The 107293-nt window shown below is 40.2% G+C and carries 96 protein-coding genes; 38 read left to right on the top strand and 58 right to left on the bottom strand.

The features are described from left to right. On the bottom strand, positions 1 to 388 hold a 388-nt coding region (locus HOD97_03530; GenBank protein ID MBT4280672.1), incomplete at its 3' end, for a hypothetical protein. Positions 389 to 399: 11 nt separating this feature from the next. After that, positions 400 to 1491, bottom strand: a complete 1092-nt coding sequence (locus HOD97_03535; protein MBT4280673.1) for a hypothetical protein — start codon at positions 1489 to 1491, stop codon at positions 400 to 402. A 218-nt stretch (positions 1492 to 1709) separates the two neighbouring features. Here HOD97_03535 and HOD97_03540 point away from each other — a divergent pair, with 218 nt between their 5' ends. Continuing rightward, positions 1710 to 2834: a tetratricopeptide repeat protein gene (locus HOD97_03540; protein ID MBT4280674.1), complete on the top strand. Its 1125-nt coding sequence runs from the start codon at positions 1710 to 1712 to the stop codon at positions 2832 to 2834. 20 nt (positions 2835 to 2854) lie between these two features. Here the strand turns inward: HOD97_03540 and HOD97_03545 are convergent, their stop codons facing one another. After that, positions 2855 to 4012, bottom strand: coding sequence for a T9SS type A sorting domain-containing protein (locus tag HOD97_03545; GenBank protein MBT4280675.1), 1158 nt, complete (start codon positions 4010 to 4012; stop codon positions 2855 to 2857). A gap of 63 nt (positions 4013 to 4075) precedes the next feature. On the opposite strand from HOD97_03545, the gene HOD97_03550 reads away from it, so the two are divergent. From HOD97_03550 to HOD97_03615, 14 genes are all read left to right on the top strand, one after another. After that, entirely contained in the window at positions 4076 to 4930 is an 855-nt protein-coding gene (locus HOD97_03550; GenBank protein MBT4280676.1) for a phosphatase PAP2 family protein, read from the top strand. Further along, positions 4899 to 5888, top strand: a complete 990-nt coding sequence (locus HOD97_03555; protein MBT4280677.1) for a hypothetical protein — start codon at positions 4899 to 4901, stop codon at positions 5886 to 5888. The genes HOD97_03550 and HOD97_03555 overlap by 32 nt, the downstream gene beginning before the upstream one ends. Before the next feature lie 2 nt (positions 5889 to 5890). Beyond that, entirely contained in the window at positions 5891 to 6310 is a 420-nt protein-coding gene (locus HOD97_03560) for a hypothetical protein (protein MBT4280678.1), read from the top strand. Positions 6311 to 6376: 66 nt separating this feature from the next. Further along, entirely contained in the window at positions 6377 to 6829 is a 453-nt protein-coding gene (locus HOD97_03565) for a hypothetical protein (GenBank protein ID MBT4280679.1), read from the top strand. Then, positions 6826 to 8826 (top strand): NAD-dependent DNA ligase LigA, encoded by a 2001-nt coding sequence (ligA, locus tag HOD97_03570; protein MBT4280680.1) that lies wholly within the window; start codon positions 6826 to 6828, stop codon positions 8824 to 8826. The genes HOD97_03565 and ligA overlap by 4 nt, the downstream gene beginning before the upstream one ends. A gap of 77 nt (positions 8827 to 8903) precedes the next feature. Then, the gene (locus tag HOD97_03575; protein ID MBT4280681.1) at positions 8904 to 10097 is read left to right on the top strand and encodes a glucose dehydrogenase; all 1194 of its coding nucleotides are present in this window, start codon (positions 8904 to 8906) and stop codon (positions 10095 to 10097) included. 46 nt (positions 10098 to 10143) lie between these two features. Beyond that, positions 10144 to 10458 carry a hypothetical protein gene (locus HOD97_03580; protein MBT4280682.1) on the top strand — a complete coding sequence of 105 codons (315 nt, stop codon included), beginning with the start codon at positions 10144 to 10146 and terminating at the stop codon, positions 10456 to 10458. A 2-nt stretch (positions 10459 to 10460) separates the two neighbouring features. Continuing rightward, positions 10461 to 11396: an ABC transporter ATP-binding protein gene (locus HOD97_03585; GenBank protein MBT4280683.1), complete on the top strand. Its 936-nt coding sequence runs from the start codon at positions 10461 to 10463 to the stop codon at positions 11394 to 11396. 161 nt (positions 11397 to 11557) lie between these two features. Further along, complete coding sequence (locus HOD97_03590) at positions 11558 to 11779, top strand: ferrous iron transport protein A (protein MBT4280684.1); 222 nt, start codon at positions 11558 to 11560, stop codon at positions 11777 to 11779. Beyond that, the gene (feoB, locus tag HOD97_03595) at positions 11776 to 13932 is read left to right on the top strand and encodes a ferrous iron transport protein B (GenBank protein MBT4280685.1); all 2157 of its coding nucleotides are present in this window, start codon (positions 11776 to 11778) and stop codon (positions 13930 to 13932) included. Before HOD97_03590 ends, feoB begins: the two co-directional genes overlap by 4 nt. Continuing rightward, entirely contained in the window at positions 13932 to 14087 is a 156-nt protein-coding gene (locus HOD97_03600) for a FeoB-associated Cys-rich membrane protein (protein MBT4280686.1), read from the top strand. The genes feoB and HOD97_03600 overlap by 1 nt, the downstream gene beginning before the upstream one ends. Positions 14088 to 14407: 320 nt before the next feature. Next, positions 14408 to 15181 (top strand): ABC transporter permease, encoded by a 774-nt coding sequence (locus tag HOD97_03605; protein ID MBT4280687.1) that lies wholly within the window; start codon positions 14408 to 14410, stop codon positions 15179 to 15181. Further along, the gene (locus tag HOD97_03610) at positions 15178 to 15885 is read left to right on the top strand and encodes a hypothetical protein (protein ID MBT4280688.1); all 708 of its coding nucleotides are present in this window, start codon (positions 15178 to 15180) and stop codon (positions 15883 to 15885) included. The genes HOD97_03605 and HOD97_03610 overlap by 4 nt, the downstream gene beginning before the upstream one ends. Before the next feature lie 48 nt (positions 15886 to 15933). Beyond that, positions 15934 to 17379, top strand: a complete 1446-nt coding sequence (locus HOD97_03615; protein ID MBT4280689.1) for a hypothetical protein — start codon at positions 15934 to 15936, stop codon at positions 17377 to 17379. A gap of 128 nt (positions 17380 to 17507) precedes the next feature. On the opposite strand, the gene HOD97_03620 is transcribed toward HOD97_03615, so the two are convergent. Then, positions 17508 to 18707: an alkaline phosphatase family protein gene (locus tag HOD97_03620; GenBank protein ID MBT4280690.1), complete on the bottom strand. Its 1200-nt coding sequence runs from the start codon at positions 18705 to 18707 to the stop codon at positions 17508 to 17510. Between the two features lie 688 nt (positions 18708 to 19395). Here HOD97_03620 and rpe point away from each other — a divergent pair. Both rpe and tkt read left to right on the top strand, forming a co-directional pair. Continuing rightward, a complete protein-coding gene (gene rpe / locus HOD97_03625) occupies positions 19396 to 20076 on the top strand; it encodes a ribulose-phosphate 3-epimerase (protein MBT4280691.1) in 681 nt (226 codons plus the stop codon). Further along, positions 20063 to 22084 (top strand): transketolase, encoded by a 2022-nt coding sequence (gene tkt, locus HOD97_03630; GenBank protein MBT4280692.1) that lies wholly within the window; start codon positions 20063 to 20065, stop codon positions 22082 to 22084. Before rpe ends, tkt begins: the two co-directional genes overlap by 14 nt. Here tkt and HOD97_03635 read toward each other — a convergent pair. The 23 genes from HOD97_03635 to HOD97_03745 all read right to left on the bottom strand — a co-directional run bounded on the left by HOD97_03635 (position 22081) and on the right by HOD97_03745 (position 47680). After that, on the bottom strand, positions 22081 to 25059 hold the full coding sequence (locus tag HOD97_03635) for a BamA/TamA family outer membrane protein (GenBank protein ID MBT4280693.1): 2979 nt from the start codon (positions 25057 to 25059) through the stop codon (positions 22081 to 22083). The genes tkt and HOD97_03635 overlap by 4 nt on opposite strands. Positions 25060 to 25081: 22 nt before the next feature. Further along, positions 25082 to 25927 carry a hypothetical protein gene (locus tag HOD97_03640; protein ID MBT4280694.1) on the bottom strand — a complete coding sequence of 282 codons (846 nt, stop codon included), beginning with the start codon at positions 25925 to 25927 and terminating at the stop codon, positions 25082 to 25084. A gap of 14 nt (positions 25928 to 25941) precedes the next feature. Then, positions 25942 to 27024 (bottom strand): aminopeptidase P family protein, encoded by a 1083-nt coding sequence (locus HOD97_03645; GenBank protein MBT4280695.1) that lies wholly within the window; start codon positions 27022 to 27024, stop codon positions 25942 to 25944. After that, entirely contained in the window at positions 27017 to 27673 is a 657-nt protein-coding gene (locus HOD97_03650) for a hypothetical protein (GenBank protein MBT4280696.1), read from the bottom strand. The genes HOD97_03645 and HOD97_03650 overlap by 8 nt, the downstream gene beginning before the upstream one ends. Further along, entirely contained in the window at positions 27670 to 28074 is a 405-nt protein-coding gene (locus HOD97_03655; protein MBT4280697.1) for a cobalamin B12-binding domain-containing protein, read from the bottom strand. Before HOD97_03655 ends, HOD97_03650 begins: the two co-directional genes overlap by 4 nt. A 56-nt stretch (positions 28075 to 28130) precedes the next feature. After that, entirely contained in the window at positions 28131 to 28574 is a 444-nt protein-coding gene (locus HOD97_03660; GenBank protein ID MBT4280698.1) for a D-tyrosyl-tRNA(Tyr) deacylase, read from the bottom strand. Between the two features lie 12 nt (positions 28575 to 28586). Continuing rightward, positions 28587 to 32018 (bottom strand): DNA polymerase III subunit alpha, encoded by a 3432-nt coding sequence (dnaE, locus tag HOD97_03665; GenBank protein ID MBT4280699.1) that lies wholly within the window; start codon positions 32016 to 32018, stop codon positions 28587 to 28589. Further along, a complete protein-coding gene (locus tag HOD97_03670; protein ID MBT4280700.1) occupies positions 32008 to 32856 on the bottom strand; it encodes a geranylgeranylglycerol-phosphate geranylgeranyltransferase in 849 nt (282 codons plus the stop codon). The genes dnaE and HOD97_03670 overlap by 11 nt, the downstream gene beginning before the upstream one ends. Further along, positions 32849 to 33730 carry a peptide chain release factor N(5)-glutamine methyltransferase gene (gene prmC / locus HOD97_03675; protein ID MBT4280701.1) on the bottom strand — a complete coding sequence of 294 codons (882 nt, stop codon included), beginning with the start codon at positions 33728 to 33730 and terminating at the stop codon, positions 32849 to 32851. Before prmC ends, HOD97_03670 begins: the two co-directional genes overlap by 8 nt. A gap of 1 nt (position 33731) precedes the next feature. Further along, positions 33732 to 34793, bottom strand: coding sequence for a peptide chain release factor 1 (prfA, locus tag HOD97_03680; GenBank protein ID MBT4280702.1), 1062 nt, complete (start codon positions 34791 to 34793; stop codon positions 33732 to 33734). A gap of 89 nt (positions 34794 to 34882) precedes the next feature. After that, the gene (rpmE, locus tag HOD97_03685; protein ID MBT4280703.1) at positions 34883 to 35089 is read right to left on the bottom strand and encodes a 50S ribosomal protein L31; all 207 of its coding nucleotides are present in this window, start codon (positions 35087 to 35089) and stop codon (positions 34883 to 34885) included. Positions 35090 to 35101: 12 nt separating this feature from the next. After that, positions 35102 to 36301, bottom strand: a complete 1200-nt coding sequence (locus HOD97_03690; protein ID MBT4280704.1) for a pyridoxal phosphate-dependent aminotransferase — start codon at positions 36299 to 36301, stop codon at positions 35102 to 35104. A 2-nt stretch (positions 36302 to 36303) separates the two neighbouring features. After that, positions 36304 to 37329, bottom strand: a complete 1026-nt coding sequence (locus HOD97_03695; protein MBT4280705.1) for a hypothetical protein — start codon at positions 37327 to 37329, stop codon at positions 36304 to 36306. Positions 37330 to 37380: 51 nt separating this feature from the next. After that, positions 37381 to 38628: a transcription termination factor Rho gene (rho, locus tag HOD97_03700; protein ID MBT4280706.1), complete on the bottom strand. Its 1248-nt coding sequence runs from the start codon at positions 38626 to 38628 to the stop codon at positions 37381 to 37383. A gap of 94 nt (positions 38629 to 38722) precedes the next feature. After that, on the bottom strand, positions 38723 to 40000 hold the full coding sequence (locus HOD97_03705; protein ID MBT4280707.1) for a bifunctional folylpolyglutamate synthase/dihydrofolate synthase: 1278 nt from the start codon (positions 39998 to 40000) through the stop codon (positions 38723 to 38725). After that, positions 39975 to 40784 carry a glutamate racemase gene (locus HOD97_03710; protein MBT4280708.1) on the bottom strand — a complete coding sequence of 270 codons (810 nt, stop codon included), beginning with the start codon at positions 40782 to 40784 and terminating at the stop codon, positions 39975 to 39977. The genes HOD97_03705 and HOD97_03710 overlap by 26 nt, the downstream gene beginning before the upstream one ends. After that, the gene (locus tag HOD97_03715) at positions 40781 to 42271 is read right to left on the bottom strand and encodes an N-acetylmuramoyl-L-alanine amidase (protein ID MBT4280709.1); all 1491 of its coding nucleotides are present in this window, start codon (positions 42269 to 42271) and stop codon (positions 40781 to 40783) included. The genes HOD97_03710 and HOD97_03715 overlap by 4 nt, the downstream gene beginning before the upstream one ends. A 45-nt stretch (positions 42272 to 42316) precedes the next feature. Beyond that, positions 42317 to 44137, bottom strand: coding sequence for a hypothetical protein (locus tag HOD97_03720; GenBank protein MBT4280710.1), 1821 nt, complete (start codon positions 44135 to 44137; stop codon positions 42317 to 42319). Continuing rightward, on the bottom strand, positions 44070 to 44897 hold the full coding sequence (locus tag HOD97_03725) for a hypothetical protein (GenBank protein MBT4280711.1): 828 nt from the start codon (positions 44895 to 44897) through the stop codon (positions 44070 to 44072). The genes HOD97_03720 and HOD97_03725 overlap by 68 nt, the downstream gene beginning before the upstream one ends. 76 nt (positions 44898 to 44973) lie before the next feature. Then, on the bottom strand, positions 44974 to 45186 hold the full coding sequence (locus tag HOD97_03730) for a hypothetical protein (protein ID MBT4280712.1): 213 nt from the start codon (positions 45184 to 45186) through the stop codon (positions 44974 to 44976). Between the two features lie 67 nt (positions 45187 to 45253). Beyond that, the gene (locus tag HOD97_03735; GenBank protein ID MBT4280713.1) at positions 45254 to 45460 is read right to left on the bottom strand and encodes a hypothetical protein; all 207 of its coding nucleotides are present in this window, start codon (positions 45458 to 45460) and stop codon (positions 45254 to 45256) included. A 235-nt stretch (positions 45461 to 45695) separates the two neighbouring features. Continuing rightward, complete coding sequence (locus HOD97_03740) at positions 45696 to 46595, bottom strand: glycosyltransferase (GenBank protein MBT4280714.1); 900 nt, start codon at positions 46593 to 46595, stop codon at positions 45696 to 45698. After that, a complete protein-coding gene (locus tag HOD97_03745; protein ID MBT4280715.1) occupies positions 46592 to 47680 on the bottom strand; it encodes a glycosyltransferase in 1089 nt (362 codons plus the stop codon). The genes HOD97_03740 and HOD97_03745 overlap by 4 nt, the downstream gene beginning before the upstream one ends. Before the next feature lie 179 nt (positions 47681 to 47859). On the opposite strand from HOD97_03745, the gene HOD97_03750 reads away from it, so the two are divergent. Beyond that, positions 47860 to 49500 (top strand): LTA synthase family protein, encoded by a 1641-nt coding sequence (locus tag HOD97_03750; GenBank protein MBT4280716.1) that lies wholly within the window; start codon positions 47860 to 47862, stop codon positions 49498 to 49500. Between the two features lie 7 nt (positions 49501 to 49507). Here HOD97_03750 and HOD97_03755 read toward each other — a convergent pair whose 3' ends face one another. From HOD97_03755 to HOD97_03765, 3 genes are read right to left on the bottom strand one after another with little or no spacing between them, the layout of a single operon-like run. After that, positions 49508 to 50620 (bottom strand): glycosyltransferase, encoded by a 1113-nt coding sequence (locus HOD97_03755; protein MBT4280717.1) that lies wholly within the window; start codon positions 50618 to 50620, stop codon positions 49508 to 49510. Next, positions 50617 to 52062 (bottom strand): oligosaccharide flippase family protein, encoded by a 1446-nt coding sequence (locus tag HOD97_03760; protein ID MBT4280718.1) that lies wholly within the window; start codon positions 52060 to 52062, stop codon positions 50617 to 50619. Before HOD97_03760 ends, HOD97_03755 begins: the two co-directional genes overlap by 4 nt. 18 nt (positions 52063 to 52080) lie before the next feature. Then, on the bottom strand, positions 52081 to 53043 hold the full coding sequence (locus HOD97_03765; protein ID MBT4280719.1) for a peptidoglycan bridge formation glycyltransferase FemA/FemB family protein: 963 nt from the start codon (positions 53041 to 53043) through the stop codon (positions 52081 to 52083). A 123-nt stretch (positions 53044 to 53166) separates the two neighbouring features. Here HOD97_03765 and eno point away from each other — a divergent pair, with 123 nt between their 5' ends. Both eno and HOD97_03775 read left to right on the top strand, forming a co-directional pair. Beyond that, positions 53167 to 54444, top strand: a complete 1278-nt coding sequence (eno, locus tag HOD97_03770) for a phosphopyruvate hydratase (protein ID MBT4280720.1) — start codon at positions 53167 to 53169, stop codon at positions 54442 to 54444. Continuing rightward, the gene (locus HOD97_03775) at positions 54441 to 54785 is read left to right on the top strand and encodes a septum formation initiator family protein (GenBank protein ID MBT4280721.1); all 345 of its coding nucleotides are present in this window, start codon (positions 54441 to 54443) and stop codon (positions 54783 to 54785) included. Before eno ends, HOD97_03775 begins: the two co-directional genes overlap by 4 nt. Here HOD97_03775 and HOD97_03780 read toward each other — a convergent pair. From HOD97_03780 to HOD97_03810, 7 genes are all read right to left on the bottom strand, one after another. Then, a complete protein-coding gene (locus HOD97_03780; GenBank protein ID MBT4280722.1) occupies positions 54782 to 55372 on the bottom strand; it encodes a hypothetical protein in 591 nt (196 codons plus the stop codon). The two genes, HOD97_03775 and HOD97_03780, sit on opposite strands and share 4 nt — an antisense overlap. Positions 55373 to 55375: 3 nt before the next feature. After that, positions 55376 to 56101, bottom strand: a complete 726-nt coding sequence (locus HOD97_03785) for an OmpA family protein (protein ID MBT4280723.1) — start codon at positions 56099 to 56101, stop codon at positions 55376 to 55378. 3 nt (positions 56102 to 56104) lie between these two features. Then, complete coding sequence (locus tag HOD97_03790; GenBank protein MBT4280724.1) at positions 56105 to 56911, bottom strand: motility protein A; 807 nt, start codon at positions 56909 to 56911, stop codon at positions 56105 to 56107. A 68-nt stretch (positions 56912 to 56979) separates the two neighbouring features. Next, positions 56980 to 57804, bottom strand: coding sequence for a rhomboid family intramembrane serine protease (locus HOD97_03795; GenBank protein ID MBT4280725.1), 825 nt, complete (start codon positions 57802 to 57804; stop codon positions 56980 to 56982). Continuing rightward, positions 57801 to 58673: a hypothetical protein gene (locus HOD97_03800; protein ID MBT4280726.1), complete on the bottom strand. Its 873-nt coding sequence runs from the start codon at positions 58671 to 58673 to the stop codon at positions 57801 to 57803. The genes HOD97_03795 and HOD97_03800 overlap by 4 nt, the downstream gene beginning before the upstream one ends. Before the next feature lies 1 nt (position 58674). Beyond that, positions 58675 to 59379, bottom strand: coding sequence for a DNA repair protein RecO (gene recO, locus HOD97_03805; GenBank protein MBT4280727.1), 705 nt, complete (start codon positions 59377 to 59379; stop codon positions 58675 to 58677). Positions 59380 to 59419: 40 nt separating this feature from the next. After that, positions 59420 to 60886: a proline--tRNA ligase gene (locus HOD97_03810; protein ID MBT4280728.1), complete on the bottom strand. Its 1467-nt coding sequence runs from the start codon at positions 60884 to 60886 to the stop codon at positions 59420 to 59422. Positions 60887 to 60986: 100 nt separating this feature from the next. On the opposite strand from HOD97_03810, the gene HOD97_03815 reads away from it, so the two are divergent. The 7 genes from HOD97_03815 to HOD97_03845 all read left to right on the top strand — a co-directional run bounded on the left by HOD97_03815 (position 60987) and on the right by HOD97_03845 (position 68575). Beyond that, a complete protein-coding gene (locus tag HOD97_03815) occupies positions 60987 to 62576 on the top strand; it encodes an amidohydrolase (GenBank protein ID MBT4280729.1) in 1590 nt (529 codons plus the stop codon). A gap of 14 nt (positions 62577 to 62590) precedes the next feature. Beyond that, the gene (locus HOD97_03820) at positions 62591 to 64015 is read left to right on the top strand and encodes an amidohydrolase (GenBank protein ID MBT4280730.1); all 1425 of its coding nucleotides are present in this window, start codon (positions 62591 to 62593) and stop codon (positions 64013 to 64015) included. Continuing rightward, positions 64012 to 64758: an RNA methyltransferase gene (locus HOD97_03825; GenBank protein ID MBT4280731.1), complete on the top strand. Its 747-nt coding sequence runs from the start codon at positions 64012 to 64014 to the stop codon at positions 64756 to 64758. The genes HOD97_03820 and HOD97_03825 overlap by 4 nt, the downstream gene beginning before the upstream one ends. A 66-nt stretch (positions 64759 to 64824) precedes the next feature. Then, positions 64825 to 65628 (top strand): CPBP family intramembrane metalloprotease, encoded by an 804-nt coding sequence (locus HOD97_03830; GenBank protein MBT4280732.1) that lies wholly within the window; start codon positions 64825 to 64827, stop codon positions 65626 to 65628. Further along, positions 65625 to 66995, top strand: coding sequence for a magnesium transporter (gene mgtE, locus HOD97_03835; protein MBT4280733.1), 1371 nt, complete (start codon positions 65625 to 65627; stop codon positions 66993 to 66995). Before HOD97_03830 ends, mgtE begins: the two co-directional genes overlap by 4 nt. Next, the gene (locus HOD97_03840; protein ID MBT4280734.1) at positions 66995 to 68116 is read left to right on the top strand and encodes a glycosyltransferase; all 1122 of its coding nucleotides are present in this window, start codon (positions 66995 to 66997) and stop codon (positions 68114 to 68116) included. The genes mgtE and HOD97_03840 overlap by 1 nt, the downstream gene beginning before the upstream one ends. 45 nt (positions 68117 to 68161) lie before the next feature. After that, on the top strand, positions 68162 to 68575 hold the full coding sequence (locus HOD97_03845; GenBank protein MBT4280735.1) for a hypothetical protein: 414 nt from the start codon (positions 68162 to 68164) through the stop codon (positions 68573 to 68575). Between the two features lie 2 nt (positions 68576 to 68577). Here the strand turns inward: HOD97_03845 and HOD97_03850 are convergent, their stop codons facing one another. Beyond that, positions 68578 to 69747 (bottom strand): right-handed parallel beta-helix repeat-containing protein, encoded by a 1170-nt coding sequence (locus tag HOD97_03850; protein ID MBT4280736.1) that lies wholly within the window; start codon positions 69745 to 69747, stop codon positions 68578 to 68580. Continuing rightward, a complete protein-coding gene (locus HOD97_03855) occupies positions 69747 to 72017 on the bottom strand; it encodes a TonB-dependent receptor (GenBank protein ID MBT4280737.1) in 2271 nt (756 codons plus the stop codon). Before HOD97_03855 ends, HOD97_03850 begins: the two co-directional genes overlap by 1 nt. Positions 72018 to 72069: 52 nt before the next feature. Between HOD97_03855 and HOD97_03860 the strand changes: the two genes are divergently transcribed. Next, positions 72070 to 72492, top strand: coding sequence for a type II 3-dehydroquinate dehydratase (locus HOD97_03860; GenBank protein MBT4280738.1), 423 nt, complete (start codon positions 72070 to 72072; stop codon positions 72490 to 72492). A gap of 5 nt (positions 72493 to 72497) precedes the next feature. After that, a complete protein-coding gene (locus HOD97_03865; protein ID MBT4280739.1) occupies positions 72498 to 73568 on the top strand; it encodes a M23 family metallopeptidase in 1071 nt (356 codons plus the stop codon). A gap of 268 nt (positions 73569 to 73836) precedes the next feature. On the opposite strand, the gene HOD97_03870 is transcribed toward HOD97_03865, so the two are convergent. The 13 genes from HOD97_03870 to HOD97_03930 form a co-directional block, all read right to left on the bottom strand. Then, a complete protein-coding gene (locus HOD97_03870; GenBank protein MBT4280740.1) occupies positions 73837 to 74508 on the bottom strand; it encodes a CADD family putative folate metabolism protein in 672 nt (223 codons plus the stop codon). Between the two features lie 189 nt (positions 74509 to 74697). Next, positions 74698 to 75750: a PorV/PorQ family protein gene (locus HOD97_03875; protein MBT4280741.1), complete on the bottom strand. Its 1053-nt coding sequence runs from the start codon at positions 75748 to 75750 to the stop codon at positions 74698 to 74700. Positions 75751 to 75771: 21 nt separating this feature from the next. After that, positions 75772 to 79278, bottom strand: a complete 3507-nt coding sequence (locus HOD97_03880) for a T9SS type A sorting domain-containing protein (protein ID MBT4280742.1) — start codon at positions 79276 to 79278, stop codon at positions 75772 to 75774. A 29-nt stretch (positions 79279 to 79307) separates the two neighbouring features. After that, positions 79308 to 82448, bottom strand: a complete 3141-nt coding sequence (locus HOD97_03885; GenBank protein MBT4280743.1) for a TonB-dependent receptor — start codon at positions 82446 to 82448, stop codon at positions 79308 to 79310. Positions 82449 to 82715: 267 nt separating this feature from the next. Next, a complete protein-coding gene (locus tag HOD97_03890; protein MBT4280744.1) occupies positions 82716 to 83450 on the bottom strand; it encodes an outer membrane lipoprotein-sorting protein in 735 nt (244 codons plus the stop codon). Between the two features lie 180 nt (positions 83451 to 83630). Further along, complete coding sequence (locus HOD97_03895) at positions 83631 to 84914, bottom strand: FtsX-like permease family protein (protein MBT4280745.1); 1284 nt, start codon at positions 84912 to 84914, stop codon at positions 83631 to 83633. Next, positions 84914 to 86086, bottom strand: a complete 1173-nt coding sequence (locus HOD97_03900) for an ABC transporter permease (protein MBT4280746.1) — start codon at positions 86084 to 86086, stop codon at positions 84914 to 84916. Before HOD97_03900 ends, HOD97_03895 begins: the two co-directional genes overlap by 1 nt. A gap of 198 nt (positions 86087 to 86284) precedes the next feature. Then, entirely contained in the window at positions 86285 to 86998 is a 714-nt protein-coding gene (locus tag HOD97_03905; GenBank protein MBT4280747.1) for an ABC transporter ATP-binding protein, read from the bottom strand. An 86-nt stretch (positions 86999 to 87084) separates the two neighbouring features. Next, the gene (locus HOD97_03910; protein ID MBT4280748.1) at positions 87085 to 88182 is read right to left on the bottom strand and encodes a hypothetical protein; all 1098 of its coding nucleotides are present in this window, start codon (positions 88180 to 88182) and stop codon (positions 87085 to 87087) included. A 2-nt stretch (positions 88183 to 88184) separates the two neighbouring features. Beyond that, on the bottom strand, positions 88185 to 88952 hold the full coding sequence (locus tag HOD97_03915; GenBank protein ID MBT4280749.1) for a hypothetical protein: 768 nt from the start codon (positions 88950 to 88952) through the stop codon (positions 88185 to 88187). Beyond that, complete coding sequence (locus tag HOD97_03920) at positions 88949 to 90073, bottom strand: hypothetical protein (protein MBT4280750.1); 1125 nt, start codon at positions 90071 to 90073, stop codon at positions 88949 to 88951. The genes HOD97_03915 and HOD97_03920 overlap by 4 nt, the downstream gene beginning before the upstream one ends. A 46-nt stretch (positions 90074 to 90119) precedes the next feature. Further along, positions 90120 to 91229, bottom strand: coding sequence for a threonine synthase (locus HOD97_03925; GenBank protein ID MBT4280751.1), 1110 nt, complete (start codon positions 91227 to 91229; stop codon positions 90120 to 90122). Between the two features lie 7 nt (positions 91230 to 91236). Beyond that, positions 91237 to 92214, bottom strand: coding sequence for a DUF1028 domain-containing protein (locus tag HOD97_03930; GenBank protein MBT4280752.1), 978 nt, complete (start codon positions 92212 to 92214; stop codon positions 91237 to 91239). Positions 92215 to 92337: 123 nt separating this feature from the next. Between HOD97_03930 and HOD97_03935 the strand changes: the two genes are divergently transcribed. Next, positions 92338 to 93534, top strand: coding sequence for a class I SAM-dependent rRNA methyltransferase (locus tag HOD97_03935; protein ID MBT4280753.1), 1197 nt, complete (start codon positions 92338 to 92340; stop codon positions 93532 to 93534). Between the two features lie 350 nt (positions 93535 to 93884). Here HOD97_03935 and HOD97_03940 read toward each other — a convergent pair whose 3' ends face one another. The 3 genes from HOD97_03940 to HOD97_03950 all read right to left on the bottom strand — a co-directional run bounded on the left by HOD97_03940 (position 93885) and on the right by HOD97_03950 (position 98353). Beyond that, positions 93885 to 95084 carry a hypothetical protein gene (locus HOD97_03940; GenBank protein MBT4280754.1) on the bottom strand — a complete coding sequence of 400 codons (1200 nt, stop codon included), beginning with the start codon at positions 95082 to 95084 and terminating at the stop codon, positions 93885 to 93887. A gap of 165 nt (positions 95085 to 95249) precedes the next feature. After that, positions 95250 to 97268: a type II secretion system protein GspD gene (locus HOD97_03945; protein ID MBT4280755.1), complete on the bottom strand. Its 2019-nt coding sequence runs from the start codon at positions 97266 to 97268 to the stop codon at positions 95250 to 95252. Positions 97269 to 97330: 62 nt separating this feature from the next. Next, positions 97331 to 98353 carry a hypothetical protein gene (locus HOD97_03950; GenBank protein MBT4280756.1) on the bottom strand — a complete coding sequence of 341 codons (1023 nt, stop codon included), beginning with the start codon at positions 98351 to 98353 and terminating at the stop codon, positions 97331 to 97333. 145 nt (positions 98354 to 98498) lie between these two features. Here HOD97_03950 and HOD97_03955 point away from each other — a divergent pair, with 145 nt between their 5' ends. Continuing rightward, positions 98499 to 99257, top strand: coding sequence for a methyltransferase domain-containing protein (locus HOD97_03955; GenBank protein ID MBT4280757.1), 759 nt, complete (start codon positions 98499 to 98501; stop codon positions 99255 to 99257). Here HOD97_03955 and arsC read toward each other — a convergent pair. After that, the gene (gene arsC / locus HOD97_03960) at positions 99254 to 99604 is read right to left on the bottom strand and encodes an arsenate reductase (glutaredoxin) (protein MBT4280758.1); all 351 of its coding nucleotides are present in this window, start codon (positions 99602 to 99604) and stop codon (positions 99254 to 99256) included. The genes HOD97_03955 and arsC overlap by 4 nt on opposite strands. A 19-nt stretch (positions 99605 to 99623) precedes the next feature. Continuing rightward, positions 99624 to 100277, bottom strand: coding sequence for a nitroreductase family protein (locus HOD97_03965; protein MBT4280759.1), 654 nt, complete (start codon positions 100275 to 100277; stop codon positions 99624 to 99626). Between the two features lie 82 nt (positions 100278 to 100359). Here HOD97_03965 and HOD97_03970 point away from each other — a divergent pair, with 82 nt between their 5' ends. The 7 genes from HOD97_03970 (at position 100360) to HOD97_04000 (ending at position 107106) form a co-directional block, all read left to right on the top strand. Next, entirely contained in the window at positions 100360 to 100923 is a 564-nt protein-coding gene (locus HOD97_03970; protein MBT4280760.1) for a phosphatase PAP2 family protein, read from the top strand. A gap of 157 nt (positions 100924 to 101080) precedes the next feature. Next, positions 101081 to 102289 carry a hypothetical protein gene (locus HOD97_03975; GenBank protein ID MBT4280761.1) on the top strand — a complete coding sequence of 403 codons (1209 nt, stop codon included), beginning with the start codon at positions 101081 to 101083 and terminating at the stop codon, positions 102287 to 102289. A 103-nt stretch (positions 102290 to 102392) separates the two neighbouring features. Beyond that, complete coding sequence (locus HOD97_03980; protein MBT4280762.1) at positions 102393 to 103640, top strand: cytochrome C; 1248 nt, start codon at positions 102393 to 102395, stop codon at positions 103638 to 103640. Positions 103641 to 103752: 112 nt separating this feature from the next. Next, positions 103753 to 104358, top strand: a complete 606-nt coding sequence (locus tag HOD97_03985; protein MBT4280763.1) for a hypothetical protein — start codon at positions 103753 to 103755, stop codon at positions 104356 to 104358. Then, positions 104358 to 104816, top strand: coding sequence for a Rieske 2Fe-2S domain-containing protein (locus HOD97_03990; GenBank protein MBT4280764.1), 459 nt, complete (start codon positions 104358 to 104360; stop codon positions 104814 to 104816). The genes HOD97_03985 and HOD97_03990 overlap by 1 nt, the downstream gene beginning before the upstream one ends. Continuing rightward, on the top strand, positions 104813 to 105880 hold the full coding sequence (locus HOD97_03995; protein ID MBT4280765.1) for a cytochrome bc complex cytochrome b subunit: 1068 nt from the start codon (positions 104813 to 104815) through the stop codon (positions 105878 to 105880). Before HOD97_03990 ends, HOD97_03995 begins: the two co-directional genes overlap by 4 nt. Beyond that, positions 105877 to 107106 (top strand): hypothetical protein, encoded by a 1230-nt coding sequence (locus HOD97_04000; GenBank protein MBT4280766.1) that lies wholly within the window; start codon positions 105877 to 105879, stop codon positions 107104 to 107106. The genes HOD97_03995 and HOD97_04000 overlap by 4 nt, the downstream gene beginning before the upstream one ends. A gap of 9 nt (positions 107107 to 107115) precedes the next feature. On the opposite strand, the gene HOD97_04005 is transcribed toward HOD97_04000, so the two are convergent. Next, positions 107116 to 107293: IS1595 family transposase (locus tag HOD97_04005; protein MBT4280767.1), on the bottom strand; the 178-nt coding region annotated here is incomplete at its 5' end.

Raw genomic sequence — 107293 nt, forward strand, 5'->3', positions numbered from 1 at the left:
CGCTCATGGGAACTTCATAGACAACTTCGATAGATGTATCACTTAGATATTTAACATCGCCAACCTGCACCGCACCGCGAATCATTCCTCGGACCTTTGTTTTGATTACATCATCAAACATGGCATCACTCATTGTGGTTTCACTATCCACAGTTATTCCGTTTACAATTTCTACGAGGTTCCTCATAGCATCTACTTTGGCAATTCGTAATGCCGCTCGGCGAGCCTGCGCAGCGTTGGTCAGTGCAATATCAGGAATGGCGCCAATACCGGTTGCTTGGATCTTCCGATCTGAATAATTGATGGATCCATTGTCAAATTGCTGACCGACAAATCCTTGTCCAGCTAAAAATGATGTTATAATAACGGTAGTAAAAATTCTAATCATTTTGTCCTCCTCTACTGAACAATTTCCCCTGTTAAGCGGTTTCCGGTCATGCCGGTTATTTTAAAGCTGAGACCATCTGGTGAGGTCTGACTTAATCCCATCGCTAGGTTTACAGCTTTTCCCTCAAATTCTATTTCATATTCTGCAACACCATCATCTAAACTTTTTGCGTAGGCGTTCCTAATTCCTGGTACCGTTTGCGCTTTTAGGAATGATTCAAACGCCATATAAGATCCAAAATCTACATTTTTCAGTACAAGATATACCTTGATGAAATTGGATTGCTGGGTGCTCCACTTTTCAATCAACTGACGAATAATATCACCTCCGAGAACTTGTGCGGCAGCGTTTACGGCATTAATCCCGGCCGTTGATTCTGAAATGTGTACTTTTTTACCGCGTGCCTGTGGAACAACCGCCAGAATTTCACCGGTATCCACTCGAATTATTTTTCCGTTTATATCTGCCTGACCAGAATACATATTTGATTCTCTTTTCCCAAATTTAACTTTTCCGCCAGAAGAAATTTTTGCGGTTCCTAAAACCAATATTTCAGCGCCGAGTTGGCTTGCGATTTTTGCCGCTGCTGCAACATTCCCCGCCAATGCCTGATCATAATCCGACTTCCCCTTCAATGCTGCAATCAGTTGACGATCGACAACATCAAATCCTTTATCATAAAACATTTTCAATAGTTGCGTTTCGGCAAAATCCGTCCCAACCTGATCAATAAGATTATCTTCTTTCACAAGAAAAATGATCCTGGGGCGGTTCATACTCGTCAGTAATGTTTGGAGTGCCATCTCATCTTGCATCACTTGATCCAAAATTTGAGTTACTTGCGCTTCAATGGTAACCTCCCACAAACCATCCGGTCCTTTGGCTTCAGAAAGCACCTCAAATGTTTTTACAAAGCCTTGTGCTTTGGAGTAAATATTGTCAGAAAAAGAAGTTGCTGTCACTTCAGTTTCCGAGGATATAAATGCACCAAGCCCAACTTCTACAGCATCGCGCTTGGCTTGATCGATAGCAGCATCTTTTGTCTGCCCGTATCCGGTTCCTTTTGCAGTCTGAGACATCAACGGTGAGCCCGTCGTAATCATTAGATAAACTGCTAATATAAATATTCGAAAATTCCTCATATGCCCTTTCTTTCTCTGTTGATGCATGAAAGTAGAGTAAATTATCTATATCTCTCTAAGGATGCAATGATAAACATTGGGTCATGTGATCTACATCAACCTGGGATGTAAGAGTGTTTCATTTAACCAAAATTACGCCTAAATTTTCGTTTCGAACGAACCAACGAGAGGAATTTCTCATGAAAAAACATTTATTCTTTGCCTTACCCGTTCTTTCCCTACTCATGCTTGCAGGCTGTAGCACCAAGCCAGAAAGCGACGTCGATACACCAGAATATCACTATAAGTCCGGTATGCGTGCTGTGGATAATGGTGATTACCAACAGGCCATTAAATCTTTCCAACGATCAGTGGATCTCGATAAGAAATTTGCAATTGGATACGGTGGATTAGGACTCGCTCACGCTCATCTTGGTAATTATAGTGAAGCAAAAAGTTATGCAGGAAAATGCGGAAGCAAAGGTAAGAAAGATCCTGAAGCTCTAGCTTTAAGTGCGCGAGTCTGGATAACTATGAGACATTCTGAAAAAAAATGGTTTAATAAAGCAGAAAAATTTCTTGAAAAAGCCTTAAAACGAGATGAAAATCATGAAGGCGCTTTATACTGGTTCGGTGTAGCACATTTGTATCATTATGATTTTTCAGTCGCTGAGTCGTATTTCCGACGAGTGGTTAGTTTTAAGGGCGAATATGCCGGAAAAGCAGACCACCAATGGCAGAGATCCCAAAAAATTGTAAGAGCAATGCCGGGGACTCCAGCCGGTAAAAAAGTTGCGCTTCAAGAACAAATATCCCGCGCAGACATGGCAGTTATTTTTGCAGAAGAATTGAAGATTGGCGAATTGATTTCTCGGTTACCAAAGCAAAACTCAGGATTCCAAACTCCATCACAAATGGCAGAACAATCATCAATATCAACGCCAACCGATGCACGCGGTCACTGGGCGGAAGCGTGGGTGAAAGATATGATTCGTTATGGTATTTTAGATCCATTCCCTGACGGAAATTTTTATCCGAACGATGTGGTTGATCGGGCCAATTATGCTATGGCCGTTCAACGACTTTTGGTTGTTGCAACCCGTGATGCAAGCTTGGAAACACGGTACTTTGGGGAAAACCCTTCACGGTTTAGCGATGTTCCCAGCAGCCATCCGGCATACAATGCAATGGCTTTATGTAGCGAGCGCGGTATTATGCAGTCCAATGTCATGACAGGAAATTTCAATCCTGCCGGAACCGTTGGAGGTGCCGATGCGCTTCTCATTGTGCGGATTTTGCAAACATCGCTTAGGATAACTTTCTGATTTAATAGAAAAAACCACATTCATTTTAACAGCACCATTTTTTTTGTAGCTGTAAAAGAACCTGCTGACACCCGATAAATATATATACCGGAAGAAAGCTGGTTTCCGTTTGCATCTCTGGCATCCCAAAATACTGATTTCATCCCGGCACTTTGATTTTGATTTATAAGGGTTCTGACATTACGACCAATCATATCATGTACGGTGATTTCCACATCGGTCTGTTCTGGTAAATCATAATAGATTGTTGTGGTTGGATTAAAAGGATTCGGATAATTCTGATATACAGAATATTCGTTTGGAATCCACTCGTCTGTCAAACTCAATACTTCCCGGTAACAGGTATTGTAATATCTAATTTCAGGAGTATAATCATAACTGTAGTCCCCGGGGCATAAGTGAGTATGGTAGCGATCGACAAAATGTGTGACACTATCTTCATCCATCAAATCATGAACATGTCCATTTTGGGCATCAAAATCATCAGCCACAGGAGTGCTTCCATTTAATTCAGTACAGCCTAAGACAATCGTTCCATCACACATAATCCCGTAAACTTCAATTTCAGCTGAATCCGGCAAAGCGTTGGTAATTAGTCCTATATTTTCTAAAACTTCCAATGGGCCTTTTGTTGATGTGTGATAGTGATACATGCCGTTGTTCGTCGGATGTGCATTATAATAATCAAATGAAAATTTTTCCTCGGCAATATCGTGTTGGGGAGCTGCCAGAGGATTAAATAGCGCCACGCCATCCAATGCAATGCCTGCTAATCCCATTGGATATTCAAAACTGCTTGAATTTACATTGCCGTCCACAAGACTCGCATCAATCGTTATTCCTAAAGAGACAGGATTGCGTGGAATAGATAAATTGAAGTCCTGCCCGGCAATCGTGTTTGGATTCAAAAAATATCCATCGCCTTGAGACACAAAAAGTATATAATTTGGATGGCTGCTTGGGTAATACCAGCTTTGATGCGGCGGATTACCATCAGTATGGATAACGATATAATCATCATTCACAGTAATATCGGCGCAATCAAAATATTTTTGAAAAAATGCAGGAGCATTGGAATTGATCCAAGAATCACATGAATCCAACGTGATTTCCTGCGCGTTGAATCTGGATACGCTAAGGATTAATATGATTAGAAAACGGAGTTGATTTTGCATCATTATTCCTATTAATTGAGTAAGTTTAGTTTAAATGACTGACCAAGTTTGCCATTAAAAGTTAAAATGAAAAGAATTTTCAATCTAGTAGATGTAACACTCCTTATTTATTTGGGGCTGTTGTCTTTTCATATATTTGCTACAGCCTCAAATTTTTCAGCGTGGAAAATTCACATCGGAATAAATTTATTAATTTTTGCTGGGATCTTTCTATTAGCCAAGGTTGACCGCACATCCAAAAATTCTGCCATTGAATTTGTGCATCTTTTTTATCCCGTTTTTCTATTGATTTGGTTATACCCACAGGTTTGTTTGTTAAGATTTACCGTCATTCCTCAAGATCTTGATCCCATTCTTATTCAATGGGACACGGCGTTATTTGGTGAGCAGGTTTACCGTCGCATTGCGGTGTCTTTAAGTTTGTTCTGGAAAGAATTTTTCCATGGTATTTATTTTTTCTACTATGTGAGCTTGGGTTTATTTGCCATGCTTGCATATCGATCTCAAAGACGGTTAGTAGATACTTATTTATTCACACTTATTTTATGTATGTGCATTCACCAGTGGGGAGTGGTTCTTTTTCCATCAGCGGGACCAATACACTTGAGAACAGAACTCATTCCGGATGGGATTCTATTTATTCCAATCATGGATTTCATTTATTACAATGTGGATAAAGGTGGAGGTGCATTTCCAAGCTTGCATTCAGCAGCTGTTCTTGTTGTATCTATTTTTGGCGCAAGAATGTTCCCCAAATGGAAAATACCAATCTATCTATTCTGTGCGGGTGTTTTATTTTCCACCTTTGCTAACCTATACCATTACCCTATCGATACTATTGCTGGTGTATTGACAGGCAGTTTGTGTATAGTTTTCTTCCCGAAGCTTTATGATTATATTCACAGTGATGAAGTTAAATAATTCACTTCTTGGATTAGTACTGCTTTGGTTTATAAGCATCCAATGCGTGGAAACAACCATCACAATTCGCGTATTGCCAGATGCCCATTATACCATGCGATTTCACTCCAGAGGAGATTCGTCTGATATTTTTAATGATGATTTCCCACACCCTGTAGGTGAAAATTGGTCACAATCTTCAATGAAAGAGGAAAACGGTGAAAATGATACTTGGATACAAATCACCCATGGGCTGTTGTCCGGGATACAGGAATTCCCTTCAGTTATAAAATCATTTATTCCTTTAAACCATACAATACAAGTTGAAAAAACAGATGGATGGATTGCCACACAATATAAAGTGGATTATATATTTTCCGGAAGGAAAGCCTTCCAAAAATACCCTGAATTTGCAAAGCAGATTACCGGCGTTTTCTCTGATTCAACACAATGGATTTCAGAAGTATTGACTTATATCGTATCTCGCGGGATGGAAACCCTTCAATTACATGAAGACACCGCCATTGATCCGGATTTGGTAGAGCGATTGCAAAATCATATGCGGGGATATTTTACGCACATAAAGGAAAAGGATTTATTTGAAGAATTAGATCAGGATTTTCTCCGAAAAGCTTTTAGCCCTTTTATTGGGGATATTTCACAAAATTATCTTCAAAGTCTATCGAAGGCAATGGCGCCTTTTGAAAAAGGACTTCGCGTTACTAGTGGACTATCTGATGACGGAATTAAGCTTCATGTTTTTTTGCCTGGACTATTAACCACACACAATGCTGATAGTGTCTTGGGCGATACGCTTCAATGGTCATTTGGATTGGACGCATTCTTAAACGACGATTATAGAATTCAAGCGAAATCAATTGTCTATTCCCAGAGACAGATTCAAGCAGTAATTTTAGGGATTACAGTACTTGTACTATTGATTATCTGGATCATTTTCAAATCAAAGAATAGAGATTAATTATGAGAAAAATATTACCAATAATTCTGATCAGCGCATTTGCAACAGCCGGACCAAAATTCAGCGATGATCAACTCAAGGCGATGACGCCCCATTATTTCACGCGGAACCATACCGCACCGAAATTGCTAGGCGTTTCTATTTATAAAACCAGAACGGGAAGAGTGTACCGCGTGGACATTAAAGCAGATAGAAATCGTTCAAATGATGATTTGAGTTTTGCCTATTCAGCCCTCACTACAATGGGACAATACGCAAAAAAGAGATTTAAGGAGTTCGTTGTTGTGATGCATTACGATGTGCGGGGTAAAAATCCAGAAGTGTGCGTAGGGAAAGCAAAATGTACACTGAATTGCTTTGTTCATAAGCGCATCTCATATGAAAAGTGGTGGAAGGAGTGCATTACTTTTAAGGAAATGTAATGAGTGAGACCTTTCCTACAGCGCCACTTTTCAACATTAATATCTCTCAATTAATATCATAATACAGTGCTGGGATTCCTGCCTCTACTCATAGCCGGAACTATCTGGCAATCAGATTCATCCTTTTCTCCGGATTCGTTTTTCACGCAAACTTATTTAAACACATCGAGCGTTTTCCATACAGAACCTGAAGTATTATTTACTAACCGCCCGCAGCATATTGACCTTTTTGTAGAATTTGATAAAGAAACGCTCGAATCGGTTCGACTTTATTTTCGAACAAATTCCACAAACATTTGGCAGGAAATTCATTTGGGATATTTTCGCGGACGGTATCGATATTTATTCGATCCAAATATTATTCCCGGAATACAACTGGAGTATTTCTTTATTGTAACACTAAAGGATTTTTCTATATATGCAGAACCACTTGATGAAAATGGAATGCTTTCCCCAATTAAAAAGCCCTTTCTGGATCCAGTTAAATACTACAAAGCAAAACTGAAATCAAAACAATGATCAACACAAAATTGAAAATTGAAAAACTTCGGAAAGAATTGGATGATCATAATTACCGGTATTATGTATTAGACGATCCCATTATTTCTGATTCAGAGTGGGATGTTCTTTTCCGTGAATTGCAAGAATTAGAAAATGCAAATCCCCACCTCGTGTCTCCGGAATCGCCTACCCAGCGCGTTGGCGCAGAACCGCTCTCATCCTTTGGAAATGTGACACACCGAATTCCCATGCTATCGCTTCAAAATGGTATGGATGAAGATGAGTTGAAGGCATTTGACAATCGAATGAAAAAAGGGTTGGAGTTGGATTGGGTAGAATACGCTGCGGAACCAAAACTTGATGGAGTTGCCGTTGAGTTGGTTTACGAAAATGGACACTTCGTATCTGGATCTACTCGCGGAAATGGCGTGGTTGGAGAAGATATCACTCAAAACCTGAAAACAATCCGTGGAATTCCCTTAAAACTACGTGGTAGCGATAATCATCTTCCATCTATCCTCGAAATTCGTGGAGAAATTTTCATTAGTAACCTCGATTTTGAGAAACTTAATCAAGCGCAGGAAGCATCAGGAAAAGAAAGATTTGCAAACCCGCGCAATGCCGCTGCAGGAAGCCTTCGCCAATTAGATTCTGCTATCACCGCTAGTCGCCGTCTTTCTATTTATTGTTATCAGCCTGGATTTATCGAAGGCGAATCTTTCGAAACACAAATAGATTTTCTTAAACAAATAAAAACGTGGGGACTTCCGGTAAATCCGGAAATTGAAGTTATGGCGGGGATAGATGCTGTTTTGAACTACCATCGTAAACTTGAATCAATGCGGGAAAACCTTCCATACGAAATTGATGGAACCGTTTTTAAAGTCAATAACCTAACATTTCAGAATGATCTCGGAATACGCAGTAGAACTCCACGGTGGGCAATCGCCGGGAAATTCAAAGCCCAGCAAGTAACAACCATTGTGAAGGATATCATTGCATCCTTGGGGCGTACCGGCGCCGTTACGCCAGTCGCCACACTCAACCCGGTTGTGGTCGGCGGAGTAACCGTTGCACATGCTACACTGCATAATCAAGACGAAATTGATCGAAAAGACATTCGCATCGGTGATACAGTTCTCATTCAGCGGGCGGGAGATGTGATTCCAAAAATTGTTCAAGTCATCAAAAATAAACGTCCCAATAAAACATTACGCTACACCCTTCCTACATCCTGCCCGGAATGCAACCATACAGTTTACCGTCCGGAAGGTGAGGCAGTAGCGCGATGCCAAAATCTATCCTGTCCTGCTCAAGTGAAACGAAGGATTCAGCACTTCGTATCAAAAAATGCTATGGATATAGATGGTCTTGGTGAAAAACTGGTAAACCAACTTGTAGATGAAAAATTGGTTTCATCAATTGATACGCTCTACCATCTTACGGAAATTCAAATGTCGGAATTAGATCGCATGGGTGAGAAATCTGCTCAGAATATTTTAGCTTCATTGGAATCTTCTAAACAAACCAATTTTCACCGATTTGTATATGCGCTTGGCATTCGTAATGTTGGCGAACATGTTGCGAACGTATTAGAAAAAGCATATCGTGGTGATATGGAGTCGTTCATGTCAGCTGAACTGGACGATCTAGAAGCAATTGATGAGATTGGACCAATCGTTGCAGAAACCATAGTGAATTTTTGGAATGATGAACAAAACAAAACTGTGGTAAATGCCTGTTTTAATCTGGGAATTAAATTAGAGAAACTTTCATTCCAGGCTCGAGGAATACTGGATGGAAAATCTTTTGTTTTTACCGGCTCTCTTGAATCAATGACTAGAAATAAAGCAAAAAATGCCATAGAAAATCTCAGTGGACGAGTTAGTGGGTCGGTAAGTAAAAAAACAGATTTTGTCGTAGCCGGTCCGGGATCCGGAAGTAAAAAGAAAAAAGCAGAGAAACTTGGAATTAAGGTTTTAACGGAAGAAGAATTTTTAGTGATGATTACATAGGACCTCAAAGTCAAGAGACTTTGATGATCTTTTGTATAATGATTTGAATAATTTTTAAGAAAATAAGGTAATCAATTATGATAAAAATATTTCTATTCCTATCCTTAATGCTGTTCGCAAAAGGAGAAGAACTGACCTCTGAATTGGTTGCTGACGGATTTTCAAAACCCGTTTACGCCACAGCACTTCCCGGTCGTCCCGGATATATCATCGTCCTTGAACAAAAGGGTGTTATTAAACTCGCTAAAAATGGTAAAACGCTTAAAAATCCATTTTTAGATATAACAGGGCGAGTTCATTATCCACTGCCGCCACATGATGAGCGGGGTCTTTTGGGTATCGCTTTTCACCCAGAGTACAAACAGAATGGATTCCTATTTGTCAATTATGTAGATGAGCATGACGTAACACATATTTCCCGCTTTCAAATTTCGGAAAATCCGCTTAAAGCTAACCCACAATCTGAAATTATCTTGCTTACGTTGAAGCAACCATTCCCAAACCATAACGGCGGTCATTTGGGTTTCAGCCCAAAAGATGGATTCCTGTATATTTCTATTGGCGATGGCGGGGATGGTGGCGACCCGTTTAATCATGCTCAAAATCCGGAAACCTTATTTGGGTCAATGTTGAGAATTGATGTTGATTTGGGGAACTCTTTTGGAATTCCTGAAAACAATCCATTTAAATACTTGAACAATGTACGGCCTGAAATCTGGTCAACCGGCCTCCGCAATGTTTGGCGGTTTTCTTTCGACAGAAAAACCGGCGATTTATATATGGGAGATGTCGGTCAGGATAAATGGGAAGAAATCAATTTCCAACCCGCAGAAAGCACGGGAGGAGAAAATTATGGTTGGCGGATAATGGAAGGCAATCACTGCTATAATCCGGAGACGGATTGCGATGAAAGCGAATTTGTGAAACCGATTCTGGAATATCCAAATGACGCAAATTATATGCGCGTGATCACCGGAATGGATGAACCCGAAGTTGATGGTTGTTCGGTAACCGGAGGGTATGTTTACCGAGGAAAAACAATGCCACAGTTGAACGGAACATACTTTTTTGCAGATTATTGTTCCGGCAATATCTGGACATTTGATCTGGACAAGGGGATCCCGAAACATTTTTCAAACCGAACAGATGAAATTGCTTTAGGCGGCGGTGACTACACTACATATATTTCATCGTTTGGAGAAGATGAGGATGGTGAACTTTTGATCGTGGATTATAGCGGAGCGGTGTATAGGATCATTCCTTCACATTAACGGATCGCTGCCTAAATTCTAAGGAAAATAATAAAGGAAAATAATCATGATGAAGCTAGAAAATATAATAGATGATGTTGTTCTGCTTGTGCTGGACAATCACGAGCCACTCAAGGAACTTGGTATTGATCAAAATAAAATATACGCAAAAGTGCTGGGATACGATGATTTCGGCGTGTGGGTGTTACATCCCGGGATCAACATTCCATCACCGGTAGGCAAAAAAAAGAAATCAAAATCGGTTGAGGCGTCTGTTTTGATTCCCTGGCCTTACATTTCTTCCGTTGTTCACTTCCCCAACGTGGAAGGATTTGATTTCCCGAATCCGTTTGAAATGAATATTGGATTTGACATCAATTAATAATGAATCCAGCTATTCAAATCAATGAGCTGAAAAAATCGTATAACGGATCAGAAGCATTACGCGGAGTAGACTTAACTATAGGTGAGGGAGAATTCTACGGTCTGCTTGGACCAAACGGCGCCGGAAAAACCACTACCATCAATATCCTTACCGGGCTTGTTATTAAGGACAATGGCATAACGGAGGTCTTTGGGAAAGATACCATTAAAGACTACCGATTCACGCGAGCGCAAATTGGAACCGCTGCACAAGAAATACCTTCGGACTGGTTTTTCCCGATTGAAAAACTGCTCTATTTTCAAGCCGGATATTTTGGTATTTCACCCCAAATTGCAAAACCTCGGGTAGATGAACTCATTGATCGCCTTGGGTTAACTGAAAAAAAAGGATCGAGACTGCGGCAGCTTTCCGGTGGGATGAAACGACGATTTCAGCTTGCGAAAGCACTCATTCATGATCCAAAAATTTTGATTCTTGACGAACCAACTGCTGGAGTGGATGTTGAACTACGCCACGAATTGTGGGAATATTTCAGCGAATTGCATAAAGCCGGAAAAACGATTCTCCTCACCACTCATTACATTGAGGAAGCGGAAATGCTGTGCGAAAATGTTGCCATTATACATAACGGAAAAATTATAAAGGAGGGTTCCCCAAAAACATTGACACAGAGCCTCGGGAAAGCAGGCATTACCATTCATTTTTCGGGCTGGAGCGACAACCTTACGACAAAGCTTTCAGATTATAATTACACTCACGAAGAGGGACGGCTTCATTTTACAGTAGGTGATCCTGAAGAAGTGCTTCCACAAATCATTTCAATTCTCGCTGGAGAAAACTGTCATATTAATTCTGTAAAAGCAGAGCAATCTTCCTTAGAGGATGTCTTCCTCTCCCTCACGGGCAAAGGCATCCACGAAGAAGATCCTATTTAATATAATTTGATATTCACTTTGGCTCTTTTTATAAAATTCATCGATTATTTTACAGAATATATACCTTATGTCTAAACCAAATTCATTTTGTACCTCTTTATTGATTGTATTTATATTTGAGACTCAGTCTCATTAGATTAATACTATATTAAAATAAACCCATGACCATTGGACATTTAAATCCAGGCGACAAAGCTATTGTCAAATCATTTTCCGGTGATTTGGAATTGCAGTCCAGATTAGTTGAAATGGGCATTTTACCTGGCACCGAGTTGCGCCTTGTAACGATTGCCCCCATGGGCGGAGCAATTGAATTAAAAGTCCGGAACTACTATGTATCTATTCGAAAACAAGATGCATTAAATATTATTATTGAATCATGAGTTCCAATATAAACCATCAGACAACGCCATGGATTGCATTGATCGGCAACCCAAACTCCGGGAAAACAGCCCTATTTAATTTGCTGACTGGGATGAGTCAGAAGGTGTCAAATTACCCGGGCGTCACGGTCGAAAAAAAACTTGGGCAAGGAAAATTTAATGATGGATCAGCTTACAACCTGCTGGACTTGCCGGGAACTTACAGCCTAACACCGGAATCCTTTGATGAGCGAATTATTACCGAACAGGTTATACAGTGGATACACGGCAATAACCCTCCTGCAGCAATTATTTCCGTGGTGGATGCATCAAATTTGAGCCGCAATCTTTATCTCACAACTCAGCTGTTAGATTTAGGAATTCCGGTTGTAGTCGCGCTAAATATGATGGATTTGGTAAAGCAAAATGGGCATACCATTTCCCCTTCCGTTTTGCAAAACCAGTTAGGTGCAGCAGGAGTTGTTCCAATGTCAGCATTAGAAAAATGGGGCATCAAAGAATTATGCGATGTACTTAAAACCGTCACCAGTAATCACCAAGCTTCTACCGATCCTTTTCCTCTGGAAATAGGCCCGAAACTGGACCCTATCTTGAAACCAATTTCAAATATATTTCAAAATAAATTAGGTTATTCTACTCGTTTGTCCACAGGACAGGCATTAAGACTTGTTACCCGGAAATCAACTTTAGATATTTATGGTCAGGTATATTTGAACAGCCAGCAAATTGATCCTGAGCTTCTTGAGCAATTACACAATCTGAGACAATCCGCACTTAGCAACTTGGAAAAAGAAAATGTACCACACCGCACTCTAGAAGCGACGTTGCGCTATCAGTGGCTAGATCAAAACCTTGCTGATGTTCAAACCGAGGGTTTGCAGCAAATTGATACGCGGTCCCAAAGTGAAAAAATAGATTCTGTTCTAACCCATAAATGGTTTGGACCACTCATATTTACAGGATTGCTATATTTTATCTTTCAAGCCATTTTCAGTTGGTCAACTTCACCAATGGATTGGATTGAGTCGGGCGTTAGCCATTTTAGTCAACTCGTGGTATCCGTTTTACCTAAAGGGATTCTGCGTGATCTTCTGGTAGATGGTGTTTTAGCCGGCGTGGGGGCGATCGTTATATTTTTACCTCAGATTTTAATTCTGATGTTCTTTTTAATCATTTTGGAAGATTCAGGTTATATGGCAAGAGTGGCATTTATGCTCGATCGGGTAATGTCTAAGGTAGGTTTACATGGACGATCAGTTTTACCCTTGATGAGTGGTTACGCATGTGCGATCCCGGGGATTATGTCCACCCGGACCATTGATAGCTGGAAAGAACGATTAATCACCATGCTCATTCTTCCCCTCATGAGTTGCAGTGCAAGATTGCCGGTTTATGCGTTGATGATTGGCGCCTTTATTCCATCTATAACGGTGGGATATATTTTTGGATTGCAGGGATTAACAATGGTTATTATGTATTTTTTAGGAACAATTACCGCGTTGATTTTAGCGAAAATATTCAGCTCGTGGATAAAAGTAGAGGGCAAATCGTCCTTTGTGATGGAAATGCCACCATATCGTGTGCCAATTTTGAGTTCCGTATTCAGACAGGTATTTAATCGGGGAAAATTATTTATTCTCAATGCGGGGAAAATTATTATGGCAATTTCCATCGTTCTTTGGTTTTTAGCGTCTTTCCCGAAAACAGATATTCATGGCAATCCCGGTACGATTCACACTAGTTATGCAGGGAAAATTGGTCACTCTATCGAACCATTGATTAAACCGCTTGGCTTTGATTGGAAAGTAGGAATTGCATTAATTACATCTTTTGCGGCCCGAGAAGTTGTGGTAAGCACCTTAGCTACTATTTATAATGTAGAAGACAGCGATGAAAATGTTGTTCAACTTTCTGTTGCGATGAAAAATGATATTAATCCGATAACAGGTAAAGCCGTTTTTTCGCCATTGGTTGCTTTAAGCCTGATGGTATTTTACGTCTATGCGGCTCAGTGTATGGCAACCTTTGCCATCATTCGCAGGGAAACTAACAGTTGGAAATGGCCATTTTTTATGATCGCTTACATGAATATTTTGGCTTTCTTAGCTTCGCTATTGGTATATCAAGGCGGTTTGTGGATGGGCTTTAGTTGATGGATTGGCAGACAATTATTGTAGCAATTATTGGAGTGGTGGCGCTTCTTGCGGTAATTCGAAAATTCTACCGCCAGTTTTTTAAACCTGAGTCAGCTCCCGAGTGTGATAATTGCCCGGTTCCGGACATTCAGGAAAAAAATAGTCAATCTTAAATAATATTACTCAATACCAGAGTTGAAATTGTTATTGATTCGATATTTTATCACCCCCTTCCGCCGAAAGTCGGACACGGTGTATCCCCCACATTGGAGGAATTAAGAGGATTCCACATAAGATTAAAACAGGGATTTAAAAATGAATAACAATGCGCAAATTGAATTGTTTTAATCAAAGCCTATTCTTGACTTTCCCTGCTAGTTGTAGGAAAATTCAACACGCATGAAACCTAACATTTCTATACCAACCTGCCTCGGCTTCCGATCTGTCCAGTATTCCTTACAAACCGAGGAAGAAATTAAAAGGTGAATGTGTAATGAATTGGATTGGCATGTGGACACTCATGAAACGGGAAGTCGGGCGGTTTTTTTCTGTGTACAGGCAAACCGTTATTCCCGGATTGATTTCTTCCGGACTTTATATCATGATTTTTGGCTTTACCCTCGAGCGTAGAATCCGAGAAATATCCATTGACGGCGAAGGAATTCCATACACTTTGTTTATTCTTCCCGGACTCGCTATGATGAACACTATAACTAATGCAACTGCCAATACTTCATCTTCTATGCTGCAGATGAAACTACTACAACAACTCCCGGATATATTAACGGCTCCCCTTTCTAGCTTGGAGGTTTCCTTGGCTTATATTGTGGGCGGGGCTACTCGCGGATTCGTTAACGGAGTGCTGGTAGTTATCCTTGGTGTATTTCTCATTGATCTTCCAATCCACAGCATTCCGCTTACGCTTATGTTTTTATTTATGGTTTCTTGGGCATTTGCAAGTTTAGGACTATTACTCGGGCAACTATCAGATTCATGGGATAATCTTGCCATGCTTCAGAATTTTTTCCTGACGCCACTCAGTTTTCTCGGAGGAATTTTCTATTCAATCCAAATGTTACCGGAATGGGCGCAGTCCTTGAGTTTCGTAAATCCGATCTATTATATGATAAATGGAATGCGCTACACAATTCTGGGCGTATCGGATTCATCGCCAGAGCTTAGTTTTTTCATGGCAGCGCTCATGACAAGTTTGTTTACACTTGCTGCAGTTTTATTGATGAAAAGCGGCAGGAAAATTAAACAATGAAACAGATAGCGTTACTTTTGGCTACGATGTCAATACTGTACAGCCACCAGGATTCGACCATAGCGTGGAAGCAATACATACGCGGCGGCGGCGTGAGGTCTGAATCCAATTCCGGTATTACCCTGTATTACAGGCTGAAGCGAACTTCTGAATTCACATACAGAGATCTTAGGCTTTGGGGTATGGATTTGTCGGGTGGTGAATCATTTATGTACATCCGATATAAAACCAGCCAAAAATATCATTCATTCTCGAAGATGTATTCTTTTTCAACCGTTTCATATCGGCAAAACACGCGAACAGGGCTCAACCTACAATACCATGTAAATCAGGGGCTCGGATTTTTTGTGACGTCTTATGGAAATGGCCACATTAATTCTGAATTGGGTTATGCTGCTGACGTATCTGACTATCTGAATAATTCTGAAAAAACATCTTATGGGAAAGGCGGAATTTTTTGGGACCATGAGTTTGCTTTTGCTTCCGCCTCACTTGAAATTGAAACATTTTACCAAATTGGCGATAGAGAAACTTCAGATCTTTCCCGAACGCTTATTGAATTTGAAATGCTGAAATCTTTTAAAAATGGATTGAGGCTCATTGCTGGCGCCGAAAAAGAATGGTACCATTCCAGCGATCAATTACAGGCCCTTTCTTTTTCTATTTCCATTGGTTGGAAAGGATCATTAAACTGGGGTTTGTGATATTCATCACCTCCATAGAATTCTCACCGGTGTAACTTTGAATCTTTTATGAAACGCATTTTCTACATTCTTATTGCCCTGCATTCTTTTGGTTTATCTCAGGACAAAGTTGCCGCTGATATTACAGAAGAACGTCAGCGACTTCTGATCCTTCCATCCGAGTACACGGACAACCCAAAAGCACCGGTCAATAAAATAACGGCAATTTTGGCGACTCAGGCCGGAAGTATGAAGCGCTACATTGTGATAGATAGAACACAAATGGTATCCATCCTCAATGAACAAGCAATTCAGATGAGCGGTGTTGTGAATGATTCCGATATGGTCAAGTTTGGTCAATTAGCCGGCGCTAAAGATGCATTGACTGTGAATATGACTCATTATAGTCAGAAGGGTGTGCCTCCAAAAGACCAAGATGACGATGATGGTGATGAAAAAGGTGCAAACTTTTTTGATGCTGTTATTGCCATCGCGAAAGCTTCTTCAGAATCAAAAGAAAAAGAACGCTACGCCAACAATATGCAAACGGTGATCAACTTCACGATTACCAAACTCGATTTAGAAACGGGGCAAACTTTAGATTCAAAATATTTTGATGTAGAACATACCGGCGGGAATCGTGGAAAATCTCTTACCCAGGCAATGAATAAAGTCCGTCGCGCGATCAGCAGAGAACTTAGAAAAATGTTTCTACTGACTTCCGAGATTCTAGAAGTTGACGGAGATAATGTTTTGCTTTATCTCGGTTCAGATATGGGAATCGAAAACGGGTCTGTTTACGAAATTAATAGTTTGGGAACGAAGCGGACGATAAGAGGAAAAGAAATCATCGTACCCGGAAAATCGGTTGCTATGGTACAGGTTGTGGATGTTAGCGGAGACGCCAGCCGAGCGGTTGTCGTACGAAAGTGGGGTAAGATTGAGCCGGGTTTCGAAGCGCTGGAACGCATGGCCTTTTTAAATGCAACCGGATTCAAATTTGATTATGGGCAAACTACCGGTGATTTTGATATTGAATTTGTAGGATCCATCCGGTCGCTTCGTCGTTTTGGCGGTTTTTTCAATTTCGGAATTGGAAATATCAAGGATAGCCGAGACAATCTAGACTTCACATTTTCGGGTGGAGGAGGGTTTCACGCCAATCTCATTCAGTCATCCCGTATTCGGATTGGCGGAGTTGTATCCGTTGAGGGAAAACTTGTTTTTCGGCATGACGATGAAAACAATCGGGTTACTGCCGGACTTTTTTATCCCATGGTGGGGATTCAAACTTCTATCATGATGACAAAAAACATTGATCTTGTTTGTTCTGCTGATTGGGTAATATCAAGTGCCGGTGGGCGAAATTGGCAGTACACTGAACAGGCGGAGGATGAGGAGGATGAATCAAAAACCTATTCAGGGAAATGGAATCCGGATCATCCGCTCGGTAACCCGACAGTTAGAGCTGAAGGAATATTCTTTTCAGTCGGACTGCGTTTCTACAGTTTTTAAAACTAACAACTCATCCCCTGACCCCTTCTCTTTCAAGATAAGGGGAACCATAAAACAGTTTTAGGATTTCCAACTTTAGGTGTCACTCCCCTCTCTCCTTAAGAGAGGATCCGGGGGTGAGTTACAATTTATTCCCTTAATAAATCCCGAACGGCATCCAAGTTGCCATCAATTCCATCGTAGGGCGTTAACCCCAAAATGTGCGCCACTAGCGGATACACATGAATATTCGCAAATGTTTCCCTGAGGTATCCATCTTTGAACGCGGGTCCATCTGCGACAAAAATAGCGTGCATACTTTTTAATTCATTGTCATAGCCATGATCACCTTTTGGATAGGAATTTCTACCCAATGGCTTAATCCACCATCCTTCATCGGCAACCACCAAAATATCAGGAATACGAACGTGGTCACGGTAATGCCAGCGGTCCGGAATGTCCTTTTTATAGAATACTTGCATATGCGGAATGGTTTGGAGTTTTGAATAAACTGAGTTTAGCTCTTTCTCAGAATCTGAGGATATAAACATTTTTGGGCCGGAGCCTTCTACTTGCACATTTGTAAGATCTGCAAGCTTAGAAATATCGAGCATCTTTTCTTCGCTGACTTCTGCCATGCCGTGATCACTTGTAACAATAATATTTAATTTATCCGCTATCGGAAGTTGAGCGGCTTTCTTTAGAATGCTTCCTAGTACTGCGTCCATTTCCTGTACTTTTTTTAATGTGTTTGAACTTTTTGGCCCCTCGCCGTGGCCAGTCCAATCCGGTTCATGAAAATACAGCATAATAAGTCGCGGACGATCTTGATCCGGCAACAAAAACCATTTCATTACAGAGTCCACCCTAGCTTCAAAAGTTACTTTTTGATCATACCGCTTCCAAATAGACGGTCGTTGTCCTTTGGCTTCTGAACCGACCCAATAAAATGATGCCGCTTTGAGTCCCTGATTTTCCGCTGTCATCCAAATAGGCTCACCACCATAAAACCTGCCATCTTCCACTTTAGATCGATCTCTGATAGAATAATGTTCGCCTAAATCCGGAGCATAAAACGAATTCCCTATTAAACCATGGTTTTCCGCATACATACCGGTTGCAAGACTATAATGATTGGGGAACGTTTTAGAAACAAAAATCGGTTTCAGACTCTTCGCTTTAACACCGTCATTGGCAAGCTTGTCAAAGTTTGGCGTGTCTGTCCTGTCCAAATAATCTGCACGAAAACCGTCCATGGAAATCATTAGAACATAGAAATCTTGGTTTTGCGACCATCCAAGCGATACTAGGATAATACATAAACCAATTCGTTTTAATTGTTTTATCATCGGGTTTGAAGTTTAACTCTTTGAGGAATGTAAGGACAAATCATGAATTGCCCTTTTCAATTCCCCCACATTAATTGTGCCATGATCATTCCTGATCGTGGATTTCATCCATTCTCTTTGCTGCGTTTTGTCACCAAAATCCCAGCTAGAAATAATGGTTGGAGATTGCCGCAGTCACTCCGAGCGAGTCCCAGCGGGACGAGGATGAATCTAGAATAGAAGAGCTCGCTTTACTGGTGAAGATTCCTCACGCTTCGGTTCGGAATGACAAAACTCTTTGAGCGAACCAAAGCTTTATTTCATCAGGATCAGTTTTTTAACCTGTACTGCTTCTCCATTCGTCAAGACTGAGAAATACATTCCAGAAGCGGCGGCCTTTCGTAAAGGTCTCGGATGGTAAAAAGTTAAAATTTCTTAATTACAAGACTTGACGCATTGGTTTATAGATGTATATTTACACCATTAAGGCAGGGAACATTTGAAAGAATTGAAAACATAGTTTCCCTCTTCCCCTTCGACATACTAAATGCCGAGGTAGCAACAAAGCGGATATGAGCATTAAAAGCCGTACCAATGGTTTGGACGGCTTTCGTATTTTTACAGCTTTCCCCCCAAAAGTGTTTAACGAAGTCTTTACTTGATTATTCATTGATAATGGGTTTGTTCAAAAGCTAACTTCGATTCCCTCATGACTTCGGATTTTAAACTTGCGCCTTCTATTTTATCGGCAGATTTCTCTGATTTCCGATCTGCTTTAGAACTGTGCGATACAGGCGGTGCTCATTGGATTCATATTGATGTCATGGATAATCAGTTTGTTCCTAATCTTACGCTAGGTCCGCCTATCCTTAAGAAACTTCGGCCCCACTCTCAACTGTTTTTTGATGTTCATATGATGGTCATCAATCCGGAAAGTTTGGTAGAACCTTTTGCTTCGGCCGGTGCAGACAATATCACATTTCATATCGAAGCATCAGAAAACCCGGACCACGTCATTAACCAGATAAAATCCTGTGGTAAAAAAGTCGGCATTTCTCTTAAACCCAATACGCCCGTTTCCGATATAGAACCATGGCTTGATAAAGTTGATCTTATTTTAGTAATGAGCGTAGAACCCGGCTTTGGCGGACAAGGTTATCTCAATGGATCATCGGAGCGCATTGCAAACATTCGAAAAATTCTTATTCAAAAAGGTATTCAAGATCAAGTCAAGATCGAGGTAGATGGCGGCGTCAAACTTCATAATGCAAAAGAAATCCTGAATGCGGGGGCAGATATTCTTGTTGCAGGATCCGAAGTGTTTGGCGCAAAAGATCCAATCCAGGTTATTAAATCATTTTATCAATTAGGTAATCATGAGATCATTTAAAGAACTCAATTCTTTTAATGATTGGTCACAAGAAGAACAAGATCAATTCACTGTAAATGTAATTAAAATGCTCGTGCTTGATGGGGTTCGCAACGCGAATTCCGGCCATTCGGGAGGACCGCTGTCTTCCGCAGATTTTACCTACATCCTTTTTAAAGAATATCTGAATTTTGACCCGGATGATGATTCTTGGTTCAATCGGGACCGTTTTGTTTTATCAGCCGGTCATGAATCGATGTTGTTATATGCTAACCTGCTTTTTTTAGGTTGGCTTGAAATGGAAGATTTAAAAAATTTCCGCCAACTCAATAGTAAAACCCCCGGTCATCCGGAGGTTGAATTAAAAGGAGTTGAGGCAACGACCGGTCCCTTGGGGCAAGGAGTATGCATGGGCGCTGGTATGGCCATCGCAGAAACAATGCTTTGTGAATTATTCAAAGCGCAAACGAATGATGCAGAAAAATTAAGTGATCATTTTACCTATGTTCTCTGCGGGGATGGCGATTTACAGGAACCTGTCGCATTGGGGGCTGCTGCGTTGGCCGGGCATTGGGGACTTTCAAAACTTATCATGTATTATGATTCCAATCAGGCTCAGATTTCCGGAAATACTGAACGCTCTGATTCCACAAATATTGCAACAGTATTTGAAGGGTTAAATTGGCATGTAGAAATTATTGACGGTCACAATCATCAGGCCATACGGAATGCTATTGAAATAGGACACGTTAGAGAAAAGCCCAGCCTCATTATTGGAAATACAATAATGGCCCACAGCACCGCCACTATGGAAAAAAATCATGAAACGCATGGCGCACCACTCCCGCAAGAAGAAATTGACGCTTCGAAAGAAAAGCTACGGCTTCCTCCTGATTCTTTTTATGCGCCTCAAGAATGCATCAACCATTTTCAATCTCGATTTAATGATCTAAGAGAAAATATATCGAATTGGAAATCATTATTATCCGACGCGGAAAATAATGAAGCTTTCAAATCTTTGTGGGAAATGACAGTTCTGGATGAACTGCCTGAATTGAATTATCCGCAGTTTGAAGCCGGAAGTTCGGTGGCAACGCGGAAAGCATTTGGGTCAACTTTGGATGAGTTTGCCAAGCAACTTCCGCATTTGGTGGGTGGTTCTGCAGATCTAGAACCTTCAAACTATACCGGAAATTTTGCACAAACGTATGGTGATTTTTTGAAAGAAAATCCCGGAGGAAGAAATTTTGCTTTTGGGGTACGGGAATTTCCGATGGCAGCTATTATGAATGGATTAAGTCTCCATGGCGGAGTCATTCCCTTTGGCGGAACTTTTTTAGTATTCGCCGATTATTCACGTCCGGCGCTAAGACTGGGAGCAATCCAAAAAATTAGAGCTATCCACGAGTTTACACATGATTCCTTTTATGTGGGAGAAGATGGCCCCACGCATCAGCCCATTGAACATGCTATGGCTTTGCGGACTATCCCGGATTTTTATGTTTTCAGACCAGCAGATGCAAAAGAAACAGTAGCCTGTTTTGAAAAATCTCTACATTTGTCAGCACCATCTGCACTGCTTTTAACTCGTCAAGGCGTTCCTGTTTCTAACCACTCCATGGACATAATCAAAACTGGAATAGAAAAAGGCGGATATATTTATCGAGATTGCAATGGTCAGCCGGAACTCATTTTTATCGCTACCGGCTCCGAAGTTTCGTTAGCAATGTCAACCGCAAAACGAATGGAAGATATACGGATTAGAATTGTTAGTCTGCCGTGTTGGAAATTGTTCATGCAACAACCACAAGAATACAAACAGGCTGTCATTCCTCCGCAAGGATCTGTGAAAGTTTCAATGGAGGCGGGTACCACATTTGGGTGGGAGCGTTTTGTTGGCGATCATGGCCTATCGATAGGAATTGATCATTTTGGCGCATCCGCACCGGGAAATATTTTAGCCGAAAAATTCGGATTCACGCCAGAAAAAGTGGAAGCCAAAATCAGAGCACATTTGAAGGAATCTTAAAAGGGATTAATAAGAGACAGCCTTGCATAATAATTTGGATTATTTCCATCCTGCCATTCGCTAATACGTTGTGCTTCACCAATACCAAATATAAAAATGGGAGCAGACCCTAATTTGAGGGCAACCTTTAGTTCGTATCCCGCGGTTGTAATTAAATCTGTTTGTTCATCCACCCACACATTCCCAAAGTCCGTAAACAAAGCGCCGGTCATTGATCCTAAAGTAAATCCAAGGACATTAATCGGAAGTTCTGAAATAAATGGAAACCTAAATTCTGCAGTACCAAATATCAGTTTATTCCCCATCCTTACTCCATCCCAACCGCGGATATTATGCGTTTCTGGAAATGAAACCGCCCCTCCCATCAAAGATGTTCTTCCTCCGGGAAAGTATAAAGAATTATCTTTTGTGAGTGCAAGCGTATCCTGCGCGGGCGGATCTCCAAACATTGCCATTCCTTTCGTGCGGAGAAAAAGGGCCGTCGGTCCGAGCGGTACATTTACAAATGCATCTAATGTAACTCGCTGGTAATCAAAATCGCTTAAGAATGCTTTGTTGGCGATGTCGAGTCGCGTTAAAAGTCCAAATCCCTGTTTCGGCAGAAAAATGTTCGAAGCATTCGGCCGGCGATTGAGCCATGCATACTGTAAGGAAACAATTCCTTCCTTCCCGCTTTCTGGCATGGGCAAATCTGTAAACCCAAAGGTTGAAGTTTGCAAGATTTCACCCGTTTCGGGATTGAGGCTGTCTCCAATGGCCGCCTGCCTGTTGTGCATTTCAAGGCTAACACCAAAGAAATGGGATGAACTTAGGTTGTCTCCAAAATTGTATGGAACAGTCATATTAAAAATGACCCCATCCAAAGTTTCACGAAGACCCGATTTGCTTTTGTCGTATTCCCGAATATCCCACCGGAAATTGTGATTATACACAAGTGACCACACCGGTCCGTGTTCCGCATTGATGTAAGCAAGTCCGTACGCCGGTTTTGTTCCGCCAGACCAGTCATACACAACAGTTCCTTGAAATAAATGGCGGCCTGTCCCATCTGTAAAAGACGTAATTCCAAAACTAGAACCATCCGGGAATGGTAAGGCAAAACTCATGAAATGTTTGATGTTCTTGTAAAACTTGTACGGCTCATTACGGTTTATGGATGGCGGAATGGATACATCCACTTCATCTAATACAATTGGCGGCATAGTGGTACGCCAACGGGTGAATTCATCTCTCATGGTTAGTGGAGTTGTGGTGCTTTCACGTGACGGGTCCACTTCTATCACGCGATTGGAATCCACATCGCCAATGGTTCGAGCAAATATTTTATCACCACCGGGAACCCACTGCACTCCCCACAATGCGTCGGCAACATCCGTATTTTGAATCTGATTCCCACTCGTAAGATCAACTGTATGAAGGTTTGGTGTAGATCCGCGGTGGGACGTAAATGTAATTTGTTTTCCGTCCGGATGCCAGATCGGAAGATAATCTACAGATGGATTATCCGTAACTCGGGACATTTCTCCGGTAGCGATTGAATGAGTATAAATATCCATATTCCCGTCCGGCCCCGCCTTTGCCATAGCAATTGAATTCCCATCTGGCGACCAAGCAAGAGACATAATTTGAGTGTCATTATTAAAATCAGTCAGCTTTTTTTGACCAGTTCCATCCGTATTAATAGTGTACAAATTGCTTATGTTGTTTTGGTGCGCAACTAATGCAATTTTCTCACCATCGGGCGACCAGGCAGGGTGACTCGCTCTCATAGATTCGGTAATCCACCGACCTTTGCCTGTTTCAATCTCAACCACACGGATATCCCACACAATAGATTGATAATCACTAAAATGATATTTTGCATACGTTAATTCTTTGCTATCTGGTGACCAACTTATTGCCGAATGCATTGCGCCATAATCAATTTCTTCGAGATCATAAATAGGTTTTGGATTAGAAGCAGTTTCGGTGGTGTCTTCATCGTCTCCAAAAAGATTCGTAAAAAATAATTCAAAACTACTTGTATCCGGTTTTGAGGTATCTCGAGTGGCAATGTATAAAGACATATCCAATTGATCTTCATTATCGTAACCGGTAATTGCAATTCTGAGACTATCCGGGGATAAAACATATCTTACTGCTTTCATAATGGGTAATGATGTAATTGTTCCTACTTCATCAAGCGATTCCTTTTGGCTTCGGTAACCATAATAATAGGTGTTCATGTGCCGTCGCCAATCTTCTTCAAACTGATCCAAATCCACACTTGTTGCTTTTTTGAATCCTTCTTCAAAATCAAATATTTTCCAATCGTTTCTATAATGAAGCGTTTTCGCAATAGTAGAATCGCCAAATCTGTCCGACCAGTATTTCATTTTAGAAAATCCATCATGATGCGGATCCATTGAATCCATCTTGTTGGTCATTACATGATATTTATGAGAAATATCCGCGCGCCACGGACGCCAGCGTTCTGTATAATATTCTGCAGTACCCTCCACAAACCAGCCGGGCATCCCGGAAATAATAAAAGAGCCAAAAGGTTCCGGAACCCACGATCTCGCACCATGAAGCAACACAATATGTTGCAGTTCATGGGATAAAACTTGGAACAACCATTTATCGTCTTCAAGCCAAAGAGCAGCATCATTTTGATCCACCCAGATAAAAGTTTGATACGTCCACAACGCATATCCATTCATTATCTCATCCTGAGTGGTAAAAATAATATCAATCCGCGGGATTGTATCCATATCGAGCTGTTCTAACAATAGCGGCCAAACTTGTTCAGCAATGGACGCACCGCGCTCTGCGATGTCTTCAATTCCATTATGATAATGCACATTGTAATGATCTGTCTCAAGCGTGAACCAATCCAACTCTGAGTGAGATCGTCCCGTCAATTGCCACGGTCCCTGCGCGCCTAGATGCACAGTCACAAACAGACAAAAAATGATATTTGTAAAATGTTTCATGAAGCTGTTCCTTTGTATTTGGTTATTTGATTGGTTGATATAAAAGTGATGAGCCGGCGTTTTCATCGTCCGTAGCGCAGATCAGCCTTCCGTTTTCCAGCGTGATTGCTTCAATCTTGTGACCTTTATAAATCTTAAATAGTTGTCCGTTATTTTCAGGAATAAATTTAAGGGCTGTACCGTCCAACTTAAACTGCCCCAGCCGATAAACGGCGCTGTCAAACGGACCATCGTCTCCGGGATCTGAAGCGGACGATACCCAGCATGTTCCATCTTTCGCGATGTCCATATCGGACAAATGCCGTACATCTGATTCGGGGAATGACACAGTAAATGAATGAGATCCCGAGGGCTCAACTTTTGAATTGTAAACATTCAGCCGACCCCAATATAGTGTTGCCGGGAATTGATTTTTTCCTCGATCGCCCCATGCTATCCACGTGTTTCCGCTTAGGGTGAAAATGGCAATCCCCTCGAGATTCATTGGCTTTTTTACTCCGGGGATTTGGAATTCATTTTTTAGGATTAACCTATTATTTCGTGGATTGTATCGCAGTTGGTAACATTTCCCGGAACTTTCCATTGCGATGAATTGATTGGTCTTTCCGGGATAAATATCAAGCGCTTCTAAGTCAAATGGAAGTGAAGCTGTAGGCCAATTCAATTGCTCATAGTAATTGTCATCGGAAATAAATCCGATTCTGGCTTGATCAGCTTGTTTGTTATCGTGAACCACCACCATTCCTTTGCTCAATTGGCCAATGCCGCTGATAGAATACTCTCTTTCAAGACTGATTAATTCCCACCTGTCGGAATCTTGTGCAGATAGAATTGAAAATGCACAAATCAGTGAAATGGTGAAGGACAAATTTCTATAGATCTTTAATTAAGGATAATTAAATCTTTGGTCGTCTGATTTAATACTTCGCAGCTGTCTTTACGAATAATAACATCATCTTCGATGCGGACGCCTCCCCAGCCGGGGATATAAACACCTGGCTCAATGGTCATAACATAATTTTCTTCTACAACATCATTGCTTATTTCGCTGAACCTGGGCCATGTATGAATTTCGAGACCAATCCCGTGTCCGGTGCCGTGAATAAAATATTTTCCGTAACCTTTGCTGTTAATATAATCTCTACAGGCAGTATCAACTGCTTTGCAGGAAACACTCGCTTTAGCGGCGTCTATTCCGCGCTGTTGCGATTCTTTCACAATTTGGTATACTTCGTGATGTTTTTCTGTTGCTTCTCCCACTACCGGCGTTCGCGTCATGTCCGCGTGGTATCCGGCATATTTTGCTGCAGCGTCAATCACAATAAAATCACCCTTCTCAAAGGGTCTTTCTGAAGGCTGTGCATGGGGCAACGCTCCGTTAGGGCCGCCGGCTACAATTGGCGAATATGCTTCACCATCACCATGTTTCATATAAAAAGATGATAATGTGCTCGCCACCTGTTTTTCCGTCGTCCCAGGTTTTAGCATTGGTATAATAGATTCATACGCTTTATCAGTTATTTCTACCGCGGTGCGCAAAACATCAATTTCTATTTTATCTTTTACAGCAGCTAATTTTTCAAGAACCAGTGATGTTCCTTGCCATTTTGTTTTTGGGAGCAGACTCTGAATAATATCATACTGACCCACTGTAACTCTGTCTTTTTCAAATGCAAGATTCAACCCGTCGGGAATGAGACCTTCGTTTTTTGCGGTTTGAAAATGATTGTGTGTCCCAATGTGAATGGTGCATCCCTTTACTTCTTGATTTGCCTGCTCTGTATAACGGCCGTCTGATAAAAAATAACTTCCATCAGGTGTGACCAGGCACGAACCAGCCGAGCCGGTAAATCCGCAAATATATCGAACATTCGTTAAATGAGTGATGAATATTCCATCAAGGCCATCACTCGCCAATTTTGATTTTAGGACTTCCTGCCGGCGGATAAAATGAGACTCACTCATTTGTTTCTCCCTGAATGGCTATTCGTTCTTTTGTGATGCGTTCCAAATCTTCTCCCTTGGCTTCGAGCATATTCAAAACATCCAAAGCCTGGTCATTTAATCCCTGATTTCTAAGAATGGTTACCATGGTAAATGTTGCAAGCCTGGGGCTAATAGAAAACGGTGCAGATGCTGTGGGCTTTGGCTGTGCAGGGAGTGCCACAATTATTGGCTCGGGTATTACCGGGTCCGGTGTTGCTGGAAGATCAGATGGATTTTTCTCTTCAAAATATTGGAGCGCTTCTTCATGGGTCGGGTCCAATTTTTTAACCGTTTTCCAAGCACGCGTAAGAGTTCCGCCAGCTCTGCCTAATTCTGTTTGAATTTTCGCTAGAGCAATGGCTGCATTTAAATGATCAGGACATTCCTTTAGTACGGCTTTAAATCCTTTTTCAGATGTTTCGATATTCCCGTCAGCACGATCTACTTCAGCTAAAATAAATAAACCGTCCGGTTGGGTAGGGTGTTGTTTTAAGCCGATGTCACATACTTTCCGGGCTCGTGGTGCATCGCCACCCTTCAAATATGCGTCTGCTAAAACGGGAAACAAAATTGTATTAAAATTATCCGCGAAATACAATTCCAATTCTGTTTTATTGGATAGATTCATCGCCGATTTTCTTCGACCCATCCGGAAATATAATCAATTGTTTCCTGCACAGGCGTTCCGGGTCCAAACAAAGTTCCCACACCAATATCTGCAAGGGACTGTTTGTCCTTTTGGGGAATAATTCCACCACCTGTAAGTAATACATCATTCATGTTTTTTTCCTGCATCAGTTCATATACTTTCGGGAAAATCGTCATGTGGGCGTTATTCATGCTGGATAACGCAATCACATCCGCATCTTCCTGTAAGGCTGCTGAAACTATCATTTCCGGCGTTTGCCGAAGCCCTAAATAAATGACTTCCATCCCAGCATCGCGATATGCAGCAGCAAGTACTTTAATACCGCGGTCGTGTCCATCCAGCCCGGGCTTGGCCATAACAATTCTGATTTTTCTTTCCATAAGGTAAAATTTACAACCTGTTGTTTAAATAATCACACCGATAGAATTTTCAATGCTCAGGGTTTACCCTCCAATACAAATGTGACCGGGCCGTCGTTTACCAATGATATTTCCATCATGGCACCAAATTCGCCGGACGCAACCGGGATGTCTTCTTTTTTCATTCCATCTATAAAATATTCATAAAGTCTTTCTCCGATTTCGGGAGAAGCAGCGTTGAGGAAACTCGGTCGTCGTCCTTTGCTCGTATCTCCGCATAAAGTAAACTGGCTTACTACTAAAGCAGATCCATTTTTATCTTTAATTGAGAGATTCATTTTTTCATTTTCATCATTAAATAATCGAAGACGGGTAATTTTGTTAATAAGATAATCTGCGTCCGATTCTTTGTCAGATTTTTGAACCCCAAGAAAAATTACCAAACCAGTATCAATTTCCCCAACAACATTTTTTAAAACAATTGCTTTTCCATGGGAACATCTTTGAATGACAGCCTTCATGTTCTAATCTAATTATTCAACCCAAATGTTGTCTTTTCCATACGTGTCTCTAAGCTTCCCTAAAAAATCTTTACTTGAAGATACTTTTATGTTATGAGCAAAAACTTTCTGCTTACGACCATTTTTGCCAACCATGTGAAATACTAATCCACATTTTCCCCGGAAATTAGAAGACAACTCAAACAGTGCATCAATATCGTCCGGTTTCATCCGATCTGTTTCTACTTGAATATTGACTCGTTTCGAATAATAATCTCTAGCCAACTCAATTGGAATGATTTCATCTACAATCAGTTTTAAATCGCTAAAATCTGATTTGTCAGTCGGGCGTCCGGATAGAATGACAATTGAATCTCTCTTAATTAAATCACGATATTTCTCGAACGTATCTGCAAAAGCTAGGATCTCTGCATGCCCTCCTATGCATTCAAGCTGGAAGAAAGCCATTTGCCGATTCTTTTTATCAAAATGTTTTTTGATTTCTCCAACCATTCCGCCCAAACGAATTTTTTCTTGAATTACATTTTCGGTGCCATCCGAAAAATCAAATGTGCTCATATCTTCTAATTCAGCTGCGTATTTTAACAAAGGGTGACCGGATACATACATTCCAGTAACTTCTTTTTCATATTCAAGTCTATCGCTTTCCGGCCATTTTTCTTTCCTCGGGATGACCGGAACCAAGGTGCTTGTTCCATCGGTTGCCCCCGAACCAAAAAGATCAACTTGTTTTCTACGTTTGTTTTCTTGCACATTTTGACCATACCTCAAAGCAAGATCAATTCCGGAATATTTCGTTGCTCGGTTACCATCCAAAGAATCCATCGCACCTGACTTAATAAGGCTTTCCAATACCTTTCGGTTTACACTCCCAAGATCAAACCCTGCGCAAAAATCGAATAGCGACTTACAAGATTTATTGTTTTTTCGTCCCGCCAAAATATTTTCTAACGCCTTTGAACCAACATTTTTAATTGCATTCAGACCAAATGAAATCGTTTTTTTATCCACAGGTTTGAAATGAATTTCTGATACATTAATATCTGGAGGATCCACCTTAATTCCGAGCTTTCTGCATTCATTGATTAGAATAACAACACGATCCGTGTTCCCCATTTCGCTTGTGAGATTTGCTGCCATAAATTCTGCAGGATGATGTGCTTTTAACCAAGCGGTTTGATAAGCAATAATGGCGTATGCCGTTGAGTGGCTTTTATTAAACCCATATTGAGCAAACTTTTCAATTAAACCAAAGATTTCGTCTGCAGCATTTTTTTCAAAACCATTTTCTTGTGCGCCTGTTATAAATTTTACCTTTTGCTCTTTCATCAGACTTTTAATTTTTTTACCCATTGCTCGTCGCATTATATCCGCTTCTGCAAGCGAATATCCGGCAATCTCATTGGCAATCTGCATCACCTGCTCCTGATAAACGATAATACCGTAGGTTTCTTTAAGAATAGGTTCAAGAGATTCATGCAAATAGGTTATTTTTGTTTTACCATGCTTCCGTTTAATAAAATTATCAATATTTTGCATGGGGCCGGGACGATATAAAGCATTCATGGCAATCAAATCTTCTATTTGAGTCGGTTTCAGCTTTTTCAAAAATTCACGCATGCCAGAAGATTCAAATTGAAACACCCCAATTGTCAAACCTTTTGCAAAGATTTTATACACTTTTGTATCATCAAGCGGAAGTTTATTAATGTCAACTTTTTCACCCTTATCTTGGATTAGTTTTACAGCTTGATCTATAACCGTCAAATTCCTGAGGCCCAAAAAATCCATTTTTAATAAACCGAGCGATTCGAGTCCTTTCATATCATATTGAGAGGTTACGTCGCCCTGCGGTGATTTATAGAGCGGAACGAAATCCGTAAGATCGCTGGGAGCAATAACTACGCCGGCGGCATGCGTAGAGGCATGACGATTCATCCCTTCTAACACCAGCGCATGTTCAATCACATCTTTATAATCCCCTTCGGCCGCTTCTTTTAATTCTTTGCTTTGATCAATAGACTCTCCCAATGTAACGCCGGGACCAAATGGAATCATTTTAGCCAAGCGATCCATTTCTGAAAAAGAGCGACCCAGAACTCTGCCAACATCTCGCACAACTTGTTTCGCTTTCAATTTCCCAAAAGTAATAATCTGAGTTACAGATTTTTCACCATATTGATCGCGGATATAATCAATAACTTCTCCTCGTCGTTCAACGCAAAAATCAATATCAATATCAGGCAGGCTTGATCGTTCAGGATTTAAAAACCGTTCGAAAAGTAGATTGTACCGAATAGGATCAACGGTAGTAATGCCCAACGCATAAGCAACAATGCTTCCTGCGGCAGAACCACGCCCCGGACCAACTGGCACACCATTATCTTTTGCATATTTCACAAAATCCATTGTGATTAAAAAATATCCAGCAAAACCCATTTTCTTTATTACAGATAATTCATGGTCTAACCGATGTTGTAATTCTGGAGTGATTGTGCCATATAGTTTATTGATCCCCACAGTAGAAACTTGTCTGAGATAATAATCCGGATCGGAAGAAGATCCATTTTCGGGAATCGGGAAATGGGGGAGATGGTATTCCCCAAGCGGAATATTAATATCAATACTTTCAGCAATTCGGCGTGTATTTTCAATCGCTCCCGGCACATGTTTAAACAATGCATGCATTTCATCCTGAGTTTTAAAATAAAATTCAGATGTGGCGTATCGAAGACGATTTGGATCATTTTGCTCTTTCCCGGTTCCAAGGCAAATCAAAATATCGTGAGCTTGCGAATGTTCTTGGCGAGCATAGTGTGCATCATTTGTAGCAACGAGTGGTAAATCTAATTCCTTGGCAAGTTTTACCATGTTTTCAATATTTAGAGACTCTTCTTCGATTCCGTGGTTTTGTACCTCTAAATAATATCTTCCGGGAAATATTTCAGCAAATTGTAATGCCGTCGCTTTTGCGCCATCCCAATCCCCTTTTAACATTTTTTCAGGGACATCGCCCTTCAAGCACCCGGAACAACAAATAATTCCCTCACTATGTTCCTTTAACAAATCCATGTCAATACGCGGTCGATAATAAAATCCTTCGAGATACCCATATGTCACCAATTTCATTAAATTTTTATAACCGGTATAATTTTGCGCAAGCAATAATAAATGGTTGTTCCCCCAGCCGCCTTCCGCTTTCGGCTTTTTGTCAAATCGGCTTCCCTGCGCAACATATATTTCACAACCAATAATTGGATTGATTCCTGTTTCAGCTGCTTTTTTATAAAAGGGAATCGTGCTAAACATATTGCCATGTTCAGTTAAAGCTACCGAATCCATACCTAAATCATCAATAGTATTAACCAGCGTCGAAACCGTTTGGGCGCCATCAAGCAGACTATAATCTGAATGGTTATGTAAATGGACGAATTCAGATGGCATAAAGCATTCCAAAGTACAAGGCAGACAAACCCATAATTGTACTAAATTTTAAAATCCGGGCAGAACGGATTGCGGTGGAAATTGCAGGATTGTTCACTAGTAAAGCTACGGAGGTCATCATTGGAATCTCAACGCCAAAAACTAAAATAATGAGATAAATATTTCCATAGATGCCAAACCAATACGGTAAAAGAGCACCAAGTCCGGTTACCATTGCAAGAAAAACAGATAGCGATACTGCATTTCGTAAACCTGCCATAATCGGGAATGTTTGCATTAACGCATTTTTATCCCCTTCCATATCCGAAATATCTTTGACCAATTCCCGCACAAGGGTAAGTCCAAAAGCAAGAGCCGCAGGAATAAGTATATGCTGAAAACCATCAAAAACATATCCGCAAAATATAAAAGTGAGTCCTAGCAATAACGAAACAGTTACGTTGCCAATGAGCGGTAGTTTTTTTAATCGCAAACTGTAAAGAACTAATAATGGCAGCGCAATTCCAATGGCCACCACTTTTGCTTCAAACAAAAGCGAAAAGGCACATACAGTTCCAATCCCAAACAAAACAATAGACATTATCAAAGCGGCCCGGCGATTCACTTTGCCTGAACTTATTGGGCGATCCGGTCGGTTCACTGCATCCGATTCATAATCCATATAATCATTTAATGCGTTGCCTGCTGCATTATATGACAGCACAACTGCCATGGCGATGAGAACAAGAATCCAGTTCCCAAGATATCCAAGTGCATGAGCAATCATAAAAACAGTTAAAGCAGAAATGAAAAGGTTTAATGGACGAAGCAACCGAATATGCACAACGAGTTTATCCACAATACTGCACTTTCAATATTCTGTCATCTCCATTGTAATCCTTGATTAGCTCACAATGCTGAAATGCAGAATGAGCAAAGAGATTATAGACCTTTTCGCTATGATTTCCTCCGCCAACTTCAAAAATCATCCACCCACCGGGAACAAGAATCAAGGGTGCTAATTGTATATATCTTTTATAAAACATTAAACCATCAGAACCGTCAGTTAACGCAGATCGTGGTTCAAATTCCCTTACATCGGACATAATTCCGCTCATTTCATCTACAGAGATATATGGTGGATTTGAAACCATTATATCAAATATTCCATCGGGATGGTGAGTTAGAACATCCAGACAAATGCACATAAAATTTTCACTTTTGTGTAAAATTTTATTCTCTTCGGCAACTGCAACCGCTTCCTTCGAAACCTCCACTCCCACAATAGTGGATTCAGGAAGTTCTTTTGCCAACGTAATAGCAATATTCCCCGACCCTACTCCAATATCGATAATCTTTGGGCGGTTAAATAATCTAGTCATTGGAATTGTTTCGGAAATAAGACGTTCTGTTTCCGGTCTTGGAATTAGTACAGATGGATTTACTTTAAAAGAACGGCCGTAAAATTCCATTTCACCTATAATATATTGCGGAGGCTCTCCTTTAATTCTTCTATTAACTGCTTGTTGAAACTTATTGTGCTGTTCAGAAGAAAGTAGCTTGTCGGGGTGCAGGAAAAAATCAGATCGGGAACAGTGGATGATAGACATCATCAACCATTCGGCATCATTGGCAGGATGATCAAGACCATGAGTACTAAAAGTAGATTTTGCATCATCTACTACATCTTTGACTCTTGCTGTTGCAACTGAAGCAACGGAGTCGGTATTCATTTTATTCTGAGTCCAACAGGGATTGTTGTTCTGCCAACTGAAGGGATTCAATCATTTCAAATAAGTCACCATCTAAATTTTCTTCTAAGCGATAGGATGTATAGTTAATTCTATGATCCGTAATTCTTCCTTGGGGAAAATTGTAAGTGCGAATTTTTGCAGATCGATCGCCAGTGGAAACCATCGACTTCCTTTCAACCGCACGTTCTTTAGCTTGCCGTTCTTGTTCGGCGGCAAGAAGACGAGCACGCAAAACCTTTAATGCTGCTGCTTTATTTTTATGTTGAGATTTTTCATCCTGGCAGGTTACCACTAATCCGGTTGGTAAATGGGTAATTCGAATAGCAGATTCTGTTTTATTCACATGCTGGCCGCCTGCACCGCTCGCCCTATATGTATCAATTTTTAAATCCTGATCTAGGACTTCAATATCAACCTCTTCTGCTTCTGGAAGAACTGCAACTGTTGCGGCGGAGGTGTGAACCCGCCCGCTTGTTTCCGTTTTTGGAATTCTTTGAACCCGATGAACACCGCCTTCAAATTTCATGAGGCCATAGCAACCTTCGCCTTTTAGAGAAAAAGTTACTTCTTTGAATCCTCCAATGCCCGTTTCGCTAATACCAATAGCCTCTTTGGTCCATTGATTTCTTTCCGAAAACCGTTCATACATCCGATACAAATCTGCAACAAACAATCCGGCTTCATCTCCACCTGTTCCTGCACGAATTTCAATAATGGTGTTTTTATCGTCATTAGGATCTTTGGGGATAAGCATCACTTTTAAAGCTTCCTCAGAGTCTTTTTTATTTTCTTGAAGCGTTTTTAATTCAGCTTGAGCGATCGATTTTAATTCTTCATCACTTCCTTTGAGAATTTCAAGGTCATCATTTATTTGCTCAATTAAAGCAAGATATTTATCGCCCTCTAACACAATGGGCGATAAATGACGATGTTCGCGTGCAACCTCTTTTAATTTATCTGAATTAGATAAAACAGCTTGTTCTGTCATCAGTTGTTCTAATTCCCCATGGCGCGCAATAACGGATATAATTTTATCTTTCATTTGAAAGTGTTTCTATGTAATTCCTCCCATACATAAAAATGACCCTTGGCTTCCGATAGTCGAAAGAACAAAGGTCATTGTAAGATTGGTTATTGAGTCTTTTCGCCGTATTTCTTTTTGAATTTTTCAATACGACCTGCCGTATCAACCAGCTTTTGCTTTCCGGTAAAAAACGGATGGCAGACTGAACAAATTTCAATCCGCTGGTCGCCAACGGTACTAAACACTTCAAAGGTGTGTCCGCAAGCGCAGTGAACTGTTCCTTTTTTATAATCCGGATGGATGTCTGTTTTCATGATTTTCTCCTATCAATTCAGTTTTAATAATGCTGTTTTAATTCTTTTCATACCATCTTTAATTGTTTTCGAATTGGTGGCAAACGAGAGCCGAATATGCCCGGGAGCGCCAAAACCATCACCTGGGACGGTAACAACACGTGCAGTTTCCAATAAATAATCACATAAATCAAATGAATCATTCATCGTTTTTCCATTGATTTTCTTACCCAGATAATGCGAGAAATCAGGAAAAACATAAAAAGCGCCATTGGGTACAACGCAGGATATATGCGGGATTTCTTTTAATAGTTCTAGCATTAAATCACGCCGTCTTAGAAACGTTGTGCGCATTTCACTCACAGCGGATTGATCCCCGTTAAGCGCTTCTACAGCGGCCTTTTGCCCAATAGAATTTGCGCAGGATGTAGCCTGACCCTGAATTTTTGACATCGCTTTAATAATAGTTTTATTCCCCGCAGCATATCCAATTCGCCATCCGGTCATTGCATAAGTCTTTGATAAGCTCATACACGTTAGAACCTCAACATTGTTATGATTTAAAGTTTGCGTACTTGTGAATTCGTCATTAAAAACAAGGCGCTCATAACATTCGTCAGAAATAATAACCCAGTGATGTTTGGCGGCAAGATCGAGCAACATTTTTACCGCTTCGTTTGACCAAACTCCGCCTGTAGGATTAGAAGGCGAATTCATGATGACGCCCTTAATGTTGCTGTTTATTTTTGACTCAAGTTCATCAAAATTGGGTTCAAACTGTTTATCCGGGTTCGTACCAATAATGATCGGCTCTGCCTCTGACAGAGTCACAAATTCCGGAAAAGAAACCCAATAGGGTGAAAAAATAATGACCTGATCACCCTCCTGAAATAACACCTGACACGCAAGGTAGAGACTTTGTTTTTCACCATTGGATACAAGAATTTGATCTGGCGTGTATTCAAGATGGTTTTCACGATTTAATTTTTTACAAATCGCTTCCCTCAAATCAATCATGCCTGCGCCAGATGTGTATTTCGTAAACCCTGCGTCCATAGCTTCCTTTGCAGCATTGCGAATATTCTCCGGCGTATTGAAATCAGGTTCCCCAACACTAAAATTGACAATATTAACTCCTTGGGCACGGAGCTCGGCTGCCTTGCTAGTCATTTCAAGAGTGAACGACGGTTTAACGCGGGTCACTCGATCGGCTAATTGAACAGATTTGGTCATATTTAAAGATCGTGCCTTTTTTTATGATATTCATCCGAATTGAAATTTCCTTCAGATGATTTGTTCGGTTTTTGTGCCGGTTTCCTGCGCACTTGAGGCTTACGCTTTTTGGGGGGTTCAACTTTTCCTGACATATACTCATCCTCTACGATGTCAAATTCTTCGGATAACACCTTCTTTGCTCTTTTTACTTTGGGCTTGGGCTTTTTTCGTGCTGATCTCTGTCTTGGTTTGGGAACTTCTTCTAAATTGACCGCCTCAACTTCAGACTCGGTAACCGTTTCTTCCATATCCGGAATTGGTTCTCCAACTTTTTCCATCTCCTTTTTATTGAATTGAAACATATCAGGATTAAATAGACCAAACACAGCACCATAACCTCTTGTGATTCCGTTACCTATTCCCATATAATTAGGAAGAAGAAAATTGGTTCGAAATTCTCCTGTAAAGGCACCCCAACCATTTTCGTCAACCGGTTTAGGAAACAAAGACTTCAATGCAACTTTTGTGAATAAATTTTCCCCTAAATCAATATCCATCTCCCGCGCCAAAAAAACAAGATTTTGACCTAAAAGGCGGTTAAGAAAATGTACACGTTCTGGAGCGTTTGGGAGAAATCGGTACCGTCCACCGGTTGTTTGGTTTAAAGCAACCCATGGAGTGATAAACCTGTATCGAATCAGACGGCTAATTGGTTGAAAATGATCATCGTGTAATTCATTTTCTGAATCAAGAACTTCAAATGTTATGTTGCCAAAATCTAAATCTTTCATTTTTTCTACGACCGATAAAATCGGATCCACTCCTTCTTTGACTCCAACAAGATAAATTTGCTCATTCAAAATTTTAACCTGAACACGTGGATAAAGAAATCTATCGCGATATTGTCCATTTAGCATAGGAACAATCTCCTCGTCAGGAAAGGTTTTCATAATAACGCCTTTTACTTGATAGGGAGTTTTACGAACGGGTTTATCGGTGGCCAATCGCGCTGTGATTGTGCGAATACCAATATTATTAGAATCCATATTTATACCTCATGTTAGCTAACTGTACTAATTTGCTGAATCAATTTACATTTACTGACTCATTGTATCTAAAAATTCTTCATTCGTTTTGCTTCGTCTCATTCGTTCCTGTAAAAATTCCATAGCTTCAACTACATTCATTTCGTTTAGTAATTTTCGAAGAATCCACATCCTGGAAAGCGTTTTCTTTCCCAATAGCAATTCTTCTTTGCGGGTTCCTGATCGAATAAGGTCAAATGATGGAAAAATCCTTCTGTCTGCTAATCTCCTATCAAGAACCAACTCCATATTCCCCGTACCTTTAAACTCTTCAAAAATAACTTCATCCATTCTACTTCCCGTGTCAATAAGGGCCGTAGCAACAATAGTGAGAGAACCTTTTTCTTCGGTGTTCCGGGCTGACCCAAAAAATTGTTTTGGTTTTTTTAGAGCATTGGCATCTACTCCACCAGATAAAATCTTTCCGCTATGGGGAATAACAGCATTGTGTGCCCTTGCAAGTCTCGTAAGGCTATCAAGGAGAATAACTACATCGTGTCCGTATTCAACCATTCTCCGTGCTTTTTGTAGAGCCATGTCAGCTACCGCTACATGTCTTTCCGGCGGTTCGTCAAAGGTAGAGCTTACCACTTCTGCATTTACGTGGCGTTTCATATCTGTTACTTCTTCCGGACGTTCATCAATCAGCAAAATGAGCATTTTTGTTTCCGAATGATTCGCTAAGATAGCATTTGCAATTTTTTGAAGCAGAATTGTTTTACCGGTTTTCGGCTGAGCAACAATTAACCCACGCTGTCCTTTCCCAATAGGAGCAATTAAATTAAGAATGCGCATAGATAGATTCTTTGATTCAACCTCTAAATTGAATTTTTCTTCGGGATAAAGTGGCGTAAGGTTATCAAAAAGTATGGTTCGTTTAATCTTTTCAACAGATTCCCCGTTCACCACATCCACCTTTAGCATAGCATAAAACCGCTCTTTTGCTTTTGGTGGGCGGATTTCACCGGAAACTTCATGTCCCGTACGTAATCCAAAACGCTTGATTTGAGATGGGCTTACATAAATATCATCCGGACCGGGAAGATAATTAAAATCCGGGCTCCGTAAAAAACCGTATCCTTCCTGCAAAACCTCTAGCACTCCCCGCGCAGTTACATTGCCGGCTTTTTCCTTTTGGGCTGCTAAAATCTGAACAATTAATTCTTGTTTATTCAGCCCTGATAAATCTTGAATTTCAAGTTTACTGGCCATTTCGGTGAGTTTATTTATGTTTAACGCTTGTAGTTCATTAACATCCATACATTATATACCTTTTGAATTTTATTGGGTCTTCTATAGAAAATAGCTCTCGCGAGGAACAATTTTGGGAGAACACTCTTGTAGATAAATTACACTATTTTAAACCATTCCCAAAAGAAAAATCATATTCATTGTACACCTTATCTGCAATATAATGTGAACCAAAAATCAATAGACACCGATTTGCTCCGATAAGGCTTTGACCTTTCTTCATTGCAGTTTCAAAATGTGGTATCTCGTTCGACATAATTCCATTTTTGAGTAACGCCTCCTTTAAAACGTTTGAAGGATATAAACCTAATCCAGATATGCTTGTTACAATCAATGATTTAAACCGAGACTTGATCTTTTTGGAAATATGTGAAATATTTTTTCCATCTTTCAACACCATGACTCCAATGGGACGCATTCTATATAATGATGCAATAGTCTGTAACGTTACGCCAATGCTTTGAGGATTATGAGCTACATCATAATAAATATTAAATTTGTCAGAAATTTTTTCTAATCTGCCTTTCCACCCAGCTTGTTGGATGCCATTTCGAATACTATGCTTATTTATTCCAGTATCAAATGACCGAACAGTTTCAATTGCCAGTGCGGCATTCTCACATTGATGCAATCCATTCAAAGAAATGTTATATTTTTCCTCTTTGTACAAAAAATAGCTCCTTTCATTCTCAATACAATGTTCTAAAACTTTCCCACGAAGAATGAATGGCGCGGAGTGTTTTTCGGCTTCTTCTTGAATTACACTTAAAGCTGTCTCGTTTTTCTGTGAAACCAAAACCGGGGTGTTTTTCTTAATAATTCCTGCTTTCTCTCGAGCAATCTGAGAAATAGTTTCCCCAAGACGATCACAGTGATCCAAGCCTATGGGAGTAATTACGCTCACATCTGGTAATAAAACATTGGTAGAATCTAATCTGCCACCCAACCCGGTTTCCACAACAGCAACATCTACATTATTATTTTTAAAATACCAAAATGCCAATGCTGTTGTCGTCTCGTAAAAGGTGGATTTTATTTTAGCAATTTCTGTATCAAATTTTAAAAAAAACGAGGCAATATCCTGATTTGGAATTAAACGACCATTGATACTTATTCTTTCATTAAAGGAAATCAAATGAGGAGACGTATATAGTCCAACTTTATATCCTGCCTCTTGTAAAATAGATGCAATAAATGTAGCCGTAGAACCTTTTCCATTGGTTCCAGCAATATGAATAGAACGAAAATATTTATGGGGATTTCCACAACATTCTAACAGCTTTATTGTATGATCAAGCCCAAGTTTAATTCCAAGACGTGAAAGACCAAAAAGGCGATCTAAAATGGGTTGAATATCAGTGGAGCGTGACGGTTGAGACATGTGCTATGGGAGACCCAAGAAACTGGTGCGCTAACATTTCGAACCTAAGAGGCACGTCGGTTACAAAACTTTCCAACTTGCCTTGGGCGCTAATTTCTGTGATTAAATCGTTTTTTTGTAATACCTGTTTCACCTCCGTGGCTACAGCTTCTGCAGAATCAATCAGTATTGTATCACCGTTAGCGGAAGATTGGATAATTTCTTTAAGCAATGGATAGTGGGTGCATCCCAGAATAATTGTATCAACTTGGTCTGCATTCATTCCCTTCAAATACGTTTTAGCAACCATTTTCGGAACATCTCCTGTTATCCATCCTTCTTCAACAAGAGGAACGAATAGAGGACATGGCTGATTTAATACAATCACATTTTCATTTTTGTTTTTTAGGGCAATCTCATATGCATCAGACTTAATAGTTGCAACAGTACCAATAACACCTATATGCCCGTTTTTCGATGTGGAAATTGCCATATTAACGCCTGGCTCAATGACGCCGATAACTGGGATCGGGAACGTCTTCTGCAAAACTTCTAGTGCCTGAGCAGATGCGGTATTACAAGCAACAACAAACGCTTTACATTTTTTCTCATAAAGGAAAGAACTGATTTGTGTCGAGTATAATTCAATCAGATTTTTACTTTTATTCCCGTAGGGTACTCTGGCGGTGTCTCCAAAATACAAAATAGATTCTGATGGTAATAATTTTTGCAATGCTTTGACCACAGTTAACCCACCAAGCCCGGAATCAAAAACACCAATAGGACGATTATCAGCCACCCTTATCCCTCGGCTAAAACTTTTTCTCTGGATTTTTTAAACTTAAGAATTGCTGAGTAAATCCCTTTAGCGATCTTTTGTCTATATTCAGGTTTTTTCATATTTTTTTCTTCAATTGAATTCGAAAGAAATCCTGTTTCAATCAGCACATTCGTCATACTTGCACCAATTAATACATAAAACCCTGCTTGTTTCACCCCACGATTTGGGGATGACAATCTGTCGTCCAGTTCGTTTTGAATGATAGATGCCAATTCTTCACTTTCTTTCAAATACATACTTTGAGCCATTGTAGCCATTATTAGACTTTCTCCGGAAGATTTACCATACTTCTTTTGGGCTCTGTCTTCGAGTTTGATTACCGCATTTTCTCTTGCAGCTACTGCGATAGCATCATCTGTTTTCCCCGGTCGAAGTAAATAGGTTTCAAATCCTCTTACGCGTCGGTTTGGGTTTGCATTAACATGAATGCTGACAAATATTTTTCCGTTTGATTCGTTCGCAATTTTGGTTCTTTTCTTCAATGGCACAAACACGTCTTCATCTCTAGTAAGGACTACTCGAATTCGTGTATTTTTTTCAAGTAATCTCGCCACCCTTTTAGCAATGTCTAATGTTATATCTTTTTCTTTCGTTCCTTTTCGACCAACAGTTCCACCATCCTTGCCTCCATGCCCAGCGTCGAGCACAATCGTATTAAGTCGCCATTTATCCCGAACATCTTTAATGCGGTCCACACTTTTAGACAGGGGAGTTCTTAATGTTATAACTATTTCATTAGGATTGTTCCCCTGATACACCTCATGCCCTTCAATTTGCGACCGAAGGTTAAATGCCAATTGTACAGACTCGTCAAGTTGATCAACTGTAATCCGTCGCACCACTCCTCGTGTTTCACTTCGGATGATTTCAGAGCTATCAACTAACCCACCGGAAACAGTTAAATAAAACCAACCATTTTCATTGACAAATGAACTAATATTTTTCTCAGGAAATCGTTCGCGTGTGTGAATGCGTAGAATGGTTCCATTGGCTTTTTCATTTATAGTTAATCCAGTAATATTAAAATCAACTTTGTCTATATCTAATAGTTCTTTCCGTGCATCATAAATAATCCTCGGCATGATCGTATGGCGTAAAATCAAAAAAAAGGGTTCGGCGGGAAGATACAAATCATCGTTTTCAACCCGGACGGGAGTGGGTAAGTGGTATACTTTCTCATTGATAATTATAAAACTTGTCTTACCGGAAATTTTTACTCTGTGGTTCATAATATATAAAACCATCTTATGTCGCTCAGAATTCAGAAAAGGGTCCCGCATTCCTAACATTCTTGATAAATCTCTTGCAGATACATAGGTACCCGGACCGGATTCCATCGTTCGTAATTCATCTTCGGTTTGACTGATTCGGTTTAATACACGAATCGATGCCAATCCGGGAGATTGAATCAAAACAATGGTTATTATAATCGCTATTATTCTGAAAATCATTGAAATGAAATTATTGGTCAATACCTCAGAGCGCAAGGAAACAAATTACACGGAAGCACTTATAAAAATACCGGCCGATGGCGAAAAATTCCCAGACAGAGAAAGACCATCCCATTTCATCCGGTATCTAACTCCGCTATACCATCTGCCTCGTTTGTTGTAAACAATTTTTAATCCAATTGAGGATGCGTCTTGAGAATACATAGTTGATCTCATTTCGCCGGGAAGATTTACATCCCAAAAATATACTCGCGAATCAAAATCTTCAACTTTTGCGCCCACTAAATCCATCTCAAAAACCCACCGATTGAGGTTGAGCCAAATTCGGGCGGTAGCACCCTGTCCAATCAAAATAATTTCTGCACTTTGTGCTGTTGTCTGTTGCGCCTGAAATCGCATTTTAATAGACGGGTTAACCTGAAAATCATATACATATTTAAATGTCTGTTTACTTGTATAATGATTATCCGAGCTAAGCAGAAATCCCGGATCGTCCTCAACCGTTTTTCTTTCGCTAGACCACTGTAAACGAGTTTTCGCACGTTTTTGTTTGAAAATCCAGCGGATCCCTGTTTCAAATCCATTTACGGGGGATACCATGTTCAAATCGGATTGAATCCTACCGTATAAATCCCCATAAAAAACGATTGTATTTTGAGACCATCTAAATTTTAGAGACTGAAAAACACCGCGTTCTCCTTCGTCCCGGGATGACCATTCGGAAACAGGATTAGCGCGAAAAGATTCGAACCCACGACTGTAATATCGTCCATGTATCAAATATCTCAAGTTCTTAAAACTAAATCCATATCCTGCAATTGCGCCAAAACTGTTATGATATCCAATTGCAACTTCTGTGAAGAAGTGCGAGGCATTCAATTTTTTTGATAAATATATTGAACCAGATTCTCGTCTTAGTTTGTCAAAATCACCCGTCCACCATGTTTTTGAATAAACGGTTCCAAAGGCAAGACCTTCTAATTTGCGACTCCAAACAACTGTGAATGAAGACTCATCTAGTATGGGTGAGCTTAACTTGGTTAACGGGTGCATTCCTGTTTCATTTACCTTTATTATCCCCGTTGAATCTATTGTTCCATCCCAAGAATTATGCCCCAGCGAAATAGTCCAATCCCCAACAGAAGAATTAATGGTTACTGCGGCTCCTCTTATTTTCCAAAATTCATGAGAAGACCTATAAGGTTTTAATCCGGACCCACTTCTTTGCAAAGATGATAATACATCAAACCCTCTTCGGGTAGATGAATTGCGCCACACAGATAAACCATATCCTGCCAATATTTGATGGTCACCAATTATCCATCTCATTGAACCGGATTCCCTTTCTATATAAATAGAACCATAGTCAATTACATTCCTTTCCGTTGGGTCCCTTTCTAAAATAAATCCAACTTGAGAACCTCCAACATCCACAATTCCTTTCCATCTGTACCGAATATCATCAGAAAGTGTCATCATTTGTTCAAGATGAACACTGCGAACGGAATTGATTGCTGGAGTCTTAAGCCGCTCAAGTACGGATTTTAGTTCTCGAGAAAGAGCTTTGTTCAGCAAAATACTAGTGGGATCAGGAGACAATGAATAAGTGCTCAAAATAGAAACATCTTCCTCGGAGAATATGGACACTCTTGACAAGTTTAGTAAATTCAATTTGGAAAGCCCGTTCCCATTAAGAAATACATCATTCAACAGGATTAAATCTTCCTCCGGTAATGGATCCTCTTCATCCCGTCCAAAATCAACAACAATATTTGAACCTGATTGGGATCGAACAGGATTATTCAGCAACATAGCCCATGCCAAACCAATGAGAAAGGCCCAGCTCGGGATGCGTAGAAGTACCATAATAAATTCCAAAGTTATTTATGTGAATCGAAATTCCACCGGTTCCTTGCCCCGGGTTTGACACAAATCCTGCCGAAATATCCATCCATGGAAATACTTGATATGCCGTTCCAAATTTAAACCTTCCTGAATATTCTGTGTCCTGTTCCCAGCCAAAAACAGTTGTAACATTAGTGTAAGGGACCAAAGACATACCGGTATGAATGATTTGTGGAAGGGGATCGGATGAAGCCCCTATGGTAGGTGCGTTAAGATTTTGAAGTGACCCAGACCAGTTTAAAAAATCATTTAATTGTATTTGCCAAGATGTTGTGATTCCCAGTGCGGTTGCAGATCCATAATCTTTTATACTCAAATTGTATCCAGCAATACTGATGCCAAGATTTATTCGTTCTTTTATGGATTTTCCTGCTGCAAGATAGGTGATAGACTCTCGATACAATGAATTTCCGAATTGCGAATAACCAAAATTTAATCCCATATCAAATGCAAAAATATTAACACTTGCAGATTGGTGACCTAAATCTTTGATACCATATCTATTCCCCCATAAAATCGATCCTTCGAGTGATTTCATTCGTGCCAACGCAGATGGAAACCTTAATCCATCAGTGGGATGAACATTCGATGTGAGAACCAAATGTCCCATACCTATGGATTGAGGAGAGCTCGGGAAATGATCAAAAGCGGCATGAATGGGGTTGATCGCAAAGATCAATAAATAAGAAAATTTTATTATATACCGGCGAAGCAGAAACATTTTTTCCGGCGAGGTATAAACGATAAACTAATGCGCCCCACAAAATGTGGGGCGCAAAAGCATTTACCTGATATAGTTACTTCTTATACCAGGTCACAATCAAGACTAGCGCTAACAAACCTGCTAGTCCTGCATCACCGAATTGTGCCATAAGGGCGCCAATCCCGCCAATTACCCCGAAGTAATCATTAAATAAAATTCCGATGACTATTCCGAGGATAAGAAGCTTACTTAGCAGATCAGTAATATTGCTGATCCACTCAGTGATGGTGTCAAAGGCATTCTTCATGTATTCCTCCTAAGGAATTGCTCAGGATACTGAGCCCCACACGGGACACAGTAAACTATCCTGATGTTTATAGGAATGAAACAAGAAGTAACAGTGCCAACAGACCTGCAAAGCCTCCGTCTAGGAAAGCTCCTACAAGGTCTATGATTCCGCCAACAGGATCAAATCCGGTTGGGTAGATGATGTTTGCAAATACAAACAGAACTACAAGCCCTTTAACTAGGCTTACAACTCCACCTACTACACTGTTTACGGTTGAACTGACATCAGCCATGTGTTCCTCCTTGGTTGTTTAATGTGAAACAGGGACAGCTATCCCATCCCCGTTCTTTACTATTATGGTATGTATTATGATGGTATGTGGTTTGTTCATCATTGGGTTATTGTTACCCTTTGCACAAATTTAAGGACTTTTTTTAAAAAATCAATATTTTTCTTGTAATGCTAATATTTGACTAAATTTTGGATTCCATAAGCATTATTATCGTCGAGAACCGGATATCTGACAATCATTTATTTGAATTTCTCGCACCTTTAATAACACTATAAATCACTTGATAGCGTACCAACAAATAGCTATTAATAAACCTATCTAAAATGGGTACCAAAATCCCAATAATGGGGTTGAAAAACAGATAGCCTTTCATGGTATTAATCCAATCGCCTCCTAACTGTTTTTTGTACTTCGGAAAAGCATTTATCAGACGAGGAAAATTGGTTTCTCCATAATATTCCATTGTTTGTAAAAAATCCTTTAAACTACGCTGGTGGTGATGCTCGCTGAATGCGTTTGCAGAGGTCCTCAATCCATTGGGAAAGGATTCCCAAATGCGAATTGCGAGTTCAGTATCTTCACCTCCATAAGAGACGTAATCCTCGTTAAATAACCCAACTTTTTCAATAACAAATCTTCTCAAGGCCGTATTGTTGAAGAGAAACCATTGAAAACCCAAAATGGCTTCTTTGGAAAATTGACGTGCGCCACGGATCGACGAATAAAAATAATGATCAAGTTTATTGGGTTTTACATCAGCGGGCAAGCGGCAATCTCCAACAACGCCAACGATAGATTTATCTTCAAAACGATTGCGGAATATTTCCAACCACGTTGATCCAACTGTCATATCACTATCAAGGAAACAAAGAATTGAACCATTAGATACGCTAATCCCTGTATTTCTTGCTACAGAAAGTCCGCGATTATTTTCTAAGGATTGAATCAAAACATTCGGATGATTTGCAAATTCCATAATCTTAGAGCTGGTACTATCTGTTGACCCGTCATCCACCAATATCACTTCAAATGTCTCTTTATCAATGGATTGGTTTAAGACACTTTTGATGCATGGCTCTATTGTATTTTGAACATTGTAGCAGGGAATTATAATAGAAAAAGTGACTTTTCTCATTTGATCCACCCTTGTTCTTCATAAAAGGTATAAAGCATATCCGTGGTTTTAAATAAGTCGTGGTGATTAATAACCCAATCCTGTCCATGTTTTTTATGATCCATTATTTTTTGAGGATTTTGAAGTAATCCTTTTAGCGTAGTATAAAGTGAGTCACCCGTAACATTGACGAATGGATGGTCTGGAATAAAATCCACATATTCCGGAACAAGCTCGGTAACGCAGCAAAGCCCCATTGACAATCCCTCTACAGAGTTCATACCATAACCCCAGCCTCCCCTGTTGTGGACCTGATCAATCAATATATCACAGTTTTGTTTTTCCTTCAGCACTGTTTCATTTGGAAGATTTTCCAACAAAATAAATTCAATACCTTCTTCCTTTTCGAGTTGCCTGCAAATGGGGATAATAGTCTCGCTACCTTTGTAATATCGATTTGTTGGAGCATGGCATATTTTTATTGGTTCATTAATCTCAAGCGTGGGATAAAACTTGGCCGTATCAAATGGAAGATAAAGATAGTGAATATCCGGATGTTTTTTCAACAAATCTAATTCGCTTGTTAGGTTGAGTTTGCTCATTTTATCAATGGGGGATATAACGCCCCGAGTCCTTAAATCTTGCCCGTGGTACGTACAAACGATTGGAATGCCTTTTTCCGATATTTTTTTTACAAATCGCCCATCTCGATAAAACTCCAATCCCCATTCAAGATGAACAATGTCAAAATCAAGAAGATTAAACTTCGCAATGGCGGGTTCTACCCAAAAATGCCAAAGCCAATCTCTAAATTTGAAATAAAGTTTTTCCATCTTAGAATTTGGCGACCATTCGGGAGGATATCCAATTTTCTCTTCGTAATCTCCGGCGTCACCACGAACTTTTTTATAATACTGATGCCTTCCCTCCATATACCATTTATTCGCTGCAACTAAAGGCAAGTTTAAACAAATACCGGGGTCATACTCGCCTCTAGTGGGATATAGCGTTACGAAAGTGCATTCGTTTCCTCGAGATTCGTGTGCTCGTTTCCACAAATTTAATGTGCCAACTGTATTTTCTGGAGCGATGTATAATATTTTCATTTTTAATTATTGTTTTCCAAGAAACAATGTGCAGAGTTCAATTAGAGCGTGTAAAATTAGATAATATGTTTGGAAAACTATACCAGAAGATCGCGATTTTTTTTGCGCCCATTAAACTATTTTTTTCAACGAAGCAGTTTTTTGGTTTTTTTCCGATAATAATATCCAATGTATTATTTGTGTCCGAAATAGTTGATTTGGTCGGTTACAATGCTTTGCGGGTTGTCTTTTCAATTGTTGCCTTTTCAAATTGCTGCTTGTTACTACTTGTGCTTGTTCAAAATTACGGGTTGCGTATTTTAGGAATTGCTATTTATATCCTGTTACTCTGGTCTAATGTATTGCATTTCAGGTATTTTGGTTCCACAATACAATTAGGCTCTCTACTGAATTTTGAGTTTCTGCCTTACTTGGGTTCTCAAATTCAATTGTTAATGCAATGGTCTGATTATATTTATTTACTAACATTTATTGTAAGTGCGGTTTGTTTCAGTGACACTGGGAAACTATCTAAAAAAAATCGAATCCCCACAATCATTTTATTCACAACTATTTGGCTAGGACTTCAGATATTTCAGTATTTTGCTGAAACGCAAAGCCCGCTTAACTCTGCCCGAAAATTCAATGAACCATACACACGCTGGGATATCTATAAAGAAATTCGGTTTGAAAGCCGAAATCATTCCGGAAGTATCTTACAGTTTGGATTTTTATGGACATATGCGATGGATTTTTATCGATTAAACAATTATAGAGATTCTGGAAAAATAATATCAAAAGAAAATTTCCTGATTGATATTCCTAAAAATAGTCGAAGAAACATTGTTGTTATCCAAGTTGAATCTCTTGATAAACGTGTAATTAATCACGCTGTTAATGGCAAGCTGGTCATGCCCTTTATGTCTCGTTTAACAAAGCAGTCATTTTATTTTTCTAAGGTATTTGCACAACATTCAAGCGCTGGCGGGACATCCGATGCTGAGCTCTGTCTGCTTACTTCACAATATCCTCTTGGATTTAAAGGTGCTTTCTTTGCCAATAATTTAGAAAAACTTCCTTCCATCCCGACTATCTTAAACAGAAATGATTATGTTACATTAGCTTTCCACGGCAATTCGGGCGCATATTTTAACCGCAAACAAGGATTCCTGAAATTGGGATTTCAGAAAACTTTCTTTAAAAATGATTTCGTGATTAATGACCCAGATAAGTGGCATGCATTAAAAGATTTAGATTTTTTGCGCCAAGTTCAACAAACACTTACCGCAACTAAATCCCCTTATTTTGCCTACATTCTTACTCTAACCAGTCACACACCATTTGATCTCATTGCTGAAAAAGATTATGTAAGTGACTTTCAATTAGAAGATAGGGTCGTGCAAAATTATTTTAATTCCATGGCCTATGTGGATAAAGCATTGGAAGAATTCATATCTACTATTCAAAAAATGGATCCAAATACGCTTATCGTTCTTTTTGGTGATCATTGCGCGAATATCCATGAAGCGGAATATAAATCCTACAAATTCAAAGGACTGGAGCCGATCCCCCTAATTATAATAGACCAGAGAATAGAAAATAAAAAAGATATTTTGACTGCGGGCTCTACCCTTGATATTGGCCCCACCTTATTTGATTACCTTGGAATTCAGGATCCAGAATTCTGGCAGGGGAAATCATTGCTCAATGAAAACAATAGCGAAAACACTTTCATTTTTGGTTCCCCTTATTATTTTGACAACGAGGGTAAACAGAGAAAATTAGCAGATCATAACGTTGATACTGAAGCATTATACAGAATTCGGGAATACGTCTGGTGAGTGGGCATTATATATTTTGAATCAACGATGTGTAAACATCGAATAACTGGGTTTCCTGTGCTTCCCAATGAAATTTTTCAAGGAAGGCTTTGTAACCATTTTCACTATATAATTCATATTGATCCTCATTTTCAAATAGTTGAATAATTCCTTTTGCCAAAGCTTCATAGGAATCTACTTCTACACAAATTCCGCAATTTATGCTATCAATGTATTTTCTTGATGGTGGAAGATCAAACGATAGGATTGGCAATTTGCACGCGCTGAATTCAAACATCTTAATCACAATGTTATTCCGGAATTTGTCAATATTGTAAAAAGGCAAAAGCCCAATCGCACTTTGAGAAATCCGTTGGGGGATTTCTGTATGCGAAATCGGCGCAGAAATATTTACATTTTGCGATAAATCATATTCTTTTACAATTTTATGAACTTGCTCTTCTTCCTCAGGATAAGAAAAGTGCCCTACCAAATCAAGAGATGCATCAGGATATTTTTCTACAACCAGATTTATCGCATCAATCATTAAAAACAATCCTCTTTCTTTGCGCAATTGGCCGTGATGCACACAGGATAAAGGTCGGCGATTTATTGCGCTGTCGTCCATGATGAAAATATCTTTATTGGGATAATTATAAATTAGAGCACAAGAACCTTTAGCTTGATAATAATCATATAGCCAATCATCGCTGGCAATGAAAAAATCTACATGAGGCAAAAACCAATTTTCCAACTGACGAATACCCAAACCCAATATTTGCGGAATAGGAATTGGCTTTCTTGAAAATTCCCGGTACAAAGCACTCCAATCTTCCGCTGGGTCATAAATAATTTTTACACTATTGTCAGATTTGTATTTAACAGCGGGTGGCAATAAAAGCGGTTCGGTTACTTGAATGATGTCGGGTTTAATACTTTTTAGTTGATTAAAAATCCACGCGGAGTCTTTGGTTTGATCTTCGCGGTTTTTCCCAATAATGTTAACATCGTTAATCGTTTCTTTTTGAATGCGGGGATTTATAATTGAAATATTTGCAACCTTATTAATTGACCGGGCAAGCTTATAATAAATACGATCATCGTAAGGATTAGGATTAGTCGTTAATAAGCAAATGTTCATTTTTTCAAACCTATTCGCGATTGTAAAAACTGTTTTTCATCTTGCGTGAAAAATCCAGAAACCCATAATAATACAGGAAATAATCCGAGATTTAGTAAACCGATCTGCCACGTTTCCCCGGTTCCCATCCAGCTGAAGAAAAGAACGCTGCCAACAAGAACAATCCGTAGCAATCTTTTCCATTCCCAGTAGAGCGGGTAGAACCGCACGACCACCAAATACTGAAGAACAACCATCGTAAAATATCCTGCGAGCGTTGCAACAGCTGCAGATTTATATCCATACTTTGGTATCAATATCAGGTTAATTATAATGTTGATGACAGCCGCACAACCATTTAAAACCGGTATCCATTTATTTTTCTTTTTTATATAAATCCCAGGTAGCTGCACCAAAAACGCTCCCAAAAAAATATAAGCGAGCAATATGATCGGAACAATACTGAGACCGTCCCAATAAATCGGGCTTATAATCGGTTTCCCATAAATTGGAATGCGAACCAAATATTCTATAAAAAAGGATAAAAACAGAAACAGAAAAGTAGTAACCAAAATTAAATATGTTCCTGCGCGAGCAAATAATTTAGGAGCATCTTCTTTGTCTGCTTGGCTCAAATAATATGGTTGCCAAGCAAATTTAAATGCCATCACAATAATGAGCATAAAAATCCCTAGGCGATAACTGGCGCTATATAAACCAACAGCATTTTCATTAACTAACCATTTTATCATATATCTGTCTATCAGTTCATTCAGAATACTGGCCAATCCCGATGGAATATATGGCAGGGCAAAAATGAACAATTCATTCCACCATTTTTTATGAAAATGAAACTCTAGAGATTTTATAATTGTAGGTAAAACAAAAACAAAAACTGCCGCTGATGCAATTAGATTGCTGATCAAAATAAATTGAAGATCTAAGTGCAAGATGCCAATCCACCAAACATTTAAACCAAGAACAATTAATACATGGATCAATTCTACTGAAACAAATTTGAACGGTTTGTTTTCTAATCGAAAAAGTACTTTGGGTAAGGAAATCAGAGTATCAAAGGCAAGAATACCAACCGAGAGCTGAATTAATTTTACATATTCAACTCCCACAGTAATGCTTGCGATCGAAGTTCTGAAAAAATAAAGGGTGAATCCCAACACTGAAGTTGTGAAAAGAAGCCAGATAAAGCTGGTAGAAAATATTGATTTTTTATGATCATTATATTTTTCCATCCCCCGAAACCGCATAAATGCGACATCCATTCCATGAGTAAAAATGATATTGGTAAAGGCAATAAAAGCATACACAAGTGAGACAACGCCGAATTCTTCAGGCGATAACCGGTGTGTGTAAAGCGGCAATAATAAAAAATTTATAAACCGAGTAAAGAAATGCCCAAACCCGTAAACAATTGACTGTTTGCCTAATTTAAGTAAAGATGACATATCAATGATTAATTGAAACTACAAACGAATTGCAAGCGTATCTCGGAAGACGCCGCTGGCGCCAAAATTTTCCTTAAATCGGGCCAATCCTCTGTTGGGCGCTCCGTTCACAGTAAATGTGCCAAAATCAAAAGTAGTAATACCGTTATTAATCGCCCATTTAAAAATGGAAAAAAATAACAAATTAATAGGCCTATGCTCTTGAAAAGATTCATCATGACAAATATAAAACGCAAGGGCGACATTCTTCTTTACAAGGAAATTGACCACGCCCGCGATCATATCATTGCCCAAGTATGCGCCGAATAAAACAATTTTGTCAGGGAAAAATTCTGCGAGCACCTTTAATTCTTTAAGTGAATGGGTCGGTGAAACATTATGTCTAATGCTCAGATTTTTTTCAAGAATGCCGTAAAAAATATCCCAATCGTTGCTTGGTCTAATTTTAACACCTGATTTTTCAGCCTTCCGAACCGCAGTGCGGTGGGTCGGTTTGAACTTTTTTAATATCAATTCTTCTGATGATTCTAATTCAAGAATGCTGGTCACATTCCTTTGATCATATTCAAATCCTTTTGACAGGAGACAAAAATTCATGTACTCAGATGGACTCTCAAGGTAAATCATGGGAGGAGGTGTGAGTCGAATACCATCAAATCCAGTCGATTTTGCATACTCAATTAATGTATCGGTAATTTCTTCAGCATCAGAAAATGTTAATCCGCTTTGAACAATCAACGATCCAAAGGATGCCCCAGGGTGTGAATGAAGAAATCTGCCAGAATCGTTAATAACTTCGGCAGCGGGAAATAACGCTATTGGAATTCCCTTTTTCAAAAGAATCAGGCTATGATCCTTGAATCGTCCAGATGGATGATAGCTTAAAAACTTTCGCGTATGGAACAAAGTTCCGTTATTGGACTGGGATATAAAATTATCCCACGACTTTGCGTCCTTCTCGTTATAGGGTTTGATATTCATCAATTTATTCGAAATGAAACTAATAATGCCGAGGGTTAGTTCCATAGATAAACAGTTGTTTCAATCTAACTTGTATCTCGGGAACAGTCCCATTAATTTGATATCCTAGCTTTAAGGCAAACAATGGCAGAAATCCTTATACAAAACGTTATAGCAAGATCTATCCTTGATTCTCGAGGAAATCCGACAGTGGAAGTGGATGTCATTTTATCTGACGGAACTCTGGGACGCGCTGCGGTTCCATCCGGTGCATCTACCGGGACCTACGAAGCTGTAGAAATACGGGATAAAAATCCAAAAAAATACTTAGGGGAAAGTGTTGATATTGCTATACAAAATGTCATATCCCATTTATCGCCTGCTGTTATTGGACTCGATCCTAATAACCAATCGAAGCTAGATAAAGCATTAATTGATGCTGACGGTACAGACAATAAATCAAATTTAGGTGCAAATTCAATTTTAGGTGTTTCGATTGCAGCCGCAAAAGCATCCGCTACGAGCAAGGGTATTCCTCTTTACAAACATTTATCAAGCGGTTTAAATCCTCTCCTTCCCATTCCAATGATGAATATCCTTAACGGTGGAACCCACGCCGACAACAATGTAGACATACAGGAGTTCATGGTGTTCCCCGTAGAAGCCCATTCATTTTCAGAGGCGCTACAAATGGGCACAGAAACATTCCATCATTTGAAATCCGTCTTAAAAAAGCGCGGGTTAAATACGTCGGTGGGAGACGAAGGTGGCTTTGCACCTAACTTGCGTTCTAACGAGGAAGCTGTGGAAATCATTTTAGAAGCGACTGAGCAGGCAGGGCATTCTCAATTGCCGCTCGCTTTGGATGTTGCGGCTAATGAAATATATGAAGATGGAAAATATCAGCTCAGATCTGAAAATAAGTCGTTATCCTCAGAAGAAATGGTGGTTTATTTAAGTGATTTAGTAAACCAATATCCTATCATTTCAATAGAAGATGGGTTGAACGAGGATGATTGGGGCGGCTGGAAATTGCTAACGGAAGAGCTCGGTGGAAAAATCCAAATAATTGGAGACGACCTCACCGTAACCAATCCTAAACGACTTGACCGGGCCATTAACGAAAATTCAATGAATGGAATCTTAATAAAATTGAATCAAATTGGAACACTTACCGAAACTTTGGCAGTCATTGAACAAGCCAAAAATGCAGGTTATAGCGCCGTTATTTCTCACCGATCCGGCGAGACCGAAGATACAACTATTGCCGATGTTGCCGTAGCAACCGCTGTCGGACAAATTAAAACGGGATCGGCGTCAAGAACAGATAGAACTGCAAAATACAATCAATTGATTCGGATTGAAGAAGAACTTGGTAGTGACGCTATTTTCGCCGGTATGAATGTGTTGGGAAAGTCATGAGGAGGCGACAAAAAATAAGAACGGCGAACAGAAATAAATCATCCGCAAATTTGCAAAGAAAAATCATTCGGGCTTTTCTAATCCTTGGCGGCGTAGCGCTTTTAATAATTTTTATTTTCGGGGACCATGGCGTTCTGCAACTTTACCAATTACGCAATGAACGCGCAGAAACTCAAGAACAGATTAATTCACTTCGGAATCAAAGAATTAAATTAGAAAGTGAAAAACACAGGCTGGAAACTGATTATGATTATATTGAACAACTAGCCCGTGAAAAATTCAGAATGGCGAAAAAAGGTGAAAAAGTATTTAAAGTAATCGAGAAAGATTCAGGATCTTAAAACCCAAGAGAGAAATACACTCGATCGCCACCCATTTTCCCGGTACACATTAATTCAACCCCTTTTGGTTTTGATTTAAAATCATAAATCAATTCTGCCATCACAGATTTTTTGGGCCCGATAATTGCAAGGTCTTGATGTTTACCCTCAAATGGATTTAACTCGCCTTTCCTTTCTCCGGACTCTTTTAATTTTATGAGAGCCATCGCCGAAAAATCTAAATCCTTAGATTGGTGAGTATTGGTAATTTTTAGCTTTAACTTAATGCGTTTCCCATTTTTATCGGCACTTATTAGTTTATATTTTGCATTATCTGCGGACTGTTCTTCTCCGATTGCTAGCGCTACCCGCCCTTCCTCTAGATATTCAATAGGGATATAAAATTCTAATGTTGCTTTTACAAATTTCCCCGATCTGTCTTTCTTTAGTTTTATAATTTTTGTTCCGGGATAAATTTGCCCAACTGCAGATTTTTTATTTACTCTTGGGTTTGGATAAACGCCTGTTTTTTTAATTACTTCTGTTTCCTGCCCTTGAATCATCCAAAAGGAAGCTGTAAAACAGAGGATAGTTTTTTTCCAAAACATATCTTATAGCGTAAGTGTATTTGTTTTTATAAAAGCATCAAGATATATCTCAACGCGTCTGTTTTTTGCCCTCGCATCTAACAGTTCTCCATTTGCTTTCCCCATACCGTTAATATCCACAGCAGGCCGAAATTCGCCATACCCCATTGCTGAAAATTTACTTTCTTCTATACGTGAAAAGTCGGATAACAATTTTACAATATTCAAAGCTCTGGATGTGGAAAGATCCCAATTGGATTTAAATTTTGCACGGGCGGGTAGCGACAAATCGTCCGTATGCCCCTCACATCGTATTTCTACATTCAGGTAGCCTCCGCGTTTTTCAATAGCAGATAAAAGATTTACGTATTTATCATCATCGTAAACATTTAACACTTTTGATACACGAATAATTCCGCCTATCTGCCTTAGCAAAGGATAGACAATCGGCTGCACTTCAGCATCCATAGATTGAAAAAGTTTGCCACTAGCCATGGTGATTTTGACTCCTTTTGTTACTCTATCAACTGACACATAAGATGATTCCACATTTTCTTTGAGTTGAATATATGTTTCGTCTAATAACATATTTATAACTCTATCAATGTGTTTTTCAGCATCGTTAAGGATAACGAGTAATAAAATGAAGAATGTTAATAACAGCGTAACAAGATCAGCATATGTTATCGCCCATGAAGTGCTTTGAGCCTTGGCCTCTTTTGCCGTGGTACCGTAATCGCCGGAGCTCATTTATCAATCCTCATCTTGTCGTATAGATCTAGGAACAAACGTCATAAGTTTTTCACGCATTAGAATGGGGTGTTCTTTGGCATGAATACTTATAATTCCTTCAACAACAATATTTTTAAGCATTATTTCTTCTTGAGATTTACGTGTCAGTTTTCCACCAATCGGCAAAAAAAGAAGATTTGCAAGAAGCACTCCATAAAAAGTTGTAATGAGTGCTAGCCCCATTCCACCTAGAAGTTCTGCAAATTTTTGAGCGACATCAAAATTCATACTGTCCACCTCACCGGAACCTCCAAAATTATTCATCATCACAATAAGTCCCATTACAGTCCCCAACATTCCAAACGCTGGCGCATACGCTCCCATGTAGAAAAATATTTCCTGTCCCATGCCGTGACGTTGTTGAATGTTATTCATTTCCAGGTTTAAGTAATTCCTTAATCGGCCCGGATCGCGTTCGTTAATGGCAAGCTCAATCCCGCTCTTTAAAAAATGATCCTCAATTGTTGGTAAATCCGCTTCCAAAGAAAGAACACCATTTTTCCGTGCTTTTTCTCCTTTTTCAACTAATTCGGTAATTGTACCAAGATAATCATGATTATCAGCTATGAAAACATTCTTGAATACTTTAAACAGCCCCAAAACATTTTTTAGTGGATAATTAACGAGAGTGGCTGCAAGGGTTCCACCCAATACTATTAATATCGAATTTCCATTGAAAAACCAGTAGAGATCTCCACCTCCACGAAGCACACCAACCACAATGATGGCTATACCTGATAAAAGTCCTATTGCTGTCCCAAAATCCATTTTCGCTCCAAACTAATCATGTTTTGAATTATTTACGTTATGATATTGCAGAAGAGTCGGGCAAGATATCAATCTTTTTTCTCTTCCTCGGATAAGAGTTGGCTAATTTCTTGCAGTCTTTCTTTTTCGTAGTCGCCGAGGCCCTGATACCCAGATTGATTCATTTTATCAAGGATTTGGTTCATTTCTTGTTTTAACATGGTTCGGCGCTGTTCTTTTCGTTCCTCTACTTGAGATTTAATATTGACTACTTTTCGCCTAAAGTTAATAGACAATCCTTTCCAATAGTGTGAATATTTTAAATATATATATCCAATAGCCATTCCGGACAAATGGGCTAAATGACTAATATTTGATGTGGCTGTCATTGAAGATAGGAACGCAACTACTCCCAAAAATATTACAAGCCATTTCACTTTTACAGGAATAATAAAATATAAAAGAACGGTGCGGTTGGGAAACATGAGTCCGTAAGCAAGCAATACACCATATACCGCACCACTCGCGCCAATAAGGATTATTGCGGAGTTTCCTGCGTTTACTAATAACCAAATCAATCCTGATCCAACTCCCGTAAGAAAATAATATTTGAGAAATTCCGACCGCCCCCAGATATTTTCCATTTCTGACCCAAACATCCATAAAACAAACATATTGATAGCCACATGCATAAATCCACCATGAATAAACATGTAGGTAATCGGTTGCCAGATTTTTGGCCAAACGGTGCCGGGGGATAATCCAAATATTGTACTTAAGTCAATTTGATTTTGACCAAACGTAGATAGTGCCCACAATCCCAGATTAATTGCAATCAAGGTTTTAATTGCATCTGTAAACATTCGTGGTCGATGCGGAATATTCCCATGTTCAGATTGAAATTGATATCTCATTGGGCAAGTAAGGTTAGTGATTTTTTTAGTTTATTTTTGTTAAGGGGATTCAATAAAGGCGTCATTGCGCTTGGTGAAGCCTCCGGAACATTAAGCTGAGGCATCGTGAAAAGTTCTACGCTAATACCTAGTTTTTCCTTGGACATGAGCGCTCCATATAGCGTACTCACAAAAAAATCTCTCGGTAAAAAACCTGAAATATTGTCAATGCCGTATTCAATGAGCCCATCACGAATAATGGTTGCGCAACTGCGATTCCAAAACTTGAAGTCCCTATATTTTTCTGGATGCTTCGGGTCAGTTGGGGTAGAATGTATGGTTTTAAGTTCGCGATGGTAAATGCCTGCTAATTTATCTGTATCTATTCCGGTAAGTCTCAATACATGAATCGTTCGCATGAAGTTCCTACCAAATTTATCATAATAATCTCGACCATCCACATCCAACTCAAACATTCCACTTTCGGGAGAGGGAGCAAATTCTCCCAAGGCAGGGCGATAAAAATATTCCTCACTAGTGATAACTTCATTTTCATTTAACAAGTGCGAAAAGTTAAATATTTCGCCATTCACGCTTATGGCATTATGACCAAAGGTTGATGTCCGATATTTAACCAACCGTTCATTATAATATAAATCAACTACCGGATTAGCGGGGTCGGGGTCGTCCGGCCACATAATGATAATAGGCTCTTCGCGCATATAATCTTTTTGCGAAAGTTCGCGAGCGAAAACCCGCTTATCTTTCCAATGAGATAAATATCCATCCCATATTATCCTGTCTTTATAGTATTTTTCTCCATCTGACCCTTCCACAAATGTTTCAGAATCCGAATGGCGTAAAATACCCCTAATGGTTTTCTCACTCATTTTATTGGACTATTTGTCTCATCACTTTGATTGCATTTAGTTCTCCCAAACCGTCAAAGTGAATCCGAAAATGGGTAGTGAGGTAGTTACTTATCGCTTTGCGATCGCTTGCCGGGATTTTGAAAGATTCAATTTCTTTGACAAATGAACTCTCCGAAATTCGGGTGGTCTGTAAATAGGTTAATATATTCATAGCATTGTCTGATTTTACCAAACCTGAAGAAGTAGATATAATAAACTTATCTGCTTTAAGATCCGGTTTGAAACCCAAAATTTCCAGCAACTTTAATTGATAATACCAAAACACCATATTCAACCTGATTGGTTGTGTGTCCACCAATCTAAGAACGTGAATCATTTCTTCAAATAAATCTATGTGAGGATCTTCTCCAGTGAGTGTTTTATCAGTTATTTCGAGTATAGCCATTCCATAAGATATTTTTTTCATATCATCCTGAATCATCGACCATCTCTCACGGAACCCTATTTTAGACATGGTATGCAAATCTCTGTTAGGCTTATGATAAAACATCAAATCTAGATAAGACAACGGCTGAAGATGGGCAGAAGATGTTGACTTTTTTCTGCGCGCACCTCGAGCAATAATACTGATCTTCCCATAGTCCTTTGTAAAACATCTGGCAATGATGCTGGTATCACCATAGGGAAATCGTTTTAAGACAACAGCCGGCGTGGAAACAATCATGCGCGGGCTTTATCCGACGCTATCCAATTAGAATTAATTGCTAATATGCCTTTGCAAAAACAACTTCATGTTTTGCCGGTTCCCCGGAATAAATACAATTCAATCCCTTTGGATTACTATCAATAGGAATACAGCGAATTGTAGCTTTGGTTTCGGTTTTTATGGCCATTTCTGTTTCTTCGGTGCCATCCCATCCACATCTTACAAAACCACCGCTATCTTTAATAAAGGATTTAAATTCATCATATGAATTAATTTTTTGTGTGTTTTCATTTCGGAAAGATAGAGCCTGCTGATATAAACCATTTTGAATTTCATCAAGAAGCTGAGAAATGGTCGCTAAAATAATTTCTGATTTAATGGATGTTTTATCTCCGGTATCTCGCCGAGCTAATACAACCGTGCCGCCTGCAACATCTCTTGGACCAACTTCCAGCCGAAGTGGGACACCTTTCATTTCCCAATCGTTAAATTTAAACCCCGGGCTTTCTTCTCTATTATCAACTTCCACCCGAACACCACATTTTAATAGCGTTGCAACGATAGGTTTAATAAAGGTACCCACAGTCGTTTTATCTTGATCTGTTTTTCCAATCGGAATAACAATGACCTGAACAGGTGCAATTTTTGGCGGAAGTCGAAGCCCCTTATCGTCACCATGTGCCATAATAATTGCGCCAATTAATCTAGTACTCACTCCCCAACTTGTTGCATACACAAGCTCTTCTTTATTGTCCTTTGTTTGGAATGTGACACCAAATGCTTTAGCAAAATTTTGTCCCAAGTTATGTGATGTTCCTGCCTGCAATGCGCGCTTATCCCCCATCATTGCTTCTATGCAATACGTTCTATCGGCTCCGGCAAATTTTTCCGATTCAGACTTTATTCCTGTCAACACAGGTAATGCTAAAAAATCTTCCGCAAGTTTTCGGTAAATCTCAAGAATCTTCAGAGTCTCATCCTCCGCTTCTTCTGGGGTAGCGTGGGCAGTATGACCTTCCTGCCATAAAAATTCAGTCGTGCGAAGAAAAAGCCTAGTTCGCATTTCCCACCTTACAATATTCGCCCATTGATTGATTAATATTGGGAGATCGCGGTACGATTGAATCCACTTTTTATACATCGACCAAATTACCGTTTCTGACGTAGGACGAACGATAATCTCTTCTTCTAACTTTGAGTCCGGATCCACAACCAGATCATCATCAATCATTTTCAAACGAGTATGAGTTACCACGGCGCACTCTTTTGCAAACCCTTCGACATGTTCTGCTTCTTGTGCTAAAAATGATTTTGGAATGAAAAGTGGGAAATAGGCGTTTTGATGCCCAGTTTCTGACAACATATTATCTAAAGATTGCTTAATATGCTCCCAAAGAGAAAAACCGTACGGCTTAATAACCATAGTTCCTTTTACGGGACCATAATCTGCAAGCCCGGCTTTAATTACCACATCGGTGTACCATGTGGCATAATCATTACTTTGTGGGGTAACTCCTTTAGACATAAAAAACTTTTTTTTCTTTTGATGATAAGTTCTGAAATTAGTAGGGTTCAATAAACCAATCAAAGGAATTGTACCCTCTTTATTACAATGGGAAAAACACATGAAACTAATATTAATTTTACTTAATCTGATGATGATGTCAGCACAACCTACAATTCTTTTTAAAAATTGCAACATCTACGAAAACCCGGACGTGAAACAAATTTTTGTAAAAGATGGTAAAATAATTTCATTCAATAATAGTGAGGGGTTTGATCCGGATATTGTTTTTGATTTGCAGGGAGGATTTGTATATCCAGGGTTTGCAGATGCCCATTTACATTTAGCCGGGCTCGGTGCATCTTTAGAACAAATAAACCTTGTAGGTACAACAAGTCCAGAGGAAATCTTAACGTTGCTAGACAATCACCTAGTTGATGATGATCATTGGATTTCGGGCCGAGGTTGGGATCAGAATGATTGGATAAATAACGAATTCCCAACCAAAGAAATGTTGGATTCGATCGTACCAAATATTCCGGTTTTCCTACGGAGAATCGATGGTCATGCTGCATGGGTCAATTCTAAGGCGCTAGAGATTGCCGGGATTACAAACGAAACACTTAGTCCAAAAGGCGGGCGAATTCTAAAAAACAACCGTGGAAATCCAACAGGGATTTTCATTGACAACGCAATAGATCTTATTTCTTCACATATTCCAAAAGATGATATCAATGATAAAAAAAGGCAAATTATAAAATCACAAGATTTTCTCATTAGCCTAGGAATTACTTCAGTTCATGAACCTGGAGTAAGCGCCTCAGTTATCGAAGCTTTAAAGCAACTGCGGGATGAAAAATTAATGAAAATTAGAGTTTATGCTATGCTGGATGATAATCCAAAAGTGGTCAATCCATTCCTGCAATCCGGCCCTGAAATTTGTAATTTTCTTCAATTCAGATCCATAAAAATTTATTTCGATGGAGCGCTCGGATCACGAGGTGCTGCATTAATTGAACCTTATTCAGATGATGGGTTAAACAGAGGATTATTTCTAACTGATCCGGATTCCATTAGGACGAAAGTAGCACAATTTAACGCAGCTGGATTTCAGGCAAATATCCACTGTATTGGAGATCGAGCAAACCGGGAAGCTTTAGATATTTTTGAGATCAATGGAACGCCAGAATTGCGAAACAGAATTGAGCATGCACAGATTATTCACCCTGACGACATTCCCCGTTTCAGGCGCCTTGGGGTAATTCCATCTATGCAACCAACACATTGCACCAGTGACATGCCTTGGGCCGAACTGAGACTTGGACCTCATCGGTTAAAGGGTGCGTATGCTTGGCAGTCTTTGATACAGGCAGGGTCTATGGTCCCCGCAGGATCAGATGCTCCGGTTGAACATCCGGATCCTCTTGCTGGAATTTATGCGGCTATCTCACGACAGAATAAGTATGGCGAACCAAAATCTGGATGGATTCCGAAAGAGCGGATGACTATAAAACAGGCTATTTCAGCATTTACTGAGTGGCCCGCTTATGCATCTTTTCAAGAAAATAGTTTGGGGAAAATAGAAGCAGGGTTTTTTGCTGATTTTACCGTACTGTCTCAACCGATTGAATCATTAAATAGTACCGAAATTTTATCAACAGATGTTTTATTTACAATTGTGAGCGGAACGATTGTTTACACAAAACCTTAATAAAGGATAATACCATGCTTATAAAGAAATACATACCAAGAATTGCAGTAATATTTATGTTGTTCCATTTGGGTATGGCGGAAGATACTGTTTTGCAATTTCTGGATGGAAAATCCGAAAAATATGCGGCAATGTCCTATACAATCTGGAGTTGGGCTGAGGTTGGATATCAGGAAGAGAAAACAACGGAGCTCATGCAAGCCCATCTACGCGATGAAGGATTTTCAATAAACGCTGGTGTAGCAGATATCCCAACAGCTTTTATTGCCAGCTACGGTACCGGAAAACCGGTCATCGCCATTTTAGCCGAAATGGATGCGCTACCTGGATTGTCGCAATCGGCACAGCCAGAGAGGTTACCCATAAAAGAAGAAATGCCGGGACATGCCTGCGGACACCATTTGTTCGGAACCGGATCTATAGCCGCTGCTGTAGCAGTAAAAAACTGGATGGATGTAACTGGTGCAAGCGGAACCGTTCGGCTGTACGGCACACCTGCAGAGGAGGGCGGGTCGGGGAAAGTGTATATGGTTCGCGCTGGGTTGTTTAACGACGTCGATGCTGTTTTACACTGGCATCCATCCGACCGTAATGATGCAAGTCCCTCATCTTCTTTGGCTAACAAATCTGCAAAATTTCGCTTTAAAGGTCGAGCGGCTCATGCTGCGGGCGCGCCGGAAATGGGAAGATCAGCTTTGGACGCCGTTGAAAGTATGAACTATATGGTGAACCTCATGCGGGAACATTTACCGGAACCTGCGCGGATTCATTATATTATTACCAAAGGCGGAGATGCCCCTAACATCGTCCCCGAAAATGCTGAAGTATATTATTATGTGAGGCACCCACAAGTGGAAGAAATGGAAAAGATTTGGGACAGAGTCATTAAAACAGCAGAAGCAGCGGCAATCGGGACTGAAACTTCCCTTCAATACGAAGTTATGCATGGAAATCGTCCATTACTGCCAAATCACCCTTTAGCCAATGTAGTATTGGAAAAATTAACTCAAGTTGGAGGTGTGTATTATTCTGAAGATGAAACTGCATTTGCTAAATCCATAAGGGCTACTCTTGATAATCCCTGGCGTGAATTGGGAAGTGAAAAAGAGATTCAGCCGTTTGAAGAAAAAACCGGACGGGGATCTACTGATGTTGGTGGAGTATCGTGGGTTGTGCCGACAGCCGGGCTCAGAACGGCAACTTGGGCGCCGGGGACACCAGCACATTCTTGGCAAGCTGTAGCGTGCGGGGGAATGAGCATTGGACATAAAGGAATGATTAATGCAGCGAAGGTGCTCGCACTAAGCGCTGTACACCTCTATCAAAACCCAGCACTCATTCAAGACGCCTGGAAAGATCTTAACGATCGCCGTGGGCCTAATTTTGAATATTATCCTCTGTTAGGCGATCGCGATCCTCCGCTCGATTATAGAAAATGAATGAAAAGGAAATAAAGAGGCTCACGTCTCTTCACATAAAAAAATACAGGGATGAGCATAAGCAATTCCTGATTGAGGGTAAACGGATTATAGCGGAAGCGCTTGAATCCGGCGCGGATATTGTAAAGCTATATTCAGCATCTGAATTGGAAGAATCCATAATTACGGCGGCTAATGATCACAAAATTCCAATTGAAAATGTTGATGAACGCCTAGCTCAAAAAATCTCAAGCACTGTTTCGCCCTCCGGAGTGTTGGCATTGTGCAGCATACCCAAAAAAGACATTTCCTCTATTCAAAAAAATGAAAATTGTATTTATCTTGATTGCGTAAGAGATCCCGGGAATTTGGGAACCATCGCTCGGACGGCCGTATGGTTTGGGGTAAAGCACATTGTGTTATCAGAAACCTGTGCCGATCCGTACAATTCAAAAGTGGTTCGTTCAGGAATGGGTGCACATTTCTATTCCAATTTTTATTCTAAAATTTCTACATCCTGGCTACACCAAAATACAAGAAAGATTTTGGTCGCAGAAATAGGCGGAAAATCCATAAATAAATTCAAATCCATCGCAAAACCTTGGGTTTTAGTAATGGGGAGTGAGCCAAAAGGTGTTTCAGAAGAAATCCTCATTGAAAATTATCAAGCACTTTCAATCCCAAAAGTTGGGTATGGTGAATCTCTAAATGTTGCAATGGCTGCAGGAATTATTTTATCTTCTCTCAATAGAGAAAAAATGTAACTATTTCCTAATTCAGAATGAAACCCTTAACTTCCATGCTTATGACAAAAAAAGAACCAGAAACCCATGAATCAGACCCTTACAGTCAGGCGCGTTTTCAGCGTCATAATCATTTCCATTCTGCTATCCATGTTGATCAGCATCGCGATAGCCGCAGTAGGCACCGTCTACGCAAAAGAGGTTAATCAAAACCTCTTTACATCCCTTTCTCTACTCGTAGGGCAGGGGTTTATGATTGTTCCCATTGCGCTTTTTTTAGTCTTCCGTAAAGATTCTCTAGTAGAACGATTTAGAATACGATCCATTTCTTTTAATACGGGAGTGGCAATAATTTTATTATCAGTGGGGATTATTGTTCTAATCGACGAACTTGATAGGATAGTAAATTCATTATTACCCATGCCCGAAATTTTTGCCGATATGGATGCGCTTTTAAATTTTGATTCTATGGGTTTTGCGATCATTAGCGTTTTTACTATTGTAGCGGTAGCTCCGGTATTAGAAGAAATGATTTTTCGTGGATTTTTACAAAAATTCCTTGAGGAAAAATGGGGAGACCCCACGCGAGCTATTATGGTAACGAGCCTGTTTTTCACCTTGGTCCATATGAATCCGTTTTGGGCAATTCAAATTTACTTGTTGGGAATTGTACTTGGATATCTTGCGTGGAAAACGAGATCAATTCTTCCAGGGATTTTTCTTCACGCCTTAAATAATGGAATAGCTCTCATCTTTTTCGTTGCTAAAGATTCTGTAGATTCGATTTATCTTTGGGGAAAACATGTATCGCCCTTATTCTTATTATTGGCGATAATCATTCTTGTGATTGGTTTTAAACAATTAACTAAAACACCGGGACAGTTGGCATGAGAAAAGAAATATTCGAACACGAAATAAAGCTTTTGAAAAATACTTTTAGGAGGTTGTTAAGAAGGCATGCCAAAGCCAACCTCATTAAACTACTCGAAAAAACTCACCCCGCAGATCTTGCGCTTGTGTTTCGACAATTCAATGAGACTGAACAAAACATATTTTTTGAGTTAATGAGCCCATCCGAACATACCGGTGATTTTTTGTCAGAGTTGGATCAGTCCATTGTATCCCGAATTCTATCAAACGAAACACCTCAACGCATTGCCGAATTTTTGCGGGAAATAAGTCCAAATGAGCAGGTAGATCTATTGGAAGTTTTGGAACAAGATTTATCAGAAGCCACTCTCAATTTGCTTCAGGTTGATGAAAAGGAAGAACTGGTAGAAATAATGGCCTACCCGGATGATAGTGCCGGGAGTTTGATGGCTACGGATGTTTTTATCCTTCACATGGATGTTACAGCAAAAGATGCAATTTCTACCATTCAAGAGCAAGAAGCTGCAGAAATGGTATTTTACCTATATGTTTCTGATGATGACAATCGCCTTGTGGGCGTTGTTTCACTGAGAGATTTGGTGACAACGCCGGGAATTACTTCGTTAAAAAACATCATGTCTAAAAATGTACATATGGTGAGCCCCGATACTGACCAGGAAGAAGTGGCCAGAATTGTATCACAATATAATTATTTAGCTGTCCCTGTGGTTGATGGCGATGGCATTTTGCTTGGAATTGTAACCGTTGATAATATTGTGGATGTTATCCGAGAAGAAGCAACTGAAGACTTTCTCCAAATGGCGGGGGCAGGTAAAGATAGGGAAATACTACTTAAATCATCCTGGGAAAACGCGCGTGCGCGATTACCGTGGCTCTTGGCAAGTTGGATTGGCGGAATTCTAGCAGCTTCTATTATAGTTGCATTTGAAAACGTTTTAGAGTCTGCAATTGCTCTAGCGGCATTTATCCCGGTTATCATTGGTATGGGTGGAAACATTGGAACACAATCGTCTACTATTATTGTTCGCGGGCTTGCTACCGGTCGCGTTGATATTGAAAATATGGCGAAATTGCTTTTCAAAGAAATTCGAGTGGGTCTTATGTTGGGCATTTTATACGGACTAATGCTTGGGTTGTTTGCTATCATTCGATTTATGGATGTATCTCCCACGTTGGGGATTGTTGTTGGGACTAGTATTTGTGTTTCTATGCTCATAGCCACAACCATCGGCGCATTTGTACCATTATTACTTCACAAGCTTGACATTGACCCGGCTGTTGCAACGGGACCATTTGTAACAACAAGTATTGATATTCTTGGAGTGTCTCTTTATTTCTTGATTGCATCTTATTTTTTGGTTCTCTAATGCTTGCTTTACATTTGGTGCTTGTTGGGGGAATGGCACTATATATATTATTTACACTTTATTTTATTACGGGAATAATTAGGTTAAAAAAATATTCCATAACAACTGAGAGATTACCCTCAGTATCGGTAATTGTTGCAGCCCGAAATGAGGAAGAATCACTTCCGGCGCTATTAAATGACCTTTCTCTTCAAGATTATCCGAATGATAAAATTCAGTTCATTATTGCGGACGATAGATCTAATGATGCAACATGGGACATCATCCAAAAACAGAGCATTCAGGACGATAGATATACAGGAGTACGTATCACCGAATTGTCAGCCGAAATGACTCCCAAAAAACATGCGCTGACACAAGCAATTCTGCAGTCTAAAAATGAAATTATTCTTGCAACAGATGCAGATTGCCGTTTACCGGAAGGATGGGTGACCACCATGGTTAATCCCCTTTCGTATGAAGAGGGAATTACGGTTGGATTATCAACCATAGATACTTCGGATGGTACATTTTTCAGCCAATATCAATGGGTTGATTTCATGGGAATTATGTGTGCCAACGCCGGTGTATTGGGTTGGGGGGCCGGGTGGTCGGGATCGGGTCAAAATTTAGGATATAAACGCAAACTCTTTAATAAAATAGGGGGATTTAATCCCGTAGCAGATTTGATATCTGGGGACGATATGTATTTGGTTCAATCCATTTCAAATATTGCGCCTATAACCTTTAATATCGATAAAATGAGTTTTACAAAAACGAAACCGTCTGCAACAATCAAATCTTTCATTCATCAACATATTCGCTGGGCCTCTAATTCCAGAACATCTTTTACATCACGACCAACTTTCTTTTTATTTTTGCTATCAGCTTTTATTACGAATTCTTCAATAGTGGCGGGGTCGTTTTTTACAAATTATTTTCAATGGGTTCTTATGGTCTTAGGGATAAAAATTATATTCGACGGATTGGTTATTTTGTGTGGTGCATACCGTTTTGGGATGAAAGTTCCCGTAGTAGTATTTCTATGCTGGAGCGTATTGCAACCTATTTATATTCCGCTCATGGGAGTACTCGGCTTATGGGGTAAATTTAAGTGGAAACCCGAACCCGCTATAGAGTAGTTTATGGTTGCCTTTTGAATCAGGATATTTTGAAATAATAATCGTATGGAACAGCAAGCAAAACAAAATCCTAAAACAGATTGGTTGTTATTTTTCAAGGCCTATCGGCGACATTTCGTTGTTTGGGCATTGATTGGTATTATCATTTTTGTATCCCTAAAACTAGGGATTGATAAAAAAATAATCGTTTTTGTAACTGTTATTTTAGGTGTTTTTACGCAAGTTTTTGTAGGTCTGGGCGGACTCATTGCTGCCGTGCCGTTGATTGGCCCCATCATCATTAAAGTCCTTACCATTCCTTTCTTTTGGATTGTAAATGCTATCGGTTATTTTGTGGGGGCTGTTGCCATTAAAAAGGGTTATACATCTGAATTCACCAAAACACGCGTTTTAACACTCGCTTTACTGATTGGAATTATCATTGGATATATATTGGGGCACGCAATTCCACTACGATAAAATTATCTGGCGCCAGGGCCTCCATAAGCGCCCATCGTATTCCTTGTTCCATCTACATTATTATACTGTAAATCCGGATGCCCCGCGTTAATGCAAGGTGAGGTAGATTGCAGATGAACATCGGGAAATTCTGATTCAAGACTTATAAATTGGGGATCTGCTGTAATAATACTGTCTCCAGAAATAGATACCGGATTCATTCGTGAATAATCAATCATAACTGAAGAGGTGTCAACCGAAAGAACCTTAAAGTTCCTGGAACCATAAATAATATTATTTAAAAATGTAAACCCATCCTTCAATGCAGATACGGCTACGTTACTACCGCCGCTTACGCCATCTAACACAAATGTATTATTAACCACTTTACCGCTTGAACCCACTATATACAGATTCATATATCCGTACCCAGACATATTGTTATACAATATATTATTGTACATCGACCCTTCTTCTTGCAAAAAAACACCTCCCCCAAATTGCCCTGCATAATTATCCCTAATAATACAATTTCGTACTTGTCCATTTCCTGCGATATATATACCGCCACCATCCTGTCGGGTTGCGGATATATTTATTAATGTAAATCCTTTTAAAACTCCGGTATTGATCCACACTCTTGAAAGAAGAATTGCTGTATCTGTTTCAGAAATCGATGTTACATAAACCGTTTTCCCAACCATAGAAAGAGTATCAGAATACGTACCCGCGCTCACTAAGATTGAATCACCATCATCAATCAATAAAGATTTAAAAGCCATTCCGGGCGTTAGCCATTCACTTGGTACCGAAAGGCTTGTTGTTTTTGGAATTAAGGTTGATCCGTCACCCCAAAGCACATTTCCATCACTATCCATGACTCCCATTCTATAGGTCAAATCTGCATCATCATGGATAAAGTCTTTGTACCCAACTGTTAGCGGATTTTCAATATCTACGACGAAAACCCAATCGCTATCTATCACACTTTGCCTTTCAACTCTGAAATGAGAAAAATTTTCAACAGACATAGGGTCCCAGGACAATTGAACTTCAGCGCTATCTGCAATACGAGAAATGTTATGGGTAATTGCTAATGTAAATACTTCTCCGTCTGATATGGTCGTATTAAAAGGCCATTCGCAGGATAAAAACATAAGTGAAACAATCAAGAATAATGGTTTCTTCATCATTATTTCTCAGGTTTTGCGCTCAATGAAACTTTGAATGAAAGTATAGCTCTATGCGCATCGTAATAATTGAAATTTACATAATCCGGATGCGCTGTATTAACCAAAGAAACTTTATCAGAAAAAAGATTGCGAACAGTATAACTTACTGTTAAATCCACCGGCCAAACATGGCGCTGATAAGATAGGGTTATATTTGTATTGCGGTGACTATCAATCTTCTGGAGGTCAATCCCTCGTATTAAATAACTCTGCCGGCCCTGATACATATAACTCATATTCAATCGAAATTTCCTCCATCTTACATCCATCATAACATTCCCTTGGAGCGATGGTTTATTGGGAAAAACTTCTTCATCGCTTGGGAATAATGTTGTCATGCTTGTTGTCAACTCAAATAACCGGTCCCAAGTTCTTCCCTGCCAGCGAAACTCCATCCCATTAATCCACGCTCTGGTTATATTGGATGGGGCTACAACATTTTTCGTCAAAGGTCTATACACAATTTTATCAAGATAATAATTTCTAAACAGACCAACTCCCAACTTCCATCTACTAATGGGTTTCGTTTTTAGATTGTCCCAAATTAAATCAACATTTAATTCTGAAGTCGTGACATATTCTTTAAGCAACTTCGTATCGCCGATTTCTTCCGCTGGATTTTCTATCCATTGTTGAGTTGTTACCCACAGGAGCTGATCGTTTAATGTGGGAGGGCGATGGTTGGTCCCTTGGTTGAAAAAGATTTCATAATCTAATCCACCGAGCCTTCCTGACAAATAGGCACCAACCCGAAATGTAGAAAGGGAAAAATCGGAATCATTATTATAATTGGTTTGTTCGATATAAAGAGTATCATTGTATTCGTCAATTACTTGATTGTGGGTGTAATGGCTGGAGCTGTTCCTTAACCCAAGTTCCCAACGAATTGTTTCTACTCCTTGGACCGGTTGATGAACAGAGTATCGAAACACGCTTGCCAAACCATTATCCTCTTGTGTCAGAATTCCACTGTCTGCCCATTTCAGTTCTGAATACAAATCGTTTATTGTCTGGTCGGCCTTATATGTCTTTGATTCCCGCTCCCACTGAATTGTCCCGTCAAAATTTTTCCATGAAAATCCCTTCCCAACTTTAATTGATTCAGTAATATCTTCAAGATTTCTACTCAAATTAGAAAAGAAATTATCTTCCCACGTCCAAGTTTTGATCCCGCCTTGGGCATACCATTCTCCCACAAAAGGAATTTCTCCATAAATGGATGCTCGATCCACTACCATTTCATCAGCAGATAAAATGGCACCAGAAGGATATTCAATCGTATTTTTTATTTTCATTCTTTTGGCTGTTGTTTGAATCAAAGAAAAATCCAAGTCCGCACCCACATTATTATAAAAAGCAGTGTGTAGCGTTCTACCATCGTAAAGACGAGATTTTCCTGAAAATCTCCCGGATGCAGATAAGGGACCTGCGCGTAACAAAATAGCGCCTCCTAAATCTTGATCGCTTTTATCGGTGATACCAAACGAGCGACTAATTTGAAAATCGTTTTTATCTGGTTTTTTTGAATGAAGCAATACAACTCCACCAAAATTCCCCGGCCCGAATAAAGTGCTCGCGCCTCCGCGGATAACTTCTACTTGCGCTATTTCGGAAAGATCAACAAATGCCAAGTTTGCTGTGCCATCAACAGCCCTATTCATTTTCACACCGTCCATATAAACAGAAACTTCATTCGCATTGCTACCTCGAATGCTGATATGCTGTTTACCCCAAGATGTAGTCGTTACATTAACCGCTTCCATTTCTTGTAATACTTCCGCTACATCACGTATTCCTCGCTCTTCAATACGGCGTATTGATACTACTTCCACACTACTGGATACATCTCTGTCAGAAGGTTTGCGTGTTCCCATAATGGTAATCATTTCGCCTTTAAGCACTGTGGATTTTAAGCGAATAGAAACAGGAGACTGATCTGAAATTATCCGATTTTCATGGCGATACCCAATATAGGATACATTTAATGTAATGGGAAACGATCCCTCCCATTCAAGGGTAAATGAGCCATCTTCCCCCGATATTGTACCGAATGTAGTTTCTTGAATGATGATATTTGCACCAACCAATGGCCTGTCGGTTTCATCATCAACTACATACCCATTTAACAATTTAATATCCTGAGGAAATGCTATTCCTGTTATCAGAAAAAATCCAATTAGAGCCTGAAAAACAATATTTTTTGCATTTAGAGAATGAATTGAATTAATCATTCCAATAAAATAAGGTGTTTTTCGGGGATAAAATACCCGTTAATTTTCATCTATGAAGGTACTGGTTTTGCAAGGTCCAAATTTTAATTTGATTGGTGTTCGTTCGGCTCAAATCGGAGAACATATCACTTTAAATAAAATAAATAGCGCTCTCAGAAAAGAAGCCAGAGAATTAAAAGCTGAGTTGAAAATTCTTCAGACTGCAAAAGTTGATCGGGCTTTAACTTTTCTACACCGAAATCGGAATTGGGCTGAGGGCATTATCTTAGCGCCGATGGCATGGGCACATTATGAATATTCTATACAAGAGGCACTTGCATTGCTTGCAATACCTTCTATTCAGATTATTTTAAAACCACCGTTCGCTCTATCAGAAACGTCTGAATCTATCTTTGATGCCGTTTGTCTAAAAACAATAACAAAAGAACCGGTTAGTGCTTACTTATCTGCCTTACAATCTTTGTTAAACCAATAAAATCAATGAAACCAGATTCTGATCGAAAACTGATCATTTTTATTTTTGGTGCATTATTTATCAGTTGTTCTGCGCCGACACCGGATCCAGAATCGATTCCACCAGCCGAAACATCATTAACAATACTAAACCAAGGAACGAAGGCTGTCCTCACTATTCCGTATGGTGGTATTATTCCCCATAAGCCTATAAAATTTCTTTCTGCCGGAGCGCCAAAATCTATAATGAATCGCTGGGTTCCTTCGGGAATAGAAGATTCTCTTGCAGCGCTAATCGTTTCAACCGTAATTAAAAAAATTCCAAGCGGAGCATTTCAATATAAACTGTCTGACTTTAGCATCGAAAATGGGAATACAATTATTACATTTGCTATTGATTCAGCGATTATTATAGAGTCAATAAATGGATTATTTACGCGCTATCGCCAACATCAATCAATACCAATTGAACCTCTATTTTCTCATAATGGCAACCCTCCAACGCTAAGAGAAGTGGAGTCAATTTCACTATCGCTTCCGTGCCAAGGTTATCCGGTTCCGAAACAAGCAAATCTTTTGCCGAATGCACCACGAACTTACAGGAACGGTATCCATCGGGGGATTGACTTTTGGGCGGATTGGGGAACCCCAGTACGAGCTGTAGCTAATGGCACCGTAATTCGAGCGGATCATGGTTTTACTGAGGTAACGCCTGATTTCAGGGTAAAACTGCTGAAAATCGCCCATAAAACAGGGCATACACCATCAGATATTTTTAATCACATTCTACTTGGTCGAGCAGTTTTTATTGATCATGGGTTTGACCTTGTTCCGGGCTATAGAGTTATTTCGATTTACGCTCATTTATCCGGTATCAGTAAACCGCTTTATCCCGGTGTTACCGTTGATAAAAATCAATTAATCGGACATTCCGGGAATAGTGGAATAAAGGATGCAACATTGGGCGAAAGAACGGGTGCCCATCTGCACTGGGAATTGATTTTACAAAATGAAGGTGGGGAATATTATCTTGGGCAAGGATTGAATTATAATGAATTATTTCCCTTACTTAACAATATCTTTAATCCCATAGAATAGTAACAATAAAAAAGCCCCCCAAAAACGGGAGGCTTTTTTATTTATCTGTTTAAATCAGATTAACTACAACCATTTGGGTCATTATCATTCCGGGCAGATTGATTTGCCGGCGCAGAAACGTTTGAATTAGCCTTCCCAGCTGGACCTCATTTGAAACTATTTATAAGTAATAATAATATATTTAGCCTTAGGTAATTCATTTAGTCAGTAGTGGCATTATTGAAACAATTGGCTCAACTTAAGGAGCGTAGCGCTTATGAAATGAATACTAACAATACGCTTTTTCAACTCCCGTTAAGAAATTATTCAAGGCAAGCAGGGCCTCTTTTATGGCTGACATTGTTTGGTCTTGTTTTTCTTTTGAATCATTTAGTTCCACAATCAATTTTCGAATCACCTCTCTATGCCAAATATCCGCATGCATGTGTACCGTGAAAAATTTGAGTGTGTTTTCATCGGTAATTCCATAAAACTTTTGAAGCCCCTCCTTTTTGGTTTCAGAAATTTCAGGCTGCATGGATTCATAGCTGTAAAGCGCGGCTAAACCAATATGATATTGGTCAGATTTTGCAAGATTCATGAACGTGGTAACTAGTTTTTCCGTTTCTTCTAATGCAATTGCATGATTAACATCATTCCGACCGTTTCCCATTCCCTCAGCAAACCGCATCCATAATTCCGGATGATTTTCATCTCCCAATTCTTCATCCATGAGATTTTCTAAAATAATTTGTCTGATTCGAATATCATCACAATTAGCATGAATTGCAGAAAGATAGCGCGGAAAAACCGATACATGTTTAAAATATTGTGAAGCGTATTTTTGAATGGCGTTTTTCTCTAATTCGCCCTTACTCCAAGCTTCATAAAAAGAGTGTTTTAATAAATGATTATCTTGAATAATCGAGTCAACCTGTTCGATAAATGAATAGTTTTCCATAATGTATCATCCTTTCGGTTTGGTTTGAATTATTACAAAGATTTTAATGTCAGATTAGATTAATAAAAAAGCACAATATTTTGAAGTTTTTTTTTGAACAGGATATCAGTATAATTATATCAATTCAATCAAAAATAAAAAAGGGACTGTTTCCAGTCCCTTTTTATACCTAACTAATTGAGAGTTAAATCAGAATCCAATCGTTACTTGTAAAACGCTAGAATTGCTAAAATAGCTATTCACAGTCCGCATAGAATAAGCAATACCCATATTCATGTCACCTAGGGGGACATTGAGGCCTGCGCCAAAAGTGGGACCCCAAATGGATTCTGTCCAGTTGGTCCACTGACTATCGGTAGCTGTGCCGGGTTGGTCATCGGTCATATTCTGCGTTGACATTCCACCCGCGACCCAAGCCGGGCCCATGGTATATTTACCTGCAAAGGAAACTGTATTCACAGAAAAAGAATTGTTATCAAACGCACCCATGAGACTCAAACCGGGCATGGGTTTATAATTAACACCAATGCTTAATGTTGCCGGAAGATCAAAAGCCTCTGCCTTCACTCTGAACCTCTCCGAAGAAGAACCCGATTGGGATCCCTCCGGTGTGAGCGTTTGTTCTAAATCTGATCCCTGATATTCTAAACGAGATCCAAGATTTCTGAGAACCACTCCAATTGCAATCGGCTGATCTGCGAATTGATATTGTACGCCCATATCAACTGCAACGCCATTCGCACCGGTATTAATTATCTGCTCTGAAACAAGCTTCAGGCTGGTGCCAAACCGAACGCGATCGAAAAATGATTTCGAATAGGCAGCTGTAATGGTTGAAAAACTGGGTGAATAATTTTCACCGGTGCCTTCTGTATTATCAGCTGTAGTAACCGGAATATCGCCAAAATCCAAGGTCTTTATAGAGAGACCAAAGGATCCGCCATTTCCAAGGTTGGCTACAAAGCCTGAGAAAAATACATTTACATCGGCAATGTAATCCATCTGTGAGACAGTACCTTGAAAACCGCCTTTGGCAGCACCAATTCCTGCTGGGTTTGAGAATAAAGCTTCTACGCCGCTAGCTGTGGCAGTATTAGCCGCTCCTAAGGCTATATTCTGAGCACCCACAGGAATTAAGAGCTGTGACGCTCCAGCTGTTCCTGAGGATTTTATAGTCCCTGCTATCGCCATAGACGCAAACAGAAATACACTGCTTACGAAGATTTTTGATTGAGTTTTCATAATTAATTCCTTCCTTACGGTTTAATATCGGTCAATTCTTTGTTCTGGCTGAACAACGCCCAACTTTAACACTTTCTCACCTGATGCTGTAGTTACATGGGCAAGATACATTCCGCTGGCTACGGGAATTCCGAAATTATTCTTCACGTCCCATACAGCATATTGCGATCCTACATCACTACCATCAATCACCTTAACGATTGTTCCAGCTAAGTCAAAGATTCGGATTGAATAATCACCTGTTTCCGGCAGATGGGTAAACTGTATCTGCTGGTCAACTGTATTCCGTTCTTCCGGATTAAATCCGAAATAAGGATTTGGCCATACATTGATGTTGTCAGATGAATAGGTAGCCACTTCACCTTTATTTGAACTGGTTGAAAAGGTGAATACATCGGAGCTATTATTAGGCTTGGTGGTAACCATTCTAAAAATTGTCCCCGTTTCAGGTATCACAGCATCAACATTAGCTGGGAAGGTAGGATCATTTACATCGCCACCATTCCAATTCGCGAAGGTCATGTTCAATAGAACAACAGATGTGATCTGCCCAGACACTCCTAAATAATTAGGACTTGAGGCCCAGATGTAACCGGTCATTGCACCATTTGAAGTTGGATCAGCTGTAAGAGCAGCAATAATAGCGTCATAGCCAGTTGTCCCGGGTTCTTGTAGATAATGTTCCAATACATAAAAACTTTCCATGTATGGATCATTTGTACCGCCTGAAACAGCATGGTCGCCGGCAGCTAAGTCCCAAACGCCATTGCCATCTGGATCCCAGTACATTGGTAACAATTGGAAATCATCTGCTGGGTCTGCAACAACGCCAACATTCCAAACTTCCATCGGTATATCAATGAATACACCGTTAGCATCATCCCACATTTTTCCACCGGTTGCGGTAAAGCGAAATTCAAAGTCATCTGGAATTAGGTGTTTAATACCACCATTTGGATTTCCATAACCTGCTGTGTAACGAGTGATATACGGGTAAAAATCCTCGTAGTTCTTATTAGAACTGTTAGAGGTTGTGATAAACCAAGTAGAACCATTTGTCTGTTGATTTCCAATATTCGTTCTACCCATTCCAGGATACCCATTATAATCTGCCGCTGCACCTGCATAGCCGGAAATATCCCCACCCGCATTTGCTGTTGCATAAAAATCCTTAAACTCTAGTGGAGGACCATCAACTTCAATTAAAAATCCTTCAACTACGGGGTTTGAGCTGGCGCCAACAGTGGTGGCATCGATGAAATCTACACCACCTTGAATAGTTACCTCCGATGCAATTGCTGCGCCGTCTGTCGAATTGGTTAAGGTCCAGTTTGTTACACTGGAACCATCGCTTAATGTATCTGCGAAGGATACGGAATAACTATCACCCGTAAGTCCAGTAGGATCAACCACCGTTAATGTAACAGAACCGTCAGATGCACCCGCTGAATGAGTCGCGGCAAACGCTGAACCAACAGTAGCAGTACTATCTGTTGCTGCCCAATTATTTAGCACCTGCGGACGAATGGTCATTATTTGCAAAGGGCTTTCCAAGGTTTTTGGAATACCATATTGGTTGTATCCATATGCAACCACCGCAAAATAATAGACACGGTTGGTTATTAAGGGTGAATTATTATTGAGTGCATCTACATCAATTTGGATATATCGCTTTATACCCGAATCATTCCCAAACTGCACTCTACGATTAATGGTTTCACCATAATTGGGATCAAACACATCATCAAAAATTTCTGTAATATTATTGATCAGGTCATAGGTTGCAATGCGTTTTATATTTCCCGTTCCCGAAGCTGTCTCATATTGATACACATTATATCCTTCAAATTTAAAGGTGGTATTTTGACCTTGGAATGTGGTATCAATTGACCCGACCAGCATCACGTTATACACCCAAATTGTATCATATTCAAACCCTGTTGGTCCGGTAGTAACATCAACCGTAAATGCTGTATCTATTACCTCCACATGTTCTGAGGTTATAGTTGAAACCCAACTTGTATCCCAAGTAGTGTCGTAGGCCACAGGAATTGGTAGTTTATCAATAACATCTGTAACCGAATACGATTCAGCCGCATTATCCCATGTCATAATAATTTGATCTTCCAAAGTTGTCACAGACACTTCAGGTGCCGGTGGCGACTCAGGCAACGCAAATTGAATATCATAAGCAAGCTGCGCCAATGCATCTACTTCTTTTAAATAATTTAAAGATTGTAACGGTCCGCCGGCAGCTGCCATGAAAATCGCAAAAACAACTTCCTGCGAATCTCCAGGAGCCATCGTAAATGGGCCGGTGTTCATTAGAAAACGTCTATCGCCTGAAGGAAAGGCTCCATCGGCATCTATGTATTCAGTATCTGAATCGCCTGTATCCAGAGATGGATCTCCAGGGTGAACGAAGTTAGAGCCACCGGTTACCCAATCGGGGAAGGGTTCACCAGTCTTCATCAAACCTTGCATCAGGTTATAAGTTTCTTCAGCATAATTAGGATCACTCCAAAGGGGATCATCAGTATTAATATATTTGACAAAAGAACTCATACTGAGGTTTTTAAAACCCGGTTGAGACTGTCCAAACATAAAAGCTGTATCACCGGCTGAGGCAACCATTGGTCCTTGAAAAAAGTCATACCCTACGGCCGGCGTTCCACCGGAATAACCTGCATAATCTGAATCCACTCCATCGTTATAACAAAAACCGAGACCGAGAGTAGTATCACAACCTACCCAGTCATCACCTGCGTTGCCAAGGTCGGGGTCAGACCATAATCCTATATATAGATCATCAATCGTATTTCCGCCCTTGTTAATGATCAATTCCTTTACAAACATCATATCACCAAATGCATCCGGTCTATCAAAACCAAAAATTGTTGTTTGCACCTCCACGCCCAAAGGAAGGGTCCCAAAAATTGTGTGAGCCGTGGCGTCTCCATCATTGCTGACATACCAGACGACTTGATCTCCTATAAATTCGGGATAATCATTTCCATTGGGAAGTGGATCGTAAGTTCCATCGCTGTCCACATCAACCCAGGGTGCGCCATATGCTACCGGCCAGTTTTGAAAATCGCTATTGGCAAGAGGATCCGCAAGATCTGATTTACTAACCTTATACAATTTATGAGTAGAAGAGGACGCATCACCACCATACGGACCGGAAACATTCTCAGGACCATATTCGGCGCAAGCTGTTCTAATTCCTCCATCTACCTTACCCGCCATCCATACTCCGGAAGCATATACTGTATATGTGTGATTATCTTTTGGCCATTCCATGCCGGAGTGACCTGTAACACGGTGACTAACAATCATACCGTTGTTTTCCAGATCATCACGAACACGGTTTCCATCAAAGTCTCCAGTTGACGCTACCGACGTCTTGTAGGAAGGCGACATATTGCCAACAACTGTTGCGTTTGATTTTTTGGCCAGCAAAGAACCATTCCAAAACAGAACGGTTATTGCGAGCGATCCAACAATATTATATTTGGAAATTTTCATAATTACCTCTTTACCCTTTTATGTTTGAATTAAATATTGACCTGTAAACCAAAACGCACCATTCTTGGAATTCCCCAATTCCCTGGAGAACTTAGGCGATCCAAATACAGAGCATTCCCATCTGTTCCGGGATAATTAGCTTTTTGAGATGAAACCCAAGCTCTGCCTTCCGGAGTTTCCAACCAAGCATCGTCGTCTGCTTGACCACTAGCCGTATAGACATCATATACATTTTCCTGGTTCAGCATATTCAAAACCAGTACATAAGCATTCAAACGAACGCCGCCCACGTTAAAACCTTTGTCGGCGCGAATGTCCAATCGGGATGTCCAAGGCTTTCTGCCTGAATTAACAGCTGCAGTCGGAATATTCCAACCGCGCCCAAACACTTCGCTTTGTATGGTAGATGGAGTGTAAGCCTGTCCGCTTCCAAATGTAACCACACTATTCACACCAAAGTCATATCGGCTATTGCGGTAATCCACCATAAGCGATCCTGTATGATTTTGATCATACGACAATCGGTTTAATGTGGTTGGATATGTATCACCCGTCCATGCAATATTAAAATTATTAGCCGCCGCAGAACCTGTTCCGCGAGCGTCCATGTAGGTGTAGTTAAAATCGGCCATAAAACCCTTAACCCGGCGAAGACTCAAGTTCACTGAGAACCCTGTTGTTACACCATAATCACCGTTTTGGTATTGGGCCCAGCTAAATTCTGAACCGTCCACATATGCTCGCGTTTCAGCAGAAGGATACCCGCGATTTTTCATAAAAATATAATCCCGGATTTCCTTGTAATACCCCGTTACATGTACGGCAGCATTTTGACCTATTTGCTGATCAAACCCAACTTCGTATGACGTTGTTCTCTCCGGCTTTAAACCCGGGTTTGGAGAAACGGTCATGTTGCCCTGTGTCAGATTTGCATCAAGATGTGTGTCAGAAAGATATAAAAGATTCATCGGAGGCGCCTGCCAATAGGTCCCATACTGAGCATGGAACACTGTCTTATCCGTTACCGGGAAAGCAAAACCAAGCCTTGGATGAATCGCAGTGTGTGTTTCTACTGCTTTCCAGGCATGGGTGCCGGCCGCTAAGCCAAGGGGACCGTCCCCCGGGGCGCCATTTCTATCAATGCGTCCGTTCGTTGTGTAAACATAGTCAAAGCCTTCGCTTGTTCCATCTGGTGCCTGAGCATTGGGGTTGAAAGATTCAAATGCCAAGCCGAATTGGACAACCACGTCTTTGAGTTCAATCTTATCTTGGACATATAAGCGCATTTCAACCGGTTTGCCGGGTTCCTGACCGTGGTCTGTTTCTGCATAGCTGTCTGTCTCATCCCCGAAAATATTGTAACCAATATTATGGACATAAGCATTTCGGTACACAGCAAAATTCCAATCAGCCAAATCGGCGGCATCGTTGACTCCGTCGCCATTATAATCACCGGCCTCCTCTATCGAAACAGAACCATCATAATTTGTATCAATCATAGCTATGTTTTGATAAATCTCTCGACCTTGCGACATGCGATATTCACGGATCGTGGTTGAATAATATTCTAATCCCGCCTTGAGCTCGTGAACACCCGTTTGGCTAACAAAATCCGTTCTCAACCCTGTCGTATTTTGATCGCGATCTACCCAATCGCCAATTTGAGATCCATACCCTGAAAAATTTACAAGGCCCGGTACAGCAAGGGTGTTTTGACCATGATCTCTATAATAATAGGTGGCAGCATCAACAGACGTTGAACGCTTCCCGAGATTTTCTATATTATCCCTTCCATAAAGATTGGGATTCCCATCTTCCTGATGGTACATATTCAAACTGGCAATTGCTTTTACATAAGACTTAGGAGACAAAGCAAACGTTGCATTTAAATATCCATAGGTGTGGTTTGATTTATAATTGGCGTTGTTTTCCCAGTTCAGTAGCTGATAGCTATGCGAATAGGTGTTTTCATCATATCCATAGTACCCACCACCAACTTTAATTCTTAAAGGACTCATATCAAAAAGTAAGTTCCCAAAAAATTTCGTGGTTTTATCACCGGAATTTCTTTTGGGACCATATTTTCTGGCATAATTAGAAGCGGTAACATAGGTCGTGTCATACACGCTTCCACCGCCAACCTTTAAGCTGTCCATCGTCGTGTTGTCTTTAACAAATTGTTCTGCATAAATCATTCCTGTAGGCAGATCCGTCGCGTAATTTCCTGATGTGGGCGTATAGGTTGTGTCATAACCCATCGCTTCCCATTGATCTTGGGAATAAACAGCTACGTCTGCAAAAGGCGCCGGAGCAAAAGAAGGGCTATTATCTAAAGAAGATTCAATTTCAGCATTCAAATACCAACGAATATTATTTGATAATGGACCGCCAACATTAAAATTAAAAATTTGGTTTCCATAACTGTACAGCGCATCTTTATCTAATCCTGGGGTTGTACTTCCCAAATCTTGGACCATTTCTACACCGCCCGAAATCCGGTCTCCACCGCTTTTGGTAGCCACATTAATAACTCCGCCATTTGCGCCGCCATATTCAGCTGAAAAGCCACCAGCCTGAACTGAAATTTGTTCGGTACCACTTTGGCTTAAAGATGTGGTTAAATTGCCACCACTCCAGCGGTTTTTAACCAAAACACCATCAACATAATAAGCGTTGTCGCCACTACGACCACCACGGAAATGCCCATCCACAACACCCGTTTGAAGATTCACTACACTGCTAACGTCTCTCAATGGTAAAGCTTGAATGACTTCAGCGTCTACAATTTGTGTAGTGTTGGTTGCGTTTTTATTAATAAGAGGTCTCTCAGCAACAACGGTTACGCTTTCACCTTCAACCGAGGCCACATCAAGACTGAAATCTTGAACTGTTGTTAAATCGGGATTAACGCGAATGTTATTAACCGTTAGCGTTTTATACCCGATGTGCTGTGCTTGAACGGAGTAATTCCCGACAGGAGCGTCCAGAATGTAAAACCGTCCACCTTCATCGGTGGCTGCACCCAAAGATGTGCCGACTACTAGGACATTTGCGCCTGCAAGAGCTTCGCCATCAGCAGATTGTACTGAACCTGCCAATTTACCAGACGTCTGAGCCAAAACAATGGCCGGAAGAACAGCTATCGCAAGAAAAAGAGTAAGCTTTTTCATATTATACCTCCATAAATGGTGACTTGAATTGTTGTTTCTGTGTTTCGTTGCAATTTTTATTTTTATTTAATAGACATTAATCCACAAGTTGCGCCAACTGTGCTAGCGCTGATTAATAAAAGATAGACATTATTAAAAACGTTTGTCAAGACAAATTTGGTTCTATTAAATAACAAGACCTGCCTGTCGGCGAATGATGTGATTTACATCACATTGGGTATTTCAGCCTTTATTAAAATCAACCAATTATAGATTTGCTCATCTATTCTATTTTCTCAGCAACGCCTTCGAAAATCGTCTTTCAGGAATATCTGAATCAAATTCAATTTCATCAATAATCCATTCCGTTCCTCTGCTGTTTCTTTTTAGCTCATCTTTAAAAATATATTTAGATGGAAACCATCGTCCTTGCACTTTTTTAATGCCGTCCATCGTTGCAGTTTTCAAAAGTTTCCCGCTTTTAGCGTATAGTTCTTCCTTCGTGGGGAGAAGATATTCTTTATCAATCCATGCACGTCGTTTTGGGTAGGACAATCCTTTTATCTTGGCATCCAAAACCATAATCCAATGGTCGCGTCCGTTGATTGTGACCGACCCTTCCAGCGTTGATGTATAAAGATTGGTCAAGGATTCGTCTTCCATCATGTCTTTGTATGACATATCCGAACCCATGACTGATTGCCGTAACATATGACCAGAGATTTGTATTAACCGATCGGTTTGGGGAGAGTATGTCCAGAGTTTATCTCCCACTTTTAACATTTTAGTTCCCGCTTCTCGTGGGGGAGAAAGATATTCCGTAAAGGCTAAATCTGTTCCAACTACCCAATTTTTCGATTCAATGGTTCGACTCGCTCGCCGTCCATGAACCACCATTTTGCTGGTTAAAATTCGACTCTTTGCATTCAGATTATCATCCATTGCCTGAATGATTTCTTCAACGGTCATTTGCTCTTGCCCAAACAAACATGAAAATAATATTAGTAAAATAATTTGTTTCATAATCTTAATTCCCTATTTCTTCTTTTGACAGGATTAACAGGATTGACAAGATAAAAAATATGGATTGATGGATGAGTAACTTTAAAAAAGTTCCTATGGTAAGTTTGTCGAACCATACTTCAGCAAAGGTGTTTTTTTCATTCATCCAGTTCATCCTGTTATCCCGTCAATTTTTTCCAATTACGTTTCCAATTCCTTAAAAAGTTGCGCCATTTCCCGTTTATAAATCGCTCGTCCTGCCAGCATAGTGCCCAATACCGTTGCCAACACTCCGGGAATAATCCCGATATAATATAAGTCGGGTGTCACTTTCGTGTAAAAAACAGATGACATGATCATTGTTGTGGTATTCAAGTTTTCAAACGCTGCTGAATAATCCATACCAACTTCCTGCACATAATATGTTAAGGGTAAACCGATTATGGTGCCAATTATGGTGCCTATGGTACCGATAATAACCGATTCCAAAATGAGCGAGCGATACACTTGCCCTTTTGTTTCTCCCATGGCAAGGCGAACACCAATTTCACCGTATCTACGGAGTCCGCTCATAATGCCCATGTTCCATAACACAATCATTGCAATGAGAAGAAAAATCCCAAGAATGATGAAAACAGACCAATCTACTAAGTCAATCATGGTTCCCATTTGATTTGTATCTCGAAGGGCAATCATACTTGAGCGAAAAATGTCAGATGTATCTGAATTGGCGGCGTTGAATTCGTCCCGAATGTTAAGCGATGCATCATCGTCGTAATATAAATCATGTGTAAAACCAAGAAGCTCTGACGCAGCATTTTCCATATCCAACGCCAAGCGGGCGCCTTCAATGTCCACCAGTACCATCTGTTTATCCAGAGGTCCCATGCCGAGATTAAATGTGCCAACCACCGTAAAATTGAACGTGGTAAATGCATTATTCATTGTTGTTCCGATATAGGTTACGTGGTCTCCAAGTGATAATCCAAGTTTATCAGCTAATTTATGTCCCACTAAAGCTTCCCTAGGGTCCTGAATCATGCGTCCCAAAACAATGCGTTTTTCCAATTCCCATAATTCATATTGGCGGGATTCTGATGATAAAAAATCAATTCCGTATGACATGATTGGGCCTTGGGATTTTGTTTCGCCCTGTTCATCGGGAAGGTCTAATAATCCTGCAAATGTAATGCGAGGTGACCAAAAATAATCTGAATACACTGAGCTCAAAACTTCGGATATTTCGCCTACATTCATCAGAGCAAGATCGTTGGGCATGAGTTGACTTTCTTCCTGATATGCGCGGGTCATGATCTTTACATGCCCCGATGAAATCACGGCTGTATCCCGGAACATTCCATTCATGGTTCCCACAAGAAATCCTCGGTTGAAAATCACCAATGCCACTATGAGCGATACAACAATGATCGGGAATAAACTGCGAGACCGATCTCGGATAATTCCTTTTAATACAAATTTTAGCATCAATTAACCTTTCCGCGAAGAGCGTCTGTGGGCTTCATTTTTGCGATGCGACGCGACGGCAAATAGCTCAAAATTAAGACGACGAATGAAATAAATATCGTGGTCGTTACAAAGAGCCCCATGGAATAAACGGGGATTAACCTTTTTGCAACAATAAGTCCCATTTCTGAATAATCAATGGGTAATGGAATACCATAAAGTGCAAAATAAATAAAAACAGGACCGCCTAAAATCAATGTCATAATTAAGGCAAAAAAGGCATTCATTCCGCCTTCTAATGTAAATAAACCGACCACACGAAACCGTGTCATTCCCACTGCCATAAGTGTGCCAATTTCTTTACGTCGTCGGAAAATAGATAATATTTGTGAATTGAAAATGCCCATCCCCGCCAATGCCAATAAAATTAAATACATAATTTGCGCCCCCGGTTCATCGGCTTCAATCATGGCTTCCATGTCTCGCATTAAATAATTCACATCTCTATAAATCCATTTTCCTTTATCTTTAACTGTGGAAATATTTTTGTCAAATGTAACAAAGGTGGCTTCGTTTTCCATGTCCAGCATTGTTTGCGCACGTTCCAGCGGAATCCAAATGGTGCCCACATCCACTTTAAAATTTTCCGTTTCCATGATGTGAATGACGACACCTTCATCTGCGTCGTAAGTTTTATTTGCATCTAACCATCGGATGGCGAATGAATCGCCTACTTTCAATTTTGTATATTTTGCCATACCGCTTCCCATGAGCACCGGAATCAAACCGTCAGCTTCTTTCAAGAGCGATTTTGTAGGGATATTTACAATGGACTGTTCCGGTTCAATGCCTTTCATCATAACAGGCATCATGCGGCCGTTAGGATAAATAGACGCCTGGCTCACCAAAATAGAAAATGCCTTTTCGTTTTCAATTAATTCACGTATTTCCACCGGAGGAACACCGTGAGAATCTTCGTAAGAAAAAGCATCCAACGGATCATATTCCGGGTGCCAATACGCACCGCCGGCCACTTCCGTATCAATGGTAACTTGCTTGGCGTGGGAACGCATGCCGTCATACATCCCGGAAACAAAAATAATCATAAAGAAAGAGACGGCGGTTACAAATACATTCAGCCAAGTCCTCATACCGGCACCGACGAGATTTTTTATGGCAAGATTAAAAAGCATTATTTTCCTTATTAGACAGGATTACAGGATTGACAAGATGATTCTTTGCGAAAGTTGTTTTTACTTCCGCAAAGTTACGTTTTTGCCGAAGTATCCATTTGCTTTCATAACTTTTATTCTTGCTAATTTTTTTCATAATTATTTAATTTTCAAAGGTTACCCATCTTTGCGGAAGTTTGAAACTTTCGCAAAGAATTATCATCTTGTTATCCCGTCAACTTCAATTTCTTCATCTTTTACAATTTTTCCGTCTTCCAAATGAATAATCCGGCGAAGGTAGGCCATAATTTTTTCATCGTGTGTTGCGAAAATAAACGATGTGCTTAGTTCTTTGTTTAAGCGAACCATTATTTTCATAATCTGATGAGAATTTTCCACATCCAAATTTGCTGTAGGTTCGTCCGCTAATATTAACTCCGGCTCATGAACAATTGCTCGAGCAATGGCTGTCCGTTGACATTCGCCACCGCTCAATTGGGCCGGGCGAGAATCAATTTTTTCAGTGAGCCCTACCCATTCCACTGCTTGTTTTACCAATCGTTCCCGTTCCTTTGAGTCCACCTTATTCAAAATGAGCGGCAATTCCACATTTTCAAAAACGGTGTAAACGGGCAGCAAATTATAGCTCTGAAAAATAAATCCCATTTGAGTTTTTCGCATGGAAGCCCGTCCGTTATGAGATGCAGAGCCCAACTCCATCCCAAGCACATTCACATCGCCTTTTGTAGGTGAATCAAGACCGCCGATGATATTTAAAAGGGTCGTTTTTCCCGAACCGGATGGGCCCACCAAGCCCATAAATTCAGCTTTTTCCAATCCGAGATTTATATCACTCAATGCTGTGAAAAAGCCCCCGCCAACAGGAAATTGCTTGAGAAGGTTTTTGATTTCGACTACATTGTTATTTGACATATTTTTTTAGCCACGAAGGCTCAAAGGCTCGCAGAAAATAATTAATGAATCTTTGTGCCTTTGAGCCTTCGTGGCTATCTCCATTTTTAATGATTGTAAATGAACATGAATTGAATTCCTGATCCAAATCCTGCAACTGTTTTTGGTAAATATTCTTCCGCAATACTGTAATCTGATCTTTGAGGGCTCTGCGATAAAATCAAATTTAAGCTGAATTGATCAAAGGTCGCACTCCAACGCAAATAATTATACGCTCTATCTTCCTTCCAGTCAATTTGAGAAATGAACATAATTGAGTGAATCATCCCCAAAGGCAGCATGGCCATAAAAGCTGTGAATGTTTGGTCATCAGATTCAGCGTTTTTGACAAACATGGATTCAGTCATTATCAACAGTCCGTTGGAAATGGGCACGGTGTAATCGGCACCAATAGTGGCCATTTTAATATCTGTATTTTCAGACGTAATAAAGGCGGTTTCTAACCATGAACCAACAAATCCATCATGACGAATATCGAAGGCAAATCGTTGGTGTCGTTCGGAAATCATAAATCCCAATTGTCCAACTTGTTGCACCGTTTCGGACGGATCGGAATGAAATGTAAATCCCAATTCTCCTAAAAAAGATGAGAGTTCTACTCGACCGCCAAAAGACACCGTGTCCTGCTCATTTTGAATGGCCCATGACCAAATGGAAATCGCGTTGGACGGAAACCATTTGAGACGAAACGCTTCGACACCATCGGTTTGATTGGTCGGGTCTTTTAAGTCAATGGTATCGAACCAGGAAAGTGTTCGCAAAATTTGTGATGGACCAAATACAATTTTTTGCAACCCAAGTCTAGCTTCCAATTTTTCAGATGAATACCGAGCCCAAAGACGGTGAATTTTTTCTCGATTAGAAACAAGAGAATAGCCGGAATAAAAACGGTCTAATCGGTAAGCCCATTCAAAATCAACAAAAGAGAAATCAGATAAATCCTGATATAAGGAAAGTGTGGGAATGTAACCAAATGTTGATTCATAAGCAGATTGCTCGGCGGGCACATCATTTCCTGTAAGACCGCTCGCCCAAAATTGACCTTTTGTTGAAAAAGGATTCCCATATAAAAAATTTGAAATCACACAAATCGTAATGTACAAAAAATAAATGGATAGGCATCGTTTACTTCGATTAATTTCCACAATCATTTGCTCCAAATGAGATCAAAAGCCGGGAAGATATGAACTTCTCCGCCAAACGGATATTCGCCATAAATCAATTTATAACCGCATAAAATCCGAAATCCCGAGTGACGAACCCATTCAATTTGCGATGTGTTTTCAAATGCAAATTCCCCTAGTGCGCCTGGCATTAAAAACGCTTCACCGCTTACAATATATCCCCAATGTTTGTTTATTCTGGAATGGATGGATGATCCCATTTTGATAACAACATCGGTATAATACACGGCAAGGCGTGGAAAAATAAACGGCAAATCGATAGTGGATTCCTTTGCCAATTCATTTGCGCCAATAGCAATACCCAACTCCGCGCTTCCAGTAAAGTGTACGTCCTCCATTATTTTGCGGGTGGCGATTACCGAATTCCAAATTGAAACCATATGGTGAATCTCAAATTCCGGTGAAATGAGGGCAAACATGTCCGGTCCGCCGAGTTCCATTCCAAGCGGGCTTTGCAACCATTTAAACAACGGCGTCGGATAATACATGCTGTGACGTGTGGAAATGTCCCAATTAGATTTGCGCCATCGCAGTTTTTTATAAGAAATATTTGGCATTTTTATGTTTAATAATTTATAGGTGGAAACCTCTCTCCCGCTTCCAAGCCCGTAACGTATTGGTTTTACTATTCCAATTTCCCACTTGCCTTTTTCAAGAGGGACTGCAGATTCCATTGCACAAAGTTGTAATCCTACTACAACAAAAACGAAACGGATAATGATGTGTTTCATTGAGAAAAATTCAACGTTGCGGAAACTGGCATATGGTCCGACCAATTGCTTGCATCTTGGTGGGTGGAATCTGAATTTGTATTCCACGTTAGATTGGTGAATATATAATCAAGTTTACGGTCAGCGGTTACATCGCCCGTACTTGGTGCATGAGTAAAATAATTGGATTCGTTAGCCGAATAATTTGTCAAAGATACCGCCGGAGTATAAGAATCATACAGTGCCTGAAGTAGTGTTGGCTCATTTATAAAATTGTTAAAATAGCTCCCATCCTTGTGCGGGCCTCCATCTGCATCGGAGTGAAAGGATTCACCGGAACAAATGTCGGCCATGCAAAAGTCTATGGAAGTTGCGCCCGGTGGTAGGGCGTTCAAATCTCCGCCCGTCACAAATTTTGCACCCGCATCATCCAAGTCTTTTAAAGTTTGTATGTAGGTGTCCACATGTTTCTGTTTGGTGTCATCGGTGGCAAACGCTGTAGCATGAATATTCACAGCATAGAATTCGGTCTGATTGGGAACGGCTACTTTTGCCTTTAATATATTCCTCCGCAAATAAAAATACTGTGTCAGCGCATCTTGATCTTCTCTCAGCGGAAGCTTGATTCGTTCTGCGTCTGACAATTCCCATTTGGATAAAATCACATTTCCGAAATCCATTCGCCCAATTCCGTCACTTGGAATAACTTGGGCTTTCCATACCGAAGCATAAGCGCCGTAATTCAAATTTGTGTTATCCAGAATCCACTGAACCTGATCAATGTAAGCTGATCGTTTGGATTGGCGATCCACTTCCTGTAATAAAACTATGTCCGGATCAGATAAATTTATTTTTGCGGCGACACCTTCTAAATTAGCTTCTATTTCTCCTGATGTAAAAACGACTCTGTCCCCGCAGGCATCTCCGAAAAATGGAAGGCGCCCTGCGCCGAATCGGATATTCCAAGTCATAACATTTATTTCAAAAGGATCCGTTGTATAATCTACGTTTTGAATATTGGCAGCTTCATAATAAAGCGCATCTTCCGAATCACCAAAGGTTGTCACCAATGGTTCGCAGGAAAATAATATTGCCACCGCTAAGAGGTTGAAATACCTTAAACGATCTTTAATAAATATCATGAAATAAATTACATCTTTATTAACGCGTCGGCAAAGGCTACTACACTTAGCGTTCTACACCTGTTATCGGCACCACAACGGTTGATCTCTCTTGAATCCAACCAGATTGCAAAAGCTTTTTCAGCCCAAGCCATACAACGCCTGCTTCTAGTGAGGCATTGATTCCTGTTCTTGCATTAATTTCTGATGTCGCATCTTCAATATCTGCCTCGTCAACTGAAACGGCAGTCCCTCCGCTTTCGTTCAATATATTCAGCATCCATGCGCCACCGATTGGTCCCGGAACATTTAATCCCAGAGCCTGCGTAGAATCTGAATCCCAAAATTTTGTATCCATTTTTTCGTTTTCAAATGCAGTAACTACCGGCGCGCATGCTGAGGATTGAATTGATGCCATTCTTGGTAAATTGCCTTCTACCCAACCCAGCCATTTCATTTCATTGAATGCTTTCCACATACCAATTAGCCCCGTGCCGCCTCCGGTCGGGTAAATCACCACACCCGGGTATTTCCACCCAAGTTGTTCAACAATTTCGTACCCCATGGTTTTTTTGCCTTCCACTCGGAACGGTTCTTTAAGGGTTGAAATGTCAAACCAATGTTTCTGTTTATTAATTAACATTTCTTTTCCCGCTTCCGCAATGGTTCCCCCTTTTAAATAAACGGATGCGTGATACTTTTCTGTCTCTTTAACAAAACTGCTCGGGATGGATTCCGGAAGGAATACATGACATTCAATGCCGGCCTTTTCACAATACGCTGCTGCAGCTATTCCTGCATTACCAGCTGATGGCAGGCAAATAGCTTTTACGCCTTGTTCTTTTGCCATCGATATCGCCAAAGCCATGCCGCGGTCTTTGAAGGATCCAGTAGGGTTTTTAGTTTCGTCCTTTATATATAAGGACACATTCCATTCATTTTCGATTGAAACTAATGAAGTAAATCCCTCTCCAAGAGTCATGGTATTTTTTTCTTTGATTTCGGGCAAAACAGCTCCGTACCTCCATAGAGAAAAGTCGGTTTCTTCAATGACATTCTGCTGATTCATCGGTGGCCAGTCAAAAATTACCTTTAATGGTTTTCCACATGTACAAAGGTTTATCGGATGATCAGATAGCTGAACCTGAGATTTACAATTAGTGCAAATATAATCCATTGATGAACTATTGACTCATGATCAATTTTAAAGTTTGGTCGTCAAGCGGAAGAAATCCTGACTTCGCTACAGCAGGTGTCATTGTTTTCAGATTAGGATTCCGCTCAAAGACGTCCTTAAATAATGGAAGTGCTTTTTCCATTTCACCTGTGCTGGCCAATGTTACCGCTGTCCAATAAGGCAACTCCGGATTTTCCGGATAAGCAGCTGCTGCTGCGTTGTATTCTTTAAGCGCAGCTTCCATGTTTTTTTCTGATAGAAAAAGATCTCCCTTATTGGCATGCTCATAGGCGCGATGAATTTGAATTAACCGGCGGAGTTGAATGAGTGGCTCTGGGTGATCTTCTATCCGCAATTCAAGTGAAATATCTTTCCACAAAACCCCGGTTGGTTCACCGGTTACAATTAACATGGCTGCTGATTGTCTGCCGCGCAAATCCCCACCTTCTCGCTCGGCGGCTTCTAGAGATTGCATCATTCTCTCAGCCAAATCCCCTTCCGCTGACTCAAATGCTTCTGCCATTGCAGACCAAACGGTTGGTTTAGCCATGATATTCGCTTGAACTGTGTAATTTTTCCCTTTTTGAAACCCGGCAAAATCCATACAGTTTGACCCGGTATGCGAAGCAACGTTGCCTTGAAAATCTACCATACCAACTTGCCGGTACTTTGCACCCTCATCCTGAGCCAACAAAATGTCCAAGGACTCCTGAGCTGTTTTCCCTTCTTCCATAAGCAGAAGGCCTTCCGGTCCATACTCAATTTTCGCAAGAGATTGAGTGGCAACAGCTCCAACACCTGCCTTCGCCCAAGGGACCACAGACCCCACAGAAAACCAATGGCTTTGAACGGCTACGCCCAATTCCTTTGTTTCTGGATCTAAAGCTACGATGGAATAGGTCGAAATGGGACGATGTAAACTACCCTGCCCATATGATACGACTGTCAGGACAATCAGTAAAAACCAAGTTAAATTGTTCTTCATGGATACCTCCTTAATTATTTTGATCGTCATTGGTGCGTCGAATTTGAACCTAATCTTCCGAATATTCAACAAAATCGGGAAATCCGATTGGAACTATCTTCTTAACAATCCTACTTTCGACTCGTGTTCAAATCTATTGCAGAGATAAGTCTCATTCAGTTGAAAAAAGGTTCATCAGAACTGTATCGCGCTGGGATGCCAAAAATTTCCGGTTCCGATATTCATAAAATTGAAGGAAATCCAAATTCGGGAGATATTGTTGTTGTATCTGATAGCAACGGAAAATCTATTGGCTGGGGGCCATACAACGCTGAAGGCTTTACTCCCGTTAGACTGCTTGCAATGGAATCGGAAAATTTGGACGGGTTTGATTTAGAGCATTTGCTGGATATCCGAATTTCGGAAGCAGCCTCCTTACGACAAATAATGAGACTTCCATCGCAAAACACAAATGCTTATCGGCTTATCAATAGCGAGGGCGATCGCCTTTCGGGATTAATCGTTGATGTATATGGAAATGTAGTTGTCATTTTTTCGGAAGCAAGTTGGACGGAAATCCACAGAAAAACCATTGAAAATGCCATTCAAAAACACCTAAAACCTGAAATGATCATTTGGCGACCAATGGCTGGAGAACTTATTCAGGATGGTTGGGAATCGTTTAACCAAAATGAAAATGGTCATTTTGAAGGTGTCATTATTAAAGAGCTTGGGCTCAATTATAAAGTTGCGCTTGGTTCGGGACAAAAAACAGGATATTACTGCGATCACCGAGAAAACAGGGCGCTGATACGTGAGTTGGCCAGGGGACGGCGAGTGATGGACGCCTTCTGCTACACAGGTGGTTTTGCTTTAAATGCTTCCATAGGCGGCGCTCAAAAGGTGGTTGGTATTGACTCGTCAGAATCTGCAATTGAACTTGCTCAGGAAAACGCAAGGCTCAATCAAATAAATGATGTCAGCTTTAACCGAATGGAGGCGCTTACTGCGCTCAATGGAGCGCATGGATTTGATCTCATTATTCTTGACCCTCCAAAACTCGCACCCAGCGTTAAAGAGCTGGATGCTGCCATTTCCCATTATAAACATTTGAACCGTGAGGCAATTAAAGCGCTCCCAACTGATGGATTATTATTTACCGCCTCATGTTCTGCCGCGCTTGGAATGGATAGGTTTACAGAAGTCCTAAGGCAGGCTGCGAATGAGGCTGAGCGTAGGATTTCCATATTAAAATCATCGGGCACCGGGCCGGATTATCCCACACATCCATCTTATCCAGAAGGAAATTATCTTACCTGTCTTTTGGTCTGCGTTTTATAATGGATTAAAATCCGGGGCTTCGGCTATTACCTGTTTCAATTGAAAATGAAAATTTGATCACTCTATGAGAATAGATGTGAGAGAGAACGTAAAACGACTGAAACAACAAAAAGTCACCCTTCGGAAATCTCCCCCGAGGAGTCCGAAGGTATTTCAACTAAAATAGGCACTTCAAATAAATCATGGAATGAAATCACAGAAAACAAAGACTTACTTTATGTTCCGCCGAAGTTTTACTTCATATGATGACAAACTTTAACCAGATCGCTCTAAAACGATTGACTGTTAAATAAAAAGCCCTCCGCATGCGGAGGGCTTTTTATAGTTCGATAAATATGATTTAAGCGGGATTAATTATCTCCGCCGTCGTGGCATGGTTCACCAATATCGAATGCACCGTTACCGTTGCAGTCGTCATAGGCCATACAGCCTTCGTCAGGTCCCGGAGGATTGTTTGGATATTCAGCATTTGGGTCACACTCTTGTCCACCCATAGTATGTCCCATGTCCGCTGCGTGCTGGTCCATTTCTTCTGCAGTCCCAAAATCCATATCGCAGATGGCACAATAGTAGCCATCTTGGGGTTCACCGGCACCTTCGTCGCCAGAATCCATCTCTTCCGTCATTTCTGATCCAGCAGCTTCGTGTTCGGATGGATCAACCACGCCGTCATTGTTGGTATCTACTTCGTTGTAGCCTTCCTCAAATTCGGCATCATCGTATTCCGGATCATGTTCCTGGAACCAAGCTCTTGCCTCTTCCATGTCAACTTCTCCGTTAGCGTCTGCATCTATTTCATCAAACGGCGGCGGCCCCGGATGAGCCATAAAACCAATCTCATCTAAAAGGTATCCGCAGTCAACGTTGGGGTCGTCCCACACTGCAAATTCATCTTCACCAATCCAATAGGTGTCGTGTCCTTCCGCCATCGCAATACAATTTTCTACGGTATGGTCTCCGTATTCCTCATATTCACCGCCATCATCAGCTGCCATATATTCAGCATGATCAACCGTACCATCATCGCCTGCAATTCTATCATATTCTTCATCGAAGTTTGGGTCATCACCAAAAAAAGCTCGGGCCTCTTCGCGGTCAATTGAACCATCACCATTGGTATCTACATCTTCAAACGGAGGGCCGTCATCAGCAGGGCCTTCTTCGGCATAATCACTGTCATCGTCAGGATCTTCTCCGGTATAATCGCCGCCGCCTTCACCGGGGTCCATATCTGTATCAAGGTGCCCCATGTCAGCTGCGTGTTGATCCATTTCTTCACCTGTGGCAAAATGCATATCACAGATTTGGCAATACCAATTAGCGGTGCCTTCAAAACATGGCTCGCCCAAATCAAAAACGCCATTCCCGTTACAGTCCGCATAATCGGCACAGCCTCCATCCGGGCCAGGATCGGCTACAGGATATTCAACATCTCCGCACGGGTCACCTGTGTCACCCATGTCTGCCGGCATTCCGTCATCTTGGGCTGATAGATTTAATGTTAAAAGAAAAAAGGTTGATAGACATATACGATTGAGTTTCAGCATCATGTGTTCACTCCTTTGTTTTTTTGGTTTCTATTGTCTTTCCCGAGGTAGAGGGATAATAGTGACTTTTTTACTTATAGTAAAGCAAAACTAACAACTATTTTAATTATCGGTATGTGGTACAAATCACACAGAAATCTTTTGGTGATGCAACTCACACTTCCGATGTTATTTCAACAAATGAGATAATTCTGAAGTATTTCGGTTAAACACCTCTTCGAAGGCGCCATAGTAATCATTGATCTCGTAAAAGTACTTGGCTGCATTGCGATCGACAATATGATAATTCTTCTCCAAAACATCCGGGGAAGGAAATAGAATTTCAATTCCAGGCTGAAAGTATTCCAAGTTGAGTGACAAATCCGGATTCAGCTCGAGAATTTTTTTAAGGATCAGCACTTCGTATAATTGACGCTGATGCAACGGTTCGCCTATCAGAATGGTAAAAACATCATCCTGCGGTTTATCGCCCCGCACATTATATTTCTTTAGTGTTTGCTTGAATTCTGTTTCAATCGGCACATAGTCCGTTTGGGCAGTCGGCCGGACGAATGGTTTCTCAATTGTGGATTTTCCGCGGACCGTATAGCTTAATTTGAGAGGTTTATTTTTCGTCGCACTTTTGATATATGGGTTAAGCGGACGAATGGTAAATCCAGCGGGATCATCCGGAGCATCTAAAAAGAATAAAACTTTTTCCTGTTCTACAAATTTATAATATTCCATTTTGCGAATAATCTCCCAAATCATCCGGCGAACCAAAATATCTTCACCTGGGATCCGTCCATCCAAAAAACTTTTGTACGGTTCGGTAACAGCAATCGTAGGATCCTTTTTTACTTCCTTCTTAATGGATGCAAGCAATTGATTAAAAATAGGACTTTCATGAATAAAACTAAGATCAAAAACATCGTTATGTTGAAGACGGTAGCTGTTCGGAAATGATTGATTCCCAAATGCATTGAACAACTCCGAATCTTGAGGTATAACTCGGCTGAAATTATTTTCCTTCTCCGTTATAATATGCGGTGTGATCACCACAATCACCTCTTTGCGTGTCTCTTGCTGGGTGGAAAATGTAAACAGCCGCCCTAAAAACGGGATATCCATTAAAATGGGGATTCCGCCTTCATTATCAGACATCTTCTTTGAAATGAGTCCGCCTATAATAAAAGGAGTGTTATTCGCCACTCTAACTATTGACTGTACCCTCCGATTATTAATAACAGGCGCTTCTAGAACGCCCGCGGCGGCCGATGTTCCAATCCGCTCTGCCGTTTCACTGATAATGGTCTCTACCTGAATCGTTATTCTCGTACCGGCTTGATTGATACGCGGTCTGAGATTCAGCACAATTCCGACCGGAATGTAATCCACCGATTTTTCTGAAGCGAAATCTGTGGACGTGGTGCGCACGATGGGAATTTGCTGACCGATCTGAATTCGCGCCTGCCGTCCATCCAATACCAACACCGAAGGTTTTGATAAAATTTCCCCTGCCTGAGAACTCACTAGCGCATCAACCGATGCCTTAAAAGTTTCTGCGCTGCCAAATAAGGTTCTATCCATCACAATATTAAAAGGATTAATGGCGCCCGTTTCCGAGTCTGGCGGCGGAAAAGCCGCTGTATAGCCAGAGCCTTGTTTGCTGAAATCAATTCCAAGCTCATCAATTTTATCCGAATCCAATTCAATAACAAGCGCTTCCAATAAAATCTGTGAAGCGGGAACATCAATCTCATTTTGAAGAAATTCCATGAGTTCAGCTACGGGTTTAAAATTTCCAGGGTGGTATCCGATCAACAGGCGCTGCATGGGTTCGCCGGTAGTCATTTTCTCCATCGGAAGCCCACCCAAGTCGGCGCCTAAAGAAGATCCTTTTCTGGACTTGACTGATTTTTCTTTAAAGACCAAAGAAGTGGATTCCGTATCCGGAAGCTTGATAATCACCGGAAGCTGGGCACGTGTTATAGCTAAGGGATTTAAATTGGGTGTCTCTTTTGGAGTAAACTTGTAATCGCCGGCGACTTCTTTTGCACTGTTGGCATCAAACTCAATGACAGAGTATCCTATAGATTTCAGGATGGCAATTGCCCTATCTGTTTGAATGTAGCTGAGCTTTATCGTTTCAAAATCAAGATCCTTGAGCTTCATCCCTGCTGCAGCCGGGCGGGGCGTTTGGCCCATAGATACAGACGCGCATAACAGAATTGCTGTAACAAAAAATGCTGAAATTTTAAAACGCACCGTCACTGAATATAAATAGGTATGCTGACATCAAGATCAGAATAGGAGGCGCTTATATACCCCTCCGTTTCTGAAGAAGACGTAGTTTGGAAAAAACATGTCACATTTTCGATACTGTTTTTTGCGGCATCTAGATTTATTGAGAACGATTTATAAGAAGCACCGCTGGAAGAGTTCTGCACATAGATGTACCCCGCATGGGCGGATACATAAAGATAAGTTGTACTTTCTTCATCGGGGAGTTCAAATTCAGTTTCAGTAGCTGTCTTTTCAAAGGTGATGGATTTGGATGATCCAGAAAAAACCATGAAAGCACCAAGGGGAATTGTGGCCAAGTCGGTATCAAATGAAACTGCGCCAGAATCTGCCTCGCCTCCTACCACATCCAGAAAATTCATTTTCAGTTTGGCGGATTCCGGCGAATACGTCCATTCCCCGGATCGGGTGGTTACTACGCTGTCGGTTGTGGATGTTGTATCAATATTGTCTTCCTTATTTTCAGAAGAAGTGCTCCACGTAATGGTTGTGTCAGTTGTGGTAACAGTGGTGTCCAAATACACAACGCTTTGTCTGTACGAAAATGTGTAATCGTTGCTGAAGGTGTAGAAAATAGAGCGTGATGAATCGGTATAAACGCTAACCTGCTGCGTCACAGAATATGTCGAATCTCCGGTGGCCCAATTGTTTATTTCGGTCGCGGAACCAATCGTGGAATCTGAGTAGGTGAATTTGAGGGTGTCGGTTCCGGATATTTCCTGTGAAACTTTCCACGTGCCAAGCACTTGCGATCCCAAATCCGTGTGCTCCATCTTGCGAACAATCTGTACATCTATTTTAATGTCCTCATATTTAGAAACAATATCCTCAGATATAGTGAGACTCAGACTGAAATAATCATCTTCAATCGATTTTGTGATGGATGTATCGTTGTTAATAATATCGTTTTCACAACCGGTTGCTAAGAAAAATAACGAAACAATGATAAATAGATACTTTGGGGGGTTCGTATTTCTATTGAATAACATTTATGCTGTATGAGTCAAGTCTGCCTAGGGATAAAATTGACACAAATCCAGATGAAATAAAACACTTTCTTTAAGCAAATAATTCGCAGGAGTGTTTTTACATGATTCACGAAACTTCAATTGATTAAATTAATCTTAGCTTTGCATGAATAAAATCCCATCCATAGATCAATATCCGTTTATTAAAAACGAACTGCTGTTTGCCCAAAAAGCTTATTTCAAGGAATATGGGATTAAGGGGGCTTACAAACAGTTCAGACCAAACATCGGAAGGCCATGGTCCAGAAATGTGGTTCATCAATATTCGAAAACGGGGATTGGTCTCGAAATTGGAGTGGGCGAGCGGACCATTGCGCCGGTATCAAGAACCATTTTGAGCGACGCGTTTAAAAGTCATGGGGCGGATAAAACGAGTCTTGCAAAAGTTTTTTTCAAGGCGGATAAAATTCCTTATGAGGATGATTCGTTTGGTTTCGTTTTCAGCGAACACGCGTTGGAGCACCTCTCCAATCCTCTAAAGGCTCTTTTCCATTGGAAAGAAAAACTGACGGTTGGGGGATTCTTGATCCTCTTTATCCCGCATCAGAAACGCTGTTGCGATATTTACCGCAAGCGCACTCCTATGGCGCACATTGTGGATGATTACAAAAAGAATATTCAGGACGACGATCAAACACATGTGGATGATTTTTATGAAAATGTCGTTTTGAAGGGATTAACGCCTCACTACGAACATTTGAAAAAGGAAGAACTTGCTCGATCAGGCAACATGCACCACCATGTCTGGGTCCCTGAGGATCTTGTAGAACTATTAAACTATGTTGGATTAGAAACTGTTTACTCAGAAGACTGTGTTCCAGATAGACGGGATAGTTTTGTGATTGTTGGTCAAAAGAAAAGTTAGACCAACTTCAGAACATTTCCCGGTGGCCGCCCCAACACCGCTTTTTCTCCCTTGACCATAATTGGCCGCTCCATCAGCTTGGGATAATCTGCCATAGCTTTAAACAATACATTATCATTTTCCAGCTTATCCTTTAAGTCCAATTCCTTGAAATCCTGTTCACCTCTTCGAATGAAATCCTTGGGACGTAAATCCATCATATCTGCCAGCGTTTTCAACTCATTTACAGATAGCGGATGTTTCAGGTATTCTACAATATCCAGCTCAATGTCTTTGTCTTTGAGAAGCTGCACGGCTTCTCTGCTTTTACTTCACCTCGGGTTGTGGTATATCGTAATTACGTCCATTTTTTCCTCCTTATTTAGTTTAAGTTTCTTCACAAATTTCTTTAAACGATTTCTTGGTGATAACCGGGACTTGCGAGTCTTCCGCCGGGTATCCAACGGGGATAAGAACATATGCCCGCTCATTATCAGGACGGTTGAGGATTTTCTGTAGAAATCCCATCGGGCTTGGAGTGTGAGTCAAGGTCGCCAAACCGGCGTTATGCAGAGCTGTTAACAGAAACCCAACCGCAATCCCAACAGATTCGTTTACATAATAATTCTTACTTTGGTCCTCATTGTTAAAATCATAAATCTGCTTAAATACCACAATGAGGTATGGTGCTGTTTCTAAAAACGGCTTGTGCCAATCTGTACCAAATTGGTTCAAATCTTTAAGCCATTCATCTGGCGCACGTGAAGAATAAAACTCTTTTTCTTCTTTTTCCGCGTAGATGCGAATATCCTTTTTTATGGCTGGGTCATTTACTATTGAAAAAAACCATGGCTGCTTATTTGCGCCGGATGGAGCTGATCCCGCTGTTTTAATAGCATTTTCTATTATTTCTTTTGGAAAGGACTTATTTGAAAATTCGCGGACTGTTCGTCGGGTTTTCATTAATTTTAGAAATTCTTCCGAGTGCTTTATCATTTCCGATTCGGGAGACGACTCAAAATTTAAGGGCTTAAATGACATGATTATTCTTCCTTCTGTTATCAACAGTTTAATTGAATTTAATCCTTGCATCATAGAACTCCTTTCGTAAAAACTCACTCATATGTTAGACCTATTAATCCAACTGGATCATAAAATGTTTTCATTGCTAAATCAAGGTGTCGCAAACCCGGTTTTTGATTTTGTAATGCCATTCATAACAAATCAAAATAATTGGATTCTGCCAATACTCTTTGGATTTGCTTATCTCGGGTGGAAAGATGGTAAAAGAGGATTATTCGCAATTGGAATTTTGTTCGCAACATTTATTTTTACAGATGTTGTATGTGCACAGATCATTAAACCATTGGTCGGAAGACTTAGGCCTTCCCATGATAATTTAGAGGGGTTGAGACTTTTAGTCGGAGCGGGTGGACAATTCGGTTTTGTTTCAAACCATGCGGCAAATTCATTTGCAGCAGCATTTGTTCTCGGATCATTTTATAAAAAAATTCGCGTTCCTCTTTTTGTATTGGCAACCGTGATTGCCTTCAGTAGAATATATGTTGGAGTACATTATCCTGCAGATATTATTGTAGGAGCTCTGGTGGGAATATTGTTTGGAGGATTGGTTCTTAAATTGTTTTCTCAAAGCCCTTGGAAAACCTATTTGGAAAAGGATATTTAACATGCGCCCGATTGAAATTTTAATTTGCATATTACTTAGTGGATCTACTTGGATCATAATCAGAGCGAACGCTCGAGCTGATCATTTAATACGTATTTTGTTTTTAACCGTTCTGCTCTGCCTTTTTCACCTTTCCACTGAGGGATACCGCATACAGATGGTTCCTGCGTATGGGTTGTTGGGATATTTATTTTTACGGATCAAGTTGAAAAATAAAATTTCGATTGGAACAAGCGGAAAATCTTTGCTGGTGCTCTGGATTGTAATTGCAATCCTTTTTCCGTTGGTCGTATCAGTTCCAATATTGCCCAAACCCAGCGGTCCATTTTCGATTGGCACCCGCGTTTTCCAATGGACAGACTCAACACGCTTGGAATGGTTTACTGATAAAAACCCTAACGACTTAAGAAAATTGGTGGCACAGGTTTGGTATCCGGCAATCGACGATGGAGAAAAAAATGCTCCGTATATGGATCATATGAACCAACGAGCAGAAATGCTTGGGAACGCGGGTGGCGTACCCGGATTTTTAATTGAACAATTGGGGTTGGTTAATACACATAGTTTGTTAAATGCAAAACCTGTTTCCTCAAGCGCAGATATCCCCCTTATTTTGTTCTCACATGGAATTACAGGGCAACGCTCTTTGCATACTATTTTATTCGAACACCTTGCAAGTTTTGGGTATTGCGTTGTTGCGCTCGATCATCCATACGATTCAAATTTGACAATTTTCCCGGATGGCACAAGTGCAGATTATCGATCAAATATAACCGGAAACCCCGATAGCTTAGCCATCCGCCGTAAACAACTAAATACAAGGGTTGCTGATATAAAATTCATTGCAAATAAAATGGAGCAAATGAATCAAATCGATGGTGAATTCTACAATGTTTTAAATATGGATAAGGTGGCTATTGTTGGGTATTCGTACGGAGGCGCCACAGCAATTCAAACTACATTTGAAGATAGCCGATTTAAGGTTTGTATTGTGTTGGACGCTTGGACAAACCCGGTTCCATATCAAATTATTGACAAAGGAATTGATAAACCGTTTTTGAGTTTAAGTCGTCCACGTTGGGATAACAATCCCAATAGATCAATCTTGCTTGATACTATAATTTCGTCCGGGAATTTAGATCAATATAATTTTGTAATCATGGGAACAGAGCATTTGGACTATACCGATACGCCGGTTTTAAATCCGTTTAGCGACTATGTATTAGGTACGGGGTCTATTGATAATAAACGGGTTTTAGACCTTGTGAATCAATTTGTACGTGGTTTTTTAGAAAAATATTTAATCCAGACCGATGAAGATTTTTATTCTATTCACCAAGCGTTCCCGGAAGCAATAATTCAATAATAGTCCTATATTAAGATTGCCTTATCATATATAACAGGTGTAATTTATTTAACTTGGTTTTTTAATGGAAATTTCGTCTACAAATTAAAATCAGGAGCAAAACATGAAAAAAATCTTATTAATCCCCGTGGTATTCATTTTGACCAGCAGTGCTTTTGCTGATACCTGTGTGGAGTGCCATACAAAAATCACACCAGGCGTCGTCACTGACTGGGAAATCAGCAGACATTTTGATGAAGAAGTTGGGTGTGAATCATGTCATGGTGAAGGACACAATACGATGGACGATTTCGCGTTGACGGAAATTCCGACAGCAGAAACTTGTGCTTCCTGCCATGAAGATCAGGTTGGGCAATATAAAAAGGGCAAACATTCATTTGCGTGGGCTGCTTTAAAGGCTATGCCCACAACTCACTTTAAGCCTATGGAATTAATCGATGGAGGAAAAGGATGCGGTGGGTGTCATAAAATTGGAATAAAAAGCGATGATGATATAAAACAACTTAAAGCTGATGGTCATATATTTGGGTATTCATCCTGTGACGCATGCCATACGCGCCATGTTTTCTCGTTAGAAGAGGCCCGTCAGCCACAAGCATGTCAAACCTGCCATATGGGTTTTGACCATCCCCAGTGGGAAATGTATTCATCTTCAAAACATGGTGTTAGATATTTATTAAAACAAAACGGCATCCTTCCAAAAGAAACGTCAGCGCCAACATGTCAAACTTGCCACATGCAGGATGGTAATCACGAAGTAAGAACCGCTTGGGGGTTTCTTGCGGTTCGAACCAATGGTCTTGCACCATATCCGGGCGAAAGCGATGAGTGGTGGGCTGACCGAGTAACTATTTTACAGGCGTTGGGCGTGTTGGATCCAGAAGGAAAACCCACAGCAAGACTTGAGGTTGTAGATAAGGCCCAAGTGGCGCGATTAACGGCAGAAGGCTTTGATAAAGAACGTGATAAAATGATTGCCATTTGCGGCGAATGCCATTCGGAAAATTTTGCTCGGGGTGAACTTGAAAAAGGAGATGAAATAATCCGCAGAGGTGATGAATTGCTGGCAGAAGCCATCCGAATTATCGCAGATCTATATAAAGACAAACTGTTAGAAAAGCCTGATCATTATGCTTACGATTTCCCGGATTTGCTTGCATTTCATGACGCGCCCACTCCTATTGAACAAACTTTATTTGTGATGCATTTGAAGCATCGCATGCGGTTGTTCCAAGGCGCGTTTCATAATAACCCAGATTATACACTCTGGTATGGATGGAATGAAATGGTGATGGACCTCACCGAGATAAAACATATGGCGGCAGAAATTCGTGAAGATAGTGGTGGATGATATTTATCAAAAATGTTTAAGTAGATTTACTACATAACATTTATTTTGTAAATTGAATGCCCCGCTTAGGCAGGGCATTCTTTTTTTAATCATGTAATCAAAAAGGCAATCGATGAAAATTTTTATTCTACTCATGGCAACATCACTCTCATTTGGTCAAGAATATGTTGGAAGCAAAAAATGCAAATCTTGTCACAATAAAGAAAAATCCGGTGCACAATATGTCGTTTGGAACAAGTCTCCTCACGCCCATTCCTACGAAACTTTAAAAACACCCGCCGCTAAAGAGACGGCAATTAATCTTGGAATTACAACAAACCCTTGGGAAACTCCCGAATGTGTCCGTTGCCATACTACAGCCTTTGGAAAAGGGGGATATGAGCTCAAAGATGAGGCCTTTTGGAATCAAGTAACGAAAAAAGACAAACCAACCAAAGATGTCAAACGTATGGCGGGCTTGCAGAATGTTGGTTGCGAAGCGTGTCATGGCCCGGGAAGTAAATATAAATCTAAAAAGAAAATGGACCATATTTTTTACGGCAAAATAGACCAAGAAAAGTTTGGGCTTATTACACCATCTGAAAAAGTATGCAAACAGTGTCACAATGAGGAAAGCCCTAATTTCAAAGCATTTGATTATGAAAAAAGCTACGCAGCAATAGCACACCCATATCCAGATGGATTTAGGAAAATGAAAATGAAAAAAAGAAAAAAATAATGGGAAAGGATAAATCAAAGAAAACACAAAGTCGGCGGACTTTTCTCGATTGGGCATTGAGAGGTGGGCTAACTGCTTGGTTTGGAAGCATGGCATATCCTGTTTTCAAATATATGATTCCACCCGATGCGCCCGAACTAAATATTAACAGAATTGAAGTGGGAACCTTGGCTGATTTTCCCCTCGGTTCATCAAAAATTATACGAATGGGTAGAAAACCTGTTTTAATTCTTCGGAAGAAAGACGGCAATTTTAAAGCCTTGGAAGCAACCTGTACACATTTAGACTGTACCGTCCAATTTAAAAGAGAAACGGAACAAGTATGGTGTGCTTGCCATAACGGTTTTTATGATGTTGAGGGTCGCAATGTTTCAGGACCGCCTCCTCGTCCTCTTGGAAGATTTAACGTAGTTCTTAAAGATGATAAAGTTATCATTACAAAGCCGGATTTAATTTGAATAAAATCTTTCAATGGATTAATGATCGCTTAAATTTGAGCGAAGCTATTGCTTTTGCGACTAAAAAAAGAGTTCCTGTATTTTATGGAACCGTTTGGTACTATCTAGGAGGTATTTCACTTTTTCTTTTTGCTACTCAACTTGTTACCGGCATTCTTCTTATTTTATATTACCAGCCGGGTTCTACAACAGCCTTCGAGAGTGTAAAATTTATTGTTAGTAAAGTCGAATTTGGATGGCTTATTCGAGAACTACACAGTTGGTCTGCGAATTTATTCATCCTATTTGTATTTGCTCATATGTTTACGGTCTTTTTTGCAAAAGCGTACCGAAAACCGCGAGAGATGACTTGGATTTCGGGAATGATTCTTCTTGTTTTGGGGCTTGCTTTCGGGTTTTCAGGATATTTGTTACCTTGGAATGAGTTAGCATATTTTGCCACTAAAGTTGGTTCTGATATTGCCGGCGCCGTTCCTTGGGTGGGTGAATTCTTATTACAAGTTTTACGAGCTGGGGACGAAGTAACCGGCGCAACCCTCACTCGGTTTTATGGGATACACATTGCAGTTCTGCCTGGTATATTTACTATCATTCTCGCTTTTCACTTAATGTTAGTTCAGATTCAAGGAATGAGCGTACCGCCTGAAATCGAAAAACTTCCGGAAGAAAAAAGACAAACCATTCCATTTTTCCCAGACTTTGTTTTACGAGACTTTATGGTTTGGTTAATTGTGTTAAACGTTGTGGCATTGCTCGCCGTTTTCTTTCCATGGGAATTAGGGAATAAAGCAGATCCCCTGGCTCCGGCGCCGGCCGGGATTCGCCCTGAATGGTATTTTATGTTTATGTTTCAAACATTAAAATTAATTCCTGCTCATGTGTTCTTTTTGGAGGGCGAGTTGTTCGGAATTTTATTATTTTCTATCGGTGGGCTCATCTGGTTTTTCGTGCCCTTTTTAGATAAAAAAGCACATAAAGGAATCCGATCAAAATTTTGGACTTGGTTTGGTATTCTATTAATTATTTATATGATAATATTGACAATTTGGGGGTACTTGGTTTGAAGAAGTGGCTATTCTTTATAACCTTCGGTTTTACCGCAACGATTATAGCGGAAGAAGATAGTTGCATTTCTTGCCATTTAGATCAAGATGAGGGAGAAATACTTGTTGAAGGGTTTTTGTCAGGAATTCATGCAAACAAAAACATTGGCTGTGCGGGTTGCCATGGTGGAGACCCAGAAGCGTTTGATGATGAAGATGAAGCAATGTGGGATGTGGATGATTTTCTTTCTGATATAACGAAGCATGATCAGCTCGAAATGTGTGGTAAGTGCCATAGTTCGCCCAAATATATGATGCAGTTCTCAGCATCGATAAAGACGGACCAAGTAAGCCAATATAAAACTAGTAAGCATGGTGAGTCTCTGATTTCCGGAAATGAAAAAGGCGCTATTTGTACTGACTGCCACAGTGTGCACGGAGTGCTGTCAGTTGATGATCCGCGATCGACTGTTTATCCAACAAACCTGCCAACTACATGTGGAGAATGTCATTCAAATGCTTCTTATATGGAAGGCACGGATCTACCAACTGATCAATTTGAAAAATATCAAAATTCAGTTCATGGAAAAGCACTTTTAGAACATGGTGATATTGGATCTCCAGCCTGTAATGATTGTCATGGAAATCACGGTGCTACACCGCCTGATATTTCTCACGTAAAAGATATTTGCGGAACGTGTCATATAAACAATAGAGACCTATTTCAAAATAGCCATCTCTTTTCAGCGTTGGCTGAGGGGGGATTTGCACAATGTAGCGCTTGTCATAATAATCATGAAATCATCAAACCCGATGACACATTATTAGATTGGTCTGACAATTCGTTGTGTCGCCAATGCCACCCGGAAGGCGGCGAAGCTAAATTGATGGCTGACCACTTTTATAACTTAATTGATAGTTTGAAAACTAGTTTAGATCAGGCTCAAAATCTGGTAAAGGCTGCCGAACAAAAAGGAATGGTGGTAAGTGATTTGCTTTTTGATTTAGATGAAACGAGGAAAACGCTAATACACACTAGAACCAATATACATAGTTTTAATATTGATTATGTTGACTCAAATGCTGTAGCGGGATTTAAAGCTGCCCAGGCGGCAATGATGGGGGCAAACGCCAGTTTGAACGAATTTGGTTTTCGCCAAAAAGGACTTTTTCTTTTTTCATTCATTATTACGTTTCTCGTTTTAGTCCTTGGTATAAAAATTAAGGGTTTAAAAGAAAATAATTAAGGGTCATGACTAGTTTAGCGTTTTATTTCGAAAGTTTTCGAGTAATATTTGGTAGATATTTTCATGCCTGTAATTGAACCTAAACTCACTTTCTTTCAAATGAAAATAGAACGCATTTTTATGGATTCCACGATATTTAGAAAGCCTGGTTTTCGCGTACCCCCAAAAGCTCTCAATCCCATTAATA

Source organism: Candidatus Neomarinimicrobiota bacterium (assembly GCA_018651745.1).
In the GTDB taxonomy this organism is placed as follows: Bacteria; Fidelibacterota; Marinisomatia; order Marinisomatales; family TCS55; genus JAAZYX01.

Excerpts from the sequence above, each read along its gene's own strand:
- HOD97_03535 (MBT4280673.1), bottom strand. The coding sequence starts at position 1,491 with ATGATTACGACGGGCTCACCGTTGATGTCTCAGACTGCAAAAGGAACC.
- HOD97_03575 (MBT4280681.1), top strand. The coding sequence starts at position 8,904 with ATGATAAAAATATTTCTATTCCTATCCTTAATGCTGTTCGCAAAAGGA.
- HOD97_03930 (MBT4280752.1), bottom strand. The coding sequence starts at position 92,214 with ATGAAGAACAATTTAACTTGGTTTTTACTGATTGTCCTGACAGTCGTA.
- HOD97_03810 (MBT4280728.1), bottom strand. The coding sequence starts at position 60,886 with ATGTCTAAAGGAGTTACCCCACAAAGTAATGATTATGCCACATGGTAC.
- HOD97_03690 (MBT4280704.1), bottom strand. The coding sequence starts at position 36,301 with ATGACCAAATCTGTTCAATTAGCCGATCGAGTGACCCGCGTTAAACCG.
- HOD97_03775 (MBT4280721.1), top strand. The coding sequence starts at position 54,441 with ATGAGGAGGCGACAAAAAATAAGAACGGCGAACAGAAATAAATCATCC.
- HOD97_03660 (MBT4280698.1), bottom strand. The coding sequence starts at position 28,574 with ATGAAGGCTGTCATTCAAAGATGTTCCCATGGAAAAGCAATTGTTTTA.
- HOD97_03955 (MBT4280757.1), top strand. The coding sequence starts at position 98,499 with ATGAATAAAATCCCATCCATAGATCAATATCCGTTTATTAAAAACGAA.
- HOD97_03745 (MBT4280715.1), bottom strand. The coding sequence starts at position 47,680 with ATGAAAATATTATACATCGCTCCAGAAAATACAGTTGGCACATTAAAT.
- HOD97_03635 (MBT4280693.1), bottom strand. The coding sequence starts at position 25,059 with ATGAAACATTTTACAAATATCATTTTTTGTCTGTTTGTGACTGTGCAT.
- HOD97_03850 (MBT4280736.1), bottom strand. The coding sequence starts at position 69,747 with ATGATGAAGAAACCATTATTCTTGATTGTTTCACTTATGTTTTTATCC.
- HOD97_03540 (MBT4280674.1), top strand. The coding sequence starts at position 1,710 with ATGAAAAAACATTTATTCTTTGCCTTACCCGTTCTTTCCCTACTCATG.
- HOD97_03795 (MBT4280725.1), bottom strand. The coding sequence starts at position 57,804 with ATGAGATATCAATTTCAATCTGAACATGGGAATATTCCGCATCGACCA.
- HOD97_03740 (MBT4280714.1), bottom strand. The coding sequence starts at position 46,595 with ATGAGAAAAGTCACTTTTTCTATTATAATTCCCTGCTACAATGTTCAA.
- HOD97_03610 (MBT4280688.1), top strand. The coding sequence starts at position 15,178 with ATGAAACAGATAGCGTTACTTTTGGCTACGATGTCAATACTGTACAGC.
- HOD97_03950 (MBT4280756.1), bottom strand. The coding sequence starts at position 98,353 with ATGTTATTCAATAGAAATACGAACCCCCCAAAGTATCTATTTATCATT.
- HOD97_03865 (MBT4280739.1), top strand. The coding sequence starts at position 72,498 with ATGAAACCAGATTCTGATCGAAAACTGATCATTTTTATTTTTGGTGCA.
- prfA (MBT4280702.1), bottom strand. The coding sequence starts at position 34,793 with ATGAAAGATAAAATTATATCCGTTATTGCGCGCCATGGGGAATTAGAA.
- HOD97_03990 (MBT4280764.1), top strand. The coding sequence starts at position 104,358 with ATGGGAAAGGATAAATCAAAGAAAACACAAAGTCGGCGGACTTTTCTC.
- HOD97_03725 (MBT4280711.1), bottom strand. The coding sequence starts at position 44,897 with ATGTTTCTGCTTCGCCGGTATATAATAAAATTTTCTTATTTATTGATC.
- HOD97_03870 (MBT4280740.1), bottom strand. The coding sequence starts at position 74,508 with ATGGAAAACTATTCATTTATCGAACAGGTTGACTCGATTATTCAAGAT.
- HOD97_03895 (MBT4280745.1), bottom strand. The coding sequence starts at position 84,914 with ATGCTAAAATTTGTATTAAAAGGAATTATCCGAGATCGGTCTCGCAGT.
- HOD97_03970 (MBT4280760.1), top strand. The coding sequence starts at position 100,360 with ATGTTAGACCTATTAATCCAACTGGATCATAAAATGTTTTCATTGCTA.
- HOD97_03820 (MBT4280730.1), top strand. The coding sequence starts at position 62,591 with ATGCTTATAAAGAAATACATACCAAGAATTGCAGTAATATTTATGTTG.
- HOD97_03915 (MBT4280749.1), bottom strand. The coding sequence starts at position 88,952 with ATGAAACACATCATTATCCGTTTCGTTTTTGTTGTAGTAGGATTACAA.
- HOD97_03945 (MBT4280755.1), bottom strand. The coding sequence starts at position 97,268 with ATGGGCCAAACGCCCCGCCCGGCTGCAGCAGGGATGAAGCTCAAGGAT.
- HOD97_03755 (MBT4280717.1), bottom strand. The coding sequence starts at position 50,620 with ATGAACATTTGCTTATTAACGACTAATCCTAATCCTTACGATGATCGT.
- HOD97_03645 (MBT4280695.1), bottom strand. The coding sequence starts at position 27,024 with ATGAGTGAGTCTCATTTTATCCGCCGGCAGGAAGTCCTAAAATCAAAA.
- dnaE (MBT4280699.1), bottom strand. The coding sequence starts at position 32,018 with ATGCCATCTGAATTCGTCCATTTACATAACCATTCAGATTATAGTCTG.
- HOD97_03730 (MBT4280712.1), bottom strand. The coding sequence starts at position 45,186 with ATGAAGAATGCCTTTGACACCATCACTGAGTGGATCAGCAATATTACT.
- HOD97_03900 (MBT4280746.1), bottom strand. The coding sequence starts at position 86,086 with ATGCTTTTTAATCTTGCCATAAAAAATCTCGTCGGTGCCGGTATGAGG.
- HOD97_03600 (MBT4280686.1), top strand. The coding sequence starts at position 13,932 with ATGGATTGGCAGACAATTATTGTAGCAATTATTGGAGTGGTGGCGCTT.
- HOD97_03615 (MBT4280689.1), top strand. The coding sequence starts at position 15,934 with ATGAAACGCATTTTCTACATTCTTATTGCCCTGCATTCTTTTGGTTTA.
- HOD97_03785 (MBT4280723.1), bottom strand. The coding sequence starts at position 56,101 with ATGAGCTCCGGCGATTACGGTACCACGGCAAAAGAGGCCAAGGCTCAA.
- HOD97_03560 (MBT4280678.1), top strand. The coding sequence starts at position 5,891 with ATGAGAAAAATATTACCAATAATTCTGATCAGCGCATTTGCAACAGCC.
- HOD97_03790 (MBT4280724.1), bottom strand. The coding sequence starts at position 56,911 with ATGGATTTTGGGACAGCAATAGGACTTTTATCAGGTATAGCCATCATT.
- HOD97_03800 (MBT4280726.1), bottom strand. The coding sequence starts at position 58,673 with ATGAGTGAGAAAACCATTAGGGGTATTTTACGCCATTCGGATTCTGAA.
- HOD97_03880 (MBT4280742.1), bottom strand. The coding sequence starts at position 79,278 with ATGAAAATTTCCAAATATAATATTGTTGGATCGCTCGCAATAACCGTT.
- HOD97_03580 (MBT4280682.1), top strand. The coding sequence starts at position 10,144 with ATGATGAAGCTAGAAAATATAATAGATGATGTTGTTCTGCTTGTGCTG.
- HOD97_03830 (MBT4280732.1), top strand. The coding sequence starts at position 64,825 with ATGAATCAGACCCTTACAGTCAGGCGCGTTTTCAGCGTCATAATCATT.
- ligA (MBT4280680.1), top strand. The coding sequence starts at position 6,826 with ATGATCAACACAAAATTGAAAATTGAAAAACTTCGGAAAGAATTGGAT.
- HOD97_03815 (MBT4280729.1), top strand. The coding sequence starts at position 60,987 with ATGAAACTAATATTAATTTTACTTAATCTGATGATGATGTCAGCACAA.
- HOD97_03655 (MBT4280697.1), bottom strand. The coding sequence starts at position 28,074 with ATGGAAAGAAAAATCAGAATTGTTATGGCCAAGCCCGGGCTGGATGGA.
- HOD97_03975 (MBT4280761.1), top strand. The coding sequence starts at position 101,081 with ATGGTTCCTGCGTATGGGTTGTTGGGATATTTATTTTTACGGATCAAG.
- HOD97_03890 (MBT4280744.1), bottom strand. The coding sequence starts at position 83,450 with ATGAAACAAATTATTTTACTAATATTATTTTCATGTTTGTTTGGGCAA.
- HOD97_03860 (MBT4280738.1), top strand. The coding sequence starts at position 72,070 with ATGAAGGTACTGGTTTTGCAAGGTCCAAATTTTAATTTGATTGGTGTT.
- HOD97_03765 (MBT4280719.1), bottom strand. The coding sequence starts at position 53,043 with ATGAATATCAAACCCTATAACGAGAAGGACGCAAAGTCGTGGGATAAT.
- rpmE (MBT4280703.1), bottom strand. The coding sequence starts at position 35,089 with ATGAAAACAGACATCCATCCGGATTATAAAAAAGGAACAGTTCACTGC.
- HOD97_03605 (MBT4280687.1), top strand. The coding sequence starts at position 14,408 with ATGAATTGGATTGGCATGTGGACACTCATGAAACGGGAAGTCGGGCGG.
- rho (MBT4280706.1), bottom strand. The coding sequence starts at position 38,628 with ATGGATGTTAATGAACTACAAGCGTTAAACATAAATAAACTCACCGAA.
- HOD97_03620 (MBT4280690.1), bottom strand. The coding sequence starts at position 18,707 with ATGATAAAACAATTAAAACGAATTGGTTTATGTATTATCCTAGTATCG.
- HOD97_03555 (MBT4280677.1), top strand. The coding sequence starts at position 4,899 with ATGATTATATTCACAGTGATGAAGTTAAATAATTCACTTCTTGGATTA.
- HOD97_03855 (MBT4280737.1), bottom strand. The coding sequence starts at position 72,017 with ATGATTAATTCAATTCATTCTCTAAATGCAAAAAATATTGTTTTTCAG.
- HOD97_03590 (MBT4280684.1), top strand. The coding sequence starts at position 11,558 with ATGACCATTGGACATTTAAATCCAGGCGACAAAGCTATTGTCAAATCA.
- HOD97_03925 (MBT4280751.1), bottom strand. The coding sequence starts at position 91,229 with ATGGATTATATTTGCACTAATTGTAAATCTCAGGTTCAGCTATCTGAT.
- recO (MBT4280727.1), bottom strand. The coding sequence starts at position 59,379 with ATGATTGTTTCCACGCCGGCTGTTGTCTTAAAACGATTTCCCTATGGT.
- eno (MBT4280720.1), top strand. The coding sequence starts at position 53,167 with ATGGCAGAAATCCTTATACAAAACGTTATAGCAAGATCTATCCTTGAT.
- HOD97_03760 (MBT4280718.1), bottom strand. The coding sequence starts at position 52,062 with ATGTCATCTTTACTTAAATTAGGCAAACAGTCAATTGTTTACGGGTTT.
- HOD97_03885 (MBT4280743.1), bottom strand. The coding sequence starts at position 82,448 with ATGAAAAAGCTTACTCTTTTTCTTGCGATAGCTGTTCTTCCGGCCATT.
- HOD97_03965 (MBT4280759.1), bottom strand. The coding sequence starts at position 100,277 with ATGTCATTTAAGCCCTTAAATTTTGAGTCGTCTCCCGAATCGGAAATG.
- HOD97_03735 (MBT4280713.1), bottom strand. The coding sequence starts at position 45,460 with ATGGCTGATGTCAGTTCAACCGTAAACAGTGTAGTAGGTGGAGTTGTA.
- HOD97_03705 (MBT4280707.1), bottom strand. The coding sequence starts at position 40,000 with ATGTCTCAACCGTCACGCTCCACTGATATTCAACCCATTTTAGATCGC.
- HOD97_03715 (MBT4280709.1), bottom strand. The coding sequence starts at position 42,271 with ATGATTTTCAGAATAATAGCGATTATAATAACCATTGTTTTGATTCAA.
- HOD97_03905 (MBT4280747.1), bottom strand. The coding sequence starts at position 86,998 with ATGTCAAATAACAATGTAGTCGAAATCAAAAACCTTCTCAAGCAATTT.
- HOD97_03980 (MBT4280762.1), top strand. The coding sequence starts at position 102,393 with ATGAAAAAAATCTTATTAATCCCCGTGGTATTCATTTTGACCAGCAGT.
- HOD97_03845 (MBT4280735.1), top strand. The coding sequence starts at position 68,162 with ATGGAACAGCAAGCAAAACAAAATCCTAAAACAGATTGGTTGTTATTT.
- HOD97_03940 (MBT4280754.1), bottom strand. The coding sequence starts at position 95,084 with ATGATGCTGAAACTCAATCGTATATGTCTATCAACCTTTTTTCTTTTA.
- HOD97_03550 (MBT4280676.1), top strand. The coding sequence starts at position 4,076 with ATGAAAAGAATTTTCAATCTAGTAGATGTAACACTCCTTATTTATTTG.
- HOD97_03545 (MBT4280675.1), bottom strand. The coding sequence starts at position 4,012 with ATGATGCAAAATCAACTCCGTTTTCTAATCATATTAATCCTTAGCGTA.
- HOD97_03920 (MBT4280750.1), bottom strand. The coding sequence starts at position 90,073 with ATGATATTTATTAAAGATCGTTTAAGGTATTTCAACCTCTTAGCGGTG.
- HOD97_03585 (MBT4280683.1), top strand. The coding sequence starts at position 10,461 with ATGAATCCAGCTATTCAAATCAATGAGCTGAAAAAATCGTATAACGGA.
- feoB (MBT4280685.1), top strand. The coding sequence starts at position 11,776 with ATGAGTTCCAATATAAACCATCAGACAACGCCATGGATTGCATTGATC.
- tkt (MBT4280692.1), top strand. The coding sequence starts at position 20,063 with ATGAGATCATTTAAAGAACTCAATTCTTTTAATGATTGGTCACAAGAA.
- HOD97_03650 (MBT4280696.1), bottom strand. The coding sequence starts at position 27,673 with ATGAATCTATCCAATAAAACAGAATTGGAATTGTATTTCGCGGATAAT.
- HOD97_03840 (MBT4280734.1), top strand. The coding sequence starts at position 66,995 with ATGCTTGCTTTACATTTGGTGCTTGTTGGGGGAATGGCACTATATATA.
- HOD97_03875 (MBT4280741.1), bottom strand. The coding sequence starts at position 75,750 with ATGAAAACTCAATCAAAAATCTTCGTAAGCAGTGTATTTCTGTTTGCG.
- HOD97_03720 (MBT4280710.1), bottom strand. The coding sequence starts at position 44,137 with ATGGTACTTCTACGCATCCCGAGCTGGGCCTTTCTCATTGGTTTGGCA.
- rpe (MBT4280691.1), top strand. The coding sequence starts at position 19,396 with ATGACTTCGGATTTTAAACTTGCGCCTTCTATTTTATCGGCAGATTTC.
- prmC (MBT4280701.1), bottom strand. The coding sequence starts at position 33,730 with ATGAATACCGACTCCGTTGCTTCAGTTGCAACAGCAAGAGTCAAAGAT.
- mgtE (MBT4280733.1), top strand. The coding sequence starts at position 65,625 with ATGAGAAAAGAAATATTCGAACACGAAATAAAGCTTTTGAAAAATACT.
- HOD97_03780 (MBT4280722.1), bottom strand. The coding sequence starts at position 55,372 with ATGTTTTGGAAAAAAACTATCCTCTGTTTTACAGCTTCCTTTTGGATG.
- HOD97_03825 (MBT4280731.1), top strand. The coding sequence starts at position 64,012 with ATGAATGAAAAGGAAATAAAGAGGCTCACGTCTCTTCACATAAAAAAA.
- HOD97_03985 (MBT4280763.1), top strand. The coding sequence starts at position 103,753 with ATGAAAATTTTTATTCTACTCATGGCAACATCACTCTCATTTGGTCAA.
- HOD97_03695 (MBT4280705.1), bottom strand. The coding sequence starts at position 37,329 with ATGGATTCTAATAATATTGGTATTCGCACAATCACAGCGCGATTGGCC.